The sequence below is a fragment of the Dyadobacter sp. CY351 genome (assembly GCF_021502625.1).
Lineage (GTDB): Bacteria > Bacteroidota > Bacteroidia > Cytophagales > Spirosomataceae > Dyadobacter > Dyadobacter chenhuakuii.
This window is the reverse complement of the sequence record NZ_JAKFFU010000002.1, coordinates 57,672-173,014: the sequence shown is the minus strand read 5'-3', so window position 1 is coordinate 173,014 and position 115,343 is coordinate 57,672. Positions and strand designations below refer to the sequence as shown.

Here is a 115,343-nt window from a genome sequence, read left to right as displayed (position 1 = left end):
CTTTCCGCAATCTTACCATATCAAACCAGGTGATGTTCTCGAAACACAGCTCGTGCCAGCGCTCTTTCCAGATCGCTTCACGCAATTTATCCTTCGCCAAACCGGTCAGTGCAGGCAATTGTGCGCGTGTCCTGATGGCATTAACCGCTTCTAAAACTTTGGCAGATGGCCCGGTTGCTTCATTTGCAGCTTCCGCGTAAGTCAGTAAAACATCGGCGTAGCGGATCACAGGCCAGTTCAGGTCGCTGTTGGCTGTGCTGGTTTGGGCTACGTTATCAAAATGTTTGTAAATAAAATATCCACCAAGATCGACTTCTTTGGTCCGGTCTGTTTCGTTGGTGAATATGGTGTAGAAAAATTGCTTTTCCTTGATCCTCAAATCAGCCGCATCGTACGATTTCACAAAATCCGCTGTTGAGTAAATTCCACCCGTTTCATCCGAATACTGTGAGATATTTTTGTTGTAAGGGATGATCGACACCTGCCAGTTGGACGGAAGGATCTGCGTCCTGAACTGGATCATAAAGATATTTTCCTCCACATTTTTCTTAGCCGGGTTGTGAAGGTCATCATAGGAAGCAAAAAGCTTGAATTGCTTCGAATCAATCACTTCGCCAGCCTTTTCAGCTGCCAGTGCATAATGAGTAGCGCCTTTTTGCAATGGAAAACCAGCCATAGTAAGGTAAACCTGAGACATCAGCGATTTCACAGCACCCATGCTCACTTTTCCCGAAACATCAGCCCAGGGCAAGCCGGATGCTTCCGCCACCTTTAAATCCTCCACAATCAGGTTATACACATCCTCCGCAGCCGCGGCGGTTGGCTTTAATTGCTCGGATGTAAGATCCACCGGCTTGGTTACCAGCGGAATGTTGCCAAACATGCGCACCAGGTTGAAATAATAAAAAGCTCTCAGGAAACTTGCTTCACCAACGAGCATTTTGGCCTCAGCAGGGTTAATAGCGGGGATATTGGGTATTTTCTCGATGGAAAGATTGGCGTTGGCTATGCCCCTGTAATAGGCAGCCCAATAAGTCTGGCTGTACCCGTTATCAGAAGTATTCCTCAGATCTTTAACAAAATAGCTGTTAACAGCCTGCCCCAGATCCGTCCCGGCCAGTCCGGTTGCAAATTCGGTCATCATCCAGGCACCGCCGCCAAATCCGCTTGAAAGAGGCTCGCGCAAACTAGCATAAATAGAATTGACTGCACTACGGCCCTGTGCAGGGGTAGTAAAATAGCTGTCGGTTGTAAAATTGCTGGGATCTGATTCATCCAGGAAATCCTTGCAACCTGTGGCCCAAAACATACTCACCACGGTGGTAAACAGTCCGATTTTTTTTGATATACTATTCATATAATGATTCGAATAAAGGTCAAGATTTACAAACCAATGTTGAGTCCGAGCATAAACACTCTTGGCTTCGGATAATCGTACAATCCAAATCCCTGGTCAAATGGTGAGCCTGAATTGGAAACTTCCGGGTCATAACCTTTGTATTTGGTGGTCACGAAGAAGTTCTGGATCGAGCCATAGATTCTCAGGCGGTCCAGTTTGAGCTTCGAGACCGTTGACGCCGGGAACGAGTAGGCCAGCAACAGGTTGCGCCCGCGGATGAATGAACCATCGGTAACTTTATGGCTGTCGTTGTTGGTGTCGTAACCCGCATTGATCGGCCGCACTTGCGCGATCGGCGTATTCTGATTTGTCTCTGTCCAGGCGTTCAGCACTGTTTTATAACTGTTGGCAATGCCTTGTCTGTCTTCTGCTGAGTGGATACTCCGGTCCAGCACGTCGTTTCCGTACATATATTGCAAATCCACCGTGAGCGACCAGGCTTTGTACTGGAAGGTGTTCAGGAATGTTCCGAAACCGTCCGGAATACCTTTTCCGATGATCGCCCGGTCCAGGTCATTAATTGCTCCGTCTTCGTTCAGGTCCGCGTATTTCACGTCACCCGGCAGCTCGCCGTAACTCTTTGCCAGATCTGCCTCTGCTGTTGACCATGTTCCCTGGTTCACTCTTCCGAAAAACGAACCCACCGGCTCACCAACCCGGATTACCGTGGCTCCCGAGAAAATGTCACTGCCACCGGACAATGCCAGCACTTTGTTTTTATTGACAGAAATGTTGAAGGTGGTATTCCAGGAGAAATCACCCGCTTTAATGTTGGTAGAATTCACTGCAAACTCAACCCCCTTGTTTTCCATGCTTCCGACATTGGTAAAAATGCTGCTGTAACCACTGCTTAAAGGAAGTGGCGCATCAAGAAGCATTTCATTCACTTTTCTCCGATAAAGGTCCAGTTCAAAGCTCAGTCTGTTTGAAAACAAGCCCAGTTCTATTCCCAAATCAACCTGCTGTGTTTTCTCCCATTGCAGGTTCGAGTTCGACATTCGGCTGATGCCCGTGCCAATGGCGCGGTTGCCCCCAAAAATCACACTATAATCGATCACATTCGAGATATTGTTGGTCATACCGGCCAATGCGCGGTAAGCAGGGATTTCCGAGTTACCCGTAGCGCCATAGCTCGCCCTGATTTTCAGGTTGGAGATCGCCGCGTTCGATTTCAGGAATTCTTCTTCGGACACGCGCCATGCAAGTGCCGCCGATGGGAAGAACGCATATCTGTTGGCATCCCCGAATTTGGAAGAACCATCGATCCGGCCTGTGAAGGTGACCAGATATTTATCCATCAGGCTATAATTCAGCCTTGCAAAGTAAGAGTTGAGCCCATAAGCCTGCGCATTGGAAGTTGGGGCCAGTGCAGTTGCTCCTGCTCCAAGGTTATTGAACTGAAAATAAGTATCCGTAAAATTCTGGCTCCTGGCAAGATTTTCAAACCGGTCCACGTGCTGCCACGACAAACCCAGCATTGCATTAATGGAATGGATTTTCCCAAAATCCCGGACATAGGTCAAGTAGTTTTCAAACTGCCATGAATTGAAACGTCTGTTCTGAACAGAGGCATCACCATTATTTGAAATGTACTGCAAGCCCGCAGCAGCAAAATAGTCCTCGCGCTGATTGATCACATTGGTTCCTATTGTCGAGCGGAAATCCAGGCCTGGCGCCAGGCTTATTGTTGCGTACATGTTTCCAAGCATTGTCTGGGTTCTCAGGTAGGACAACCGCTCCGCTCCTACGCGTAATGGACTGTCGCCGCCTTCCATTCCGGGATAATCCCTGTTGCTCGCCCATCTTCCGTCAGGATATTTAACCGGGATAATCGGCAAAGCTTCCAGCACCTGGCGCATAGCCGTGATGCCTCCACCGCCTAACTGGTCAATTTGCTTTTCGTTTTGGTCGGTATAGCCCAGGGTTCCTCCTACTTTTAGCCAGCTTTTGATCTGGCTATCGAATACAAATCTTCCTGCAAACCGTTTCTGCCACGATTCGCGCACGATCCCGTTTTCATTCCGGTAGTTCAGGAATGCGCCGTAGCTTCCTTTTTCACTTCCGCCTGTTAAGCCAAGCTGGTGGTTTTGTGTAAATGCTTTCTGGAATGTTTCATCTTGCCAATCCGTGTCGTAAAGTGGGTTACCACTGGCATCGAATAGTAGCGGATTAGTACGTTTCAGCTTAGGATCGGTGTATTTGGTTCCTGTCGCCCAGCCTACCGGATCGAATTTTGCGGCATTGACATAAGCCTGCTCTTCCACTGCCAAAAACTCTCTTGAATTCAAAACTGGCAGTTTTTTAGGTGCTATACCAATGGAAAAGTCGGTATCGTAAGTAACTTTTCCGCCGCCGGATGTTCCGCGCTTCGTGGTTACAAGGATTACCCCGTTCGCACCTCTGGCACCATAAATAGCCGTGGAAGAGGCATCTTTTAAAACTTCAATGGAAGCAATGTCGTTCGGGTTAATGTAATCAATGGGTGTACTTCCGTTCGCAAGGTCCACTGCATTCAAAATGACTCCGTCGATCACATACAGCGGATTATTGGAAACAGAAATCGAGCTTGCTCCACGGATACGAATATTCGCGCGCCCACCTGGCCGACCCGAGTTGGACGACACATTCACACCGGCAATGCGGCCCGAAAGTCCCTGGTTCAGGGAGGATGCAGGGCGTTCCTGTAAAACTTCTCCTTTTATCGTTCCAACAGCGCCGGTAAGGTCCGATTTCTTCACTGTTCCATAACCCACAACAACGATCTCGTCAAGCGCATTTTCGTCAGGTAACATTGTCACATCAATCGCCGACTGGCTTCCGACTGTTACTTCCTGGGATTTATATCCTACAAAGCTCATTACAAGCACATTCTGAGATCCGCCATCCGGAATATCCAATGTAAATTCTCCATTGGCGCCGGTTGAAGTCCCGCGTTGGGTTCCTTTTAAAACCACGCTTACGCCGGGGAGTCCGCCGCCTGATTCGTCCGAAACTTTTCCTTTAACCGTCCTGTCTGCCACCGCTTGCGTGCCTGATGAAGTCAGCAGCGCCTGCTGGTTCAGCAAAGCCTGGTCTGTGGATGTTGGCTTGCCGGGAGCAGCGTCTTTTGTCCTGATTTCAGTAATGACAAAAGTATTTTTCCGCGTCCTTTTGTAGGTCAAACCGTTCTGTTGTAACAATAAGCCCAGATTTTTTTCAAGTGACTGGTTGAAATCCAATGTGCCCACAGCAACATTAACCGACCTTACCAGGCGGTCCTCGAAAATAATCTCAACCCCATAATGTTTCTGCAAATCAAGCAGCACATTCTTTAACTTCATTTCCTGGCCGAAACTGGTATGCTGGCGCGTGGGAATAGAAGCGTAAGCGATAATCTGTGAGTGGGCAACCAGAGAAGTTTGCGTCATCAGCACAATCCCGATTGCTACCCATTGCTTAGCTGATAGCGTTATATTCATAGTTAATTGATTTAGGTATTTATTGGTTTTTTAAAATGATGGTATCGCCGTTCTGCTCTATTTTCATGTCGAGGACCTCAGAAACCGTTTTCAACAGCTCGTCGGCATTCTTCGTTTTGAAATTTCCTGTAATGGTCCGCTCCGCGATCTCTGCATGGGAAAGCTTTACTTTCTGACCGAAATTTTCATCGATCATGGCCAGAATATCCCTTACTGATGTGGAATTAAAAACATAGCGCTGCTCTTTCCAGGTCGCAAATGTGTTGGTATCCTGCTTTTTGGCTAGCTGAACAGCTCCGGCTGGATCTACCACTGCCATGTCGCCTGGTTCCATCATGACTTCTTTACGCTCATTGTTCTGAGAATAGTCAATACGGACGCTGCCACTTTTTAAAGCTACTTTGGTTCCCCGAGGACGGGCAAACACCGAGAATGTTGTCCCGAGCACTTCCACTTGAAAATCATCTGATGTTTTTACCACAAACCGCTTATCATCAATGGTATGGCTTACTGCAAATTCCGCTTCTCCTTCCAGAATCACATTTCTTACTTCGTCGTCAAATCCTAACCGCGGGATTTTCAGCTTTGAGTTTGAGTTTAGCGCAACGCGGCTGCCGTCTTCGAGATATACGTCGGTCGTTTGGCCGTAAGCGGTTTGGTAGGTTTTATACTGCAAGGGTTCGCGAAACCACCAGCCAAATCCCACAACGAATGTAACCGAAGCCGCCATTAACCAGAAACTGTTGGACCTTGCCGAGAAGAAGTTCGGACGAACGTGGCCGACCGATGTTTTGGAAGATTCTTCAACGGGCTCCGTTTCCAGGCGATGCAGCAGGGATTTGATTGCGGCGTCCTGATCCGGAACAAATTGCGGGCTTTTCGTTTCATATTCCATCAGCCATTGACTGAATGTCTCCTCATTATCTTTTTCCCGTATCCAATCTTCTACAAGCTGCCGTTCCAGCGGATTGGCGCGACCCGCCAAATACTCGAACAGCGTGTATTTTGATATAATTTTTTTCATCATGTTTTTAGTTTCGAAATAGTTGTCACGGTCCTTTTGACACATGACATTCAGGTTTTAAATGAAGCTTACCAGCGTTAATCCCGCAGAAATCATCCATTCGCCTCGCAGGGCCAGCCGAAGGTGTTTCAAAGCTTTTGAAATGTGCACTTCCACCGTCTTGGGCGAAATATGAAGTTCAGCAGCGATTTCGTGGTATTTTTTATTCTCAAAGCGACTCAGTAAAAACACTTTCTGACATTGCATCGGCAGGCGCGCAATTACTTCATTCACTTTCAGAAAAAGGTTGTTATAATGGATTTCAGCGTCGGGCTGCTGATGGTAAGTTGAAATGGTGTTTTCTTCACTCGCTTCCAGTGAGGCCATTTTTCCGAACTCTCTACGCATATACGTATAGCATTCATTCCGCACACACCGGAAAAGATAGCTTGTATAGGAAGATGTAATGTTCTCGTAAGCCCGTGTCCGGTAGAACTGGAAAAACACTTCACTTACCAGGTCTTCCGCGATTTGCTTGGAGTAGACAAACCGCACTGCGTGACTGCAAAGCGGGTTGTAATAGCGCCGGAACAATAGTTCAAGTCCTTTCCCAGGATCCTGTTCAAATGTTGCCTTTAAAAAAACGGCTGAATCGATTTCATTGACATTACTCTTCCCTTCTTGTAAAGGAGACACGAATGTACTTGTGCGCTTTGGTTCCGGGTTAAGCAAAGGGTCGTGCATTGAGTCTTTATTTTATGTAATAATTAAAAGACTTTATTGCACTCGAATTCCCTTAGTCTGAATTAGAAAAAACTAAAACTTTTTTTAATTATATCGTTTGCAGCCTCAGGGCAGTAAAAAAACCGCCACGGTGAGGTGGCGGTTTGCAATATACTTTCGTAAGATTATAAATTCTTGGCCTTCATTTCCTTCACTGCGTGGTCAACGGCACGTGCGGACAAGGCCATATAAGTAAGCGACGGATTTTGTGTAGACGTCGAAGTCATACAAGCGCCATCGGTTACGAACACATTTTTGCAGGCATGCAACTGGTTAAATTTGTTCAGCATGGACGTTTTCGGGTCCTTACCCATTCGTACACCGCCCATTTCATGAATGTCATTCCCCGGATTTCTGTGTCCGTCATGTGATTTTACATTCTTAAAACCAGCTTGCGTAAACATCTCGCTGACCTGTTCAATGTAATCCTTGATCATTTTCTCATCATTATCGTCATACCCAACCGAAATTTTAAGCTGGGGCATGCCGAAAGGATCTTTCATCGTCTGGTCCAGCGCTACGTAATTGCTTTCTTTTGGAATGGTTTCACCCATCATGTGTGATCCCACGCTCCAATTGCCATATTTTGTAGCCAGAAGTCCCGCTTTCAACGACTCGCCCATTCCGTCCCGATCGTTATAGGTCTGGCGGTTCGCGCCGAAACCGGCTGCATAACCTCTCAGGAAATCGGTTTCCTGCTTGTACACATTGCGGAACCTTGGAATGTAGCCGCTGTTCGGGCGTCGTCCCTCAGTTGTTGAATCCAGGAAGCCTTCGTACTCGCCGGAAATGCTTGCGCGATAATTGTGGAAGGCGACGTATTTGCCCAGCACACCGCTATCATTGCCCAGGCCATTCGGAAAGCGTGATGATATGGAGTTTAATAAAATAAGATTGCTGTTCAATGCGGCTGCATTTAGAAAAATAATATCCGCATAAAAATCCATCGTTTCCTTGGTGTTGGCATCGATAACCCGAACGCCGCTCGCCTTTTGCTTCTTGTCGTCATAAATAATCGAATGCACGACAGAATGCGGGCGCAATGTCATATTCCCGGTTTTCATAGCCCAGGGAATGGTGGACGAGTTGCTGCTGAAATAGCCTCCGAACGGACATCCCCGCTCACAAATGGTCCTATGCTGACATTTCGCGCGTCCCTGATCGAGGTGGATCTGCTGCGGGTCGGTAATGTGCGCCGCGCGGCCGATGATAATGTGGCGGTCTTTGTATTGTTTTGAAACCGATTCCTTGAAATATTTCTCAACACAGTTCAGATCGTGCGGAGCAAGGAATTCACCATCCGGCAATGTGTCGATGCCGTCTTTGTTTCCGGTTATGCCGGCAAATTTCTCCACGTGGCTGTACCAGGGTGCAATGTCGTCGTAACCGATCGGCCATTCAACGGCGAACTTGTCACGTGCCGGTCCTTCAAAATCGTACTTGCTCCAACGCTGCGTCTGGCGAGCCCATAGCAGCGATTTGCCACCAACCTGATAGCCACGGATCCAGTCAAACGGCTTTTCCTGCACATATGGATGCTCATTGTCCTTGGCAAAAAAGTGCGCAGAAGATTCCTTGAAGTTATAGCATCTGCTGGCAATCGGATTGGCGTCGGTAATTTCTTTCGGAAGCCTTTCGCGGTGCTCGAATTCCCACGGCATCATGTTGGTCGTAGGATAGTCCTTAATGTGCTGCACATCGCGGCCGCGTTCCAGCACCAATGTTTTCAAACCTTTTTCTGTCAGCTCCTTCGCCGACCAGCCGCCACTGATTCCTGAGCCAATTACGATGGCATCATAGGTGCGGGCTTTTTTACTGTCAATATTAAAATTCGCCATAGTTTTTTTGTGAGATAGGAAGGGGTCTCCTAGCCTTTTGTAACCGGAACGCAGCCGTGGTAACGTGCCGGGATCATTTCATAATGGGTCAGATTGGTCATCACATATTCCGACGACATATAACCTTGAATCGTCAGGTTTTTAACCATTCCTAAAAACGCTTTCTGGCCTGCGTCGCTGCCTTTGTCCATATCCTGCAAAAGCTGCATGCGCTGATCTTTGCCTGCGTCGGCAAATGATTTACCAAACCGCTGAATGCTCTGCTCGTCCAGGTTGGAAATGCCGCTTTTCAGGCTTGCCTGCGCTTTGCTATCGTAGCAATCTGTCACCATTTTTTGAACAAAACCACCTACGCCCAGTTCGCCTGCACCCGGCGTGTCTGTTTTTGGGATAATGGTTTCCACCATTCCGGTCAATATTTTAGACTGGTCGGCTGTAAGCAATGTACCTTTTTCCAAAGTGCCCTTGCTCCATCCGGATGCCCAAGCAGGCAGTCCCGCCATTGCGCCCATGGCCAATGCCATGCTTTTAAGCGCTACGCGTCTTTCCATTGTTTTTATGTTTTGAATGTTGTTGTTACGCTTTTGAAAGCTTATTCTTCCAGAAAGTCAAGGTCTCTGCCGTGGGTTTCTGGAATGGTCAGAATGCAGAAAAGGCCTATCGCAAAGCATATGATTCCGACCAGCGCTCCTGAGTTAATGACTGAAAAAGAGTCTTTAAAAGTAGCAAATAATGTTGTCATAAGCACTACGGTCCCGCGCACCATATTGGGCACGGTGGTGGCTGCTGTTGCTCTCAAATTGGTCCCAAACTGCTCAGCACCAATGGTGACGAACATGGCCCAGTAACCAATACCAAACCCCAGCAATCCTGCTACGCCGTAAAATGTTGACACAGATTTAATTCCGGCATACAAATAAACGACGCTCCATATTAACGTAAATATCATCAGATAAAATACAGCCTTCTTACGCGATTCCAGCCAATGACTCAAAAAACCACTGCATAAGTCACCCATAGACAACCCAACGTAGCACCACATGATTGATAATCCGGGCTTTACGACTTCTGACAGGCCCAGCGCTTTCCCGAATTCGTTGCTGAATGTGGCCAGGATCCCGATCACAAACCAGGTAGGAAGCCCGATCCCGATGCATTTGAGATAACGGATCAGCCGGTCTTTATTGGTAAAAAGCGCAAAGAAGTTTCCTTTCTCAACATGCTTTTGATTCTTGATATCCTTAAAAATACCGGATTCAAAAACGCCGATCCGCAGCAGCAGCAACGAAATCCCCAGTCCGCCGCCAATGAAATAGGCATAACGCCAATCGAAATATTCTACGGTAAAATAGGCAACTACTGCGCCCAAAAGGCCAATTCCGGCAACGAGCGATGTGCCTATGGCACGTAAATGTTTTGGTAAAATTTCGGAAACCAATGTGATCCCGGCACCCAGCTCACCGGCGAGCCCGATGCCTGCTATAAAACGTAAAAGCTTGTAAGTAGTAGGATCCTGCACGAAACCGCAGGCAATGTTGGCAAGCGAATAAGTAATAATGGAGCCAAAAAGCACAGATAAGCGCCCTTTTTTGTCCCCCAACACACCCCATAGGATGCCGCCCAGCAGCAAACCTGTCATTTGCCAGTTCAGGATGCTGGCACCAGTCAGTGAAATTTCTGTTTCCGAAAGACCGAGTGAGGCAAGGCTGGGCAAGCGTACAATCCCGAAAAGCAGCAGGTCATATATATCAACAAAATATCCAAGGGCAGCGACAATGACGGGGGCACTAAAAAGATGGGAAAAGTCTGATCGCTCAGCAGTAATGGTGGCCATTGTGATTAATATCGGGTTAAGGAGTTGTTATCGTTTCAAATAAATAGCCGGATTTTCACCCGGCTATTGACCATTTATACATCGAAAATTAGGCTGCAAATGTAATTGACAAAATAATATATTACAATTCTAATTTCTGTTTGTCTTTTAAAAGCTGCTCTTTCAATTTCGCATAATCCACGTCCTGAACGGCCACTTTTGTGTCAATTGCCTGCACGGCGGCCGCTGCTGCGCTTTGTCCTAAAATCATGAAAACAGGCTCCATACGGATCGATCCATAGGCAATGTGCGAGCTGGAAAGGCACACAGGAACGAACAAGTTTTCACACTCCTCTTTTTTAGGCACAATAGAGGCATAGGAAATGCTATAAGGCGATTTTGGGTGCACACCAATGTCCCCTTCGTTTTGCACATAGCCATCTTTTTTCACATAACGCTGCGCATTGTGCGAATCCAGTGCATACGAGCCCATTCCGACTGGTTGCTCCACAGGTGTGATGCCCATTGTATGGTTCTCGTTCATCACTGTTGCCGAAATCATCCGGCGCGCTTCACGCACGTAAATCTGGTGCGGCCATCCGCCGTTGTCCTTGAACTCGTCCTTGGGTAAACCCCACTTGCTCATCTCTTTACGCACATCTGCTGGCACCCGGGGATCGTTGGTTAAGAAATACATCAGGCCTTTCTGATACAATTCATGCGCCTTAATGATCTCTTTTCTGCGTTCGTAGGTTGCTTCCGGATAATCGTAGTTTTCACCAATAAAATCGGTGCTGAATGGGCCGTGGTTGTTTGTATCCGTCTTTTTATTGGGAATCGGGTCGTATTTATCAAATGTTTCGTCCCAACCTGCTTTGTAAACCCTGGCCAGTAATTCGTAATTGGCAACGTCATAACCTTCCGGTTTTTCGAACGGAATGCGGTTATCAGGATTTGACGAAAGGCACATACGGAAGCAGTAAGCCTGGATCTTTTTATCGCCCGAGCCGTTTTCCGCAATCGGCTCGTCGCTGATGTACGGCAACAGGCCGCTTTTCGGGTCGCCTTCCACTTTGTACGGGCTGATGTTTTTCTTGAAATAATGTCCGTGCTGGAAAACGCCCGCCTGCACACCATTCCATTTTTCATTGTAAACGCTGTTTGCCTCACGTCCCACATGGTATTTTACGCCCGCCGATGCCATCAGATCACCTTCATAAGTGGCGTCAATGAACATTTTGCCTGCGAATGTTTTACCTGAAAGTGTTTTGATTGAAACAATTTTGCCGTCTTTTTTCTCAACGCCTTTATCCCTGTCCAGCCACTCGTCGCGGTAGATCTTAATGTTGTTTTCTTTTACAAAATCCTCAAAAACCTGCTCAGCTGCGTGCGGCTCGAAAATCCACATGGTGCGCTCAGCTCCATCCATCGCTGGAGTTCCCTGGCCTTTGTTGCCATATTCGTCCTTTTTCTGCCATTTCCAGGCTTCGGGCTTGTCGTAATGCTGGTATAACCTGTGGTAAAATTCTCTTGCAAGTCCCCCGATCACGGATTTGTTTCCGGTATCCGTGAATCCCAGGCCGCCCGCAGAAAGTCCACCCAAATGCTTGTCCGGCGAAACCACGAGCACTGTTTTCCCAGACTTAATCACTTGAACAGCAGCTGTAACCGCCGCGGAAGTCCCTCCATAAATGATCACGTCCGCGGTAAGGGCGTCTTTTGCTTCTTCATTCTTCTTTTCAGAGCATGAAGGGCTGGCGGCGATTAAAAAGAATGCAATCAGATAAATCAAATACTTATTCATTTTCATCAATTGTTGGTTGGGAATAGGAAAAATCAGTAACCTGGATTTTGGTCTTTGGCAGGGTCAAGTGCCTTGTTATAAAGCAATTCGGAATTTGGGATCGGCCACATCATATGCTTGTCGGCAATGTCGATGTTCTTCACTTCCTTAATACGCTTTTTGGCAATGCCCAGGCGTTTCAGGTCGAGCCAGCGCTTGCTTTCGTACATGGTTTCGTAGCCACGCTCACGCACAACGAGGTCAATAAATGATGTCAATGTTTGTCCTGCGAGTTTGAAATCCACTGGTGACACAGTTTCTGCATTATATCCGTAAGCCCTGCGGTGGACTTTGTTCAGACTTTCCAATGCTTCGGCCGTTGGCGCGCCATTGGCCCTGGCTGCGGTTTCCGCGTGGAAAAGCAATAGATCAGCATAGCGATACCATGGATAGTCATTTCCACCGCCGTCGGTTGCCACTGGATCGCGGAATTTCCGGTACAGGCAGGTGTTCGGGCCAAGGCCTACGTCTACATTATACAGGATGTGGGCTTTACGCAAATCTTTCATATCCCAGGTTTTGATAAAAGAATTGGAAGTCGAATCTGTATACTGTGCATATACGCCGCCCGGGCCATAGTAACGATACGGCCCAATGGCACGGTGCGCGTAGCCGACCAGTCCAAAACCCTGCTGACGTGAGAATTTGAAGTAAAAGATCTCTTCGGGAGTGGATACTACTTCCGGACCATAAATTTTTTGAAAATCTTCCGAAACACTCACAGGCACCAATGAATATTTTCCCGATGCGATCACCTCTTTGGCCCGTTCGCTGGATTCTTTCCATTTTTCCTGATACATGTAGATCTCCGAAAGCAAGGTTTTCGCAGCCCATTTCGTAGGACGTCCTACTTCCGACGGCGCATCAGGCAGAAACTGCTCGGCGTTCAATGCATCACTCAAAATCAGATCATACACTTCCTCAACGCTGGCGCGTTTCAGGTCGGTAAGCGTCATATTTGCCTCCGTCCGCAAAGGAACGCCGCCCCAGTTGCGGACCATTGCGAAATAGATCAGCGAACGCAGATATTTGGCTTCTGCCACAAACTTGGCAATGTCACCTTCCGAAATTTCTTTCGCTTTCGGCACATTATCGATCACAATGTTGGCATTACGGATAGACTGGTAAAAGGCATCCCAGATTGCGCCAACGCGGTTAATGTTCGTATTGTCCAGCCCCTGGTACAGGCTCACGGGCGTTTGGCTGCCTCTTGAATTTCCATAGTCCGGCAACCCCTCCTGCTGCGCCGGGTAATTGACGCTCAGACCATTAGGGCCACGCATAGGACCGTAAATGGCATTCACCGCCGCGCGTGCTTCGTCCGGGGTGTTGTAAAAAACTTCCGCAGCCAGTGATTTTGGCTCTTCTTTCAGAACGTCTTCACACGCCATGAGGGAAAGGGCGAGTATTAAACAGATAGCTATATTTTTCATTACAGGTAAATTTTAATGTTTGATAGATCAGAAACCTACGCGCAAGCCGATAGTCGTCGTTTTTGCAGTAGGATAGCTGTAATGGTCAATGCCCATGCGGATCGAGTTGGAGCTGCCATAGGAACTGATTTCAGGATCAAACCAGGAATATTTGGTGAATGTGATCAGGTTTTGTGCGCTTACATAAACCTGCGCACTGGTAAGCCATTTGATGTTTTTCACCGGCACATTGTAGCTCAGCTGAATGTTCTTGAAACGCAGGTAAGATCCGTCTTCTACGAACCGGTTCGAAACCTGCGCTTGCGACACTTTGCCTGTGATTAATGGATATTTGGCATTGGTATTGGTTGGCGTCCAGTGGTTTGCAAACACTTCTCGCGGCATATTCAGGGCCTGACCGTAATCCATGGTTTGGTTTACAGAGCTCAGGTTGAAGATATCATTCCCCTGCGTGCCTTGAATAAACACATTCAACTCGAAATTTTTGTAATTCATGCTCGAATTGAAACCGTAAATCAGCTTCGGGTTCGGGTTTCCGATGATGCGTTTGTCGCCAATGTCACGCGTGCCGTTTCCGTTGAAATCTTCGTAAACGATCTTGCCGGTTTCATCATATCCTTTTTCAATGTATCCGTAAAAAGTCCCGATCGACTCGCCTTCACGCAGCACATTCACATTGTCATTAATCACCGAAATGTCGATTGCCTGGCCCAGTACATCATTGCCGCCATATAATTTCAAGACTTTGTTCTTATTGATGGATGCATTAGCAGACACATTCCACTTGAAAGCGCCGGTAAGCACATTGGCATTGGCCGAGATCTCAAAACCTTTATTCTGCACTTTTCCGACATTATCAATGGTGTAAGCATAGCCCAGTGATGAAGGCAAAGGCACATTATTGAGTAGGTCACGCGTATTTTTGATATAATAATCCAATGTCAGCGAGAATCGGTTTTGAAAAAACCCAATGTCCAATCCAATGTCGGACTGCGATGTAGTTTCCCATTTCAATGGTCCGGCAAGGCGTAAGCCCGGTGCATAGGAAGTTGTTAAGGCGTCTCCAAAAACCACTTTGTTGGACGACAGCTGGTTTAATGTGTAGTAAGGATCAATGGCCGTGCTTCCCGTTTCGCCATAACCCACCCGGATTTTCAGGTCCGAAATGAAGGGTATATCTTGGATAAATTTCTCCTCCGACAAACGATACGCAATGGATCCCGAAGGAAAGTAACCCCATTTCTGACCTTCGGTATAACGTGAGGAACCATCCGCACGGAAACTGACCGTTGCCAGGAATTTATCGTTAAATGAATAATTTAACCGGCCCAGATAAGACAAAAGTGACCATTTAAAATAGCTCGATCTCGGCACACCCTGCGTTGCACCAGCGCCAACATCAAATGACTCCTGAATGTCACTCACAAAGCCACTCGCGTTTGTGTTCAGCTCAGTCTGGGTCAGGTCCTGGTAAGTGAAACCGGCCACTGCGGAAATGCTGTGCTTGCCAATTTCTTTTACATAGCTTACCGTATTCTCATTCAACAAGCTGGTGGTCTGGGCGGTGTTAATGGAGGCTGACCCCAGGGAATTCACGAATTTTTTAGTTGTATAAAAGTCGCCGCGGTCATCCGTATTCTCAATCCCGCCCGAGATTTTGATAGAAAGTCCTTCCAGCGGCATGTAAGTAAGCGCTCCGTTGGCAAGCACTTTATTGGAACGAAGGTGATCCGTTTGCTGCTCAATGAAGTTCAGCGGATTGGTGATCACATTGGAACCCCAGGAATAAACCGTGGCCAAATTGGAATAACCACCTTCGGGCAAACGCGCATCCACAGTCGGGTAACCCGAAAGCATAGCCGAAATCAATGAGTTACCCCGGTTTCCACCGCCTGAATTCTTGCGATCCGTGTCGATGCGGGTCAAAATTGTATTGATATCGAACTTAAACTTTTTGCTGAAATCGGTGCTCAGATTGGCCCGGATGGAGTTACGCACATAGTCGCTTCCAATAATGATACCGCCCTGATTGAAGTTGCTTCCTGAAACCGAGAAGCGTGTCTTCTCATTTCCGCCGTTTACTGAAACCGAGTGGTTTTGAATGGCAGCTGTCCGGAGTGTCAGATCCTGCCAGTCGGTTCCTGTGCCGAAACCATTGATTTCATCTTGTGTAAAATGCGGTGCAAGACCGTCATTAGCAGCTTGTTCGTTGTAGAATTGTGCATATTCATTGGCATTCATCATTTCAATTTTCTTCCTCGGCTTTTGAAAACCTACATAACTGTCCAGGTCCACGCTGATCCTGCCTGACTTTCCTTTTTTGGTTGTGATCAAGACAACGCCATTCGCCCCTCTCGAACCATAAATGGCTGTGGCAGAAGCGTCTTTCAGGATTTCAATGGATTCAACATCGGCATTGTTCAGCAATGTCGGGCTGGTGGAATAAGGAAAGCCATCCACCACATAAAGTGGCTCGTTACCCCCCTGAACCGAGTTTGTTCCCCGGATCCGTACGCTGATAGGACTTCCCGGCGCGCCTGTGTTTTGCGAAATCTGCACACCTGTCGCGCGTCCGGCCAGTGATTGCATGAGGTTTGTTGCCGGGTAAGCATTCAATTCTGTGGATTTGATAGAAGCAACCGATCCGGTCAAATCAGACTTTTTAACAACTCCATAACCCACCACCACTAATTCGCTCAGTGATTTCACATCAGCTTCAAGCGTAATGTTGATCGTGCTTTGATTTCCGACCGGAATTTCCTTGGTCATATACCCTACAAAACTCAGCACAAGCACTCCATTATCAGGCACATCCAGCGTAAAACCGCCATCGGCATCCGTTGTTGTGCCGGTTTGCGTTCCCTTCACCACAATGCTTACCCCCGGAAGCGGCGCGTTCATTTCATCCACCACTTTGCCTGTAAGGTTACGCTTGGGAGAAATGCTTTTGGAAGGCAGTTCAGCCGGCGGAAGGGCGTCCTGTCTTTTAAGGATTATTATTTTCCCTGAAACTTCGTATTCAAGCTCCAAGGGCGTCAGTATCTGGTCAAGGACTTCGTATAAAGGTTTTTCGGTCGCATTAACCGTCACTTTTCTAGCCGATTTGATTAGTTTGGAGCTGAACACAAACCGGACATCGGCCTGCTTTTCGACCTGGCCCAGCACTTTTTTTACTTCACTGCCGCTGGCCTTAATCGTAATTTTCTGAGATAGAAGCGACTGCGCGTTGCTGTCGTGGGCTTGGCCGGTTCCAATGAACCATATGGCAAATATCAATTGTGTAGCTGTTATTCGCATCGTCCAAAGTAATACCTGGCGGTATTTAAAGGGTTTTTTCATAGATTTGATTGTTTTGTTATGATTCAAAAGCTGGCAAAACGATCCCTGCCTCCGCATAGGAGGAAAAATGGCGACAACCAAAAGGGATTATTCGGAGCCGGTGATGCGGGAACATTGCCGGCTCTTTTTTATGGATTATTCTTTCTGTTTTTTAATCGGGTCGTTTAGGTGTTGGGTTAAAGTAGAACATTGATTTACAACATATTAATATCAATTCTTACAACCTCTGCTGTGGATCACAACCTGCCCGTCGATGATTTCATAACTGGCTTCCACAGCCTGACAGATAATAAAAAGCTTTTCGTGAAGTGTCTGGTTATCCAGTGTTGCCGTTAGCGGGCAGTCTTTTAGAATTTCCGCATCGTACAGGATTTCAATGCCATAAGCCTTGCCAACGGTTGCAAAAACATCGCTCGCAGGCGTGTCTTCGAATTCAAATTGTGGGATTTCAGCCTTAGGAACGACTATTTCGGGTTTCTCGACCAGCGTCTTCACCATTCTCACTTCCTCCCTCGAATAAATAATTTTCTGATTCGGGCTCAGCACAATGCCTTGCAATTCCCTACCCGAAGTTTTTTGCTCAAAATCAGGATCCGACTGCGGAAAAACGGAAACTCGCCCGGTTTTCACCTCCACCGTAACCTCATTCGAATTTCCATATGCCCTAATGGTAAAACTTGTACCCAAAACCTTGGTAACCAAGCCATTGGAATACACAAAAAACGGACGGTCAGCGTCTTTTGTAATATCAAAAAATGCTTCGCCTTCCAGGTAAACTTCGCGCTTGGCAGCCACGAACTTGTTGGCATAACGGATGCGGGCCTTGGCAGACAATGTCACCTTGCTCCCATCGTCTAAAACCACCGTCATAGGCTTCGTAGAAGCGTTCCACTTCTCGGTAATGCTGTCCTTATCCTCTTGAATGGGCTTTTCGAATGTGATCTGCCGAGACTCTTTTTTGGTAGAAAGTGAGTAAATGATCCAACCTGAAATAAGCAGCAATGCAACCGCTGCTGCCATGCGAAACCATGGAAAATGGTAAGTTTTTAGCTGTTTTACAGGCTCGGCAAAAGTGGGATATTTTTCAAAACCGTCTATGCGGCCAATGGTGTTCTTTACGATTTCTGTAATCTCAGGATCGCTTAATTCGGGTTCGTGCAATCGCAACGACAGCACTATACTCTTAGCCTGCTGAATTTTGTCATGGGCATCTGCATTTTTTTCAATCCACGCTTCCCAAAGCTCATCCGTTTCGCGCGTAGGCGACAGGACCCATTGCCTAAAAACGTTATCCCAGACAAAATCTTCAACGGTAAAATCTCTGTAATGATCCATATGAGGCTTGCTTCTAACATACGATAGACACAAAGCGGATCGGGATACCAATAAATTTTAAATTATTTCTAGAAAAATCAATAAAACCGCATTTTCAGTGGCATTATGACCCTTTTTTATATAAATAAATGGATCAAAAAGAAGGTAAGGAATTCAGCTTTCCAATGTTTTTTGAGCTGCTTAATGGCGATTTGGAGGAGGTTGGAAACGGTTTGCGGGGAAACGGACATGATCTCGGAGATCTGCTCCCGGCTCAGCTCCTGGAAAAATTTCAGATAGATCACTTCCTTCTGACGCTTAGGAAGCTCCATCAGCAGTTTTTCGAGCTGGCGCGTGCGCACGAGCGTAGATTCGTTGATAATGTATTGCTGCTCAACAGAAAATTCAAGATCAAATGCCTCATCCGCCTGCTCAGCATTCCCCTCTCCGACCCACGACCTGGACGACACGCTTCTGTGCATAAGGCGGCGCAGTGAAGCCATCAGATAAGGTTTGACAGCAACTTCCGCACTCAGATTCTCCCGTTTTTCCCACAAATGCAAAAACAAATCCTGCACCGAGTCCTTAACAAATTCCTGGTCTTTCGAAAATTTACAGCCGTAACGGAAAAGCACGCGGAAATGAGAAGACATCAATTGCTCAAACGCAGCCACATTCCCCGACAAAAACTGTCGCCAGAGCGCATTGTCATCAGAAGATTGAGGAGGCTGAGAATGTGGTTTCATAACATTGTAAAAGTTGCCACAAGGTTACAAACGCAAGCTTGCTTAATTACAACGATTAGTCAAACTTAATCCAATTTTCATCCTATACCAAAAAATCTTACACCCTGAACATTACTCCACCATCACCCTGACAGATTTCTTCTTGCGCTCCTTATTTTGGAAATGCACGATATACATTCCCGACGCCAGCTCCTCGACAGGATGGATGAAGATTTTATCAGAAGCCACTATCTCCGCCGAAATATTCACATCCCGCCCCCACATATTAAATAGCCGGAGCGACGATTTATCCACGTTTTCAGCACGTAATGTGATCATTTTCCGAGTTGCCGGATTGGGCGCGACTACAACCTCTCCCGTTTTCAGTTCAGATACACCATCACGGATCATTATCTCATGAATACGAACCTTACCCTGCCCGTTCCGGAACCGCATTTCGAAGTTGGAAAGTTTATTAGCAGCATATAAAGAATTGCCCGGATATGCGGGACTATTGAGGCTGACTGGCTCATTATCAACCCATAAATCGTAACTTCCCGGCAGGGCGTTGTAGGTGACAGCATGAGACGATGACGGTTTGTAAGCCAGTAATTTCTTTGAATTATTCAGGACCCAGGTCAATGTAACCTGCTTCTTTTTGGGGATAACCTTACTGGTGTTTTGCGTTGCGAAGTCCTTGATACTAAACCCGCCATCCTGAAAATTAAGCGAGAACTTTCCGAACATCAATGTATTGCCCGGAAAGGAATGGTTATCAGGATTAAAATTTTCACCCACATAAAAATACATCGCATTCAGCGCCGCCGACTGCACAGATTCAGCGCTGATGGTGATCTGGATAAATAATGTTTCCGGGTTCGGCTTAAATGGTGTCGCCCGCAAAACTCTTATAATCCCACCCGTCGCAGAATCCTCCTGCGTCCGCACGAGATCCATATAGTTTTTGGAAAATTTAGAAAAAGAAAGCTCAGGAACCGTCTCAACAATATGGCTAAACTGCCCGGAATCCGGATCAGCACGCACATAAGGCCCCGATTTCGAAAAATCCTGGTGAAAATAAATAGTCTGCGCCAATGCACATTGAAACAGCGCCGACCACAAAACAGCTGCTAAAACGCTCAAAAAAGAAATAAAATGTGACGTCATAAAACATGGGTTTTATGTGTTTAGACGTCAGGTCTTAGTAATGGTCACAAAGTATTTTTGGGAAATTTTTTATCTACTCCTTTCAGCCTCCCTAATCTTTCCCAGTTCCGCTGCCATAGCCTTCACTTTCGCGGGATATTTGGTTGCCAGGTTTGTTTTTTCTCCCAGATCTTTGCTTAAATCATAAAGTTGAGGGGATGGGTTATTTCCTGTTTCTGTGTTTGTCAGTTCCTGGATCGCTTTGCCTTCTCTTGGCTCAATGTATTTCCAGTTTTCCCTGGTGATAGACAATGCTCCGCCTTGTTTGATGAGATACGGCCTGCCGATTTTTGATTTTCCCAGGATGGCATCCATGGTATTGAAACTGTCCGGGGCATCATCGACCTCCATTTTTTGCTGGAAATAATGAGCGAATGATGCGAGCAGATCGATCTGGCAGATCAATGCGTCCGAAACAGTGCCTGGTTTGATGGCTTGCGGCCAGCGCGCGAGCCATGGCACGCGGCTTCCACCTTCAAAAGCGCTATATTTCCCACCTCTTAATACGCCCGCAGGCTTGTGCCCCTGGGCCAGTTCAACCGCTTTATCCGCATAACCATCGTCCAGAACGGGACCATTGTCACTTGAAAAAATAATCAGCGTATTTTCAGTCAACTTCAACTCATCCAGCTTTTTAAGTATTTCGCCTACCGTCCAGTCCATTTGCAGGATCACGTCGCCGCGCAAGCCCATCTGGCTTTTTCCTTTGAACTGGCTGCTTGGCATTCTCGGAACGTGGATGTCATTCAATGAGAAATACAGGAAAAATGGATTCTTTTGGTTTTCCTCCATGAACTGCTCCGCTTTGCTCAAAAACACATGTGCAATTTCCTCATCCATCCACCGGGTCTGCTTCCCGCCCGTCATCCATCCAATGCGACCAATTCCATTCACTATGGTGTTATTATGCCCGTGATTCGGCGAGGCAGGTAATTTCAAAAGTTCAGGATTTTCCAGACCTGTGGGCTCATTGCCTATTTTTTTGGAATAGTCCACTGCTATGGGATCCAATTTATCGAGTCCTTGTACATTTTGATCTTCGATAAAAACGGTGGGGACGCGGTCGGAGGTTGCGGGGAAAAAGTAAGCGTAGTCAAAGCCAGTTTCATTGGGGCCTTTGGTAATAGGTTCATTCCAATTGATCTGCTTGTTTTTTTCACCTAGTCCCAAATGCCACTTTCCAACCGATGCCGTTTTGTATCCTGCATTTTGAAAGACCTTCGCCAAAGTGAGCCGGTCAGTAGGAATAATCAGAGACGCATCGCCCGGCAAAACGCCCGTCCCTTTCTGCCGCCAGGGATATTTTCCCGTTAACAATCCAAACCTTGAAGGCGTACAAGTCGCAGAGGTCGTATGCGCATTCGTGAAACGGATTCCTTCCTTCCCGATCCGGTCAATGCTGGGTGTCGAGATTTTTGTCGCGCCATAACTGCTCAAATCACCATAACCCACGTCATCCGCATAGATGAAAATAACATTGGGTCTTTGCTGTTTTTTCTGAGCGAACAGCAGCCCTTGGCTAACCAGGGTTACCGTTAGAAAAATGGCAAGAATACTTAGGGTCCGGAACAAATGCTTTTTTGTAATATTGGCAATACACATACTATGAAAAGTCAATGAATGATCCTATATAAAAATGGAATTTACAATAAAATTTGAGCAGCCGACACGCAAGCAATTGAAAGCAGGCAGGTTCGCGACTATCGAAGAGGCAAGCAAGTATAAAACGGATTTGCTGATGAAGAGTCTGGGTAAAGTGGATGACGCTTTTTGGGCCAAGTTGAAAAAGTAAGAATGTATCGAAATGCAAAAAGTCCTGTTAATGTGATGACATTAACAGGACTTTTTGCTTAATCCCTTACTTCGCCGCAGTCAAGCTTTTTATCAACTCAACTTCATCCTTCTTATAAGGCGTTCCGTCTTTGCGGAAAATGTCGTGGAACCAGAGGTCGGGTTCTTTGGTGTAGGTTTTTTTCCAGCTGTCCCATGGGTAGATCGTTTGCGATTTGCCGTCTACAAGTCCCCAGTTGATGGCGCCAACATGGTACTTCTTAGCGATAGGCAATGATCCTTTAAAGAAACTGCCATTTCCGCGTGACATATACTCTGTGCAAATCATCGGGCGGCCGTATTGCTGCAACTGCTTGATACGCTTCTCAAAATCTGCTGCGTCTTCGTAATTATGAAAAGTAACAATGTCCGATTGGTCGATCATTACTTTTTCAATTGGCTTTAAAGTCTCATGAGAAGTCCAGTCACCATTCCAGACTCCCGCTGTTAATGGTTGCGAAGGATTCACGGACCGTGCCCAAACGAATGCTTTTGACAGCAATGGGATCACATAATCCACTTTGTTAGGCAATTCAACTTTACCGTAAGAGCTTGTATTCGGGTTATCCGGCTCATTCCAAATGTCCCAGGCCAGCACCCTGTTATCGTTGGCAAAAGCAGCGACTGTTCCTTTTACATATCTTTCCAAACGCGGATAATGCGTACTGTCTTTCAGTGCATTGAGCCCCGGGCTCTGCACCCAGCCTGAGTTATGGACGCCAGGTTTTGGTGCACGTTGTTTTCCCAGCTTAGGAAACGGGTCCCAGCATGAATCGAATAATACAAACAATGGCTTTATCTTATGTTTTTCCGCAATGTCCAAAAACACGTCCAGCCGCTGCACAAAGCCGGCAGAATCTTCCTGGAACAACAAATCGTGCAGATAAACCCGCATCGTGTTCATGCCGATATCAGCTGCCCAGCCAAGCTCCTTATTGATGGTGGCTGTGTCAAAATCGGCCGCCTGGAACATTTCGAGCTGGTTAATGGCGGTGCTGGGCAGGAAATCGGCACCTACCAGCCAACCTTGTTTAGCATACCATTCGTTTGCCTGCTCCTTGGTCCAAATCTCACGCGTATCCTTTTGCTCCGTTGCGGCGCTTTCATCTTTCTGCTCTTTTTTCGCACAGTTTTGAAATGAAAGGCAAATAAGGATCGCCCAGACTGTCGTTTTTAAAAATTTCATTCAGTTAAGGATTTTGTTTATAATTATTTAAAAGACGCGCAACAGCCTTTTCTACACTTGGCTGCGCATGAAGAATTTCCGGTCAGCTATTTTTTCTACGTTACCAGTTATCTTAAAAGTGTGCTATTCAAGCCATACTATTTGCGTAAACGCGCCATTAGCAGCCACATCCCAAACTTCCACGCGCACCCATTTCCTGTTTTTCAAATTTTTGGCAAATGTAAATGACTTCTCTCCAAATGCTTCCGTATCATTCAAATTGATCACATCGTGAAAAACCTCTTTTCCATCCCCGGAAATCACTTCCGCCCGGTTCAATGGAAATGTCCATTTGGCATTTAATTTAATCTCAACATTCCCTTTCGCATCGACTTTCGTTGTTTCTCCGGATGTGGCATTATTTACTGTAAACTTCGGCAAAAGCACTTCTCCCGTCGAGACAAAGAACTTGCCTTTTTCCATTGCATCCAGTAAAGGTTGCCAGCCATCTTCAAATTGCGGCATATGATCGAGCTGCATATAATTCACATTCAAATGACCATACAATTCATAATTTGGCTCAATTCGGAACAGATCTGCCTCGGCGATCACATATTTTTTCTGTCCCCAATTGGCCATATCGTCCATCAGGTCGAGGACGCGTTTGCCTAATTTTGGCTGGGATAAATCCGCCGGCATTGCCTTCCAGGCGGCACCCAGGAATCGGTCCGACTTGTAAAAAGCTTCATCTTTATATTTGTCAGGAAAGCCGGTTGAGCCTTTTGTTCTTGCATGGGCAGTCCAGGCGAGGCCTTTTTCCAGTTCCAGCAGCCTTAACATTTCTTCCTTATTGCCTATGCGGTAAAGCTTTCCATATTCCGCGCTTTCTTCAACAAATGGCTGGTTTTTCTCCCGCGACATGAGCCAGTAAACAGGTTTTGGGAAAATATTCATCCAATGTCCACCAAAGAAATTGTTCGGCTCCTCACCGGGCAGAAGCAGGAAATTACCATCCGAAAGCCGCTTGCATTCTTCAAACATCATTTTCAATTCGGGCCAGCGCTTCGCTTCGGGTCCGCGTGGACTTCCCGGGCCGTGAAATTCTCCAAGATGAACAATGTTAACGCCTGTGTTGCGGAATGCTTTTACGAAACCGGGCATTTCCGGCATGGGCCTCCGCGTAAGCACCTCATCCACATGCTCCTGGTGAAAGTGGCTGGACATGGTGTAATAGCCGGGCAGCGGTTCATAAGTATCATTATGCGTGAACGCTTTGACCTTTTCGAGCACTTTTCCATCCTTTTCAGCACTCAGTAGGCAGAAGAAATTATATCGCTGCTGTGTTTTGGGGGGCGCATTGAACCATGGAACCCAGCGGCGGTCGCCCAGTAAGTCATGCCTCAGGCCTATGCCAAATCCCGGAAACTGGTTCCGATAATTGTTTCCATACCAAATGTGTTCGAGGTTATAAGCATTGTCCAGCGGGTAAAAAAACTGGTGCGGCGCTGGAAAAACAGCCAGACTGCCTTCTTTTCCTTCTCCGATAATGGTGCGATATTTTACGGCCATCATATTCACTGTGTCCATCCTGTCAACGGCCCTGCTCCTGACATTGTTCTCAGTATCCGACCAAAACAATTTTTCCCAGGGCGTCTGCTGGCTCACCAATCCCGCATCATAAACCACCGCCAGCGAATCCACATCGGTGGCCATGACAGCCGCAACATTCATTAGCGGACTGCCATTGTAAAGGGTAAAATTGTATGAACCCGAAAATGGCCCTGCCATGGCGCCAGAGACAATAATCTCGGTCTGAGAACCCGAGGAAACGACCTTCACGCCCGTTTTATCCAGCTTAACCGGATAAGTTTTGTAAGGCAGATAAGCCGTTTTGTCAAAGAAAATATTCCAGCCGTTCTGCGAAACAAGATCACGTTTGCCAACCGTCAGGATGACGGCCGGATCCAGGTTTTTAACAATGGTTTTGTAGGCATTGTTTTTGCCCATCAACAGGCCGTTGATAATGGGCTGTCCTTTGCTAAGATCAATGATAATTTTCCCGGATTCCGCATTGCCTGCGGGCCATTCTATGTGCAGCAAATTGCCTTCATTCGTTACTTTCACTCCTTTCTTTTTATCGAAACCAGCCAAATCAACAGGGATTTGAGCATGAGCACATAGGTTGGAAAAGACAAAAAGGAACAACAGGACTTTACGCATAAGGCAAAATTTTAAGAGAACATTTTTTTATAAAAGGCCAAACCTTCCTCGGCCAGTTCATCGGCACTATTAGCAAGCGGACGCCAGATGCAAGCGGCACGCGCAAGCTCCTTGGAAGGCTGACCGAAAGTTTCAATCACAACAGCACCGTCATAGCCGATCCCGACCAATGCATCCCGGATCTCCTCCCATTCCAAATGTCCGGTCCCAGGCGTCCCACGATCACTTTCATTACCCTGGACATGGCATAGCAAGTCCTTCCCGATCTTCCTTACCGAAGCAGGAATGTCTTTTTCTTCAATGTTGGAATGGAATGTATCCAGAACGATTTTGAGGTTCGGGCTCGCCACTTCCTGCACAATGGAAAGTGCCTGATCAACCGTGTTGACCATGTCTGTCTCAAAGCGGTTAAGCGGCTCCAAACCAACGACAACGCCATGATCCGCAGCAATTTGTCCAATCTCAACGAGTGTTTCAATGCACCAGGCACGTTCCTGTTTTTTCTGCTCATCCGAAACGATCCTCGTCTTCCCGACAGCGGAATAAACCGGCCCTCCGAAGATGGGGCTGCCTACATTTTGTGCAATTTTAATGCAGTCGATAATGTATTGTTTCCCCAGCTGCCGATGCAATGGCTCGGTGCTGGAAATGTCCCGCTCCGGCCCGAAAGCGCCGCTGATCGTAATTTTCAAATCCAGGTCGCGTGCGACGGTTTTTATCAATTCCCAATCAATAATGTCTGTTGCTTCCACGGCTATTTCAATAATGTCATAGCCCATGTTTTTAACCTTGGTAAGGAGGTTAATGTTCTGCGTTGAGAATGGGGAAACCCATATAAATGTGCTTGCTCCGAATAGCATTGGAGGAATGTTAGTAGTGAGTATTGAATGTGAGGCGTTACGCCTCGAAGCTCGGCACATTGACCCTTATGCCGCCATTCATGGCAGATTCATGGGCGCATATGCCTGCGCAAGTGTAATTCGCTGCTAATGCTGCGTCAACCGCAGAATCGCGGCCTTCAACGATGGCGGCTACAAATTCCTGCACCAAATGCGGGTGCGATCCCCCGTGGCCTGCACCCTGGAGGAAGGAAACGTGGTTTGGATCGTCTATTTTTTCACGTTTTGTGAAATGTTTGATTGGTTCGATCAAAAGTTCGTCTGTATCGGGCACATCAATGCGTTTTGCATTTTCGCCGCCATCGAAGATGATGTGGCTTTCATCTTGCAATTGCTCCCATTCAAAGGACATTTTGGTGCCGTAAACGTCATAACTCTCACGATATTGACGTACAACGTCAAACAATGAGCGCGTTGCTTCTGCAACTACGTCGGAATTTTTTAGCGTAAATGTTGCTGTTTCCACTGCAAACGGCGACCCGTAACGACTTGCCAGATCTTCGCTTAACCGGCCTGATCCGTGGCATACAACGGTTTCGGCAATGGTGTTGTTGATTTTTAAGAGCGGGGAAATGGCGTGGGTGCCGTTCAGCATGGGTGGGTAACCCTTCCAATATTCGCCCCAGCCTTCCATGCTCATATCCTGGATGTGGGATCCGCGGACAAACTGAATACGACCTAGTTCACCCGTTTCAGCCAGTTTCAACCCATATAAAAATTCACGCGTGTAAAGGGCGGTTTCCATCATCATATACACCTTTCCGGAGCGGCGCTTCGCTTCGACAATCGCTGTGCAATCTTCCACGGTCATGGCCATAGGGATGGTGCACGCGGTGTGTTTTCCTGCATTTAGCGATGCCAATGTCATTTTCGCGTGCTCGGGAACAGGTGTTACTACGTGGATGGCATCTACATCTTTCCGCTTAGGAACATCTTCAAAATGTTCGAAAACCAGATTTGGGTCGAGATTGAATTTGGCAGTCAGTTCGTCACGGGTTTCTTTGCTGCGCGTACAAATTCCTACGGCTTTAATGTTAGGGTGACTTTGGTAAATGGGGATAAATTCTTTTCCAAAACCCATTCCAACGATAACGACTGTGATTTGCTTCTGACTCATTTTTGTTTTGTTTAGTTGTCTGTATTTTACTATGCCTCTTTGTCTTTGTCTCTATCTCTATCTCTCTATCTCTCTATCTCTCTATCTCTCTATCTCTCTATCTCTCTATCTCTCTATCTCTCTATCCCCAGGTTGAAACCTGGGGCTATAAATAAATTGTCCCGATGGGACTGTAATAAGTGCCTTTGGATTTGGGCCCTAGGAGATAATAGCCGTCCCATCGGGACTATCTATATTGTTCCTCCGGGTTTCAACGCTGAAAAATCCAGTTAGCAAGTCCCATCGGGACGATCCATATCATGGCCCCGGGTTTCAACCCTGAAAAAACCAGTTAGCAGGTCCCATCGGGACGATCCATATCATGACCCCGGGTTTCAACCCGGGAAAACCAGTTAGCAAGTCCCATCGGGACAATCCATATCATGGCCCCGGGTTTTAACCCGGGGAAAACTAGTTAGCAGCCCACTGAACAGCATTCCGCAAAATAGTCTGATATGGTGCTATGGTGTGTGATGCCGCATCATGGCCCAGGGCAATCCCTACAATCCTTCCTTTGGGATATTTCACAATGAATATGCTTGGAAAAACTTTCTCCGAACCGGCCGCTTTCGCAGTTGCCAGAACTTCGATCGGCGATCCTGATTCATCCGGAATCTGGTTATATAGCTCGTCGTCCAGATGAAATGTTTCGGGCACATTCTTCGTCACCGGGTGCTTTTTGGTTATTGTCACATCAAACGGGCCATATTTATCATGCCCTTTTGAGCCGCCGCCTACCAGCTTCTGATTGTATTCAGGCCAGTCTTTCCAGTTGTACCAAAGCGCAGGATGCGCAAGGACCAGGCCTTTACCTGCATCTACAAATGCAAATATTGCTTTCCTCGTCGCATCATCAGCGATGGGCTGGTTATTGGCCAGAAGAAGCACGTCAATGTCTTTTAGTTTTGGTAAAATAGTGGTCGGGTCACTGGTATATTCGACCGTTGCCAAGCCATCTTTTTGCAGCGTTTCTACGTCTGTGCCCTTATACCATTTATCAAAATCGTGAGAAGAACCACCGCCGACCATTAAAACGCGGATGGCTTTTTTACCGGTTTTATCAATGCTATTGTCTGCATATGCCACTGAAAAAGCCAGCAGCAGGATCCATGTTAATGCAGTTTTGAAAATTGAATTTGTCATTTGAAGAAAATTAAAAGTTTAGCTTCTGGGCTTAATAGGCATTTTAAATTATTTAACTACCCGCAAAATACCGTTCATTCCGCGCCAGTGGCCCGGGAATGTGCATACGTAAGTGTAGTTGCCGGGCTCATTAGGGACCGTAAATTCCAATGTGACCGTTTCGCCCGAGTTGACGAGCCTGGTTGCGAATAAAACTTCTGGAACTTTCGGAACATACTGCTTCTCAGCAGCTTTTGGGTCGCGCAGCATTTCGTCTGCTGCCTGACCGACTTTTTGCAATGTCCCAGGCTTGATAATGACCAGGTTATGCTGCATTCCATCCGGGTTTTCCAGGTTGATCACCACTTTTTGACCGGCTTTCACCGTAAGCTGCTTTTTGTCAAACTGCATAATTTCCTTTTCAACTTTCAGCTCGATCACCGTCGCATTGGATGATTTTGTATTGCTGGCAGTTGTCGTTTTTTCGCGCTCCATAGCCGCTGCATTTTCTTCCGACGGACGATTCAGTTCCAGAGATGCCTTTTGGAAATTGCCTGCAAAGCCAAATTTGCCTTCATACGAACCAATCTTGTCTTCGCCTTCCATATCCTCGCCAGTGCGGACGGAGTTGCTGAGCGGCGTAGCAAAAAGCATATGCGCCTTGCCTTTTGCAGCTTCTTTGCCGTCGATAGCAATGGTAATGTCTCCCGTTTTGGTCAAACTGGCCACAACATCGAATTTTTCAGGGAGCGGCTCAGTGGTTGCTGCCTGACTTATCATACCATGCTGTTTGACCGCCATAATCAACTTGCCATCCTGAATGTACAATGCATAACCTCCATCTTTTCCACCTTGTCCGGCGATAAAACCTTGCAATGCTTTGTCTTTTGCTTTGGTGACACTGGCTTTAATGGTAATTTCCTTTCCGGATACATCAGGCGGATATTGCAACGTATTGCGACGGCCCAACGGATATACTTCCTTTGCAAGCGCTTTTGTAACCTGCCCGGCAAACGCCGATTTCCCGGATTGCTTTTCCGAAGCAGCTAAAAATCCTTTTTCATGGCTAATAGCGGCTGCCAACAATGCTTTGGACAACCATGGGTCTTTTGCGTTTTGTTCGTCCAATGCCGCCTGATAAACTGCTTCACCTACTTTTTCCGAAGCCGGCAATGTGATCAGAGCAACAAAAACACTTAAACGTGTATTCAGATTGGCATCTTTCATGCCTTTTTGAAGCATTTCAAAACTTTGTTCATTTTTTGGCAAAACACTTGCTGCTGCCTTGCGAACGCCCGCAGCCGGGTGTGTTAATGCTCTGTTTACAACCTGCAATGCTTCTGCATTAGAACCGTCCAAGACACCCAGGCCATGTAATGTCCATAATGCATGGACGGCTGGGCTGTTCAGTCCAATCTCGTCTACTTTCGGGTTGTTGATGATTTTATACAAATCAGGAACAACAGACAGTTTTTTGGACTCTACCAAAAGCCGCTGAGCCGTCATGCGCCAGAACATGTTGTCATTTTCCAACGCGGCTATAAGGCCAGGCAGGTCATCCTTTGACAACTTCATAGGAGGCGTTTTCCTGGCGTTTTTATAAACAACCCGGTAAATCCGACCGTGATTCAGGTCGCGCATGGGGCTGCTGAATGCATTTCCGGGGCCTGGGGGCTGTTCTTTGGAGGGCATAATAAATTCTGCGGGTGACTGCGCAGGCACGAACACATTGTGCTGAATAATGAAGTTGTACCAGTCTGCAATCCAAACCGCTCCATCCGGACCTGTTTCCGCCTGCACCGGACCAAACCATTCGTCGGAACTAGCCATAAAATTCCAGCCGTCTTTTTCCTTAAAACCAGCCCCATCCGGTTCCAGAATGGCTTTATGCACGATACGAATGGTGGGTTCGGAAACAAATGCAATGCGGTTCCAGTATTCTTTTGGGAAATTTCTGGCCGTGTAAAAGCGGTGGCCGGCAGCGGAAGTAAACCCGCCTACCACATCCACCTGCCTCAAATTTGGCGTAAGCGAATGCGCATCATAATGTCCGTCAATTTTTTGAACGGATAAAAGAGCAGGCTGATCGTCGCCGATGGTGCGCTGCATATACTGGCCGGGAATGGAATAATAAGCGCTATGCGTGTTATTGGCGGTCGAAAGAAATACATTGTTATCTTCCGTCATACCCAGGCCCCAGGTGTTGTTGCTGCTGCTCCCAAGGTAGGCAAACTCCTTTCCATCCGGTTTGAAATGGTAAACACCGTGTGAAAAATTCATTTTCTTGCCATCGATGGTGCCTTTGAAGCCCGAATAACCCAGCACGCCCCAGATCTTATTGTCAAATCCGTATTGCAGATTGGACGGTCCTGCGTGCGTATCATTCTTGCCCCAGCCTGTCATGATTACGTCCCGCACGTCGGCAACGTCATCGCCATTGGTGTCTTTCATGAAAACAAAATCCGGCGCCATGGAAACGATGATCCCGCCATTGGAGAAAACCATGCTGGTCGGAATGTTCAGCTTATCTGCGAAAACGGTGAATTTATCGGCTTTGCCATCGCCGTTGGTGTCTTCACAGATCTTGATTCGATCATTGGCCGCGCCGTCTGTTTCTTTGAATGTGTTGGGATAATCCACCGATTCTACGACCCATAGCCTGCCTCGCTCATCCCAGGCCATGGCAATGGGGTTGGTAATATCGGGTTCGGCCGCAAAAAGTTGTATTTCAAAATCAGCCGGGATCTGAGTCAATTTATTCGATTCCGATGGCGACAGTGATTCCTGCATTTTCGGAACGACATGCCTCTTGGTATAATGAGAAATGGTATCCGACTGGTAAATGTCTACATCCGGCAATTTCAAGGCAGCAATTTCCGCCTTCACTTTATCGCCTACTGCCCACATGACACCATTTCTTACTAGATCCAAAAATCCTCTGTTGGTCCAGGTGCTGTCTTCATGACCATAAGCCGTGTAAAAAACGCGGCCTTTACCTTCGTTGCGCACCCATGTATAAGGCTCATGCACATTACCTTCGACGCGCTCACCGAGCACAGTCTTATCAGGATTCAGGTTTTTGTGAACATAGGTTTCATCCCAGGTCTCAAAATCCGTAATGCCCTGCATGACCGGATGATCGGGTTTTAAAATCGTATTTTTAAAACTGCCTACCTTATGAGAAGCAAACTGGCCGCCGATTGTTTTGATATACCAGCTCGAATTCTTGAAACAGCCCGAAGCCGAGTGCAGCGGAATGAGACCCTTGCCGCCTTCGACAAAGGCCTTCATTGCACTTTCCTGTGACGGCGACAGTGAATCGTGATTGGCGTAAATGATCAGCCCGTCGTATTTTTTCAGGTTGTCGGCGTTGATGTCGTTCAGATCCGCTGTGTAAGTCATGTTGATCCCGCTTTTGAATAATTTCACGGAGAGCCAGGGCGCATATTTTCCCGAATCGTGGTGCTTGCTATTATGACCCAGAAACAGCACTTCTGCCCTGCGGCCTTGCGAAACACTCGTTTTTGTACCGGAAGAACCCATTTTGCTCTTGGCGCACCCTAACACAAATAACCCGATCAGCAATACTAAGCTGTACTTCTTCATTAATACGCTATTTAAATTCACTTGGAGTCTGTTATTTAAATTCCACCTTTTGAACCGGTGAAAAAATCATGTCTTCTACATCCTTGATCTTCACACCGACTCTTGCAAAAACATATTTCTGGGTCGGCACAAGGGCAGGAATTTCGGTCGCTATGGTGATTGCATTCAAATTTTTGACGTCTGCCCCTGCTATATCCGTTACGCCCACATTGGTTGAGCGCGACACGAATTCTGTTTTATTAATAAAAAGAGAAACCTGTTCAATGGCCTTGGCGTCGGCGCCGTTAATGATCTTTTCCAGCTTCAATGTGGCTGTGACCTTGTTTTCAGCCCCTGCAAACTGAGGCGTGCGGATCATATAGTAGGGCATCACTTCGAGGTCCAGCTGCTGATTACCTTCCAGTGTTACAAACAATGTGTCTTTGGCGGCAGCATCTTTTTCCAGCGTCTTGAAAGGCCCTCTTCCCTTTGGTACAACCAATTTATATTTACCATTAAAAAGCAAAGCGGAGAATGAACCGTTCTGATCGACCTGCGTATCGATCGCCGCAAGCTTGCCGAAGCCCGGCTGCCAGAGTTGCAGCCTTACCTGGTTGTATTCCACGGCGATAGGCTCTCCATTATAGACGATCCGGCCGGATAAAGTTGATTTCGGCTCTGTAAAATTGTCCTTTGCGCATGCTGAAATAAGGAAAAGCAATGCCAGGAATGGTATAAATTGAGATCTGATTTTCATAATAGCTGATCTTTTTGAATGTGATGGCCTAGTGATTTGGGTTCCGTATGATCTTCGGATTGTTGTTGACGACCTCGTCTGTGATCAGCGAATAGTAATTCCCTAACTGGAAGCGGTCAGCACCGGTTACACGGCTCAATTTCACAGGTTTATAAATCCATTTACCATTATTAGGCGATCCTGGCTCATACACTTTGTAAGGCCATAATGCCCAGGGCTGTGTGTTTCTTTTGGTCGCTTTTCCCAGGTCTTTGGAAAGGTCTGCCGCGCTGATCGCGTTGCCGTCCATAACAATGTGGGCAATTCTCCAGCGCTGGATATCGAAATGATAATGTCCTTCAAAAGCCAGCTCCACGCGGCGTTCATGCGCGATGCGGTCGAATGTAATGTCTCCGGCCACGAGTGGTTTTACCAATCCGGCACGGGCACGCACCTGGTTCATATATCCGGCTGCTACGGCGGGTTGTTTTAGTTCAAATGCGGCCTCAGCAGCGTTCAAAAGCACTTCGGCATATCGGTAACGGATAAACCAAACTTCACTGTTAACCCCGCGCTGCCCTGATCCTACAACCGGATCCAGATATTTACGCAGATAAAATCCTGTTTGCGCAGTGAATTCAAAACCATCGATCGGGCCATCGAATCCTACAACTTGTTCAGGGACCGATTTGCCTGGCAATGTCTTTTGGGCTCCGCGGTCGTCGCCGCTTACGATGGAGCCGTTTCCTAGCTGGAAGCCAGCCCAAATGTCTACGGTGCGGCCTTTGAATGTGGTTCCGGGCAGCATAACCGTTCCGGCAAGCCTTGCGTCACGACCCTCGAATATGTCGGTTTGATTGGCATAATAAATAGGAGCGCCGGCTGCATTGGTGGTTGGAATGCGGGCAAATGTGTTGTCCAGCTTTTCAAATGACTCCACAAAATTCAATGATGGATTAATTCTTCCACCCTCCTCTTCCTCAGCACCATAGCGAGGCTGGTTAGAGCCGGTGAAATAATGCACTTTACCACTTTGCAGTTTGTAATCGTCTACAAAAATGGCCTCCGAATTGTTTGCTTTATCATAAAATATACTTGAAAAATTTTCCGAGAGATCAGGCTTTTTGTTGTAGAGCGCATACGCACCCACGCTTCCGCTGATAATCTCCTTCGCTGCGGCCAACGCTTTGGTATAATAACCTACGGCCAGATTTGCAGGAATTCCCACCTCACCGCCAGGCAAAGAAACCGAAGGCGTATTCACACCATACCTCGCCAGCGAACCGGCATACAATGCTGCACGGGCCTGCATGGCCAATGCAGCTGCCTGCGTAGCCCTTGACTTTTCACCGGCATTGGCAGGAAGTTTGGCTTTTATTTCCTCCGCCTCTTTAATTACAAAATCATAGATTTCCGACTCCTTGGCCCTCGCGTGTTGCAGGTAAGTAGGATCTCCGCTGAAATCATAAGTCATCGGTTCCAGGATCAATGGAACACCGCCCATGCGTTTTACCAGCTCGAAATAATAGGAAGCACGCAGAAATCGTGCTTCTGCCAGAAAGCGGTCTTTGGCTGCGGGAGAAAGTTTCTCTGCTGCTTCGCATTTTTGGATGAATAAATTCATCTCCCGGATGTAACCGTAATCCCAGATCGACCAAGTGTTCAAATCCCAGCCGCTGTTTTGGAATTCCTTGTAACGACCTGATTCCGACCAGAATGCTTCATTGAAATCTGCTAGACGCGTCCATCCGGTAAGGGCATCCAGGCCAGGTCGCTCAAAATCGCGAAAGTTGCCCAGATCGACATAACGGTTGTACAAGTTTCCAAGTAAGGAAAGCACCTGGCCTTCATCGCCCCAGACCTGTTCTTCGGTCAGAATGTTTGTTGGCGGCCGGTTCAGGAATTCATCATCATTACAGCCCCAGCTCAGCAATAGCAATACAAATACTGGTATATAAAATATCTTTTTCATCGCGAAATACGGTTTTATTAGATTGAAAGATTGATCCCTACGTTGACAAACTTGTTCTGCGGATATTGCAGACCGTTTTCTTCCGAGATTTCGGGATCGATGCCAAATTCTTTCAGATTGTCGATGGAGAACAAATTGTAACCATTGATGTAAATCCTGGCGCGTTGCAGTTTCACCTTTTCGAGCAATGTTTTTGGCAAAGAATAACCCAGCTCAATGGTCCTTGCGCGGATATATTTCACATTATGGATCCAGAAAGTGGAGTTTCGCTTGTAGTTGCTATGTCCGCCATCGTTGTAGCGCAATGCCGGATATTTGCCTGGGATCCACTCGCTGTTCAGGTCAAAGGGATCTGCGCGATGCCATCTGTCGAGGAATATTTTGTTCAAAGCGCCGTCGTTCTGATAAGCCCAGCGCTGCTCCCAGTTTTGATTCCAGGAATACATGGCGCCGCCTGAGAAGTCTGCGTTAAATGAAACGCCTTTCCAGGTAACCGCAAAGTTCAAACCGAAGTTAATGTTAGGCTGACCATTTGTTGTATAACCAATTGGCCTCTCGTCCAGGTTATTAATCACATTATCGCCATTGATATCCTTGTAAATCAGGTCGCCCGGCAATAATGTGCGGTTGCCTTGTTCATCAATGTTAACCGGATATTCATTGATTTGCTGCTGCGACTGAAACTGTCCAATTGTCTCATAACCCCAGTAAATATTCCTGTAACGGCCTTCCTCAGAATTCCTGTACTGGTCCCAGGAATTATTGAAAACGGGCTTATAGGAAGAGACGAATTTGGTGCGTGAGAAGGACACATTACCACCAACAGAATAGCCAATGTCGCCGGCTTTTCCATTATAAGCCAGGGCAAGTTCCCATCCGGCTTGTGAATCGCTGTTAACATTCTCATCCGGGAGGCTGTAACCCAGTTCACTTGGAACGAGCAGGTCGTACTTGCGTCCCAGAAGTCCTGTTCTCAACCGGTAGAAATAGTCAACCGAACCTGTCAGTTTGGTTCCCAGCAAAGAAAAGTCTGCACCTACGTCCGTGATTTTACTTTTAAACCAGGATATATTATTGATAATCTGTCCTTTATCACGTGACGTTACTACTGCCGTTCCACTTAAAATCGCGTTACCCTGGTTGTAATTGTAACCTGGCAAGTATGCATAAGGATCCAAAGGACGGTTGACATCATTGTTGAAAAGAATGTTATCATCTCCCAAAATCCCATAGGAAGCCCGCAGTTTAAGATCGTCCAGAATGCTTCTCGTGCCAATGATATTTTTGAAAAACTGCTCTTCTGTAATCCTCCATCCCGCAGAAGCTGATGGGAAATAACCCACCCGGCGATCCGGAGCGAACTTCCAGGAAGCATCGCGCCGAGCCGAAACTTCTACATAATATTTGCCTGCATAGTCATAATTAATCCTACCGATATACCCTATACGCGCAAGCTGATTATCCTTGTCGTCGTAAGTGTCCATCGTTGCAAAATAAACCAGGGGAAGCACATTGGTTTTGGGAACCGAGTGTACCCATTGTTCCTGATCACGCTCTTCCTGGCGTTCTGCAACAAAGGTGGCGCCGATTGTATTTTTGCCAAATGTGTTGTTGTAATTCAGCTGGCCCTGATACACATTGCGCATGATCTTTTGCGTACGCCTTTCCCGCCAGGGGTTTGTGCTTCCGCCGGTTACTTTGTAAGTGTCGTCCGTCGGGTTGTAGGTGTAGGCTTCATAAGTGTATTCGTGGCCATTCAAAACCCGGTCTCCAATGTAATAGGAATACATTCCCTTGGCAACCAAGCCTTTGATGCCCGGAATTTTGTATTCTGCTGTCATATTGGTCTGCAATACGCGCCAAATGTCCGTTTGGTAACCACCCAGTCGCTTGTTATTATAGGCCCAGTTGGTTTCATTGTGCTTAATATCATTGAGATACAATGGATTATCATTGGCATAAGGGCGTTCAAACGGACGGTTCCGCAGGATTGCAAAACGAGGCAGCCAGTAATCATCACCGCCCGGAATACCCGGCTGATCGCGGGTTTCGATCCGGCCGTTGATCTGAATGCCTACTTTCAAATTTTCCGTGATCTTGGCGTCAACATTGCTTTGCAGGTTATTCCTTGTAAATGTAAACTCACGTCCGAGGACCGAATTCTGGCTTAACCGCGTTGCCGAAATGTAGTAGGAGATTTTATCTGATCCTCCCGTCATGTTCAGGTTAACAGAGGTCAGCGGCGAATTTTTCTTTACAATGAAATCCTTCCAGTTGAAGCTCTTATAGCCCATTTCGGTGCCGGCTTTATACTTGTCGAGTTCCGCCTGGGTGATGGAGGTTTTACCATATTGGTTCATTTCCGCTTCCGCTTTTCCGTGCATCCATTGATACGAGTCATTGACTACATTCGGAAATCTCGACCAGTTTTGCCAGCCGGTGTAAGCGTCAAGGTTGATTGTATTCTTTGTTCCGTTTTTTCCTCTTTTGGTTGTAACCACCACAACACCATTCGCCGCGCGAACCCCGTAAATAGCGGCAGAAGCGTCTTTTAGCACGGTAATGCTTTCTACATCATTCGGGGAAATGTTGTTGAATTGCTTGTCGTCCTGCTGAATCCCATCGATGACAAAAAGCGGATTTCCCATATTCCTGATCTGCACCGTTGCAGCTGCTCCCGGGCGTCCGTCCGGCATCCTGAATGTTACGCCTGGTATTTTTCCGGCCAGTCCGGAACTCACCGTTGAGCCGCCATGCACGCGGTCAAGATCTTTGCTCGTAACCGTAGCTATGGCGCCGGTAAGCGACTCTTTCTTTTGCGTTCCGTAACCGACAACCACCACTTCTTCCAGCGATTTGTCATCCACTTTAAGCGCAACGTCGAATGTGCTCTGAGCACCAGTGACCAGCACTTCCTGCGATATAAAACCCACAAATGAGAAAATCAATGTTGTTTCTCCATCGGGAACGGTGATTGAGTATTTTCCTTTTTCGTCGGTCAATGTTCCGGTTTGCGTGCCTTTGAGCACCACACTCACGCCAGGCAAGCCGGCTCCCCCGTCTTCCTTAACCGTTCCTGTTATCGTTTTCTCAATAGCAGCTTCGGCTGGTTGCACAGGGGTTGGCTCAGTCCCAACCTCACCCGCCTTTTCAGGCTGATTATCAGGTCTGATGACGATCAGGTTATTCTTTGCTTTATAGTTCAGTTCCATTGGTTTCAAAAGCGCATCCAAAACGTCCGCTAGTGCGCCGTTTTGAGCCTTTATGGAAGCTTTTCTTTCTGACTGGATCAGTTTGGAACTGAACACAAACTTTACATTGGTTTGCTTTTCCAGTTGTCCAAGGATCTTTTTGATGTCCTCATTCTGGATGTCAACCGTAACCTTCTGGCTCAATGCAGATTGAGCTCTTCCATCATGTGCCCATGAAATGCCTACGAATAGACCCGCCAGGATACATTGAATGACTGTTATTCGCATGAGTGTGATGAGAAAGTCTTCAAGTCGTCGAACTTTTTTCATATTTTTGAATGAATTTGTTGGTTAAGGAGATTTATTCAACGAAATCTTCCCTTGCATCCCCTGCAAAAGCGGATGTAAAGTAATGTCAGTTACTTCGGGGAATCTTGAGATCAGTCATGCTGGAACATGGCTGGTCTTTTTTTGTGTCAAAGCGGATAGGTTATGTCATAAGCAGCAGCATTTTGGTTGAGATGTTTTCATGTATATATCCGGCAATTGTTCAATAATTATTTTCTCAATAGTAATCTGATCCTTTACTTGCAGCCATTGCCAACAATGGAAACCAGGTTATCCTTTATCTCATACTGAGCGTCCAGCGCATTGCAAATGGCGTCCAGTTTTTCTCTGAAAGGCTGCCCGATCAGTGTTGCATTTAATGTACAATCGCCCATTTTAACCTTATCATAACTGATTTGCACATTATATACAGTTTCCAGCGTTTCAAACACTTTATGAACAGGCGTCTCATCGAAGACAAAACCTTGTTTCGAAATATCCATATCCGGAACCGATCCCTTTTCCTGACCATCCAGCTTGACGATCCTGCCGCTTTCTTTTGAAAATGCAATTCTCTGATCCTGGCTGAGCGTGATTCCGGTCAGCTCAGGTTTATCTGATTCTGCGTCGATTTCTTTTTTATCCAAATTATTGATTGAAAAAACCGACACCGTCCCTGTTTTCACTTCTACCCGGATTTCCTTGTTTGCCTCCGAAGCATCAATCATGAAACTGGTCCCCAATACTTTGGTAGCCAGGCCATAGCTGTAAACCAGGAAAGGTTTTTCCTTGTTTTTGACAATTTCAAAAAAAGCTTTTCCCGTTAAAGTCACTTCCCGACGTTTCGCATTAACAGCTTCAGTATAGCTCAAATGTCCGCCTGGCTGCAAAACCACCGAACTGCCATCGGCTAGCAGGATCGTCAGCGGCTTTTGCGTATCATTATACTTTTGCACGACTTTGTCAGCAGCAACTTGCTCAGTACTCAAATATCCACTCACCCGCCCGTTGCCCTGCTTGTAGTAAAACCAGTAACTCACCGAACCGATGCTCAGTATCAATGCTGCAGATGCAGCGACCCTTATCCAGCGCCATCCTGATAGAATCCGTTTAGGCTCGGCAGCCTCTTCCACTTTTGAGGGTCCGGTTTCCTGATTATGCATCTGACTTTCCACTGCGCTCCACATTCTTACGCTTTGCTTTTCAGTAGGTTGGTCTCTGCCCGTATCTTTGGCCAGCAGGATCACATATTCGCGGGCGGCATCTATTGTGCGTTGCTTTTCCGGGTGATTTTCCAGAAAGAGCCGCCATTTTTCATTGCTATGTGCGTCCGGGCGCATCACCCACGCGACAAATTCATCGCTGCGGATCAGTTCCGTTAAGGAGTAAGGGTCATGCGTCATATCGGCGGGAATTCGTCTTTCATAAGGAAAGAGCATGGAATTCACGAAATGACCCCTCGAAAATCAAACTTTTTTAAAGAAAAATTCTAAAAAAGACCTAACAGGCAGAAGATCAGGCTGGATATCAGCAAAATCTCCCGGTTATGGCGGAGGGAAGTAAGTGCTTTGTAAATGAAATTGCGGACCGACTTTTCACTGACGCCCATAATCCCGGCTATTTCTTCAATGCTGAAATCATCAAAATAACGCAATGTTAACGCTTCAACTTGTCGCTCGGGAAGCCGGGACATCAGATTTTGCACTTGTTTTGCGCGTAATGAGGCAGACTCAATGTCGATCAGCAATGTTTCGGAGTTTCCGCCATTCGCTGGTGTTTCTGTGTCATTCAGCAATGTAATTTCCTCTGTAACCGGAAACTTGTCCTTAGCCAGGTGAATGCGCCTTCTAAGAGCCCGGTAAAGGTAAAATTTGACGGATGTTACATGATCAGTGAGGTTGCTACGCAGTCGCCATATGTCGATAAAAACATCCTGAACTGCATCTTCGACAATGGCTGAGTTTTGTGAGAGCTTGCTTCCGTAATTATAAAGCGTGCGGTGGTATTTCTCAAAAATGATTGTAAACGCCTGCTCGTCTCCTTCGCGAATCCGCTGCCACAACTGCTGGTCCGTTTTTTCCCCTATTAAGGTATCAAAATTGATCACCGCCAAGTCCGTTTTTACTAACAAGGCATAAAGCTAAATAATTATCTCTAAAATACTATTTGAAAGATTTTTAGGGCTGTGGTTGCATACAACCGGGGAGAATAAAAAAGCGCAGGACCGGGTTGTCCTGCGCTTCATATATATCTTCCAATTCCGAAATTATAATCTCGCTTTCACTTCCTGAACAAACGCAACAGGCACGCCAACCAATCGAGCAATCTCTTCCTTGTCAAAACGCCCATCTTTAAGCAGCGCTTCTGTAAAAGCATTGGTTGTTTCTAAACGGCCAAGCTCAATGCCTTCTTCCTTACCTTCCTCCCGTGAAATATAAATCACTGCTTCATCAATGCCCATAGTTGTGTATGTTTTATGTGTTAAATTGTAAACCTCCTGACTATATGAAGCCGAAAGAAACGGATCATTTAGTACGACATAAAATTTCAAAAATTTCATCAGCTTTGCAATCTTAGGCTTGGATATTTTCTCGCTGAGAAGTTTCCTGGCCAACTGGATTTTCAAGTCAAAAAGATCTTTATCACTTAGCTTTTTACTTTTTAGCGCGATCTTGACCGTCGTTAAAATATGCGCGAACACATTATCGCTTTCAGCTAGCTTTCGATCGCATTGATCCAATACTTTCAGAATGTTAAACTCAAACCGAAGTGATGTTCCAAGAAATGATTGTTCAAAGCAGCTTGGATAATAATGCTTGTTGTCATCCGTCAGGATTGCCAGTGCCGTTGTGCGCTTGCGGTATCTGTCCCAGATCCGATAGTAGTATGTGAACATTCGATCTGCAAAATGTGGGTCGGTGTAGCCTTGCACTTCAATGTGAACCAATATCCATTCCTCCTGGCCCTCTTTGGTAAAGACTTTAACAAGCTTATCAACAAATTTGCTGGAATAATGATCATTATCAGGCGGGAAAAGCTGTTCGAGCTCTTTGTCCAGATATTCAAAATCTTTGGAGAAATCAAATACGTCGTCAGCTTCGGGGAAGAAGAACCGTAAGAAATCTTCGAATGTGTCTTCCAGAATGGATTTCCAGAGAATGTCGTTTCTTTTCACAGAAATAGGGATGATTAGGACATTGATACGTCCCGTCATCCCTATGGTCACTCAAATCGTATTTTTTATTTTAGATGTCCCCTAATTCATACACTAGTTTTTCAACTGCATCGTATGAAGTTGCCGGGAAGTTGGCTATGCGGAGCTGGGAACTTTTGAATTCTCCATAACCACTTCCAATCACCATTCCTTTTTCTTTTATCTTCTTGATAATGTCTGCGGAGGGAGTTTCTACGTTGGCTACGACCACAGTCTGAGAGCGGTTTGGCACTTCTTTTACGAAGGAAGAAAAGCCGTTGGTCTTCTCAATGAAATCATAAATGAGTGCTGCCTTTTGCTCTGTTGCTTTCCTGAGTTCGCCAACGCCGATCTTATTAAAGTCCTCTGCGATTTTACCCAACAAATAAATTCCCATCACATTAGGTGTAGCAGGCGTTTCATTGTTCAGGGCGTTTTTCCAAAGCGTCGGCAGATCGTTATGAGCACCTATTGAATATTGGTTTTTGATTTGCCTTGCCTTTTCCAAACACTTCTCACTCAAAATCCAAACCCCCAGACCAGCCGGAAGCCCGAATGCTTTTTGGACAGAAAAAAAGGCAGTATCGATTAAATTATAGTCGAGATCAGGATATGGAGCGGAAGACACGATATCTACTGCGATAAACTTGTCGGGGTTCTTTTGTTTAAGCTTATGGATTTCGCTTACAGGCATCTGCACGCCCGAGCTTGTTTCGTTATGCGTTACACAGATCAATTCCGCATATTCAGGCACTTCGATTTCATCAGCTGTGAAACCTTCGCCCATCGGCTTTTCAAATTTGTGTGCATACTTATTCAATGCACTCGAATATTCACAAAACTTCTTCGAGAAGGATCCGTTAACCAGGTGGAAACTTTCCAGCTCCACACAGCTGAACAAGATCCGCTCCCACGCTTCCGATGCTGAGCCCAGGAACATGATAGCATGTGTATTAGGCACGTTAAGGAGAATACGGAGCTGGTCTACGGTAAATTTATGCAAATCACGATATTGCTGACTGCGGTGCGAAATAGATCCCAGCTGACCGCTGACAAAACTTTGTAAATGCTGCTCAAATGTAGGATACAACTGAGCCGGGCCCGGGGTAAAATAGGTTAAAGACATCGATTAATGACTGAGTTTTGATGGAAGGAAGGCTGAATGACTTGGCGGTGCCGATCAGCTGGCCGGCACCGTTGAATCTTGTTTGTTCAATCTCAATACAGCATCCGGAACCTGATCGTCCCTTCTATATCTTTTACTTCCTGAATGAATTCTTCGGTATAGTCTTTCGCAATGTCGACAATCACGTAACCAATGTGCTCGTTGGTTTTAAGATATTGCCCTGTAATGTTGATATTATTTTTACCAAAAATATGGTTCAGCTTCGCCAAAATTCCAGGAACGTTTGCGTGAATGTGCAATAACCTGTGGGAATCTTTCAGCTTCGGCAGCTGGACTTCGGGGAAGTTAACGCTTCCGTAAGAACTGCCGTTGTTCATGAATTCCAGTAGTTTGGAAGGAACAAAATGACCGATGTTTTCCTGCGCTTCCTCGGTGCTTCCACCAATATGCGGCGTCAGTATTACATTAGGCAAGCCTCTCAATTCACTTTCAAATATCTCGTCATTGGTTTTTGGCTCTTTTGGAAACACGTCCACACCTGCTCCTGCCACTTTTCCGCTCTTCACCGCATCCGCCAGCGCCTGAATGTCAACCACGTGACCGCGTGATAAATTCAGGAATATGACGCCGTTTTTCATCAGGTCAAATTCCCGCTTTCCTATCAGGTTCGTATTTTCTTTGCGGCCATCCACGTGCATGCTGATCACGTCAGAAATCGCTAAAAGCTCTTCCAATGTGTTCACTTTCCGTGCATTACCCAGAGATAATTTCTCTACCGAATCATAAAAATAGACCTCCATACCAAGCGCTTCCGCAACAACAGAAAGCTGGGTTCCAATGCTTCCGTAACCCACCATGCCTAATTTCTTACCCCGAACTTCGAAACTTCCGTTCGCCGATTTGTCCCAGATTCCCTGGTGCAGCTGATTGCTTTTGCCAACAATGTTACGGATGAGCATAATCATTTCACCCACAGCAAGTTCGACAACAGAACGCGTATTGCTATACGGAGCATTGAAAACGGCTATTCCTTTCTTCGCAGCTTCTTCCAGATCGATTTGGTTAGTCCCAATACAAAATGCGCCAATCGCCATCAAACGGTTCGCGTTGTCCAAAACGCGTTTGGTAATGTTCGTTTTAGAACGGATACCGATGATCGAAACATCTTTTATACGCTCGCAAAGCTCGTCTTCGTCCAAAGCGCCTTTTACAAACTCAACATTAAAACCTTGCTCTTCGAAAGCGCGAAGCGCCGCAGGGTGCACATTTTCAAGCAAAAGCACCTTGATCCGGCTTTTCGGATAAGACTGGCTTCTGCTCATTTTATTATCATATAAAAAGTCATCGAATGACGTTGCAATGTGATCCGCAACAGCCACAACGCGCGGACGTTCAACGTTCTCTGTAAAGGCGTAAAAACGACTCGCCAGCCCTGATGCTTTTAATTCATAGTCTGTATAACCGTCCCCGATGGCGTAAACATCGCCCGTCAGGTTCAGTGAGGAAAGCAATTTTATTTTTCCACCATCCGTCGAAAGGACATTTTCTTCATCCACTCCTGTAATGTTACCGTCTTCGTCAAACAGGAATTCATTGGCATACACATGATCGGCATGGATGCCCAATTCGGTCGCTACGGGCACAATAAACTCCTTAAAACCGCTCGAAACGATAAATATCTGATCTGCATGCTCAGTTAAAAACTGCCTGTTGCGCTGAAACGAATCCGAAACCTTTGTCCTTAAAAAAGTCACCAGTTCCTGAATATGGGAACGATTGGCCTTTAAAAGCCCGATCCGCTGGCGGAGCCCGTCAGCAAAGGACATTTCGCCATTCATGCCCTTATTCGTCAGGTCAGCTATCTTTTGAACAACCTGATCACGTTCTGGATGCCCATTTAAGGCGATCGCTGCCAATTCGTCCAGCCCTTCCACTTTTGTAAAAGTGCTGTCAAAATCAATGATAATGTACGGTGATGGATTAAGTGTTAATGTGGACATGAAAAGGGAAATAACTGAATATTAATCGGTTAAATAGAATTGGCGTTACCAGCCGCAAAATTACGAATCTCAAACATATCACACTAACAAAATAATATCTGAATCAGTTTTATCGTGAAAGAAACTCCAATGCACGCTCCTCTGACCAGTAAACGCCGTTTTTCACCCGGGCAGGCCTGAATCCGCAATGCCCGCCGTCCTGTGTCGCAACAAGACAAACATTTGCATGAGCTCTCAGTTCTTCTATCGGCAGGCTTTCGAAAGGCACGATCGGATCGTTTTTCGCATTGATAACCATGGTCGGGATTGCTATGTCTCGAATAAAGAACTTTGAACTGCATTGTTCATAATAATGGTCGGCGCCGTCGAATCCGTGTAGGGGAGCAGTGAAAATGTGATCGAAATCGTAAAGTGTCCGCACGTGCTTTTGGTTACTTATATTAATGCTGTCCGGAAAAATGGCCGCCTTCGCATTCACTTTTGGTTCTAATGTATTCAAAAAGCGGTGCATATAAACACTGTTTTCCGGCTGTATGATGGACAGGCTGCACGCGCGAAGGTCCATAGGAACGCTAAAAACCAATGCATTCTTTATTTTCGGATTTAAATGAACACCTGATTCCCCGAGATATTTAAGCGTAAGATTTCCTCCCAAACTGAATCCGAGCAAATGTACCTGCTCATAATCCTTACTTAATGCATTTTGAATGACAAGATCAAGATCCTCGGTGGCGCCGCTGTGGTAGAAACGGGCCGTTTTGTTCATTTCACCGCCGCATCCCCGAAAATTCCAGGCAAGGCAATCGAACCCGTGCTGGTTCAGCAGCCTCACCATACCCAAAATATACTGCCTTGTACTATTGCCTTCCAGGCCATGAGAAAGGATCACCAGCTTCCTCGATCCCGGGCTTTTTGCGTAAGACCAATCCAAATCCAGAAAATCTTCATCAGGAGTTACAATTCTTTCCCGGTGGTAAAATACACCCTTAATGCTGCGAAAAAGAGCAGGGTAAATGCTCTGAAAATGGCCGTTTGGGAGCCAGTAGGGCGATATTTTGGACGCAGTCTCAATCAATGGCATGCAACAAAGATTATTGAATAAACTAGAATAATTCTAAGCGTTTTTTAATTTTATCTTGCTTTTAGATATTTTCTGTATACATTTGGTTTTTAAAAATATAAGATCAATACTAATGGCAGAAGGTACAGTAAAGTTTTTCAATGACTCCAAAGGATTTGGATTCATCCAACCATCAACTGGTGAGAAGGACATTTTCGTTCACGTTTCAGGTCTTCAAGACGACATCCGTGAGAATGACAAAGTGTCTTACGACGTAGAAAATGGAAAAAAAGGTCTAAACGCTGTTAACGTTCGCGTTATCTAAGTTTAGTCATAATAAGACATTTCGAAAGCATGCTGTACTGCATGCTTTTTTTATGCCCTTTCGGTTCTTTCAGTGGAACTACCTCGCAATTTCTATCTTATACTTCTTCCCTTTCATCTTTTCTGCCGAAATCAATTGCAGCATAGCTTTGGCTCTTCCGCGTTTCACGGCCGCAAACGAAATATTATCCTTCACCTCGATTAATCCGAGATCCTGCTTTTCCAGTTTGCCCTTTTGCAGAAGGAAACCAACAATATCCATTTTATTGAGCTTGCTTTTTTTGCCGCCGCTAATGTAAATCGTCACCCAATCCGAAACCGGCGGCGCGGCCAGTTTTGCCGGAAGATCCAGAACTTTGGGCTTGCCAATGATGTAATCGGGCAACTTGTCTTCCCTATCCATTAAAATATAAGCCGTCCCCTCTGCTAGCATGCGTGCGGTGCGGCCGTTCCTATGCGTGAATTCGTCGCCTTTCATCGGTAATTCGAAGTGGATCACGTGCTTCATATCCGGAATGTCAAGCCCGCGGGCGGCCAGATCGGTTGCAGCAAGGAAAAGCACCGAACCGTTACGGAAGCGGATTAATGTCCGTTCGCGCTCTTCCTGCTCCAATTTCCCATGGAAAAACGCGCAGTCTATGCCTTCTTCTTTCAACACGGCGCTAATGCGTTCTACCGAATCCCGTTGGTTGCAGAAGATCAATGTTGATTCGGCTCCCAAATAGCTCAGTAACTTCACCAGTGTGGTCATTTTGTCCTTTTCAGCCAACACCTGAACCACTGTGAGCCCTTCGCTTTTGTTTTTATTTGTTACAAAATCAACGGTAACGGGTGCCTTAATGCTGGTAAATGCGGGAATTTTAGTGGTTGTAGCAGAAACCAAAACCTTCTTTTTTACATTCCTCAAATTCCGGACGATCTCTGACATTTCTTCCTGAAAACCCAGTTCCAGGGACTTATCAAACTCATCCAAAATAAGCGTGGAAATGTGCCTGCCGGTAAACGAGTTTCTGCGAATGTGATCCAGAATGCGGCCCGGCGTTCCCACGATCAAGGCGGGCGCTTCCACCAGGCTTCTTATCTCAGTCTGCATATCATGACCGCCATAGCAGCACGTAACCTTAAATCCGGTCGACATTTTCTTCCAAACCTGCTCGATTTGGAGCGCGAGTTCCCGCGTGGGAACGATAACCATGCATTGCACATGATCGGATTCCGGTTTCAAAATGGATGCCACCGGAAGTAAAAAAGCGAGTGTTTTTCCTGAACCAGTTGGTGCCAGCAGCACTACTTCGCTGTTTTGCTGAATCGCCTCATTGGCCTGTTGCTGCATTTCGTTCAGCGCTGTAATGCCCAGGCCAGCAAGATTTATTGTCGTATTTTCCGGATTTGTCATAGCCAAAGATAATAGTTAGCCCCGGATTAAAATCCGGGGCAATGTAAATCCGGGCTGGATTAAATACGGGGCAATTGAAATCCGGGCTGTTAATCGTACAAATCCTCCGAGCGTTCCAGCATTAAAATAGAGGCTTGCGGAACGATGACGTATTTCTGGCCGTCGTATTCCAGGTCAATGGCGTTACGTTGCAGATATATGGCTAAATCGCCTTCTTTGGATTGCAAAGGCATATATTTTACTTTTTCCTCAGTCTCCTTCCACGGCTCGTCCTCTGCGGCAACCGGAATTGGGTAACCCGGGCCTACTTTAATAACATAACCGCTTTGCACCTGTTCCCTTTCCGTGATGGTCGGTGGCAGATAAAGGCCACTGTTTGTGCGGTCACTCGGGCTTTTCGGGCGGATCAAAACGCGATCACCCACAACTATAAGGCTTCTTAATTTGTTATCGGCTGTTACTTCGTACATTTTATTAAATCGTTAATCTAAAAGACATTAATCATCCATCCCACATCTGGTAACAAAAATTCCAACGCAAATGTTTTTCCTTTTTTCTTCCTAAAACTGAAAATAAATGAACTGATTTTCAGTAATAACACCTAAAAAGTAAGTCAGGAAGGCAATGATGGGGAATAATATAAAAAATACGGCAGTGCTGCGGGTTGGAATTTTTTCGAAGTAATGTTCTTTCCAAAGTAAAAATCCGATCAGGAATACGCAGAACCACATTTCTACGTGATTGAATGGGCTTAATATCTGATCTGACAGGGAAAGACTCCCTATCTTCTCAAAAATCACCATTGAGCGGCTGAGTGAGTTCCTGAAAAATATCCAGGCTAAGGTTACCAAAGCAAAGGTCAGCAGCACATTAACGGTCCGTACAAAGAAGTTATCGGGGATTTGAATATTCGCCCGCTTCAAATATTTGTCGCGCAGAAGGGCCGTAATCTGGTAAAATCCGTGCAAAGCGCCCCATATGACAAAGCTCCAACTTGTTCCGTGCCATAATCCGCTGACCATGAAGACGATCATCAGGTTGCGGAATTTGATAAACTCTCCACGCCGGTTGCCTCCCAATGGAATATATAAATAATCCCTGAACCATGTGGAAAGCGAAATATGCCATCTTCCCCAGAATTCGGGAATGGATCTGGACTCATATGGCGACCGGAAATTGTCCATCAATGTGAAACCCATTACCCTGGCAGCACCAATGGCAATGTCGGAATAGCCGGAAAAATCGCAGTAAATCTGAAACGAATAAAATGCGGTGGCAGTAAGTAACGTGAGTCCGTTATGGTCGGAGGCCGGATCATAGGCATAGTCCACGAACACGGAAAGCCGGTCTGCAATCACCATTTTCTTAAAAAACCCAAAGGCCATTTGCATTAATCCCGACTTAACCAGCTCAAAATCATATTTGAAATACGAATGAAATTGGAAAAGCATGTTTTGCGGACGCTCAATCGGACCGGCGACCAGCTGTGGGTAAAACATGACATACAATGCGTAAATACCAAAATGTCGCTCGGCGGTCTGGTTACCCCGGTAGACTTCAATGGTATAACTCATGGCCTGGAAAGTGTGAAATGACAAGCCGATCGGAAGCAAGATCTTTCCTTCGCCAGTCGTCATCCATTCGGCTATGCGGCTGGGGACAAGCCTCGTTAATGCCGGAACGGCGGGCCGCAAATCGAAACTGGCGAGCACGCTGTTGATGGAATCCTGTAAAAAATCGTAGTATTTGAAGAATGCGAGAATCCCGATGTTGGAAATCAAGCTAATGATCAGCAGCAACTTTTTTCGTTTCTGATCATTTGATTGTTCTATCCAAATGCCTGCATAATAGTCGATTACGATGGTTCCAAACAGGATCAGGATAAAGATCGGCTTGAAAACCATGTAAAAGTAGCAACTGGCTGCCAGCAAAAGCATCCACCGCCCACGCCACGACAGGCTGAAATAAGCCAGCGTAACGACAATAAAGAAAATGATAAATTGTATATCGGTAAACAGCATCAGCTCAAATGTACTCTCGGTTGACTATCTCCTCTTTAATAATAAACAAAGGGCGATTTTTGGACTGAAAAAATATGCGGAGAACGTATTCTCCAATGATGCCCAGCGCCAGTAACTGCACGCCGCTGAACAGGATAATCACAAACAACAAAGACGTAAAACCCTCGATAACCTGGGCAAAAAACATCTTTTTAACCACGACAACAATGAAATAAAACAAGGAAATAAGGATGGCAATCACCCCTACCCGACTCATGAATTTGATCGGAAATTCACTAAAATTGAAAATCCCGTTGTAAGCAAGCTGGAATAATTGCTTGAACGAATATTTGGATTCCCCCGCAGCCCTTGCATCTCTTTCATACTCAAAACCAACCTGTTTGAAACCGATCCAGGAGCGCATTCCCCTCAAATAACGGCTTTCTTCGGGCATTTTATTCAGCACATCTACAACCCGGCGGCTTATCAGCGCGAAATCACCGCTGTCCAGCGGGATCTCCACATATGAAATAGAACGTAGAATGCGGTAGAAGAAATGATAGCCCATTTTTTTCACAAAACCTTCCTTACGCTTTTTACGGACCGCGTAAACCACATCATTCCCTTCTTTCAGTAATTTATAAAAATCCGGAAGCAATTCGGGCGGATCTTGCAAATCGCCATCAATGACGAAAAGCGCCTCACTTCCACGGGCTGCTGCAATTCCGGCTGTCAATGCAAGCTGGTGACCATGGTTTCGAGATAAAAATACACCATGATAACGTTCGTCTGTAAGTGCCAGCTGCCTGATTCTTAATGCTGTATCATCTTTACTTCCATCATCGATAAGCACTACTTCAATAGAGATCGGACTGGAATCCATCAATGCATTGATTCGCTGAATGAGCATGGGAAATGACTCGGACTCATTATAAAGCGGCGCGACAATGGATATCTGAGGGATTTGAGACATTCTTCTGTTTGGCTATTTGACCTATGGCGGCAAAAATACACCTTTCAGCGCATTATCAAGTGCCCGAATGATTTATGGGATTGTAATTTTTCTAAGAATACCACCTTGCGACTTTCCGTTTTCCACGTGAATGATGCCCAAATCATACGATCCGGGTTTGAGAGCAGTGAGTGGGATTTCAGTGTCGGCCCCTTTGTCATATTGCTTGAAAATGTTCCTGCCTGAGTATGCCTGAGGAGTCATTTTGAAGAAATAAAGCTGCCTGGCGTCTCTGACAAAGGCATAATGACCATTGTTACGATTGAGCCACATGCTGCTTTGCGGATCATGAATATGTAAAACGTTGCCATGTGTGGAGATCAAAATGCCTTCTTCTGCCGGCATTGGATTTTGCATCTTCCTAATTTCCGTTGCCAGCTTTTCGGGCGCATCCGGATATTTATAAACATCCCGGCTTACCATCTGCTTCATCATGGTGTCTACATAAGCTGCGCTTGTCGAAAACGGGACATGGCCCAGTCCAAATCCATTATGCTCCTGGTTATAACCATTGACTGTCAGATATTTATTCCTTTCAGCAATGACCGGCAGGTAACCGTAAATAGAAAATCCCCAGATGATCACACTCGTTGTCAAAGCAAATTGGAATATCCATTCCTGGACTTGCTTTCCCTTTATAGTATTGATGAATGTAAGATAAGCAACGGTTAAAAACAGTGCAGGATACATTTTGTAATTGCTGACGATCATTACAAAGAAGCCGAAACGAGGCCGTAACAAACCGATAATCAATGCATTGACTAACAGAAATGTCAAAATACCCAGCAAGAACATATCCTGCTTCTTCTTGTCGATTGAGGTTTCCTGACCTGTGTAAGGGATGTTTTTAGGCCGGTTGAATGTGCGTGTAAGCCAGGGAAGGAGTTGTTTATACAACCAGATCGCAATCCAGATCGTCACCAAAAAGCCCATCAGAACAGGCAATGCGGAGCGGACGACAATGGTTTTCTCCGGAAAAAAATCGAACAGACCACCCAAAAATGCAAAGAAGCCCAAAACGGATAAATGTGGATATTTTGCAAAGAACTCCATGCTGGATTCGTTGCCCTGGGCCGACATTCCGTAAAAATAAAGCCCTACGGCAACCGCGCCCGCTATGAGCCAGACGGTAAGCTGTTTATAATTGGATCTTAAAAGAAGTATCATCACACCCGCCGGCCAAACGAAAATCCCGTTACTCATGGCATAAGTGGCACATACAGCCGCCAAAACCGCCCAGCCAAACCTTTCCCTAGACAAGAGAAACATGGAAAGGCTGATAAAAAACACCACCGGCTGGTGCTGCAAGCTGCATATCGCCCAGAGGAAAACAAGGTGATATTGTAATTGGAAAAGCAAAAATGGGACCGGCAAAAAATACCACCAATTGATCTTCGTCCTGGCAAAGGAAAGCCAGAAAATCCTTAATGTGCCCAGCGTAAAACAAGCCCCGGCAATGTGCAGGAATGTGAAATTCAAGTGCCCGGTAACCCAATAGTAAGCAAGTGTGACGAGCTTCCCGATCACCATACGGTGTTCGTTATTAGGCTGAAATAGCAATGTTAACCGGTCGGAAAAAGAAGGATCGGTGATCCACTTTCGCAGGAAATCCGGAAACGGGTCAAAATCGTCGTACCAGGGCAGGTTGACGGAATAATATAAGATGACAAACACCCAAAGCAGCACGGGCAGCGTCATGGCGGCACTTATAGCTAACTTTTTATTGCTGTTCACCTTGCGAATCTTTCATGATAATTACTTTCCTGCCGAAATATCCGGCCATGCATTTGTTCCACCAATGGTCGGGATTGTCCTTGATGTCGTCGTCTACAAAAATTGAGAACGGCTTAGAATGGATCGGCGGCAGATAAACGGTGCTTTCCTTGGAGCTGCGCAACATATCATAGCGCGCATACATTTCTTTATCAAATGCTGCTGCTTTCCCATTTATCAGATCTGAATACATTAAACGAACATTGGCGCTGCGGTAAAATGACAGGCTTATAGACAGCGTCAAAACTGCGTAAAGTATGCCGTATCGAACCATTGAGAATTGAAATGGACTGGTCGTGCTTTTTTTGAAATAATGAAAAACCACCCCGATCACATAAAACCAGCCGATCAGGAAAAAGAAATAAACACAATTTATCACACGCGGCGTCGGCTCAATTCCTACCCCATAATACGAAGGGAAAAGCTGGGCCGATAGGACACCAATGAACAAAAGCATTGCATACCAGACCGGAATTGAAAAATAATTCCTGGCCCCGGCCGAAAGCCTGGAAAGGACAACCAGCCATGCCAATGAGAAGAAGATCAGCGGTGTACGGAATATCCAGTCGAAGCTCAGTACAGCAAGCTTTTTGAATGATGAAATAACCGAAAAAGGAATATTCCCACCCAATGGATTGCCGCCGATGCGCGCCTGGTTGCCCGGTGAGCTAAAATACAAGTAACAGGAAACCGCACAGACAGCCAGCATTGCGATCATAAAACCATCCACTTTCCTGTGAAAAAGAATGCGGTAAACCCACCACGCGCCAATGAGCAGCACAATGATGAGCAGGTTGGTTTCACTGCTTCCAACGATGGCAAAAACCAGAAATCCGGCCAGACTGCTTAAAATAACCTTTGCCGTTTGCGTGTCCTGGCGATACCAACGCAGCACGAGCACGATCCATAGCAATGTAAAAATGTTTGGAATCGTATAAGTCACAAACGCCGCCATCCAGTAGAATGCCTCAGACATGCTGGCGATTTTGAGGATATACAGGAAGAAAACAACCCCGGCAAATCCTAAATGCGCCATGCGCGATAATGTGGGCGTAAGATGCCTGAAAAGACTGTAAAGGGCGAAAACAACTCCCGATAGCAGGATAACCGGCAAAATCTTGAAACCATTGATCCAGTGAAAAAGAAGCGGATTGGAATGGTTCAGAAAAATCCCGAAATAGCGGCCCGTCCAGCCCGAATAGTAGTAATTCATGGCTTCGAACCAGCCGAATTTGAACACCGTATCAATGTAACAATAATCGTCGGCCGGGGAAGGGTGATTGAAATAAGAGAGCGCGAATAACGGAGCCAGGACTGTGACCATCAGTAAAATGTTGATCCAGTTGCCTACGATCCGATATTTTCGATAAAATCTATTCATTTAAAGTTTTTTCAATGATGTAACGAGGACGGCCTTTTACTTCTTCGTAAATCTTGCCAATGTATTCTCCGATCAACCCCAGCGCCATCATGTTGGAACCACTGAAAAACGTGAGCGGCAACATGGTGGACGTCCAGCCGGGAACCGTGTAACCGACCAGATAAGAGAAAAGGATATAAGCCACAATGATCATTGCGACCATAAAATTGAAAACGCCGAAATACAAAACGAGGCGCATCGGGAAAGTGGAAAAAGACGTGATGCCATTCCACGCAAAAAGCAACATTTTGCTCAGCGGATATTTCGTTTCTCCGGCTTCACGTTCCAGTCGGTTATAGTAAACCTTATCATTCCGGAAACCCACCAACGGCACAATGCCGCGCAGAAACATGTTGATTTCTTTAAAATTACCCAGCTCCTGCAAAACCCGGCGGTCCATTAAGCGGAAATCGGCATGATTGAAAACAACCGGAACGCCCATTTTTTGCATTAATACATAAAAACTTTCCGCAGTAACACGCTTGAACCAGCTGTCGGAGCTCCTGTCCCCTCTTACCCCGTAAACCACCATGGCGCCGTCCCGGTGCTTTTCTACCATGGCTGCAATGGCGTTCATATCGTCCTGCAAGTCGGCATCGATGGTGATGAAGCAGTCGAAATTGTCGATATTTTTTTCCAAACCGGCCATAATAGCGCTTTGATGGCCGAAATTCCGGGATAGTCCCACGCCGATAATGTTGGGGTCCTGCTGGCAAAGGGATTCTATAATGTTCCAGGTTTTATCCCGGCTTCCATCATTCACAAAACAAATGCGGCTGTCTTCTGTAATAAGGCCCTGCTGTTTGAGCGAGTTGTAGTAAACGCTCAGTTTGGAATAGGTCAGATGTAATATCGCCTCTTCGTTGTAGCATGGAATTACCAGAAGTAAACGCGCTGGATTCATAGAACACCTTTTAATTAAGTCGACAAAAATAGCAGTAATAAGTTAATATGCTCTTTTTATCGGTTGAGTCTTCGCATTCGGCTGCGCCAATTATTTCCTGACTCCCCCGCCTTTTTTACCTAAAACCGTATTAATCAGCATCGGGTAAAGCAGCACGGCGAGTAATATCAGCAATGTGCCCATGTAAAATTCGGAAGTCATGCGCTCTTTCTCTCCAAAAAAGAAAAAAGCCAGTGCAATGCCGTAAACCGGTTCCAGATTAATGGTCAGATTGATGAGGTAAGCCGAAAATTGCTTCATCAGCTGCGTGGCCATCGTGCTCGCGTAAACCGTGCATATGAACGCCAGGAACAAGATCCAGATCCAATCTTTCGCAACGGGAATGTAAGGTTCGCCGTTGGACCAGCCCTGCCATTCGAATATCATTACAAAAAACAATGAGAAAACTGTTGCACCGATCATTTCATAAAATGTAATGATGTAAGCGTCAATGCGTTGCACAAGCCTGCTGTTGGCAACGGTGAACATGGCGGCCAGCAAGGCGGAAGCCAGCGCGAGTGCCAATCCCAGCGCATGGTCGAATTCAAATTTGAAAACCACATATAAACCCGCAAACGCCAGAATCCCCAGCCCTACTTCGAGCGGCCGAACGCTTCTTTTATTGACCAAAGGCTCAATTAAGCTCGTCCATAATGATGTGGTGGCCATTCCTGCCAGACAAACCGATGCCGTGGAAACACGAGCCGAGGCGAAAAACAGCATCCAATGCGCGGATAAAATGAAACCAACCAACAACATCCGTATCACGTCCCTGCTGTCGGCTTTGAATTGCTTTTGCTTAAAGAAAATGATAGCCCCCAGCCCAACCGCCGCAAACAAGGTCCGGTAGAAAACCAGAGAAACGGGTGAAATGGTGACCATAAGGCCCACGATGGCCGTGAAACCCCAGATCAGGACCAGAAAATGAAGATGCAGATATGAACGCAGCGCCGTGGGTGAAAACATGGTTAACGGGGCAATGTTTTATACAAAATCAGCCCTATGCATGAAAAAACAATGTTGGGCAGCCAAACCGCAAACAATGTGTTGATCGTGCCCGCCTCCGCCACACCTTTTGACAAAAGAAAGAATAATATGTAAATAAATGCCAGCATAAACCCGAGCGCAATCTGCCAGCCCACGCCTCGCCGGCTTTTCCTGGCGGACACTATGACGCCGATCGCGGTAAGGATCAGAATGGCGAAAGGTTGGGTAAACCGAATGTATTTTTCAATTAAATAAACTTCCAGACCATCCGCACCGCGACTTTTGAGGAGGTCGATGTATGCATTCAGCTCAGGTAAGGTGAATGTTTCGAAAAGGTTATAATCGCTTTCAAAATCTTTGGGGGATAAATTGATCGTAGTGTCAATTTCTGCGCCCGCACGCAGCTTTTCACCTAGGCTGTCCAATGTCCGGACCTGGTAATTTTGCAAAGTCCATTTGCCTTTTTTGGGCTGCCAAACGATTTTATCCGCGTAGAATTTCTGCAAAAGCTTATTGCCCTTTATCGTTTCCATCGTGAATTTATTCCCGGTTTTGGTCATCGTATTATAGCTTTCCAGGTAAGCATACACATCCGGGGCGATGGTAATGTGGACATTATGGCCGCTGAAATAGAATTCCTGCTTCACATAAGTCTTCTCAAAGCTGTTACGGACCTTATTTGCTTTGGGCAAAATCCAGCCTACCTGAACGAATGTTAGACATCCTAAAACCGTTGCGCCGATCATGTAAGGCAACAGCATCCGCCCGAAGCTGATCCCGCTGCTGAGCATGGCTATGATCTCCGTGCGGGCCGCAATCCGGGAAGTAAAAAAAACCGTAGCAATAAAAACCATCAGCGGACTGATGTAATTGATCCAGTAAGGAATGAGGTTGAAGTAATAATCGACGATGATCTCGTTGAGCGGCGCCTTTTTTTCCAGAAAGTCATCCACCTTTTCCGTGTAATCGATCATGCAAATGATAAGCACGATCACGAATGCAACGAAAACGTATGTTATCAGGAAATTTTTGATCAGATAACGATCCAGTATTTTCAATCTCATGGCTGGGGAAGTCTCATCGGCGCTGAACCAGTAAATTTTTGGACACCTCGAGACTGATAAACAACGTCTGACCGCCGTTTATTTGTACAGAAGCTGATTTATCATATTCATTAATTTCTTTCACTTCTATAACAGCGCCCAAAGTAATCCCGGACCGATCCAGATGCTGCAAAAAGGAAGGTGCGTGGTCCAGCACCCCCATCATCAACACTTTTTCACCCACCTGAATGTCCGTCAATATGGTATAATCCGGCTCGGTCAGGTTGCCTTTGGCGTCGGGGATCGGGTCGCCGTGAGGGTCAAATCTGGGGTGACCCAGAAATGTGTCCAGTTTCTCGACCAGGATCTCAGATGGGATATGTTCCAATTCTTCCGCAATGTCGTGCACCTCATCCCAGCCAAAGCCCAATTTCTCAACCAAAAATACTTCCCATAGCCGATGCTTTCGGATCACCTTGATCGCAACCTTCTCGCCGCTGTCCGTAAGCCTTACGCCCTGGTATTTTTTATAATGTATTAATCCTTTTTCCGCCAGTTTACGTAACATATCTGTCACGGAAGCGGCGCGGGTGGATGTGCTTTCTGCCAGCGCATTCGTACTGACCTCCACGCCCTCCCGGCCGGAAAGTGAGTGAATGATCTTTAAATAATTTTCTTCTGTGAAGGAGTTTTGCATTGAAGTCATCACCAAGGCATTAATCTTGATATGAACAAAAGTACGACTTACTAATCGGAAAATAAAAAATTTAGACTACTCTAAAAATATATTTGTGAAAACATTTATCTTTGTTTTTAGTAAACTAAATTGTTTATTACAACTGCTTTAAAAAATGCTTGATAGTTTGAAAATCAAAGAAACCTCGCATAATGTAACACCCGGTGAAGGTGGAAGACTTGCTTCTTTATCGGAGGTGCATTCATCCATAACAGTTCCGGAAGGCGCGGGATTTTGGCGAAAACTGATGGCCTTTACAGGCCCCGGACTCATGGTCGCCGTGGGTTATATCGATCCGGGAAACTGGGCAACGGACATTGAAGGAGGTTCGCGGTTTGGCTACACATTGTTATCTGTAATCCTGATTTCCAACCTTTTTGCGATGCTTTTGCAGCATCTTTCGCTCAAATTAGGCATTGCGTCGGGACGTGACCTTGCACAAGCCTGCCGCGATTACTATTCCAGGCCGGTTTCATTTGTGCTCTGGATACTTTCTGAAATTGCCATTGCCGCCACTGACCTTGCCGAAGTGATCGGTTCAGCCATTGCACTAAACCTGCTTTTTGGGCTTCCATTGCCTGTGGGCGTGGTTTTTACGGCGCTTGATGTGCTGCTGGTTCTTTATTTTCAACAAAAAGGCTTTCGGATTATTGAGAGTATCGTCGCTGGTTTAATGGGCATTATCCTGCTCAGCTTCGTATATGAAATGATCGTATCCCAGCCTTCTATCGCCGGAATCGTCGATGGTTTGATCCCAAGAACACAAATCGTGACCGACTCTGGAATGCTGTACATTGCGATCGGGATTTTGGGCGCTACCGTGATGCCGCATAACCTTTACCTGCATTCCAGCATTGTCCAGACCAGGGCGTATAACAGGAATGACGAAGGCAAAAAATCCGCGATACGCTTCGCAACCATCGATTCCACGGTTTCCCTGGCACTTGCATTCTTCATTAACGCCTCCATCCTGATCCTCGCCGCAACCGCTTTTCACGCAAACGGACACTTTGAAATTGCAGACATCACGGACGCATATCACCTGCTGGATCCGGTTTTGGGCGTAGGTCTGGCGGGTATCTTTTTCGCGCTGGCTTTACTTGCTTCCGGGCAAAGTTCTACATTAACCGGCACATTGGCCGGGCAGATCGTAATGGAGGGTTTTTTAAATATCCGTCTTAAACCCTGGCTGCGCAGGCTCATAACCCGGGGCATTGCCATCATTCCGGCACTCATCGTTTCATCATTATATGGCGAGAAAGGAACGGCGGACCTGCTCGTTTTCAGTCAGGTAATTTTGTCGTTGCAACTAAGCTTTGCTGTGGTGCCGCTGGTGTTCTTCACGTCCAACAGTAAGATCATGGGACGCTTCGCCAATTCCCGATTTCTGACCGTTTTGGCCTGTGTAATCACCCTGATTATTATTAGTTTGAACCTCTTTTTGCTTTGGAAAACCTTCTTTTGAACCTCAAACTTTAACTTAGTTTAACAAAGTCTCCCCTGCTCCCGGCCACAACTTGCCGCCCAAAACACACTTCTTCCCGCATAGGTTCGGAAAGAAGTGTCTGATTGAAAATTAATTTTATCCATGTAAGAACCTTTTTGCATGCGGTTTCCTAACTTTCGCCGTTTTTTCGACCTAAAGTGAATGGAATCAAAGCATAAATTGAACAAGATTACGGCAGCCGGTGTACTGGTTGCATTCGGGATTATTTATGGCGATATAGGCACTTCGCCCCTGTACGTAATGCAGGCGATCATCCTGAATGAAGTCATTACCGAAGAAATCATTTATGGCGCCATTTCCTGTATTTTCTGGACACTTACTTTACAGACAACCGTCAAATATGTAATCCTCATCCTGCGAGCCGATAATAAGGGAGAAGGCGGGATTTTCGCCCTCTATGCGCTTGTTCGCAAGCACGCCAAATGGCTCACGGTCCCTGCCGTGATCGGCGGCAGTACACTGCTTGCAGACGGGATCATTACCCCACCCATTTCCGTATCATCTGCCGTTGAAGGTTTGCAGCTTATTTATCCCAACATTCAGACTATACCCATCGTAATCAGTATCCTGACGCTGATTTTTGTCATTCAGGCATTTGGAACAAAGGTTGTGGGGCGTGCTTTTGGCCCTATTATGGTCACCTGGTTTGTGATGCTGGGCGTGCTTGGTCTCCACCAGATCATGGAGCATCCGGAAATCTTAAAAGCGCTAAATCCTGTCTACGGCTACGACCTGATCACCAAACACCCAGGCGGTTTCTGGATCCTGGGAGCTGTTTTTCTTTGTACAACAGGAGCCGAAGCATTGTATTCGGATCTCGGACATTGCGGCCGGGAGAACATCCGGGTGAGCTGGATTTTTGTAAAAATATGCTTGTTACTCAATTATTTCGGCCAGGGAGCATGGCTTCTTACCGAAATGGGCAATCTTTTGGAAGCACGCAAGCCATTCTATGAAATCATGCCCGAATGGTGGTTGCTGCCCGGCGTTGTGATAGCCACACTGGCAGCGATTATCGCCAGCCAGGCTGTTATAACCGGCTCATTTACCTTAATCTCCGAAGCAATACGCCTGAATTTCTGGCCAAAAGTGCGCTTAATTTATCCAAGCGATCAAAAAGGACAACTCTACGTGCCGAGTATCAACTGGCTGCTTTGGCTGGGCTGCTGCGGTGTAGTTTTATATTTTGGAAAATCATCCAATATGGAAGCTGCGTATGGTCTGGCCATTACGCTGACGATGATCATGACGACCATTCTCTTCTCTTATTATCTGTATATCAAGCGGGTAAATCTCTGGATCGTGATCGCCTTCATGCTTTTCTATTTATTTATCGAAGGCATGTTCCTGGGCGCTAACCTCCTGAAATTCACCCACGGAGGCTGGTTTACAATTCTGGTAGGAACAGTCGTTGCTGGTTTGATGACGATCTGGCTTAAAGCGTTCTACATTAAGCTGCGTTTGACGGAATACACGAAACTGGAAAAATATTTACCGGCCCTGCACGAGCTCAGCCGCGACATCAGTATTCCCAAATACACGACGCACCTGGTGTTCATGACCAATGCTTCCCGGGCTACGGAGATCGAGACAAAAGTGATTTATTCCATATTCCAAAAACGGCCGAAACGTGCTGACGTTTACTGGTTTATCCACGTTGACATTACAGATGATCCGTACACAATGGAATACAAGGTGTTGTCCGACGACGATAACAATGATAATGTAATCAAGATCAATTTCCGTCTGGGCTTCCGGGTGGATCAGCGGATCAATATGTTCTTCCGGAAAGTGGTGGAGGATATGGTGATGAACAAGGAAGTGGACATTACCAGCCGATACGAATCCCTTAGCAGACAGAACATTACGGGTGATTTCCGTTTTGTTGTGCTAGAAAGGTTCCTGTCATTTGAAAACGACCTGCCGCTGTTTGAACAGCTCGTGATGAAGACTTATTTCTTTGTTAAAGACTTCACCACGTCTGAGGACAAGTGGTTTGGACTGGACAGCAGTTCGGTGAAAATCGAGAAAGTGCCTTTGATCATCAGGCCGGTTGAAAATGTAAAGCTGCGGCGCGTTTTTAACTGATTATTTCAAATAAACACCTTCTTCGTCCGCACGGCTTAAAACCACTTCCACGTGCTCAGTAAGCGTGGTACTCAGCGCATAACCCACGTAATCTGCGTGGATAGGGAATTTGTGATGGCTCCTGTCCACGACAACGGCAACCTGCACTTTTTTCATACTCACTTTCAGGAAGGGTTCCAAAGCAAATGCCAATGTCCGTCCGGTGTTCAGCACGTCGTCGGCAATAACAATGACCTGATTTTCGATCAGAACATCCTTGTCAAAAATCACAGGGCTCTGGAAATGAATGTGTTTGTCAAAACGCAGCTCAACCAGCTCGACATGCAGCGGGGAAATGTCCGTGAGCTCGGCAACGAGTCTTTTTGCAAAAGCATAACCTTCCCCGGCTATTCCGGCGATGATAATGCTCGTTTCTTCAAAATTATGCTCATATATTTCAAACGCGATCCTGCGGATCTTCTGGCTCGTTTGAAGCGGACTTAATATCTGGCGTTTCTTTGAAATTGTACTGTCGGTCATTGGGTGAGCTTAATGCTTGTTGGGATAAAATTAAGAAGAGAAGTTCTTTATCCAATGCGCAAACATGATTTCCTGCGTCGGCAATTCCAGACTGGCGATGCCCAGTTCAACCTTTTTTTCGCCAATGCGCTCTACCCGGAGCTCCATTAATGCCTGGTCATATTTTTTAGAAAACTCAGGATGCGCCTGTATCCCCAACATGCGCTCGCCCACGCGGAACATGGCATGCGGGCAGTCGGGCGTTTCGGCCATTAATGTAGCATCAGGCGGTAATTGTACCACCTGATCCTGGCACATCATCAGCAAATTGAATGCATCTGTAAACGGCTGCATCCAGCTTTCCCGGGCGGTGAGCTGGAAACGATGCACGCCCACACACCAGCCAACCGACGATTTTTCCACTTTGCCGCCTAATGCCTCTCCCAACATCTGATGCCCGAAACAGACACCAATAAATGTTTTTTGGGACTGATAAATGTCCACTACAAAGTTTTTTAACCGGGTAATCCAATCTTCCTGATCATAAACCGAACTTTTGGAACCAGTGCAAATGTAGATGTCACACTCCTCGACGGACACGGGAAAGTGACCATTGCAGACATCATAGAAATGAAATTCCCACTCCGGTGCCACATTTGAAAACAGGGCCGGAAACATGTCCCGGTAATCGCCCGCTATGTGCCGCAGCTCTTCCCGCACGTGATCGCATTCGAGTAAGCCAACTTTCACCGCCATTATGCGTTAATTTTCAAATGAAATGATTTTGGTCGGGTCAATGCTTCATAACCGACCGTGGAAAGCGTGCAGCCTCTGCCAGAGTTCTTTACACCGGTCCATGCCAGGGCAGGATCTAAATAATCGCAGCGGTTCATGAACCAGGTTCCGGTTTCCACTTGCTCACCTATTGCCAGCGCGGCTTCTACATCCGATGTCCAGATGGAAGCAGTGAGCCCGTACTGGCTGTCATTCATCAAACTGATAGCCTCTTCATCACTTTCCACAGGCATAATGCCCACCACCGGCGCGAATGTTTCCTCGGTCATCACATTCATGTTATGGTTCACATTAACAAGCACTTGTGGTGCAAAATAAGGCGTCCCGGACTGGTGTGCAGGGAAGAGTTCCGGATCGATCAATGCCGTAGCACCTTGCGAAATAGCTTCATTTATCTGCTTTTGCGCAAATTCAGCTGCCGCCGTGCGGACCATCGGGCCGAGCGTTGTTCCGGTGTTTGTAGGATCTCCCAAAGTGTAAGTTTTGGTCAATGCTGCAAAGTCCGTAACAAACTGATCATAAACGTCCTTATGCACATAAATCCGCTCAATTCCGCAGCATGACTGTCCTGAATTAAAAAATGACCCATCGACCAGATTTTCAACCGCATCCGCTAGATTGGCATCCGCACGCACGTAAGCAGGATCTTTACCGCCCAATTCCAGTCCGCCAATGATAAAACGCTCATTAATCGCCCTCTGAACTGCATGTCCGCCTTCCACCGAGCCTGTAAATGCCACGTAATCAATCCGCGTATCCACAATCACCCGGGCCACCTGTTCATGATTTAAATGCAGATATTGAAATACACCCTCAGGCAAACCAGCATATTCGAAAGCCGCGGCATAGCGCTCGGCACACAATGGTGTTTGCTGCGCATGCTTCAAAATAACCGCATTACCAGCCATAATCGCCGGAATCACGGAATTCACGGAAGTCAGATAAGGATAATTCCACGGCGCAACCACGAAAACAACGCCCAATGGATCCCTCCGGATAAACCTTTTAAACCCGGAAATTTCTTCCACTTCCACATCGGCCAGCGCTTTCGGTGCAATGGAAATCATATAATTAGCGCGTTCCTGAAATCCTTTTCTGATCTCATTGGCTGTATAGCGGATGGGCCGGCCCATTTGCCAGGTCAGTTCCAATCCAATTTCATCTGCATTATTCAGGAAATATTCCACCGCTTTCCGGCAGATCGCTTCCCGTTCATCCAGCGAAGTTTTTCGCCATTCTTTTTGTGCAGCAACGGCCTTAGCCAATGCTGTTTCAACTTCCTGCGGCTCTGCTAAGGTGCGTTCCACATATACGGAGCCGTCAATCGGGCTTATCGTTTTTTGAGTTGCCATGATCAGAGGGGCGTTACATAGGCAGAAGTGATCCCGCCGTCAACCAGAAAATCCGTTCCTGTTACAAATGAGGATTCATCGGAAGCTAAGAACAATGCGGCATAAGCCATTTCTTTCGCCTCGCCGAAACGGCCCATGGGAATGTGGACCAGCCTGCGTTGTTTTTTCTCTTCGGTATTTAAAAATTTCATCAGCAACTCCGTGCGCAGCGGACCGGGACACAATGCATTGACGCGGATATTTTCACGCGCATGAATAATGGCCAGCTCGCGCGTCAACGCCAAAACAGCTCCTTTACTAGCCGTATAAGCAACCTGCGGTGTAGCAGCACCTAATATTGCGACGAAAGAGGCAGTGTTGATTATCGAACCGCCGCCTGCGCGCTGCAATGCAGGAATGCCGTATTTACAGCCTAAAAACACCCCTTTTGCATTGATATTCATCGTCAGGTCCCAGATGGACTCGTCGGTTGTCATCGCATTGTCATCGTCGCTGTGCATAATGCCCGCGTTGTTGAAAATGATGTTGAGCTTGCCGAATTTTTCTTCCGCGAATGCAACGGCGGCCTCATTATCAGCGGCTTTGGAAACGTCCGAATGCAGGAAAAACGCCTCGCCTCCGTTAGCAACGATCTCATCGGCAGTTTCCTGTCCGGCCGCAACATTGACGTCGGTAACAACGACTTTTGCACCTTCTTTGGCAAACAAAAGTGCAGTTTCACGCCCGATTCCGCCACTTCCGCCGGTTATCAGCGCAACTTTATTTTCTAAACGCATGGATTTTATGGGGTTAATATGGATAGTAATTGAGTTATATCTGTTCAAAATACCGCTTTCTTTCCCAGTCCGTCACGGACGTGTCGTACGCCCTTTGCTCGGATCTGAAAAAATGGCTGTAATGCTCGACGACTTCTTTGCCAAATGTATTTTTAGCAAATTCACTGTTTTCAAATAATGTTGTAGCTTCTGCGAGCGTATAAGGAACGCGTGGCAAATGGGCGGCGGCATAAATGTCCCCGATAAAACATTCCGGCGGCTCTATTTTGTTTTTGATCCCATCCAGACCCGAAGCTAATGATGCTGCAAAAGCCAGATACGGATTACAATCCGCTCCCGGGATGCGGCATTCAATGCGCAAGCTGGCGCCGCTTCCTACTACACGGAAGCCTGCCGTCCGGTTGTCGTAACTCCATGCAAGGCGTGTGGGTGCCCAGGAACCATCTACAAAACGCTTGTATGAATTGATCGTAGGCGCATAAAACGGCATCACATCCGGCACATGCTGGATCCAGCCCCCCAAAAACCAGCGAAAAATATCAGAACCTTTCACCGGCCCGAATTCCTGATCGCCTGCAAATGCATTCTGGCCATCTTTCCACAAACTCATGTGGATATGGCTGCTGGAACCGGCCTGGTCGGATTGAAACTTGGCCATGAATGTCACAGACAGGCCCATGGCGTCCGCCACTTCTTTCAAACATTGCTTGTAAACCACATGGTTATCGGCCATAGGAAGCACTTCTGCATACTTTACATTCAATTCATGCTGCCCCAGCCCCCATTCACCTTTTGAAGTTTCAATTTCAATGCCCGAATTTTTCAAATGCCGCCTTACTGCGGAAGTATATTTTTCATTACGCGTTCCTTGCATAATGTGGTAGTCTTCAAGATAATAGCCTGCCGGTGTCAGGTTTTGATAATTTTGCTGGAATGCTTGTTTATAGCTGTTTTCCAACAGATAATATTCAAGTTCAGAGGCTGCAAAGCATTGTAAACCATCTGATTGCAATATTTCCAGCTGTTTTTTCAAAATCGATCTTGGACCGATTGACTCCAATGCATGCAATTTCTCATTATGCAGGTCACAAATTACCAATGCCGTCTTGTCCAGCCAATCCGCGATCCGCAATGTTGCGAGATCGGGCACGAGGTGAAAATCACCATAACCAAGCTCCCAATTGGCATATTTATAACCTGGAACCGGATCCATGGCCATGTCCGTGGTGAGCAGATAATTACATCCGTGCGTGCCTGATTTAATCACCGAATCGAGGAAATAATCGGCGTCCACACGCTTGCCCATCAGGCGGCCGTAATGGTCCGTGAAAGCGACAACGATGGTTTCTATCAACCCTTCCCCGATCTTAGCTGTAAGTTCTTCTTGCGTAAGGAATCCTCTTTTACTCATTGGAAAGGGCTAATTTTTTGAAATTGATATCAACGCAACTTGTCTATTTTGGTATTTAGCGGAAACTTCAAAACCACTTTTTTCCCCGATGCTTTTTCCAAAACCGGGGTCAGTATTTTGCGGGCATTGATCTGGGTCTGTTCCAAGATTCCCATATCAAGAGCCGATCGCTGGATTTGCTTTTCCGCCTGTTTGTATGCTTCCTGAACTAGCTTGGCTTCTTCATTGAAAGCATATTCTGTATTGTAAACCCTTGATTTACTATGGTCTATCTTAAAAACACAAAGTTCCGGCTCAGGCATATTCACAACAAGTGTTTCCGCTTCGGATGTAATGTCGGCAATTTCAACTTTGGTCAGATCAATACAGCCGATCGCCTCGCCCTGGACGATTAGTATAGCCTTCGCATTGGGCAGCCACATTTTTGTAATCTGCTGTTCAACAACGTCTTTAAAATTATATTTTACCAATTCCAACTTACCCATTGTCGTTATTTCCTCCAAAACCAGCGCGTGCGTCGTCTCGGATTTATCCTGGCTGCCCAGCCAGTCCGGCACCCAGTTACCCGCCCTGAAATTACTCCATATCGATTGAAGCCCGGCCAGCAAAAGGATCAACACAAGCAAACGCACTATCCAACGCATATCATTCTGTTTTAATTAATAATCCGCTCCTCCTCGTTCAAACGCGCCATCCGCTGCGCAATGATACTCGCCGCAATTAGTTGCAAAGCATGATAAATCATGATCGGAAGCAACATTAACCCTGCCTGAGCGCCTGGAAAAAGCACTTTGGACATTACTGCGCCCTGCACCAGGGATTTTTTGGAACCGCAGAATACGGCCGTGATCCTATCATCATGGTTGAAATGTAACAGGTTGCTGATGAATGTGAGCAGGAAATAAATCCCGAAAAACAGCGACAGCATTCCTATCCCTAAAAATACAATTTCTTTTAGTCCCAGCGAACTAAACAAATGCTCCCCGAACGATTCGCAAAAAGAGGTGTAAACGATAAGCAAAATCGAAAACTGATCGAAATAGCGGATGTATTTTTTATATCGCTCCGCAAAATGGCCCCACCTTTTATTCAATGCAATGCCTGCACAAACTGGTAATAATACTTGTAAAGACAACTTTCCGACTACTGAAAGCAGATCAAAATGCCCGGGACCGGCGTGCCCTGTGCCCGCATCCATCACCAGCCCCATCCATAATGGTGTAAGAAAAACGCCGATCAGGCTCGAAATGCTAGCATTGAATATGGCCGCCGGAATATTGCCTTTTGCGATGGACACCATAACAACGGACGACGACACCGTGGAAGGAAGCGCCGTCAGAAAGAATATCGCCAGCCATAATGTCTGGCTGTCATCCGATTTGAAAAGGGGCCGGAAAGCCAGGGCAAGCAATGGAAAAAGGACAAACGTGGATAAATGCACCATTACATGCAACTTCCAGTTGACCAGGCCCGCACGCAGTTTTTCAGGACTTAACCTTAACCCGTAAAAAAAGAAAATGACGGAAACGGCAATGGTAGAGATCTCTGAAAGCGGCAGCGGACTGTCCTTCATGCCTGGGTATGGCCAGAGCCAGGCCAGCAGGATCATGCTTAGCAAAGCAAGCATAAAGCCGTCCAAACCTGCTTTTTTGGCTGTATCAAATATTTTACTCATCGGTTCCCAATATAGGTCGTTTCCTATAGAAGGCGAAAAGTTTAATCTAAAATTCCTTTCAGGACGAAATATTTTACCTTAAAAGCAGATCGACGGCAGCCAGATTAAACGAGCCGGATTATGGCGACGAGGTCCGGCTGTAATGCGCGCAGGCTTTTCTTAGGTTTCCTGGACTGCTTTTTCCGTCTGCCCCACCAGATAATCGTTCCGGTTACGGGCAGGCTGGCACAAATTAGGCTGGCCAGAAAAACAATGATCTTGCCCGGAAGCCCTAAAATAGCCCCTACGTGAATGTCATAATTCATTCTCCGCAATGTATTTGCAAAGTCGGCATCCTTAAAACGGCCTGAATAAGGGCCGGTCATTTTTATTTTTTTAAGGGAATACTGGTCAAAATAATTGTAATCAACATTATAGTAAGTCCCAGCCCTGAAATTCACGAAAGAGAAGATCGATTCTGATTTGGTATGCGGAATCGAAACATTGATCCCCTCATTAACCGGATATTCCTTTTTCAATGCAAGCCATGCCTTGTCGACAGCTGTAATAGGCGTAAACGCACCGGTTAGCAATGTTGAATCCGAAGCTGGAAGGTAATATTCGTCCGAGCCCTTACCGCCCGTTGCCGTATAAAGTCCCTGGGAAAACCATTTAAAACCCCAAACCAGCCCCGTAAAGCCCAATAGGAAGCCGATTGACAAAACATAAAAACCGAAAACGTTGTGCAGATCGTAATTTTTCCGCCTCCACGCAGCATTCCATTTGATTGAGAAGCGCTGTTTTGCTGCCGATTTATTTTTGGGCCACCAAAGCACAAGTCCGCTGATCAACATCACAAGGAAAACCAATGTCGCCGACGCCACAACGGGCTGGCCGATGGTCGGCGGCAACCATAAATAATAATGTCCGTGTAAGATAAAGTGGAAAAAATCGCCTTCTTCGTTCCAGACGTGCTGCACTTCGGCCGTGTAAGGATTCACATAGACGACATAATAATATTCAGGATTCGCATTGTAAAAGCCCACTTCTGCATTGCGCGTCGGGACGCCGTATAGCACGCCGTTTGCCTTTTTGCCGGGAAGCATTTTTTCAGCGCTTGCCTGTAAAACCGATGGAGGCAGCACTTTGGCATTTACCGGCGGCTCTACAAACATGTAAGGTTGTGTAAAGCTTTTTATTTCGTGCTCAAAAGCCAGGATACAACCCGTTATGGCTACTACAAACACGATAATCCCGGACGTCAGGCCAAGGTAAAGATGTAATTTCCCGATCAGTTTCTTCATTGACGCAATGTTCCTATCACTATTTAGACTCAATCAAATTACTAATGTAGTGCGAACATTTTAAAAAACAAGAAATCCCGGTCGATCAGGACCAGGATTTCTTGTTTTTCAGTCAAATTGATACTTGTAAATGCCGGTAACCTCAGTGCCTGGCGGCATGTCGATGATTGGCTTTAAGATGCCGTCGTGCATTCCATAAACCCAACCATGTAAATGCAAAGACTGGTTTTTCTTCCACGCCCGTTGTACAATGTCGGTTTTGGCAAGATTTTTCACCTGCTGGATCACATTCAGCTCAACGAGCCTGTCAAAACGCTTGCCTTGATCGTCGATGGCCTCCAATTCAGTTTCATGCTTGTCGTATACATCTTTAATGTTGCACAACCATTTGTTGATTAACCCAAAATCATTGTTTGTCATAGCAGCTCTCACGCCGCCACATTGGTAATGTCCAACGACCAGAATGTGCTTGACATGCAGCACTTCAACCGCATATTGCAGCACGCTCAGCATATTCATATCCGTATGCACGACCAGGTTGGCCACATTGCGGTGCACAAACATTTCACCAGGCCGCGAGCCCGTAAGGTCTTCCGCCGGAACGCGGCTGTCGGCACACCCGATCCATAAAAAATCGGGCTTTTGATCTTTGGCAAGAATCTCGAAATAAGATTCATCCACGCCTAACTGCTCGGCAGCCCAGGTCTTATTGAAGTCAAGCAGCCTTTGATATTGTTCCATATATATTTTGAGTAGTGTTACAGCTTGTGAAAGCGCTGCAAAATAAGAATATGCTTTCACATTCATTGAAATCCAAGCATCCTTTTAGCAGAAAAAAAATCGTAATTTTGCGCTCTTAAAATCCCGTTTGGTGTTATTAATACATTGTTTTTACATTAGAAAGCTAATAGTCGAGCGCTAACAGCTAACAGCACATATGAAATACAACGAGTATAAAAACCTGAGTTATCCGCAGATTGGAGACGAAGTCCTGAAATTCTGGAAAGACAAAAAGATATTTGAAGCGTCGGTTGAAACACGCGAAGGTGCACCTTCATTTACATTCTTCGAAGGCCCGCCTTCCGCGAATGGAACACCTGGTATTCACCACGTTATGGCGCGCTCGATCAAGGATATCTTTTGCCGTTACAAGACATTGCAGGGTTTTCAGGTTAAAAGAAAAGGAGGCTGGGACACGCACGGACTACCTGTGGAATTGCAGGTTGAGAAAGAGCTGGGCATCATCAAAGATGACATTGGAAAGACGATTTCCGTTGAAGATTACAACGAAAAATGCCGCCAGACCGTCATGAAATTTACAGATCAATGGAATGACCTGACCGAAAAAATGGGTTACTGGGTTGATCTGGAAGATCCATATATTACTTACAAAAGCGAATACATTGAGAGCCTTTGGAACCTGCTTAAAAAGCTCTACGACAAAGGTTTGCTATACAAAGGTTACACGATCCAACCTTATTCACCAGCCGCAGGAACCGGACTTTCGTCTCATGAGCTGAACATGCCGGGGACGTACAAAGATGTTAAGGACACGACCATTGTGGCCATGTTTAAGACAAAGGGCGCAAAAGCCGCGGAAGTTTTCGCAGACTTTTCTGAGTCCGATATCCGCATCCTGGCCTGGACAACCACGCCCTGGACGCTTCCTGCCAACGCGGCATTGACAGTTGGCGGCAACATTACTTATGTTCTGGTAAAAACCTTTAACCCTTACACACATGCGCCCGTCGCAGTGGTTTTGGCAAAGGACCTCATCTCAAAATATTTCTCTGAAAAGGGCCGTGACGGTGACTTTGCAGGTTATGAAGCCAGTGACAAAAAGCTTTTGCCCTGGACTATCCTGACAGAATTGAAAGGAAAAGATCTGGAAGGCATTGAATACGAGCAACTAATGCCCTATGTGCAGCCTAAGGTTGAGCCGTCTGCGAAACCCGCATTCCGCGTCATTCTGGGCGACTTCGTTACGACCGAGGACGGAACGGGGGTTGTGCATACATCTCCGACATTCGGTGCGGATGACTTCCGGGTGTCGCAAGCCAATGGCATTCCGGCCATTATGGTGAAAGACGAGACCGGCAAAGATGTGCCCATTGTGGACCGCCAGGGGCGTTTTGTAAAAGAGATCACAGATTACGCAGGCCGCTTCGTTAAGCCTGAATATTATTCCGAAGAAGAACAAAATGATCCGGAATTCAGGGCAACGGATGTCCTCATAGCGATCAAGCTGAAAGAAGAAGGCAAGGCATTTAAAGTAGAAAAATACGAACACCCCTACCCGCATTGCTGGCGTACGGATAAGCCGGTCTTATATTATCCGCTGGACAGCTGGTTTATTAAAACCACAGCGATGAAAGACCGCCTGGTGGAGCTAAACAAAACCATCAACTGGAAGCCGGAAAGCACCGGAACGGGCCGCTTTGGCAATTGGCTGGAAAACCTGGTCGACTGGAACCTGTCCCGCTCCCGTTACTGGGGAACGCCCCTGCCGATCTGGCGCAACGAGCATGGTGAAGAAATCTGCATCGGCTCAATTGAAGAACTGAAAGATCAGCTGGAAGAAGCATTGCTTTCGGAAAACCTGACAAGAGAACAGGCTGCTAAAAATTCGGAATATTTATTAAAGCTGGAAAATGGCGATTACGACCTGCACAGGCCGTATGTGGATAACATTGTTTTGGTTTCGAAAAAGGGCCATATCATGCACCGCGAGCCGGATTTGATCGACGTCTGGTTTGATTCGGGCGCTATGCCTTACGCGCAATGGCATTATCCTTTTGAAAATAAAGAGATTTTCGAGCAAAGTTATCCGGCAGATTTCATCTCCGAAGGCGTGGATCAAACGCGCGGCTGGTTCTTTACCCTGCACGCCATCGCCGGGATGTTGTTTGATTCTGTTGCATTCAAGAATGTCGTTTCTACCGGTTTGGTTTTAGATAAAAATGGCAACAAAATGTCCAAGCGTCTTGGCAATGCGGTTGACCCATTTGCTACCCTATCCAAATTCGGTCCTGATGCTACGCGCTGGTATATGATCACCAATGCCGAACCCTGGGATAACCTTAAATTCAACATTGAAGGCATTGGTGAAGTGCAGCGTAAGTTTTTCGGAACACTTGTAAACACTTACAATTTCTTCGCATTATATGCCAATCTGGACGGTTATGAATTCCATGAGACCGTTTCTGTGCCCATTGAAAAACGCACGGAACTGGATCGCTGGATCTTATCAAAGCTGAATACATTGGTGAAGGAAGTTGGTGAGCAATTTGATGATTACAACCCGACCAAGGCCGGAAGACTTGTTCAGGATTTTGTGACCGATCAGCTTTCCAACTGGTATATCCGTCTCAACCGCCGCCGTTTCTGGAACCCCTCGCAGGATTCCGGTGAAGGTCTTACGGAAGACAAACAAGCCGCATACGAGACTTTGCAGCATTGCCTGGTTACCGTTTCGCAGCTCATGTCGCCGATTGCTCCGTTTTTTGGAGAATGGTTATATAAAAACCTGACAGACGGCGACCGCGCCGCTTCGATTGCTAATAACACCGGCCATCAATACGAATCTGTGCATTTGACTTACTGGCCTAAGATCGAAGCAGAATATGTTGATCTGGACCTGGAAGCCGCCATGGAACAAGCGCAAACGATCAGTTCACTGGTCCACTCCATCCGTAAGGGGCATAAGATCAAAGTACGCCAGCCGCTTTCCAAGATTTTGATCCCTGTGCTGAATGATAATACAAAACGTCAGATTGAGCAGGTTAAGTCCATTATTTTGTCGGAGGTTAATGTCAAGAACATTGAATTCGTGCATGATGACAGCGGTATATTGATCAAGAAGATCAAACCAAACTTCAAGACATTAGGACCGAAATTCGGCCCGAAGATGAAGGAAGTGGCAGCAGCAATCTCCTCAATGGACGAAGCAGCTATCAAGGAAATCGAGAAAAATGGCTCGATAACCTTAAACGGCGCATCATCACCCATCGAAATTGCCCTTACCGACGTAGAAATCCACGCTGAGGACGTCCCAGGCTGGTTGGTAGCGAGCGAAGGCGGTCTGACAGTAGCGCTGGACGTTACGATCACAGACGAACTGCGTCTCGAAGGCATAGCACGTGACTTCGTCAACCGCGTTCAAAACCTGCGGAAAGACAGTGGTTTCGATGTAACAGATAAAATAAAAATCACATTACAGGATAACGACCGCCTGCTGGCCAGCGCCGTAACCGCCAACAAAGATTACATCTGCCAGGAAGTGCAAGCCCTGGAACTGAACATCATCAACGACCTCAACGGCGAAGCCAACGAGATTGAAATGGATGAGTTTTTGTTGAAAGTGAAGATTGAGGTTGTGTCGTAATGCAGCAATACAAAGCGTATCTGACCGAAAGTAACGCAGAAAACACCCGCTTCCAGTTCCAAAGTACCGGGAAGCGAGGTGTTTTCGAAAAGGTGATACTTTTTACGCCTTTGACATTTGATATCTTCAACTTATCACTTGTTGACTATGATGCAGCAAAGGGAAATTATAACGACATTTCCGTAACGGATAATGGAGATATGCCGGAAGTTCTTGTTACAGTAATTTCCACTATTCACCAATTTCTTGATTCTAATCCTGATAAAAGAATCTTTTTCGAAGGCAGCACACCAACCAGAACGCGACTTTATCAAATTGCCATTTCAAAAATTTATCATCCCGAAAGTTCGGATCTGTTAATCAGCGGTTTTAAGGACGGGCAATGGTTTGCATTTGAACCGAATATTAATTTTGAAGGTTTTTTAATAGAGAAAAAGTTCTAACTTTATCAAAAGAGCTTCCTGAATATGAAAGTGCTAGATAAGAAGTCAGGTAAAACCGACAATATAAGTTACAATCCGCAACTGGATAACCTACCGATACCTCAAATTGTATTGGATAAAACGGAACGTGCCCGGGAGACCCTTAAAAAATATCCGTTTCCTGGACACATGCGGGAAAAATAGTCATGCAGCTAGCCAACGCAACAGCTATAATAACAGGCGGCGCCTCCGGGCTTGGGGAAGCAACGGCGCGTTTGTTTGTTGCATCGGGTGCTAATGTTGTTGTGCTTGATTTGAATGTTGTTGCAGGGGAAAAGCTTCAAGCTGAATTTCCTGATAAAATGAGATTTATTAAAGCTGATGTTTCCAGTGAAAGCGATGTGCAAAAAGCCGTTGATCTCACGTTGGAAACATTTGGTTTTATAAGCATTGTTGTCAACTGCGCTGGAATTGCCCCTGCCCGAAAAATCATTGGCAAAGCAGATGGGATATATGGCCCGCATTCCTTCGATCTTTTTGAAAAAACCATTAAAACAAACCTGATCGGCACATTCAATGTAATGCGATTGGCAGCGTTTGCGATGGATAAGAATGTGCCTAATGAAGAAGGTGAGCGCGGCGTGATCATTAATACGGCATCTGTTGCTGCCTATGACGGCCAGATGGGGCAAGTCGCCTACGCTGCCAGTAAAGGCGGCATTGTGAGTATGACTTTGCCTGTTGCCCGCGACCTTGCAAAGTCAGGCATCCGGGTTATGGCCATCGCGCCGGGGCTTTTTGAGACGCCATTAATGCTAGGGCTGCCCGAAGAGGCGCGCGTTTCACTAGGGCAACAAATTCCATTTCCTTCCCGCTTAGGACGACCATCTGAATACGCATTGCTTGCAAAATCAATTGTTGAAAACCCCATGCTGAACGGAGAAGTAATCCGCTTGGATGGGGCGATTAGGATGAGCCCGAAATGAGAGAGCAGCTGACATTTCTTGAAGGAAAATCTATATGGCGCTGGTTGCTTTTGGCACTGCTGCTGACCAGCATTGTCTCACATCATTTCGCTGAGCCGAAATCCATTTACAGGATCGAGGAAGTCATTTCCAATGGATCCAGAGAAAGCCATCTTCGCAAAACCGGGACATTCTCGTATGCTTATAAAAGTACTGATAAGCAAAAGTGTTCCTCCAAAAGCGCTTTATTACAATTTGGACGCCTTCGCTTTTTTTCCAAATCACTGCAAATACATACAGCATTAGCAGTTTCGACTGCGCCCGACTTGCAGCCGATCATAATGAACGCGACCGGGCAGCATCTTAACGGCAGATCACAATCTTCCGAAGAACCATTCCCTTTCCATTCCTGAAACACAGCTGATTTTCATCAGTAGTAAATGCGCTCTTTCCTCAAAGGACTGAGCTGCTTTTCATTTATAATCAGACAATGGAATGGAAAATGTATTACCAGCCATCAAAAAGTGGCTCAAAAGGCTTGCTATGGCCTATATGCTTGGCTTTGCAAACGCAATAAATCAAGAAGTCAAAACTGTGGACGACACTTTCTTCAAAACGGAAGAAGTTCAGAAGGACAAGAAAGGATAAGCCTTAACTTAAACCATCCGAATCCCGATATCAGTGTAAATTTTAAATTCCTCTTTGTCTGCCGGCTGATCGGTTACGATCATGGATAACTGTTCAGCCGGACAGACATAATGTGCTTCCGCAGTGGCGAGTTTCTCCACGGATGCGAGCGCAATTACTTCTTTTGAACATTCAATCATTGCCCTTTTTACTTCACTTTCCTCATAATCCGGCCCGGTAACGCCCAGATGGGAGTGAATGCTGCATATCCCCAGCAGGCAAATGTCCGCGCGAAACTTTTTTATAAACTGAATGGTGTCGCTGCCAATGGTCACAAAGGAATTTTTCAACAGCCGTCCACCGGCAAACAGCACTTCAACATGCTCGTGTTCTTCGAGAATGGAAGCAATCGGGAAGCTGTTGGTAACAACCGTTAAACGAAGGTCTTTGGGCAACGACTTGGCGATCAGCAGCGCGGACGTACCGCCATCGAAAATGACAAGCTGACCATCTTTCAGGAAATTCAAAGCCTTTTTTGCGATGATCTGTTTTTGCTCGTTATCATACAAAACCCTGTCTTTAAAATGATGAGGGCCGGGTGAATGCGGCACAGCCCCGCCTCTGACCGATTTCAGAAGCCCTTGATCTGCAAGTTCTTTGATATCTCTCCGAACCGTATCTTCCGAAACATTCAGCAGCGCACTCAGCCCCGGCAGATACACTTTCTGCTCACTGTTTAGCTGATTTAATATGACATGAAACCGTTCCTCTTTTAACATTTTCGTTTCTGTTTTATGCAAAAATATAAAATTTATAGAAATAAAATTGCAAAATATTGCAGATAAAATTTACATTTGTTGCACAAAATTGCAACTATAAAGCATTGCTTATTATGAGAAAGTCGATTGCCATTGACATGGATAATGTCATCGTTGATATTGAAACAAACTGGATCAATTGGTACGAAAAGGAATTTGGTGTAAAAATCGAAAGGAAGGAATTGCTTGGAAAGCCCGAAGACGAAGCTTTTCCGGACCCTGCTGCTGCGCTAAGCCTGATCTATAAAACCGGCTTTTTTCGACATGCACCGATCATCGAGGGAGCACAGGAAGCGCTTCTAAAATTGCAGGAACATTACGATATTTTCATCGTATCAGCCGCAATGGAATTCCCGAATTCCCTCCCCGAAAAATATGATTGGCTCAACGAACATTTCCCTTTCATTTCCTGGAAAAACATTGTTTTCTGCGGCGACAAAAGAATTATCGATACCGATTATCTCATCGACGATCACTTGAAAAACCTGGATTTCTGCAAAGGCACCCCAATCCTCTTCACCGCAAGCCATAACGTAAACGTCACCAAACACAAGCGTGTCAACAACTGGAACGAGGCGTTGGCGTTGCTGGAAGTCGAATAGAAAAGTGACAGCATTCATTCAAATTTTTGTATTTTAGAATAATGTTTGTTCAAATACTGCAATACTTGAAGTTATGGTATCAATAAATATTTCGGTGGATCAACTCATTGAAGTGATCCACGGTATGGACGAAGTCGAAAAGATTCGCATTAAAAGTGCTTTGGAAGATGATTTTGTAATCTCAGACGAAGCAAAAGCCGAATTTTTGAATCGTAAGAAAGAATTCCTCGCCGGAAATATTTCTTCCAGACCATGGTCAGAAATACAGGCTCGCTATGAGTCAATATAGCATTGAAATTTTAAAACCGGCCGAAATTGAATTTGATGAGGCTTTCGAATACTATAATGAGCAGCTTCCAGGATTAGGAAGAAAGTTCTACGGCGAGGTTTCCAGATATTTGTCTTCCATTTCCGAGAACCCTTACAAGTTCGCTGCCAAATATGACAACGAACTTCACTTTGCAACATTAAAAATCTTTCCGTTTCTGATCGTATACTGGGTGGACGAGGCATTAAAAACAGTTTTCGTTGTCTCCATTTTCCATACGAGTCGTAATCCGAAAAAATTTCAGTTGTAAACCTTTACGCCGCCTGCTTCGCTCGTTCTTTCAATTGCAACAATTCATCCCGTAACCTTGCAGCTTCCAAAAAGTCTAGATCCTTCGCGGCTGTTTCCATTTTGCGCTGGGTTTCGGAAATTAGCTTTTGCAGGTCGTTTTTGCCCATGTACTGAACAATCGGATCGGCAGCGACGCGGACTTCGGTTGGCTCTACGTAAACTTTGCGGACTTTCGAATCGGCCACGGATGTTTGTTCCATGATCGCTTCTTTCGATTTGAGAATGGTTTTTGGCGTGATCCCATTTTCGGCATTGTATTCCAGCTGAATGCTCCTTCTCCTATTGGTTTCATCAATAGCGAGTTGCATGGACCCGGTCATGACATCCGCATACATGATTACTTTTCCACGGTCATTACGCGCGGCGCGGCCGATAGTCTGGATCATGGAGCGTGTATCCCGAAGAAATCCTTCCTTATCCGCATCCATAATCGCCACGAGTGAGACTTCTGGTAAATCCAATCCTTCGCGCAGCAGGTTAACGCCTACCAGTACATCAAAAATACCTAACCTTAATTCCCGCAGAATCTCCACACGGTCCAGCGTCTTCACTTCCGAGTGGATATAGCGACACTTTACGCCTACCCTTTCCAGATATTTGCTCAGCTCTTCCGCCATTCTTTTTGTGAGGGTCGTGATCAAAACGCGGTCGCCCATATTAATGCGCTTATGGACTTCTTCCAGCAGATCGTCGATCTGGTTCAGGCTTGGCCTTACTTCAATTTCAGGGTCCAGCAAGCCGGTTGGGCGGATAATTTGCTCTACGACAACACCTTCTGACTTACGCAGCTCGTAATCCGCCGGCGTTGCGCTCACGAAGATGGTTTGCGGCGTCATATCTTCGAATTCCTGGAATGTTAACGGCCTGTTGTCCATAGCAGATGGCAGCCGGAAACCATATTCCACGAGCTGCTCCTTACGCGAACGGTCACCTCCCCACATGGCGCGGATCTGCGGCATGGTAACGTGACTTTCGTCCACCACCATTAAGAAATCATCCGGGAAGTAATCGAGCAAACAGAATGGCCGTTGACCTGGTAAGCGGCGGTCAAAATAGCGGGAATAGTTCTCAATCCCAGAGCAGTAACCCAACTCCCGCATCATTTCCATATCAAATTCGGTGCGCTCCTTAACGCGCTCGGCTTCTGCCAATCTTCCTTCTTTGGTAAAGAAGTTAATTTGCTGAACAAGATCGTCCTGAATTTCCTTGATCGATTGCACCAGAACATCTCTTCCCGTCACAAAAAGGTTGGCGGGGAAGATTGCAATGGCACGTTCCGAAGATATTTTCTTACCTGTTTCCGGCTCAATGCGCTGGATCTCTTCTATTTCGTCTCCAAAGAAAATGATCCTGTAAGCAAAATCCGCATAACCCGGAAAAACGTCGACCGTGTCGCCTTTCACGCGGAATGTGCCGCGGTTGAATTCAAGCTCTGTGCGGCTGTAAAGTATTTCAACCAAACGGAACAGGAACTGGTTGCGGCTCACAATGTCGCCTAGTTTGGCGCTGACAATGCTTTTCTTGTATTCATTGGGATTACCTGCACCGTAAATGCAGGATACGGAAGCCACAACGATCACATCCCGACGGCCGCTCATCAGCGATGATACAGTATGAAGCCGCAACTTTTCAATCTCCTGATTGATTTGCAGGTCTTTTTCAATGTAAGTATTGGTGCTGGAAATGAACGCTTCCGGCTGGTAATAGTCGTAGTAGCTGATAAAATACTCCACTGCATTATTCGGGAAGAATTGTTTGAATTCCCCGTAAAGCTGTGCAGCAAGTGTTTTGTTATGACTTAAAACGAGTGTAGGCTTATTGACCTGCTTCACCACGTTGGCTATGGTAAATGTCTTACCTGAACCCGTTACACCCAAAAGCGTCTGGGCAGGTTCGCCGGCCTGAATGCCTTGCACGAGTTGTTCAATAGCCGCCGGCTGGTCACCCGTTGGCTGGTATTCTGAGGTTATTTCGAAGTCCATAGCGTATTGTAAGCATTCCAGAGATAACGCATTTCAAAGATAGATTAGTTTCTTTGAAATGCGTCCCGGATACTTCTACGCGTGTTCTGTCAGCACTTCCTGTGCATTTTCGACCGCTTTTTTCTCTTTCCAATGCTGCCAACCCAGGCCAAGCAACTTGGTCATGCTTTTATCGACGAATGTATGTCTTACAAGGTTCATACCGCCGCGTACTGCCGTGAAAATAGAGTTATTAGCCCTAAGTGCTAAGCTGAAACCGCCATCCACATAGCGAATGTAATGCCACCAAAGTGAAGGGATAAAGATCGTTTCACCATGCAGCAATGTTGTTTCATGGCCCACAGCGCCCTTTAATGCAGGGAATCTTTCGTAATCCGGGTTGATCGGGTCCACTTTGCTCATTACTGTAAATGGGTGGTGATACAACCTTCTGCTTTCTTCCGGCGAGAACAAAATGACTTGCTTGCGCGTCTGGAACTGCGTTAAAAACACATTGGAGCAGTCCATATCATAATGCAGGCTGGTAATAGAGCCCTGTCCACCGAAAAATACAAATTTGTATGACTTCAAAAACCCGTCCATAATGGTCGGAAAACGGATGTCATTGGCCAGTTCGGGCGCTTTCTTAAAGATATCAAAAAGGAAGATCCGGAGATCGGTAGGGCCGGCTTCAATAAGTTTCAGGTAATCGCCGAATTTCATTGTCTTCGCAATCTGAAAATATTTGTCCGCGTCGTGCATGTGGTTGTCAACCAGGGGGACGTCTATATTTCCGTGCGTTTCACGAAGCCACTCAAACGTCCACTTTTGCACTGCAGGCCAATCTTTTGCCAGATCTGTGAACACGACCGGGCGACTTGGTTTCAAATAATTTTCAATGAATTCTTCGCGGGTAAGTCCGCTGCGTTTCTCTATGGGCACTAATTTCATGACAGAAACTGAGTAAATGGTAAGCGACTATTGAAAAAACTAATGATAGAATTATTTTCTAACAACCTTTGAAAGTGAATAATTCTAAATTTATTCGAATCTTAGTTAGATCAAATGTATTAAAGAGATTTCAAAAATATAAATTTCTGAATTATTCCTTGAATGTGTGATCCGCTGTAAACCATTAGTAGAATGTTCATTTAACCCGTTGTAATGAAATATTTTACCATTCCACCCTCTCCTGCGCTAGCAAAATATGTGCGGTTTTTTTGGGTCCTCGAACATGAGATCGGATCAGGACAGCCTTACATTCACCGGACTATGGCCGATGGCTGCGCGGAAATGATATTTCATTATAAAGGGCGTTTTGATGAATTTGTGACTGCTGAAAAAACGGAGCCTTCCTTTTATTCAGGAATTCACGGGCAGTCGCAGACATTTCGGCGATTTGTGATTCATGAAGATTTCGGGATTTTCGGGGTTTACCTTTATCCATTTGCCATTCCGGTTTTGTTTGGAATGCCTTCTACGGAACTGACTGGGCAAATGCCCGATTTACATACATTTCTGGGTCAAAAAGCAAATGGCCTGGAAGAGCGGATGATGCTGGCAGCTGATCACAACGAGCGGGTCGCGATTATATCGACCTTTCTGGAATCGCTTCTTTCCAAAACAAAAAAATACGAACCGGCCGTCTTTTCAATCATTAATCAGGTTATCAAACATAACGGACTGACCAATGTGCAGGACCTTGCAGCCCAAAGCTTCCTATCGACCCGCCAGTTTGAAAGGAAATTCAAGGAATTCTCAGGTTTCAGTCCCAAATTATATTTACGGATTGCCCGCTTCCATGCTGCATTAGATGCCTATGGGGACAAAGATAAGTCGCTGACGGAGATTGCTTATGAATGCGGCTATTACGATCAGTCGCATTTTATTCATGACTTTAAAACATTCTCTGGCCAGCATCCACGCTTTTATTTTTCCGGCAGGTCCGAAGGGCAAGCCTACCGGGATGTATAATGTCGTGTTTTTCCAATTTTTAGCGATGGCGCTGCGGCTACATTTGCGTAAACTAAACAAATAAAAACTATGAGCACTGTAAAAATTCCAAATGGCCATCAGGCAATTATGCCTTATTTAATGTTAGATGGCGCCTCGAAATTCCTAGATTTTACGACCAAAGTCTTCAACGGCGTTGTCACGCAAACGCATTTTCAGGAAGACGACCCTAACCTGATCAAGCACAGCGAAGTAAGCATTAATGAGAGCACGATCATGTTTTGCGATAGCCGTGCAGAGTGGCCCGCGAAGCCTGCGAGTATGTTTGTATATGTTGAAAATGCCGACGACACCTATCAAAAAGCATTGGCAGAAGGCGGCAACTCCATTATGGAGCCGGCGGACCAGGATTATGGGCGCAGTTGCGGCGTTGAAGACCCTTGCGGTAATGTTTGGTGGATCACTTCTGTTCTTTAAAAATGATTAATTACAACAACAAGATCTTTGTCCCGCTTTCTAATTCCGAAAATGGTGAGGTTGACCTTTCGATGCAATTTGTTTATCATCAAAATGGCAACATTGTAACTTCCACGTATTCCGGCGGCCGCATTCAGCTAGGGCACCTGATTGCGCTGGTGGATGAAAATGGGAATCTGGACATGCGTTACCACCAGGTGAATGACAAGGGCGAGATCACGACAGGCATTTGTAAATCGACACCTGAGCAACTCCCGAACGGAAAAATCCGTATGCATGAGCAATGGCAATGGACTTCCGGGGATCAGTCCCGGGGTGAGTCGCTGCTGGAAGAAATATAGATTTTATCACGTCACCCTGTTTATATGCGTAACCGCTTTCAAGTTATCGGCTTTTTTCTTGCATTTTTAGGATCAAACATTGCTTTTGGGCAAACCTCAAAAATCGTTTCCGGTTCTACTGATTTTAAGGTAAAGTATATCTTAGGAACCTGTGAAGGGACTTTTGCAGCTCCGAAAGGGGAAGCTGTTTTCAACGAAAAATCGCCAGAGAATGCTTCTTTCAACATTAAGATCGCTGCCAGCACATTTGAAACCGGGAACGATTCACGGGATAAGGATATGAAAAGCGACAAATATTTTGCTGTTGAAAAATACCCGAACATTCACTTCAAATCTTCAAAAGTGGAGAAAAAGAATGGTCAGTATGAGGCAACAGGCAAACTTACCATACGCGACGTAACCAAGAGCGTAACGCTTCCTTTTGAGGCAAAAAAGAATGCGGATGGCACTTATTCCCTTAGCAGCAAATTTGAAATTAACCGGCTGGACTACAAGGTCGGAACGAAAGATTGGAAGCTCAAAGATGTCATTAGCGTTGATTTGAAGGCCATTATCAAGTAAAAGTCAAGCCGACTTACCTATTTTTCAACACTAACAACCATAAGGAACCTGATAACATGAAATCTGAAATAATTGTCATCAAAGATCTGGACGCAAATGCCAAGCCATACGCCTATTTCAGCCTGGCAACTGGCAAAGCCGTTTCCGCAGGTGAAGCGCAAACCGCAAACTGGGACATTGCATTCAGCAAAACGACCATTGCCGTAAACAGCGGCAGCAGCGGGCCGGGCAAGGCAGGTGCATTGGTGGTGGAACAGCCATTCGAAGCAATTGCGGAAGCGCCGCAAGACGGATATAGGTCGGATCACGACGATACATTCGCGATTCCCGGCGGAAGTGGAAACTCCTGGTACAAATATGATATGAGCGTGCACGCGATCAGGACCATCCCGGAAAGAACGTTGCTGGTAAAAACTGCCGACGGCAAATATGCGAAGGTGCAGATCATTAGTTATTACAAAGGTGCGCCGGAAGAATTGCCAACCGAAGAATCCAGTTATTTCACTTTCCGCTACGCATTAGCAGATGAAAACGGGAAGTTTTAATTGATCATTCATACATGAAAAGCCTGGAAAGCTTTAAAAACTTTCCAGGCTTTTCATTTTGCTGCATATTTCCAAAGCCGGACCTTCCCTTCTTCCAGCCACTCAACGGACGTGGCCATTCGTCTTTCGCGCGTCGCCTCTGTTTTTGCCTCCGTTACCCACATGACGTATTCCTTTTTTTGGGAATAGCTGAAATTGTCAAATGTCTGCCTCGCTCTCGGCGTCATTGCTTCCAGAAAATAAGCAGGAACATCCAGCTCCTTATTCACAGCAGGTTTCGTTTCCCTGACTATTTTCACCCCTTTGTCAATCAACTGCATGGATTGGATTATAAAATCAGCCAGAACAGATTCGTCAGGCAGATCTTCGATTTTCTGGATCCTTCCCAGATGTCCCATGGAAGCCTTCTCACCCAAAGCCAGAATACGCTGCGGATCAGAGAGTTGCGAACCATGCCAGAAGCCGAGCGAACAATGCTGCTTGAATGATGCCATATTGCAAAGAATGCTGCCCTTATACTCGAAATGTGGAAAACTCCATTTCATTGTTTCGGTAGCATCCGGACAATAAGCGTGAACAAGGTCCCGAAAGTAAGTCAGTACAGGAATAGCGAAATTGGCCGACTTCAAGATATACGTGTCAATTCTGGGGTCCGTTTTTGATGTTTGCATGTCATTTTCCGATTAAGGCAAGGATCTGGTAAAACACTTTCCTAAGAGGGGCATTGATTTGAGTTGAGTAAACAAATTTATACTTGACTTCATCCGGATCTTCGATCCGCTCCATGTTCACCATGCCAGCTTTTTCAAGCACCCGGATCGATGCCGCATTACTTACGTTAACATAAGCGATAACCTGCCTGGCGTTCAGCTCGCGTTTTGCGAAGCGGATTAAGCCCGTTGCGATCTCTGTTGCAATCCCTTTTCCCCAATGTTCTTCCATGATCCGGTAACCGATTTCCACATCACTTCCATCCATATCGAGTTTGGCAACGCCTATCAAATCGCCAGCAACGCCCTCGATCAAATATCGCCCCAAAAATGTGTCAGTTCCATATTCCGCCAGAAAAGTAGCCAGCATTTTGTCCGACTCCTGACGGTCCAGCGCGTGCCCGGTCACATATTTCATCACATTGTCATTATTACTCAGCCTGAAATATTTGTCCCCATCCGCCGCGCTCATCTTGGTCAGCACAAAGTGTTCCGTCTTTATCGATTTAACCTGCATCGAGCATATGTGTTACTCTTAAATATACGCTGTTTCTCAAATAAGTCACATTATAGCCTAAGTGAATTTTAAACAGGTAGGATTAAAACACGTCAATTTGAATGAGATTCTTGATTTTATTCCTAATTAACAGTCATTAACAACCATTAAAATTTGTTGTATACATTTGAATTATTATATTTGAACAATTGCATGTTTTTATTGAGATTCCTTTCCAATATTCCCAATCATTCTTGAATTCATTATAAAAGTATGGATTTTTTAATGTACTGATCAGATCAGCATCATGACAAAAAGAACTTTTGTATTGTTTTTCTGCCTTGTTCACTTCCTGGCTTTATCGCTGTCAGCCAAGCAGCCGGGACAGCTATGCAAGCTTGATTACGGAACGGGGTTCTCCCCTTTTTCAATTGAGACAAGCGTTGAGTCGAAGGATGTGGTTATTGTGGATGATACAATCGATCCCAATCGCACCATTGTAAAAGCAGACGGCTGCAAATGGCGTGAGAATTTATCCAAGCTGCTTCGCCACCGCCACTCTACTTACCGGTTCGTATCCTTCGAAACCGTTGTTTTTTCAAATTATTACTTCCTGCGCACGCCCAAATTAATCCGTGAGAAACTGCTTACGGTTAATGTCAGCCAACAAAATATTGCGCTTCCCGGCTATTACGGCTTCCTGCACCGGCTTTGTCCATTCTGAGTTTTTAAATTTAAATGCCCCGTTATGCTCACTGACGGACAGATTGCTGTGCTTTAAAAAGCGCCGTTCATCTGCCCCGGATCAGTACATATGTTTTGCTGGCTAATCAGTCAACATTGCGGCTATTCCTATTCCCGAAAAACTCATTATTACATTAACAATCAACTTATTATGAAGAATTTCAAATGGCTTTTACTTGCCATTCCAGGTCTGTTTGCATACGGCTGCACAAGTGAAGGCGCAAGCGAATCCAAGAAAGAAACCGCCATTCCTACCATTCCGGTGACGGAATTAGTCCCTCAAAAAACCGAAGTGCACCGGGAATATGTGGGCGACATTCATGCAGTCCGCAATGTTGAAATATATGCCCGCGTAAAAGGTTACCTGGAAGAGGTTTACGTGGATGAAGGTAAAGAAGTAAGAAAAGGACAAACATTGTTCCGGATCAACAACGAAGAATATGAGGCGCAGCTGGCATCGGCGAAAGCCAATTTGCAAAGTGCCATTGCAGAAGCGAAGGGAGCCGAACTTGAATTGAAAAGAGTAAAGCTGCTGGTAGAGAAAAATGTGATTTCTAAAACGGAAGTCGAAGTTGCGGAAGCGAAACTGGCTGCTGTAAATGCGCAGATCGAAGAAGCGCGTTCGCAAAAATCGAAGGCGTCCATCCATCTGGCCCAAACCGAAATTAAAGCACCTTTTGACGGCATTATAGACCGGATCCCGCATAAAATGGGAAGCCTTATTGACGAAGGAACATTGCTTACAACGCTTTCAGACACAAAAAGTGTTTTTGCTTATTTCAATGTTTCCGAAAATGAATATCTGGAATACGTGAAAGCGCGCGGCCAGGGCCAAAGTGCGACAGTCGTAGAGCTTGAACTTGCCGATGGTTCTTATTTTAAACAAAAAGGAACTGTGGAAACAATGGAAGGCGCATTTGACGAAGGAACCGGCTCCATTGCATTCAGAGCGCGTTTTCAGAATCCGGAGAAACTATTGAAACACGGCTCCACAGGAACTATCAGACTAACTAACACCGTCGAAAATGCCATTCTGGTCCCGCAAAAGGCTGCTTTTGAAATACAGGATAAGAATTTTGTATATGTGCTTGGGAAAGACAACAAGATCAAGACCCGCAGCTTCGTACCAAAATCGAGGTTAGCAGGATACTATGTTGTGAAATCAGGTTTAAAATCAGGAGAAACCATTGTGTACGAAGGACTTCAGGGATTGAAGGACGGCGCAACTATTACGCCTAAAAATATCCCGCTGGACAGTCTGAATGTAAAAGCCACCAAAATTGAACTGACCGCACGGTAAGATCTTTTCACCTGAATTTTAAATCATGTTTCAAAAATTTATAGAGAGGCCAGTGCTATCACTGGTCATCTCAATCTTCATAACCTTACTTGGGCTTTTCGCCCTCTCAGACCTACCAGTTTCGCAGTTTCCGGACATTGTGCCGCCTTCTGTTGTCGTAACGGCAACCTATACCGGGGCTAATTCCGAGGTTGGCGTGGACGCCGTTGCCGTTCCCCTCGAACGCGCCATTAATGGTGTTCCAGGAATGACTTACATGACCAGCGTATCGGGTAATGATGGCGTAACGACCATTACAATTTCTTTCAACGTAGGAATTGACCCCGACCTGGCGGCGGTGAACGTGCAGAACCGCGTTCAAACTGTAATTGATGAACTTCCGGAAGAAGTAATCAAAGCCGGTGTAACCACCGAAAAAGAAGTAAACAGTATGCTTATGTATCTGGACATCATGAGTTCGGATACGTCTGTTGCTGAGGACTTTGTATACAATTTTGCCGACATTAACCTGCTTAAGGAGCTCAAAAGAATTGACGGCGTAGGCCGCGCGGTGATCATGGGAAGCCGTGACTATTCGATGCGTGTCTGGCTAAAACCCGACCGGATGAATGGTTACAACATTTCCGCAGATGACGTCGTAAAAGCGATCCGCGAACAGAACGTTGTGGCTGCGCCGGGTAAAACCGGGGTTAGCTCAGGACGCGAAGTGCAAGCCCTGCAATACGTGCTAAAATACACGGGAAAATTGTTTGAGCCGGCTCAATATGAAAATATCGTCCTGCGCTCAAACCCCGACGGCTCCATGCTGAAATTAAAGGATGTGGCTGATATTGAGTTTGGTACGCTGGAATATGATATGGCTTCCAAGTCCAATGGCAAGCCCTCGGCATCGATCATGCTGAAACAGCGTCCCGGCTCCAATGCGCAGGAGGTAATTGCCAATGTGAAAAAGAAAGTGGCCGAATTGAAGGAGACTACATTCCCTCCCGGCATGGATTACATGGTTTCGTATGACGTTTCCCGCTTCCTGGATGCGTCCATACACGAGGTTGTACGCACATTGATTGAAGCATTTATATTGGTAATCATTATTGTTTACCTGTTTTTGCAAGATTTCCGCTCAACGCTTATCCCTGCCCTGGCCGTTCCCGTTGCCTTGATCGGAACATTCGCTTTCATGCAGTTATTCGGTTTCTCAATCAACCTTTTAACATTGTTTGCATTGGTTCTGGCCATCGGGATTGTGGTGGATAATGCCATTGTCGTCGTCGAGGCCGTCCACGCAAAGATGGCCGAAAAACATTTGGATGCGCGCGAAGCGACCATTGAGTCGATGAAGGAAATGAGCGGCGCTATCATCGCGATTACGCTGGTCATGTCTGCGGTTTTCGTTCCTGTGGCCTTTATGTCTGGTCCAGTCGGGATTTTCTATCGCCAGTTCTCCATCACGCTTGCTATTTCAATCGTTATTTCCGGGATTAATGCATTGACATTAACACCAGCGCTCTGTGCTTTAATGTTGAAAAACACCCACGGTCAGCCATCGAAAAATACGCTTCTGGATAGATTTTTTGCAGGTTTCAACAAAGGTTATGATGGCATTTCGGCAAAATACAGAAAGTTGCTGGGCTTGATCATTAACCGGAGGGTGATTACAATCGGACTTCTCATTGCATTCTGCGTAGCGACTTATGGAGTCAACACGGTTCTGCCTACTGGTTTCATTCCCACAGAAGATCAGGGTGTTATTAATGTAAATGTAACAACTCCCGTAGCAGCCACCGTGGAAAGAACCGAGGCTGTTTTGGATGAAATTCAAAAAGTGGCAAAAGGACTGGAAGCAGTAGAATCCGTTTCGTCGCTGTCAGGTTACAGCTTGATCACGGAATCTGCGGGATCTTCCTATGGTATGGCTATGATTAACCTGAAACCCTGGGATGAACGGACGGCTTCCGTGCAGGACATTATTTCTGAAATGGAAGCCAAAACCAAGCACATTACGGATGCTGAAATTCAGTTTTTCCCACCTCCTACTGTTCCGGGATTTGGTAACTCGAGTGGCTTTGAGCTCCGTGTGCAAGACCGCACGGGAAGCGACGATTTGCAAAAAACTGCTGAGATCACCAACAAATTTGTAAAAGACCTGATGGATTCGCCGGAAATCGCCAGCGCATTCAGCAGCTTCGATGCAAGTTTCCCGCAATATATGATTCACGTCGATGCCGATATCGCTGCAAAAAAAGGCGTTTCGGTGGACGTAGCAATGAGCACATTACAGACATTGGTAGGGAGTTTTTATGCTTCCAATTTCATTCGTTTTGGCCAGATGTATAAGGTAATGGTCCAGGCTGATCCGGATTTCCGGAAGAATCCTGAGGACATTTTAAAACTTTACGTAAAGAACAACCGCGGTGAAATGGTCCCGTTCTCCACATTCATCCGTCTGGAAAGAGTTTACGGACCTGAATTGCTGACGCGGTATAACATGTACACCTCGGCGATGATCAATGGCGATGCAGCGCCGGGTTACAGTAGCGGCGACGCTATCAAGGCCGTAGAACGTGTTGCTGCCACCAGCCTGCCGCGTGGTTTCACCTATGAATGGTCCGGCATGACGCGGGAGGAAATCCTGTCGGGCGATCAGGCCATTTATATTTTTGGCGTCTGTCTGATCTTCGTTTATCTGCTCCTAGCCGCTCAATATGAGAGTTTCCTGCTTCCATTGCCTGTTATACTTTCCTTACCGACCGGTATTTTCGGCGCATTCGTCGCATTGAAATTAATGGGGCTCGAAAATAACATTTACGCGCAAGTTTCGCTCGTCATGCTCATAGGGTTGTTAGGTAAAAATGCCATTCTGATCGTAGAATACGCGATTATCAGGCAAAAAGAAGGACGATCCGTCATTGAGGCAGCACTGGAAGGCGCCACAGAACGGCTTCGCCCAATCCTGATGACCTCGCTGGCATTTATAGCCGGACTTATCCCGTTGGTGATGGCCTCAGGTGCAGGTGCGATCGGAAACCGTTCTATCGGGACCGCGGCTGCTGGCGGGATGCTGATCGGAACCATTTTCGGGGTGATTATCATCCCGGGATTATACGTGCTGTTCGCCAGCATGGTAAGGCCCAAAAAATCTAAAATTGTAAACCAGAAAGAAGAGCTCATTCTCGAATGACACTTTCGGCAGCCGGGCGTTCGTCCGGCTGCTTCCTCTAAGATCCTGCATTCATGAAAACATATAAAAATTTATATAGCATACTGCTGATGAGCACATTAGTAACCCTGGCAGGTTGCAAGCTCACCCAACCCATTGCGCAGAAGTCGCGCATCAGCACGCCACAAACATTCGCCGGCCAAACCGATTCAACAGGAATTGCGGCTATGGAGTGGAAAACGTTTTTCAAAGACGCATATTTAACGGCATTGATCGATACAGCGCTACAGAACAATCTGGACCTGAAAATCGCAGCGCAAAGAATAGAAATGGTTCGATCCAACATTCTGGCTGCACAGGGAGCATTGCTTCCATCCGTTTCGGCCGAAGTGACTGGCGGCGGTCGGAAATTCGGCGATTATACCATGGATGGCGTAGGAAATTATGACACCAATTTTTCCGAAAACATCGACGCGGACCGTCGGCTACCTGCCCCTTTCATGCCGGATTATTTTGTTGGGTTAAGAAGCGCCTGGGAAATTGATATTTGGGGGAAATTAAAAACGCAGAAAAAAGCAGCATATAACCGTCTTTTGTCCACCGAAAAAGCTCGTCACGCCATCATTACCGGCCTGATCGCCGAAATTGCAAGTGCTTACTACGAGCTTATCGCGCTGGATACGGAAATGGCAATCATTCAAAAGAACATTGCCTTGCAGCGATCTGCCGTGGAAACCATTAAAATCCAGAAAGAAGGCGGCCGTGCCAATGAATTGGGCGTACAGCAATTCAGCGCACAATTGTTTAATACACAAAGCCTTGAAGTTGAAAAACAACAGGAAATTATCGAAGCCGAAAACAAACTCAATCTGCTACTGGGCCGCTTTCCTCAGCCCATTACGCGTAGCGCCCGGCTGGAACAGACATTGCCTCAAACCGCCGCAACCGGAATTCCTGCCAACATGCTGAGAAGAAGACCCGATATCCAGCAAGCGCAATTTGACCTGTTAGCCAATTATTCGGAACAGCAGGCCGCGCAGCTTGCATTTTTGCCATCGCTGAACATTACTGCTTTTCTGGGCTTTAATTCATTTAAAAGCAATTTACTCTTCAATCCGGGTTCCATCGCTTATAATGCAATCGGTGGTCTGGCCGGGCCGCTTATCAACAGAAAAGCGCTGAAAGCAGGACAAAAAAGAGCCGAAGCCGCAAGCCTTGAAGCATTGTTTACTTACAACAAGGCCGTCTTAACCGGTTTCCAGGAAGTAAGCACAAGCCTGAAAAAACTTGAAAACAACCGAAAAATAAACGAATTCAAAACCCAGGAAGTGGACGTGCTGCAACAAGCCGTTGTCACGTCAAAAGACCTTTTCCTGACAGGCTATGCTTCCTACCTGGAAGTGATCACCGCGCAAAGAACCGTTCTGGAAGCTGAATTGTCATTAACCGACGTTCAAAAGAATCAGTATTTAGCATTGATCGAATTGTATCGCTCGCTGGGGGGTGGTTGGGAGTAAAAGTTCACAAGTAAATCCTTCCTTTTTTTGTCAAAACGGGTTATCCATATTGGGGTGGCCCGTTTTGTTTTTCATTCTCCACCTACCGTTAGGAAAAGCCTGATATGGGATCAGATTTTGAATCCGTAGCTAAAAAATGGCATAACACCATATAAAGAAATGGCTGATATACGTGATAGCTCATAAGGCTGGCTGAATGTATCGGGCTCAACTTGCACAGAAAAAAGGTTACGCTGATCATACACATTGAAAATGCCCACAACAAATTGCCTTTCCCATTTTTTTCGCTTCCTGGTGAACATAGCTTGTACGTCGAGCCGGTGATAGGCGGGTAACCTGTATCCGTTTCGGCTGGTGTAATAATTAAAAGACGCTCCCAAGTATTCATATGCACCCACAGGAAATGACGCCGCCCCGCCCGAATTAAACTGAAAATCCATTGACAGCGCCGTTCTTTTTGTCGCATGGAAAGTCGTAACGAACGAAATGCTGTGCCGGCGGTCATATCGGGTTGGATAAGCGAGATCATTGTTAACGCCCGGAATGGTCCGATCTGTCTTCGATAATGTGTAGGTGATCCATCCGGTTAATCTGCCTGTTTTCTTTTCCAGCATTGTTTCAAGTCCCCAAGCATTTCCTTTTCCAGAGCGAACCTGGGAATCAGCATATTGATTTACAAACAGTTGGGCATTGTCGACAAGATCAATAACTCCTTTCATCCACTTCTGATAAGCTTCAACCGAAATCGTAACATTTTTAATAATCCGCTTGTAGCTGAGAGAGATCAGCGTTGCAGATTGCGGCGCGACATTGCGGTTGGAAGGAAGCCATACATCCGTGGGCAAACCAACAGCTGAAGAATTAAGCAAATGGGAATATTGCATTGAACGATTCGCTGCGATTGAAAGCACGGAAATGCTGTCTGGCATGTAATTTAAAGACCATCTCGGCTCAATTCCCGCTCTGAAATTCATGAGTCCTCCCGCTTTGTAACGCGTTGAATCCTGCACATGGTCGCGATTTTGCGAATATTCATATGTCATACCAGGCCCTACCATCGAATAAATGGATACACGGAGCCCTGCATACATAGAAAAGCCCTTGGACAACTGTTTTGTATAACCAGCAAAAACGGCGTTTTGCAAAGTATTTTGTGCCCTTAATGTAAAAGGAATCGTTATCGAACTATCAGATTTTGGCTTGATTGCTCCTGGACTATAATGCGTATACGTTAGCGATGCACCCGCTTTGAGTGATGCAGTGGGATCGATGAAATAGTCCCACTCGTTTTTCAGTCCAACTTCCTGCAAACCGGCTTTCCACTCAAAATCACGCCGATCCATCAGTAGGCTGTAATTATAGCTGTAGTTGCTGAAATAAGCCGTGGTGTTGAAAAACAGGTTGCTACGCTGAACGCGGTTCCATCTGAACGACAACGTATTGTTTTGCCATTTCATGAAAGTGCCTTGTTGAAAAAGGTAATACTTAAACCAATCCTTTCCTGCATAAGCGGAGATGAAAAACTGATCCTTGCTATCCGTTGATTTCCAGTTGATCTTCGCATTAAGGTCATAAAAGCGAATGTCATTTCCGCCCGTGAAATTCCGAACGGATAAACATTCATTTGCTGGGCCAACTTTCCGATCAGATTTGCCGTGCTGCCTGCATAACTATATCTTCCGGAGACAATAAACGACGATCGTTCCTTCTTGATCGGCCCCTCCACGGTCAACCGACTTGCGATCGCACCTAATCCACCCGAGACATTCAAGTGGTTAACATTGCCTTCTTTCATTTTCAAGTCGACCACCGAGGAAAGTCTTCCGCCAAACTGGGCTGGAACGGTTCCCTTATAAATGTCCACTGACTTGATGGCATCGCTGTTAAACGCAGAAAAAAAGCCTAATGCATGTGAAGGATTATAAACAGGCGCATCATCCAGCAGAATCAATGTTTGATCAAATGATCCTCCGCGAACAGAGAGACCCGTATTTCCCTCAACTGCCGCCTTAATGCCGGGAAGATATTGCAACGCCTGAAATATATCCGCTTCACCTGCCATTGTGCCCATGCTTTTAACCTGACTCATCTGAATGCTGGACTTGCCCGGAATGGTGTTACCTAAATCCACCTGGTCCCGCTCCTTAACCTGCACTTCTTTCAGCTGTTGATTGGCAGGTGTCAGCTGAATGTCCAGTTTCAAATTCCGCTGCAAATCAACGAGAACCGATTTTTTCAGATAACCCAGATAGGAAATTTCTATCAGACAAATCCCCTTTTTAAGGCTCAGAGAATAATAACCGTATGCATTACTCTGTATTCCCGCATCCATTCCGGCAACCTTAACACTCGCATTGGGCAAGCTTTCTCCGGAAACAGCATCCGTCACTATACCGCTTAGGTTATGCCTTTGAGCGTAAGTGTTAATTGAGATGAAAAACGCCGCTATTATGAGCAATTTAGTCATGAATTCAAATGCGTTTAATCAGCGAAGCGGTGCAAAAAATGGGAATGAATCAAGACTTGCTACATGAAAAAATCCGACTACTTTATGCTTGCTTTTAATATTGGTTGGATGATTTGCTGGTGATGGCGAATACACTCCTCCATCGCTCTTAAGGGCTTCCATTAATGATTGAAAATATTCATAGCTCTCTGGGGTTATCGAATAGAGAATGGCAAGGTAGTCTCCAAAAAGGCTTGGAATGTACTTTCTCTTAGGGTCATCGGGTAAATTGATGTTAATACCATTGACATATCCAGCTAGATATTTATCGTCCAAAAGCAGTACCGCCCGGTTGGCATACCAAGTCATCACTGGACAAGGATTTCGACGGGAAAAGTACCCATCCGGGCACAACTTTCCCATGTAGTAATTTTTTTCTGCTGATGGCTCTCTAAAATAAATAAAGGGCATAACCCCATCAGATTTCCCAATTTCATACTTGACAAAACCCAAGCGTAAAGAATCAATTTTAGGAGGACGGGGCGTTGTCGCGGTTGCCTCGTACATTCTCCCATCAACGTCAATTTTCAGGGTGTACGTTCTGTTTGGCTCACATTTTAATCTATCTGAAAAATAATATCCATCAAAATTATTATTATCATCGTTTTCTTTCTTCAAAGTATCAGTTTCACCGCTGTCAGAACTGACTACAATCAAAGCATGATCAACTGGCAGCACTTCCTTTTCCTGAACATTGCGCGTCCAAGTCAACCTTACGAAGTTCCCAGTGTTTAGGTTATTAAATTCACTCTCGACCACCAGAACTTTCTCATTGCCCTTGATTAAGTCCAACTCGACATTCTGTACACATGAAAGGGGAATCAGCATCAGGAGGAATGAACTAATGAATGCTAACCACAAATCATTTAAGGGACTTCTCGATAAACTGACCCATAACTTCTTCAGAAATCTCACCATAATAAATTCTGTTATTAACGATTATGGTAGGCGTAACTATGATGCCCAATGATCGCAACCGTTCCATATTTACATTAATTTCACCGGCAACTTTCTCAGATTGCATACAGGCCTCGCAAGCTGTTTTGTCAAGATTCAAATCAGAAATCAGATTTTCAATCTTGGAAAAACCATTCTCTCGCTTTTGAAATAGCGCCTCATGCGCTTCCCAAAACTTCCTCTGCTTTCCAGCGCATTCGGAAAACAATATCGATTTGTTAATAGAAGAAGAGAGATGTACATAGTCAAAGCGAACTCTCTCTCCATACTTTTTGAAAATCTTTTTCAAAACAGGCTCTTTACTCTGACAAACCGGACAGTCAAAATCCGATACAATGGTGACCGAATGCTGTGATTGTAAATTACCCCTTTTGTAGCTTACAATTCCTCGCAAATCAAGCTTAGGCGTTTCAGGCGGTGTGAGTAAGATATCCACTTTGTATTTCGCTCGCAGCTCTTTGGCGAAGGTATGTGTCAAAAATTTCACATAACTCTCTTCCAAGACCCTCTGGCCTTCTGGCGTATCGAGTGGAATCAGCTTGAACGGATTTCTTTCATCAACCACCCCACTCCTCAAGGAATTGTCTGCTATGTATTGTTCCTTTGTTATCCTCCTTTTCATTTCGCTGATTTTTAGAGAAGTAACAGAGTCCGTATCAATCTTATGTGCTTTCGCCTCCTTTGCAATCAGCTTATTATTAATGAACTCATTAAGCGCAATTCTTCGAACATCATAAATGGCAAAAAGATATTCATAGAGCGAGCTTTTGATCAGGGCGTCAATCTCATCCATGCTGATCTCGTCACCTTCCACCTTTGCGATTATTCCATTTTGCTGCTGCTTTTTGCAGGAAAAGGAGCTAATCATAACGCCCAAGGCAACTACGAAAATCATTGACCTGCTTTTCATGCTCATTCTTACCTAACCCGACGTATATTAAATATTGTATTTCCAGGATCATTATCACGATCTACACCTTTACCATGCACAAATGATGCAGGTGTTTTAACGTTCGTGCTCCAGTCAACAGAATAGAGCTGGTTCGCATTGTTATTGTTCTCATCATCCGTTTTGAATGTTCCCATTCCTGCTGCGCCTCCAACGACAGGCGACGTAAACGTTCCAAAAACTCCGTAGGCAAAACCAAGATCCGGAAACTCTGCCGCTTGACTTACACCAGGAGTATTTTTGCCAGCAATTGCCCAGAATTGAAGGTGCGTACCATCATTATTCATAAATCCAGGACTGATATCTGACACTACATTTAGATTACCTTTATCCTCATTATCAATATAAACGTTCCAGACCCTTGGCTCCATTATCAAGGTTTTATTATTGCTTAGTCTCACTACAAGGTATTGCGTAGGCGTGTTCAGCGTCATCAATGTAAATGCTCCGCCATAAACTCTGCACAGCGTATGCCAGCTGTTTCCATTATTATCATAAAGCCAACTACCCGTCCAACCTGATTTCGTTGAATTGCCATTATCTTGATTGTCCATTTTAAACTTAATTTTTAAAGTTGCCGCCGGACAAGCATCATTGAGCGGAATTACTCCAACCCAATAGGGTTCTGAAAGATCTCCCGATTCATCGTAACGAGATTCAAAATTCCGTTGATAAGCTTGTAATCGTGTTTTGACAGCTTCCATGATTTCAGGCGATGCCAAGGTTTCCAACTCTTTTGGGCCTCCGACCTCGATCTTCGTCTCTCCTTTCTTGTAAGCAGTTTCGATCTTTTCTATTGACTTGGTTAGTGAAGAGGTTGAAGTAAGCTCCTCTTGACATGCTTGTGTCAGCATTAGAGCGGGCAGCAATAAGAGACTGAATGGCCAGTTCCTAATAATGTGTGATTTCATGTCGATCTGCAAAGGATTAGTTTTAAATAACTCTACAAAGAGATACATCTATTCCCCGGCACGCAAAAATGTCTGGTTGTATAGTACGCTTCGGGTGGTTGTATTTTACAACTTGGCGGTTGTGCGTATTTGTTATATTTTGCACGCACCCTACACACTATAATCTTAGCTTTTTTATGACCTCTTTCGGTGAGAAAATCCGTGCTGTCAGAATGATGAAAGGAATCAAACAATCAGAACTTGCCAGCTTTTTGAATGTAAAGCAGCAGTCAATCAGTAAGTTGGAAAACGGGAGGATTAATATTAGTGGCGAGCTCGCTAACAAAGTTTCGAATTATCTCGGTTTTCAAAGCAAACATGAAATGGAAACCTTTTACCAAAATCATATCCAAAAACATTGTTCAGAAAAAGAGCATTAATGCTCGTTTAGCAAAAAAAAGCCCGAACTGTCACCAGTCCGGGCTCTCAAATTATGCTACTCAAACATTCTACTTCTTCTTAGTCCCTGCCAAACTAGGCTCTTTCGATATCACGATCAAATCGGCTAGCATGCGGCTGGTTTCGGTTAGATAAATGTCTTTCTTTTTCTTAACCTCTTTCGGAGCTTCAACGGCTTTGCCGTCTTCTTCCTCCTCTTCGCCATCAGCATTGTCCTCGCCAAGTTGTTTCATAGCAAGCCTTTTTTTCTCCGCTTCGGCACGTTCTACTTTACGTTTTGATTCTTGCAGGGAAACGATCTTGTTTTCGCGTGCTTCTTTAAAATCGTTAAGTGTTTTAACCAAAGTTTTTAACTCTTCGTCCGTTTTCAAACGCTGATTGTATTTGCCTTTGAGCTGGTCAACCACTTTTGCATTAATGTTGTTGGTTGGCTCGTAGCGCGAAGATGCAATTTGATCCCAAGGCAATGCGCTTGGCTGAGAACCTTCACCGAATTCGTTTACTTTAAATGCTGTTGGCAATTCCAGATCAGGCATTACACCTTTAAGCTGCGTGCTGCTTCCGTTGATTCTGTAAAATTTAGCAACTGTAAGCTTCACTTGTCCCAACTGGTCTGTTTCTTTCGGAACCCACTGGTTCAGGTCGATCAATGTTTGAACGGTTCCTTTACCGTAAGTTTGCTCTCCAACAATAATTCCACGTTTGTAATCCTGAATGGCTGCTGCAAAAATTTCTGATGCAGAAGCACTGAAACGGTTCACCATCACAGCCATAGGGCCGTCATAAGCAATGGTTGGATCATTATCAGACTGAACTTCAACTTCTCCCTGTCCTTCCTTAACCTGAACCACCGGTCCTCTGTTGATGAACAAACCTGTCAATGAAACCGCCTCTGTCAATGAACCACCACCATTGTTTCTCAGGTCAATTACAATTCCGTCGACATTAGAAGTTTGCAGCTCAGTAATCAGCTTTTGAACATCGCGTGTTGTGCTTGAAAACTCCTTTTCTTTATGTTGCGCGCCTTCAAAGTCACGGTAGAAAAGCGGAATGTCAATCACACCGATTTTGTATTCTTTGTTGGCATTATTAACTGAAACGATCTCGCTTTTCGCGCGTTGCTCTTCCAATTTGATCTTCTCACGCACCAACCTGTATTCTTTTGGAGGTGTTCCTGAAATCGCATCTGCGGAGATAACTTGAAGCCTTACCACAGTCGATTTTGGCCCTTTGATCAGTTTCACTGCGTCATCCACAAACCAGCCTACGATATCCACCATTTTACCTTCATCTCCCTGGGCAACGGCAATGATCTTATCTTCCTTTTTAAGCTGTTTTCCTTTAAATGCAGGACCGCCTGGGATTACCTCTACGATTTTAATATAATTATCTTCCTCACGAAGCAATGCCCCGATTCCTTCCAGTGACTGGCTCATTTCCTGCTTGAAGCGGTCCGCAGAAGTTGGTGCCATGTAACTTGTATGCGGGTCCATAGACTCAGCATAAGCATTCATGAACATTTGGAAAACCTGCTCGGTACGAATGCGGCCCAATGCACGGTCACGGTTTTTATAACGGTCCTTCAATGTTGAAATAACGGCCGTATCCGCTTTGCCCGACAACTTCAAATCCAGCGCTTCGCTTTTCAGATACTTGCGCCATGTGTCGTTCAGTTCGTCCGTACTCTTCGCCCACGCCGCTTTTTCACGGTCGGTGTTCATAGATTCGTCTGCCGTGAAATCAAATGGTTTTTCCTCTTTCAGAAGTCCCTGAATGTAGTCACTTCTTTCCTTATAACGTTTTCTGAAAACATTATACATGGCAAAAGGCACATCCAGTTCTCTCTTCTGAAGATAGTCATCGAACGAATTTTTGTATTTATCAAAATCGGCTAAATCGCTGGCCAGGTAATACAGCTTGCCATGATCAATGCCGTCAACGTACTTATCAAAAATCGCTTGTGAAAGCGAATCGCTGAGCCTGGTCTTTCTGTAATGATAACTAGATAGAATCCTGGTTGTCAGCTCCTCAGCTTTAAACTGAGCAGGAATAGGCTTGATATCCTCGTCCATTGACACCTCTACGGCTGGTATAACTGCCGCTTTTTCCTGAACAGGCCCCTTCTGCCAGCCCAGTAATACTACCGGAATAAGCGTGATTAAGTACTTTTTCATTGTTGAACGTTTGCTATTTAACAATCTCTAATAATTCAACCTCAAACACCAGCGCTGAATAAGCCGGGATTTGAGGGCCTGCTGCACGTTCACCATAAGCAAGTTGATAAGGAATAAATAACTTCCATTTTGAACCAACCGGCATAAGCTGTAACGCTTCTGTCCACCCTTTGATCACACCATTAACCGGAAACTCCACGGGCTCGCCTCTTTCTACCGAACTGTCAAAAACCGTTCCATTGGTTAAAGTGCCGTGATAATGGGTTTTCACTTTATCGGTTGCCGCAGGCTTAGGGCCTTCGCCCGCCTTAATGATCTGATATTGAAGACCACTTTCTGTTGTAACAACCCCATCTTTTTTCTTATTTTCTTCCAGGAATTTCTCTCCTTCTACTCTGAACACAGCTCCTTTTTCCTCAGTTAATTTTTGAAAATATTCACCGATAAACTTATTGGCATCTTCCGGCGTGAATGCTGTTTTACCGCCTTTGAGCGAAGCATTGATGGTTTTTGTTAAAACCTCTGTATTAATGTCCGAAATTCCCTGAGAATTTAATGAATTTGAAAAGCTTACGCCAATGGCAGCTGACAAAGAATCCATCTTATTTTTGAGTACGGCAGGCGTTGCTGCTGCTTTTACTGGTGTGCCCGGAGCCTTCTTCACTGTCGCTGCCGGTTTTGCTGTCTTTTTGATAGTCTGTGCTTCGCTTCCTGTTGTTACCAAAACTCCTGCAACTAAGGCCGCTAAAATGGTTTTTTCTAATTTGTACATTACGCTGTAAGGATGGTCGATTAGTTATATAAATGGATTTGTAAGTGCTATTAACGAACTCAATTACAACAAAAACACAAATAGTACCTAAAAAAGTTTTAAAAATGTTCATTATGAAGGATAAACGGCGAAATCAGGATCGGCTGGGCGGTTGCGTCGCGAGCCTTGGAAAAATCTAATTTTTAGTGATAGGTTTTACCCGAAACATTCTTTTTATACTAAAATAAAACGCTACCTTTGCGGCAGTTTTCAAAAACTTACTACTATACTTTTAATAAGTCAATTATACTATGGTATCTGTTAGACCGGATGAAGTTTCGGCCATCCTGCGCGAACAACTTGCAGGAGCTAAATCAGAAGCAGAACTCGAAGAAGTAGGAACAGTCCTTCAGGTTGGCGACGGTGTTGCCCGCATTTATGGCCTTTCCCAGGTGCAGGCAGGTGAGCTGCTTGTTTTCGAGAACGGCCTTAAAGCCCTCGCGCTTAACCTCGAGGAAGACAACGTCGGAGCCGTGTTGCTGGGTGATTTTAGCGACATCAAGGAAGGAGCCACCGTGAAGCGAACCAAAGAAATCGCTTCTGTAAAGGTTGGAGACGGAATTATAGGCCGCGTTGTAAATACACTCGCTGAACCAATCGACGGAAATGGTCCGTTGACAGGTGACCTTTATGAAATGCCACTTGAGCGTAAAGCTCCCGGGGTTATTTTCCGTCAGCCTGTAACTGAGCCTCTTCAGACTGGTATCAAGGCAATCGACGCAATGATCCCCATCGGCCGCGGCCAGCGGGAATTGATCATCGGTGACCGCCAGACTGGTAAGACGGCAGTTGCTATTGATACAATTATCAATCAAAAAGAATATTTCGACAAAGGCGAACCTGTATTCTGTATCTACGTTGCCTGCGGACAAAAAGCTTCAACCATAAAAGGAATTGAAGCTACACTTCGCCGCTACGGAGCCATGGACTACACGGTAATCGTTGCAGCAGGTGCTTCGGATCCTTCTCCAATGCAATTCTACGCGCCATTTACAGGTGCAGCGATTGGAGAATTCTTCCGGGATACAGGCCGTCCTGCTTTGGTTATCTATGATGACCTTTCAAAGCAAGCGGTTTCATATCGTGAGGTTTCCTTGCTTCTTCGCCGCCCTCCGGGACGTGAAGCTTATCCAGGTGACGTATTTTATCTGCACAGCCGCCTTTTGGAGCGTGCAGCGAAAATCATCGCGGATGATACAATCGCAAGAAACATGAACGACCTTCCTCCTTCATTGAAAGGAATCGTTAAAGGTGGTGGTTCATTAACAGCGCTTCCGATTATCGAAACACAAGCGGGAGACGTTTCTGCATATATTCCAACGAACGTAATTTCGATTACAGACGGACAGATCTTCCTTGAATCCAACTTGTTTAACTCTGGTATCCGTCCTGCAATCAATGTGGGTATTTCGGTATCCCGTGTAGGTGGTAATGCGCAGATCAAGTCGATGAAGAAGGTTTCAGGAACATTGAAGCTGGATCAGGCGCAATTCCGTGAATTGGAAGCGTTTGCGAAATTCGGTTCGGATCTTGATGCGGCTACAAAACTGGCTATTGACAGAGGTCGCCGTAACCAGGAAGTTTTGAAACAACCTCAATATTCTCCGGTTCCTGTTGAGCAGCAAGTAGCAACAGTTTACGCTTCTACAAAAGGTCTGCTTGACTTGGTTGACGTGAACCGTGTGAAGGAGTTCGAAAAAGATTTCCTTACTGTTCTGACTACTCAGCATAAAGACACTTTATCGGCATTGCGTGCTGGTAAACTGGACAACAGCGTAACCGACGTAGTTGAAAAAGTTGCGCGTGAAGTTGCTGTAAAATATCGTTAATAAAATATGGCGAGCTTAAAAGAAGTCCGTAACCGGATCGTATCCGTTAATTCAACGCAGCAAATCACCAAGGCCATGAAAATGGTTGCAGCTGCAAAGTTGCGCAGGGCTCAGGATAACATCATGCAGATGCGTCCTTATGCTCAGAAGCTGGGTGATATGCTTACAACAGTTTCTTCCGGTGCAGAAAGTGCGGTGGATAGTCCTTTGAAAACGGTTCGTCCGGTTGAAAAGGTGCTTATCGTGGTTGTTACTTCTGACCGTGGATTGTGTGGTGCTTTCAATACGAATATTGTGAAAGCAACATTGCTGCTGATCGAGACAAAATATGCTGCGCAGGCGGCAAGAGGAAATGTTGAAATTTTTGCCATTGGTAAAAAAGGCGCCGAATCCCTTGCTAAAAGAGGTTTTGTAGTGAATAAAACTTACATGGACCTTTTCGGCAGATTAAACTTTGTGGCTGTTAAACAGGCCGCAGAAGAAATCATGAAAGCGTTTTCAGACGGTCAATACGATGCGGTGGATCTGGTTTATAACGAATTCAAAAACGTTGCAACCCAAATCATTCACACTGACCGTTACCTGCCGATCGCAACAGAAGATAAAACAACAAGAACAAAAACAGCTGAGGTTAACTACATTTTCGAACCAACTGAGGAGGAGATTCTTGCCGAATTGATCCCTAAGTCTTTGAAAATTCAGCTTTACCGTTCCGTTTTAGAATCAAATGCTTCGGAACAAGGCGCTCGTATGACAGCAATGGATAAGGCGACTGAGAATGCTCAGGAGCTTTTGAAAGAACTGAAATTGGTTTACAACCGTACGCGTCAGGCGGCGATTACAACTGAGATCCTCGAAATTGTCGGCGGAGCAGAAGCTTTGAAGAACTAAGAGGACTTAGAAATATATTTTATAGAAACGGGCGGATTTGATAATCCGTCCGTTTTTTTTTCTGAATCTTGCCAAACTTACAATATAGAGGCACGTTAAGAGTTCCAATTAAAACAAACGAACATTTCATGTTAAGATCAACTTTTTCCAAATCGCTGATTGCCATCCTAATGCTGGGAGCAACGCATATAACCTTTGCCCAGACCGTTGATGAGGTCATCGACAAGCACATAAAAGCAATGGGCGGCGCAGACAAACTTGCCAAACTGCAAAGTGTGAAAATTGCGGCAGAAATGGAGGTCATGAACATGAAAGTGCCGATCAGCACGATCATTGTGCAGGACAAAGGCTTCCGAAGCGAAACAACTGTGCAGGGAATGACCGTTGTACAGGCAATCAATGGCAATACGGGCTGGACAATCAATCCGATGGCCGGACAAACCACGGCAACCGCATTGCCGGAAGAATCGGTGAAAGCCATGTCAACCGAAACGGACCTGACGGGTCTATACAACTATAAGCAGAAAGGTTACACACTTACGCTCGACGGCGAGGAAGATCTTGCAGGAGCAAAAGTTTACAAAGTGTCGATGGCGCTGAAAAACGGAACGAAGCGTACGAACTACATTTCCAAAGACACGTTCTACATTCTTAAAATGATCGTTGCTACAACGATCAACGGACAGGAAGTCACTTCGGAGAATACACAGTCGGACTTCCGTCAGGTGGACGGCGTAACCTACCCTTTCACCTCCGAAGTTACAACGTCGGCCATGCCGGGAGCGGCAATGGTGTTGAAAATCAGTTCACTTGAAGTGAATCCGAAAATAGATCCCACGATTTTCGAAATGCCGAAACAATAGAAAAGCTTGTACATCATTTGAATCCCGGATAAAAAATATCCGGGATTTTTTTTGCACTTCTGAACTAATCCTTAAATTTACATGTATATACATTAAATGTAAAAACATTAAATACGATATAGATATGGCTACTACAACATGGGTAATTGATCCAACGCATTCAGAAGTTCAGTTTAAAGTTAAACACTTGGTTATCTCAACTGTAACCGGCGCATTCAAAACATTCGAAGGTTCGGTAGAAACTGAAACAGAGGATTTTGAAGGTGCCACCGTTCTGTTTTCGGCAGACATTAACAGCATCGACACTAACCAGGCACAACGCGACGAGCATTTGAAATCAGCAGATTTCTTCGATGCAGCGAAACATCCTAAGCTGACTATCAAAGGAACATTAGCCAAAAAAGGTGATGAAAGTTATACTTTGAAAGGCGATCTTACTGTGAAAGACGTAACCAAGCCAGTTGAATTTGCTGTTGAATACGGTGGTAACATGACCGACTTTTACGGAAACAATAAATCAGGATTTGAAATCACTGGTAAAATCAACCGTAAAGAATTCGGCCTTGAATGGAGCGCAGTAACAGAAGCAGGCGGCGTGGTTGTAGGTGACGATGTGAAACTGATCGCTAACATCCAGGTTGTAAAGCAATAAGATATTATAGTAAACCATTCCTGTTAAAGCGTGGGCGAGCAATCGTCCCGCTTTTTTTATGCCCTCCCATTTCTGAATAATTGCAGGCATATCAGGGCAAGATCGCATTGTATCGTCATTAAGTTATTACTTTTGGCTAAAAAAGAATTCTACCTTGATAATTGAAACTCGTGCATATGCCCGCGCCGGGCTGCTAGGCAATCCTTCTGATGGTTTTTTTGGGAAAACGATATCCATTTCTGTCAGAAATTTTGGCGCTTCCATTTCACTATATGAATCCCCTGAACTCCATATTGAATCGGAGCCGCAGGATGAGAGCACGTTTCGCAGCATTTTTCACTTGCGCGACACAGTTAGCATGCTGGGTTACAATGGTGGGATTCCGCTGATTAAAGCGGGGATCAAGAAATTCGGGGATTACTGCGAAGACAACGGCATCCGGCTTCCTAACCGGAATTTCACTGTTCGTTACCGGTCTTCCATTCCGCGTCAGGTTGGCATGTCAGGTTCAAGCGCGATCGTGGTTGCATTGTTCCGCGCGCTAATGCAGTTTTATAAAGTTGCAATTCCCAAGGAAATCCTTCCGCAGCTCGTCATGGTGACCGAAACCGAAGAACTCGGCATTACAGCCGGGTTACAGGACCGCGTAATTCAATGTTATGAAGGCTGTGTTTATATGGATTTTGACAAAGAACTCATCGACCGTCATGGTTACGGACTTTACGAACGGATAGATCCAGCTTTGCTTCCCAAATTATATGTAGCTTATAACACCAATCTCAGCAAAGTTTCCGGCAAAGTGCACAGCGATGTCAGGACACGTTTTGACCGGGGAGAGACCGACGTAATTGACGTCCTGGGACAGATTGCGAAAAGAGCAGCGGACGGTCGCGAAGCGCTCATCGAGGGTCGTGCGCACGATCTCCATCAGTTAATGAATGAGAATTTCGACTTGCGCTGCAAAATTTACAATGTGCCCGAGTCCAACAAAAGGCTGATCAATGCAGCCCGTTCCTGCGGCGCATCTGCGAAATTCGCGGGGTCCGGCGGAACCATCATAGGCATTTATCATGATGATGATATGCTAAACCAGCTTTTTGTAGAGCTTAAAAAACATAACGCGCGGGTGATTAAGCCGTTCGTGGTTTAGGCGATGGGTGATCCGCCCTTACCTTCAAAAGACTTCATTAAAAAAGATATATTTACCAATTAACACCAACGATGCCGAAGGCTGAATGCTAACGGCCGAAAGCCAACATAATATGATTCGTAAAGCTGTAATTCCTGCTGCCGGACTTGGAACCCGTTTTCTGCCTGCAACCAAATCGATGCCCAAAGAAATGCTTCCTATTATCGACATTCCTACGATCCAGTATGTGGTTCAGGAGGCTGTTGATTCGGGAATTGAGGACATTCTGATTATTTCAGGAAAAGGAAAACGAGCCATCGAAGACCATTTCGACCGGAATGTGGAACTTGAAAGCCGTCTGGAAGAGAAGGAAGATTTGATGTGGTTCAATGAAATGCGCCGCCTGGCCGACATGGCCAATGTGCATTTTGTAAGACAAAAAGAAGCCAATGGATTAGGGGACGCAATTTATTATGCAAGACACCACGTTGGCAATGAGCCGTTTGCTGTGCTTTTGGGCGACACCATCATGGATTCTGTAATCCCGGTTACCCAACAGTTAATGGACACTTATGAGCAGTTTGGCGGCTCAGTCATTGCGGTGGAAGAAGTCGATCCCAAGAAAGTAAACCGCTACGGAATTGTAGGCGGAACATCATTAAGCGACACCATCATGGAATTGAGCGCGCTGGTCGAAAAGCCGGCCATCGAAGTCGCACCATCCAATCTCGCCATAGCAGGCCGCTACATTCTGACACCGGAAATTTTCAATACAATCGAGCAAACACCAAAGGGCAAAAACAACGAGATCCAGCTAACGGATTCATTGTTACTCCTTTTAAAACGCGAAAATATCTACGCACACCGTATAGAAGGCAAGCGCCACGACATTGGCGATAAACTGGATTATCTGAAAACAACTGTTGAGTTTGCATTGAAAAGAAAAGAGTTCGCCGAGCCGTTCAGGCAGTTTTTGATTGATATCTTGAATAAGTAGGGAGTTATTTACTAGTCCTGTCAGCCTGAGCGGAGCCGAAGGCGCGTTACCAAGGAGTAGCGCGCCTTCGGCTCCGCTCAGGCTGACAGGGCTAATAGCTACTTCACCTCATAATCAATCCGAACCACTCTTCTCCCCTTTGCATCCACTGCGCCGATTGAAATATCGGTAATGTTCCTGCTGTTTGTCCTGATCTCCGTCTCTGCTCGTTTTGCGTTCTTTTCCCTTCTGCCATTTAAAATATAAGTAACACTGTCTTTGGGATAACCGAAAACGTCAAACCCGTGGTCGGTGAGAATGCTGCGCTTAATGGAATTGTATTTACCGGTTTCGGGAATTGCGGAAGTTGGGCTAACCTGAATGCTTTGGGGCGCTACGAAGTCGTAAATTTCTGATTTGTTGCCTCTGATCTGTTCATATGTAGGGAAAGAATCCTTCTTTTTTGTTTGAGCGAAAGCAGGACCAGACACTGTAAGAAATAATACAATCAAATATATACCGGCCTGTTTCATAACATTGTCAGATTGAAGTGTTATTGAATCTCAACAAATAATAATCAGTCATCAAACACAGTGATTTTTACCTGCGATATGGTTGCCCGCTGCTTTTTTAGAATGGTGAATTCAAAATGTTTGGTTTTAAGTTTTTCACCAATAGCCGGAATTCTGCCGAATTTGTAGATCAGATAACCGGCCAGCGTTTCGTAATCACTTTCCTTTGAAATATCGTGTGGCAGTTTGTCATTAATATCCGTGATCGATGCTGAACCTAATACTGTATATGTATTGTCGCTTTCGTTCTTCACTATGGGAATCTCATTGTCGTACTCATCCTGAATTTCCCCAACCAGCTCTTCCAGAATATCTTCCATCGTCACAATGCCATCAACACCTCCATATTCATCAATAATCACCGCCATTTGCTGCCTGCTGAGCTGAAAGTCCCGCAATAATGCACCGATAGGTTTGGATTCGTGAACCGTAGAGATGGGCCTGATAAGCTCATTAAGCACGATTTCTTTTCCCTGCCTCATTCTTAAAAGCAGATCTTTCAAGTGCAGCACGCCCACAATCTGGTCCAGCGTATCTTCATAAACCGGAATTCTGGAATAGCCTTCTTCAATGACTTTTTCAAGCTTTGCCTCATCAAAGTCGTTGATATCAATTCCAAAAACCTGCGGCCTTGGAATCATGATCTGCTTGGCGATCCGTTCGGAAAAATTGAATGCGTTTTTAATCAGATCATAGTCTGCCGCTTCGATCATGCCGCTATCCTTCTGCTGCTGAACCAGATAACGCAACTCATCACTGCTATGCACTTCGCTCCCGTGCGAAGGTGTGATGCCCACTCCTTTAAGAATAAAGTTAGCAATGCCATTCAGCATCCATACAACCGGCCTGAAAACAAGATAGAAGCCATGCAACGGATAGGATAGGAATAATGTAGTCGCTTCGGGGCGTTGTATCGCTATGGATTTAGGCGCCAGCTCACCAAAAACAATGTGCAGCACCGTGATAATGGCGAAAGCGGCCGGCAAAGCAATCTGATGCGCCAGCTCAGGTTCCAGTGAAATTCCCACCAGTTCCATTCCCCCAATCAGTATCTTAGAGACAACCGGCTCCCCTATCCAACCCAAACCAAGACTTGCAAGTGTTATTCCAAATTGCGTAGCAGCCAGATATCCATCCAGATTAGCAACGATTTTTTTTGATAAAACGGCCATTGGATTCCCCTCCTGCGCTTTTTGCTCCAACTGCGAGGCTCGGATTTTCACAATCGCAAATTCCGCAGCCACAAAAAAACCATTTAACAAGACGAGTACTAATGTTATTAAAACCTGGATAGCCATTCAAGATGTGTTTTTGAAAAAAGGGTAATGAACTGCATGTTATGAAAAAATTATTCCAAATAATACAGCAGGGCACATAAGCGTGCAACCTGAATTGTTTTAATATTGTATTGAATGCGTTTTTGACAGTATAATGGCTGGTGTAGCGCCTCTTTAATTTTCATTTATTCTGACCAAACAAGATTATAACTAAATCCTGAATAAGGAACTGCCTCAATGATTTCCAAGAAACATTTACGAAAACCATTATTTCTTCTTGCTGCCACGGGTGTTGTCGTGGTCTCTTGCATGAAAATGTCGCCGACTGGCTCCAAAACGGGTGTTACGTCGAAGACGAACAGCACAGCTGTTATCATTAAAGAGGATGCAGCAACAGGTAAAGCACGCGCCAAAGAAATCCGTGACAAAACGGTCGTTAAGCTTGCTGACGGCCTCAAACTCGATCTTTGGGCATCAGATTCCCTTGCACCGGACCCGGTTGCAATATCTGTTGACGATCAGGGAAGGGTTTATTTGAACAGAACGAACCGTCAGAAAAATTCAGAGTTTGACATTCGGGGTCACCGGAACTGGATGACCGCTTCTATTGCGTTGCAGACTGTGGAAGAGCGTCGCGCTTTTCTGCGCAGCACCTTTGCGCCTGAGAAAAGCAAGGAAAACAGCTGGCTGAAAGACCTGAATGGCGACGGAAGCCATGACTGGAAAGATCTAGCCGTAGAAAAAGATGAAGTTTGGCGCATAGAAGATACTGATAATGATGGCATTGCAGATATTTCCATGCGGATTCTGGACGATTTCTTTGAAGAAGTTTCCGACGTTGCCGGTGGTGTCCTGATTCGCGCGAAAGACGCATTCGTTGCAATTGCTCCGGATCTATGGAGACTGACAGACACAAACGGTGACGGGGTTTTGGACCAAAAAACCTCCATTAGCCACGGTTATGGCGTCCACATTGGCTTTGGGGGTCACGGAATGTCTAACCCGATTGAAGGACCGGACGGTAAAATTTACTGGAACATCGGGGACATTGGCGCTAACATTACCACAGCCGAAGGCGTGAAACACGAGCATCCAAACTCGGGCATCATTGCCCGTTCTAACCCTGATGGAAGTGATTTCGAGGTTTTTGCGCATGGTTTGAGAAACACGCATGAATTTGTCTTCGACGAATACGGAAACCTGATCAGCTCGGATAACGATGGTGACCATCCAGGTGAAAGTGAGCGTTTGGTCCATGTTGTGGAAGGCTCTGACGCAGGTTGGAGGTCGAACTGGCAATACGGAAAATATACGGATCCTAAGAACAACAGTTATAAAGTTTGGATGGATGAACAATTGTATAAACCGCGTTGGGATGGCCAGGCGGCATACATTATCCCGCCCATTCAGAATTTCCACAACGGTCCGACGGGTATGCAATACAACCCGGGGACAGCATTGGGATCGGCTTGGAAAAACAAATTCTTCCTGGTTGAGTTCGTGGGTAACCCTGCCCGTTCACCGATTTGGGCATTTGGCTTGAAGCCGAAAGGTGCGTCATTCGTTTTAGATGGTGAAAAAAATATCTTGAACGGAATCCTGCCCACGGGCATTCGCTTCGGGCCGGATGGTGCATTGTACGTGGCTGACTGGATCAATGGCTGGGATACAAAAAATTACGGAAGGGTTTGGAAACTGGATGTCTCGGATGACAAAAATGACCTGAAAGAGCTGCGGACGGTGACAAAACGCCTTATGCAATTGGATTACACAAAGCAAACGGATGATATGCTGTTGACCTTATTGGGCAACCAGGATATGCGTATCCGTCAGAAAGCACAGTTTGAACTGGCAACGCGCGGCGCAAAAGGTGCAGCCGTTCTGAGCAAAGCCATTGCGCAAACAGGCAATCAGCTGGAAAGAATTCACGGTATCTGGGGAATGGGCCAATTGGCGCGTCAGGATAAAGCCTATGCAAATGTGCTGATGACATTGCTGAAAGATTCGGATGAAGAAATTTCGGTTCAAGCTGCGAAAGTGCTCGGCGACGCAAAAATTGCCGAAGCTGGTCCCATGCTGATCCCTATGCTTGCATCCAAGAACCCAAGAATGCAGTTCTTCGGAGCGCAGGCGCTCGGACGCATTGCTGACAAACAGGCCGTTGCACCACTTTTGGCAATGATAAAAACCAATAATGATCAGGATGTTTATTTAAGACATGCCGCCGTGCTTGCATTGTCCCGGATTGGTGAGGTTGAACCGATCGTAGCCTTGTCATCAAGCCCTGAAAAATCGCTTAGGACTGCCGCCGTGCTTGTTTTAAGAAGACTGCGTAATGAAAAAGTTAGCGTGTTTTTGCAGGATAAAGATGAATACATTGTAACCGAGGCAGCTCGTGCGATCAATGACGACTTGTCTACTCCTGCTTCCCTGCCTGCATTAGCAGCACTTTTGCAAGAGAAAAGATTCACTTCCGAGCCATTGCTGAGAAGAGCGATAAATGCTTCCCTGCGCGTTGGAACAAATGACCAACTGGATAATCTCATTGCTTTTGCACAACGAAATGATGTGGACAAAGACGTCCGCACTGAGGCTTTGGCAGCATTGGGAACCTGGGCTAGCCCATCCGTTATGGATCGCGTGGACGGTCGTTACAGAGGCATTGTGGAACGTGATCCAGCGCTTGTAAAGTCGAAAGTTCAGCCGGTTGTTGCAGGATTACTGAATGACAACGACGCAGGCACATTGATCGCAGCTGCGCAAATGGTAACAAACCTGGGAATGTCTGAAAACAATGCTGCTTTGGCAAAGATCCTGAGCACGCATAAGGACGCGAAAGTAAGAACCGCCATGCTTGTCGCGCTGAACGAACTGAAATATTGGGATATGGAAACGGCGATGAAGCTCGGTATGACCGATACAGACGCGGATGTGCGCACAGCGGCATTGGGAATGGCAGGAAGCGTAAATATGTCAAAAGAAGCATTGACCGACATTTCGAAAAGCATTTTTGAAAAAGGAAGTGTAAAGGAACAACAGCAAATGTTACGTGTTTTGGGCACGATCCCTGTGGCTAAAACACAAGGTATTTTTGAAGATCTGATCGGTAAAATGTCAGACAAGAAATTGCCACAGAGCCTTGCATTGGATCTTTCGGAGGCAGTTGACTCTACCAAGTCCGAAGCGCTGATCGCGAAACTGGCTCCGTTGCGTACGACTGGAATGACCGTTGCTGACTACCAGGATGCGCTTTTTGGTGGAAATGCACAGTTGGGCAGAAGATATTTTATGACCAATTCTGCTGCGGAATGCGTGCGTTGCCATTCTATAGGCGGCCAGGGCGGCGAAGTTGGCCCTAACCTTTCCAACATTGGCAATGTGCTTTCAAGAGATCAAATATTACAGGCGCTGATCGAGCCAAGCGCACGGCTTTCGCCCGGATTCGGAATGGTTATGCTTACATTGAAAGACGGCACATCCGTCGCAGGAATCCTGACCCAGGAAAGCGACCACGAACTGGTCCTGAAAACGTCAGAAGCCGAACCATTAAAAATCGCAACCGCCAGGATCGCCAAACGCGACAACGTCCCATCCAGCATGCCCCCCATGGCCACAATCATGTCCAAAAGAGAAATCAGGGATATGGTTGAGTTTCTGTCGGGGTTGAAAAGCGGGCGATAGTATTAAAAAACTCCGGATCATAAACGATCCGGAGTTTTATTTTAGAAAGCATTTGGCAAAATATTCGTTGTCTTTTTAATGCGTATCTTTGGATAAATATTGAGCTATGACAACCTACCTGACCGAAAGAATTGCTGTAAATCCTGACGTATGCAACGGACGCCCTGTTATTCGCGGCATGCGGATTACCGTTCAGACTGTTCTTGAATTCTTGTTCGCTGGCACGAGTCGGGAAGAGTTATTACATCAATATCCCAGTCTGGAAAATGAGGATATCGACGCTTGCTATGAGTTTGCAATTGAAATGATGAACCGGAATTATTTCATCAAAGAGATAAAGCATGTTGCCTAAGTACTTAATTGATGTAAACTTACCTTACTATTTTTCCCTTTGGAATAACGAAAATTACATTCATCAGCTGGACATTGAACGGACCGCTGTTGACTCGGACATTTGGGCAAATGCAAAAGAAAACCAGATGACTATCATTTCAAAAGATGCCGATTTCTCCAATCGCATCCTGATTTCCTCCCCTCCTCCAAGAATTATACATTTTCGAACCGGCAATATGTCGATGAAAAATTTTCATATGCTCGTCTCAAAGATCTGGGAAGAAGTTTTAACATTGAGCAATGAATACAAATTGGTCGTTATATTTAATGATAAGATTGAGGCATTTAACTAACGGACCAATTCTACCGAGCCGGAATTTCAATTCATCAACAATGAACATTAATGGAATTAGATAAGAAGGAGGCGGAGGCGGTTAGTAAGGCTATTCAGCATTGGCAGGAGAGCAATAAGATTTCCGGGGAATTGGCGGAGGAACTGCGGAACAGTTATCAGTTGCGTAATGCCAATGTGGATGCGATCGCTATTTACGCGCTGATTTCGGCTGTTTCTTGTGGTTTGCTTGCATTTGGTGCTTTGGTGCTTGATGAAAAGTGGCTGGAACAACTGCGTAACAAATGGGGCTTTTCGGAAACCATTTTTGGGATTGGCTTCACTGCACTGGCAGCCTTATTTATTTATCTTGCCAAAAGAAGACAAACCAAATATCCCGCTGCAAAAGCCAGCAATGAAACCTACAACATTACCATTATCCTCACTATCGGCGTCGCAATCACTTACTGGACGCGCAGTTTTACCAATTTTGACGGAAACTATGCCATTCCACTGCTCATAGCAACCGTTGTTTACGGTGGCGTGGCGGTTTTCCTCCGTTCTACATTGCTATGGACGGTGATGATCATTTCACTGGCAGGCTGGTGGGGCGCTCAGACACATTTCTGGTCCGGTGGCAGTTACCGGTTTCTGGGAATGAATTATCCGTTGCGGATGACCGTTTTCGGACTGGCTATCTGGTTATTTTCTATTGGTTTGCAAAAGCTTAAACTCCTGCCATTCTTCCAGGAAACAACTTACTCCATTGGCCTTTTCCTATTTTTGCTGGCCGCGTGGACACTATCCATTTTTGGAAATTACGATGACCTGAGTGGGTGGACGGCGATTAAGCAGAGTTACTTCTGGTATTGGGCGCTGGGTTTCAGTATTATGCTTGCCCTATTGCTTGTTTACGCGTTTCAGAACAAATTGGAAACATTGCGGGACCTGGGACTGGTGTTTTTCCTGGTTAATATTTATACAAGATATTTTGAATATTTCTGGGACAGGACCAACAAAGGGATTTTCTTTGCCGTTCTCGCGCTGTCATTCTGGTTTGTAGGAAAAAAAGCCGAGCAGTTGAGAAATAAAAACAGCATATCAAAAGCGGATTCATGAGCAGCATAAGGCCCATCAGACAAAACGAAATTAACCTCATCCATTTTCTGCTCCAAACATTAAACCTCGACCCAAAGGATTTCCCGATCAATAATGATGTGGACGAATATGAGGGTGGAAAAATGGGGAGCATTAGTCTGGGAGGGAATGTTGACGCGTACGAGGGCGACTTAATTCAGGCGGAGTATGTCGACAGCGACGGCACACCGGTTGTTATCACACTCACCAAAGACACTCAAAATCACCTCCTCGACCTTGACTTTTGGAAAGTAGATTTTTCAAAACTAATCGACTACCCGCGGCCGGATCAGCTGATATTTTCACAAAAAGCAGAGTAAAAACGCTCGCTTTCAGACCTCTTCGTAATCCAGTTCCTTTCCATAAGTCTCTTCCATTTTCCAGAGCGAAAGCAAGGCAAGCCCGAAGCAAACGGCACCAACGATTGCACCCGAACTCAAAACGCCCCAGCCCGGCTTTAAAAGCTGGAAAACAGGCAATGTAATCAGGACAGTTGCCCTTACATTATTAGCAACAGACGTTGTTACGGTCGCCCGCAGGTTGGTCCCGAATTGTTCTGCAGTTGTGGTCAGGAACATGGCAATGTAGCCGATTGAGAATCCGAGCCATACATAACAAGCATAAAGCATTGTAGTCGATTCGATCCCGCCATACAGCAGCCACACCACCCCGGCTAGCGTCATTGACATCATTAAAAGGATTGCCTTTCTCCTTGATTGCAGCCATTGACTCAAAATCCCACTAAAAAAATCACCGGTTACCACGCCAATGTAGGTGTAAAGCACGCACGATGCTGCTTGTACGTCGGCGGTAATGCCCAGTGCTTTCGCAAATTCGTTTCCAAAAGTGGAATAAATTCCAATGACCATATAAGTAGGCAGCCCGATCCCCATGCAGCGGATATAGCGCACAAACCGCGACCAGCTCGTAAAAATCGTCCACCACGGGACGGACTTGCTTGCCCGGTTTTCTATGCTTTTATTGAAAATAACGGATTCCAGCACATTAATCCGTAAACCCAGGAGTATCAGTCCCATTCCTCCTCCTATGAAATAGGCGATGCGCCAATCCGTCAGTTTTACCGCAAAAAATGCCGCGATAGCACCGGCCAGTCCTACGCTGGCAACTACGGATGCGCCATAGCCACGCAGCTCTTTTGGTAAGATTTCGGCAATGAGCGTAATGCCTGCGCCAAGCTCTCCGGCCAGTCCTAACCCTGCAATAAATCTCAAAAATGAGTACAACTCAACATTATTGGCAAAACCACAGGCAATGTTCGCCAGCGAATAAGTAAAAATAGATCCAAATAAAACTGACCTCCGGCCCAGCTTATCGCCCAATATGCCCCACATAAAGCCGCCAATGAGCAAGCCTGCCTGCTGCCAGTTGTAAATGTTGGCGCCTATGCGGGAAATCTCCTCTTCCGACAACCCAAGATCTTTCAGGCTGGGCACACGGACAATGTTAAACAACAGCAGGTCATACACATCCACAAAGTAGCCCAGCGAGGCAACGATAACGGGAATGGTCAAAACGGCACTTAATTTAGGCTGAGCAGGAGTGATGGCATTCATTTGGATAAAAGAGGAATTGGTAACGCCGGGAATCTATTCTTCGAATGACTTTTTACGCAATGATTTAATGCTGGAATTCCGCTGCTTCGTTTGCAGCCTGTCCAGTTTCGAAGCAAGCGTAGGGCGAGTAGCGCGGCGGCTTTTTTGTACGGTGAATGCTTTTTTGATCAGATCGTTAAACTTGGCTATAATTTTATCCTTATTGGCCAGCTGCGAACGCTCGGTCTGATGATACAGGATGAGGACCTGCTCGTTGGTAAGCTTATTCGCCAGCTTTTCGATCAATGTCTGTTTTTGCTCGTCGGTAAGTTGCTGTGAATTTTTGATATCAAATCTTAGCTCCACTTTTGTTTCGACTTTATTTACATTCTGCCCTCCTTTTCCGCCGCTGCGCGCAG

The 115,343-nt window shown here is 45.8% G+C and carries 97 protein-coding genes (2 of these 97 cut by a window edge); 33 read left to right on the top strand and 64 right to left on the bottom strand.

The features are described 5' to 3' along the window. From L0660_RS02820 to L0660_RS02755, 14 genes are all read right to left on the bottom strand, one after another. Positions 1–1,357, bottom strand: partial view of a RagB/SusD family nutrient uptake outer membrane protein gene (locus L0660_RS02820; protein WP_235157729.1) — the 5' portion only. The gene continues 149 nt to the left of window position 1, outside the view; 1,357 of the gene's 1,506 nt are visible here — the first part of the coding sequence; the start codon lies at positions 1,355–1,357; its stop codon lies off the left edge, out of view. Positions 1,358–1,383: 26 nt separating this feature from the next. Next, positions 1,384–4,857 carry a TonB-dependent receptor gene (locus L0660_RS02815; protein ID WP_235157722.1) on the bottom strand — a complete coding sequence of 1,158 codons (3,474 nt, stop codon included), beginning with the start codon at positions 4,855–4,857 and terminating at the stop codon, positions 1,384–1,386. A 19-nt stretch (positions 4,858–4,876) separates the two neighbouring features. Beyond that, positions 4,877–5,884, bottom strand: a complete 1,008-nt coding sequence (locus tag L0660_RS02810) for a FecR family protein (protein ID WP_233795454.1) — start codon at positions 5,882–5,884, stop codon at positions 4,877–4,879. 54 nt (positions 5,885–5,938) lie between these two features. Continuing rightward, positions 5,939–6,604 carry an RNA polymerase sigma-70 factor gene (locus tag L0660_RS02805; RefSeq protein WP_235157719.1) on the bottom strand — a complete coding sequence of 222 codons (666 nt, stop codon included), beginning with the start codon at positions 6,602–6,604 and terminating at the stop codon, positions 5,939–5,941. Positions 6,605–6,768: 164 nt separating this feature from the next. Next, on the bottom strand, positions 6,769–8,481 hold the full coding sequence (locus L0660_RS02800; protein ID WP_235157717.1) for a GMC oxidoreductase: 1,713 nt from the start codon (positions 8,479–8,481) through the stop codon (positions 6,769–6,771). Between the two features lie 29 nt (positions 8,482–8,510). Further along, positions 8,511–9,032, bottom strand: coding sequence for a gluconate 2-dehydrogenase subunit 3 family protein (locus L0660_RS02795; RefSeq protein WP_235125355.1), 522 nt, complete (start codon positions 9,030–9,032; stop codon positions 8,511–8,513). Positions 9,033–9,073: 41 nt separating this feature from the next. Next, the gene (locus L0660_RS02790) at positions 9,074–10,315 is read right to left on the bottom strand and encodes an MFS transporter (RefSeq protein WP_233795450.1); all 1,242 of its coding nucleotides are present in this window, start codon (positions 10,313–10,315) and stop codon (positions 9,074–9,076) included. A 121-nt stretch (positions 10,316–10,436) separates the two neighbouring features. Continuing rightward, a complete protein-coding gene (locus tag L0660_RS02785) occupies positions 10,437–12,098 on the bottom strand; it encodes an FAD-dependent oxidoreductase (protein ID WP_235157704.1) in 1,662 nt (553 codons plus the stop codon). Between the two features lie 32 nt (positions 12,099–12,130). After that, positions 12,131–13,570 (bottom strand): RagB/SusD family nutrient uptake outer membrane protein, encoded by a 1,440-nt coding sequence (locus L0660_RS02780; protein ID WP_235157701.1) that lies wholly within the window; start codon positions 13,568–13,570, stop codon positions 12,131–12,133. Between the two features lie 27 nt (positions 13,571–13,597). Further along, positions 13,598–16,909, bottom strand: coding sequence for a TonB-dependent receptor (locus L0660_RS02775; RefSeq protein WP_235157682.1), 3,312 nt, complete (start codon positions 16,907–16,909; stop codon positions 13,598–13,600). Positions 16,910–17,119: 210 nt separating this feature from the next. Then, on the bottom strand, positions 17,120–18,244 hold the full coding sequence (locus L0660_RS02770) for a FecR family protein (RefSeq protein WP_233795446.1): 1,125 nt from the start codon (positions 18,242–18,244) through the stop codon (positions 17,120–17,122). 116 nt (positions 18,245–18,360) lie between these two features. Beyond that, positions 18,361–18,969 carry an RNA polymerase sigma factor gene (locus L0660_RS02765; RefSeq protein ID WP_235157672.1) on the bottom strand — a complete coding sequence of 203 codons (609 nt, stop codon included), beginning with the start codon at positions 18,967–18,969 and terminating at the stop codon, positions 18,361–18,363. A 111-nt stretch (positions 18,970–19,080) separates the two neighbouring features. Further along, on the bottom strand, positions 19,081–20,115 hold the full coding sequence (locus L0660_RS02760) for a T9SS type A sorting domain-containing protein (protein WP_235157652.1): 1,035 nt from the start codon (positions 20,113–20,115) through the stop codon (positions 19,081–19,083). 69 nt (positions 20,116–20,184) lie between these two features. Next, complete coding sequence (locus L0660_RS02755; RefSeq protein WP_235157648.1) at positions 20,185–21,756, bottom strand: arylsulfatase; 1,572 nt, start codon at positions 21,754–21,756, stop codon at positions 20,185–20,187. 34 nt (positions 21,757–21,790) lie between these two features. Between L0660_RS02755 and L0660_RS02750 the strand changes: the two genes are divergently transcribed. Beyond that, a complete protein-coding gene (locus L0660_RS02750) occupies positions 21,791–21,946 on the top strand; it encodes a hypothetical protein (RefSeq protein WP_157486705.1) in 156 nt (51 codons plus the stop codon). A gap of 66 nt (positions 21,947–22,012) precedes the next feature. Here the strand turns inward: L0660_RS02750 and L0660_RS02745 are convergent, their stop codons facing one another. The 15 genes from L0660_RS02745 to L0660_RS02675 all read right to left on the bottom strand — a co-directional run bounded on the left by L0660_RS02745 (position 22,013) and on the right by L0660_RS02675 (position 45,757). Continuing rightward, the gene (locus tag L0660_RS02745) at positions 22,013–23,170 is read right to left on the bottom strand and encodes a cellulase family glycosylhydrolase (RefSeq protein ID WP_235157645.1); all 1,158 of its coding nucleotides are present in this window, start codon (positions 23,168–23,170) and stop codon (positions 22,013–22,015) included. Between the two features lie 123 nt (positions 23,171–23,293). Continuing rightward, positions 23,294–25,369, bottom strand: coding sequence for a hypothetical protein (locus L0660_RS02740; protein ID WP_235157643.1), 2,076 nt, complete (start codon positions 25,367–25,369; stop codon positions 23,294–23,296). Positions 25,370–25,380: 11 nt separating this feature from the next. Next, positions 25,381–26,229 carry a sugar phosphate isomerase/epimerase gene (locus tag L0660_RS02735; RefSeq protein WP_235157640.1) on the bottom strand — a complete coding sequence of 283 codons (849 nt, stop codon included), beginning with the start codon at positions 26,227–26,229 and terminating at the stop codon, positions 25,381–25,383. A gap of 37 nt (positions 26,230–26,266) precedes the next feature. After that, positions 26,267–27,385 carry a Gfo/Idh/MocA family protein gene (locus L0660_RS02730; protein ID WP_235157638.1) on the bottom strand — a complete coding sequence of 373 codons (1,119 nt, stop codon included), beginning with the start codon at positions 27,383–27,385 and terminating at the stop codon, positions 26,267–26,269. Positions 27,386–27,835: 450 nt separating this feature from the next. Beyond that, the gene (locus tag L0660_RS02725; RefSeq protein ID WP_235157636.1) at positions 27,836–28,567 is read right to left on the bottom strand and encodes a ThuA domain-containing protein; all 732 of its coding nucleotides are present in this window, start codon (positions 28,565–28,567) and stop codon (positions 27,836–27,838) included. Positions 28,568–28,615: 48 nt separating this feature from the next. Beyond that, entirely contained in the window at positions 28,616–32,152 is a 3,537-nt protein-coding gene (locus tag L0660_RS02720; RefSeq protein WP_235157631.1) for a PVC-type heme-binding CxxCH protein, read from the bottom strand. A 31-nt stretch (positions 32,153–32,183) separates the two neighbouring features. Then, the gene (locus tag L0660_RS02715) at positions 32,184–32,888 is read right to left on the bottom strand and encodes a DUF3823 domain-containing protein (protein ID WP_233795433.1); all 705 of its coding nucleotides are present in this window, start codon (positions 32,886–32,888) and stop codon (positions 32,184–32,186) included. Between the two features lie 28 nt (positions 32,889–32,916). Beyond that, complete coding sequence (locus tag L0660_RS02710; RefSeq protein ID WP_235157606.1) at positions 32,917–34,839, bottom strand: RagB/SusD family nutrient uptake outer membrane protein; 1,923 nt, start codon at positions 34,837–34,839, stop codon at positions 32,917–32,919. 17 nt (positions 34,840–34,856) lie between these two features. Further along, positions 34,857–38,360, bottom strand: coding sequence for a TonB-dependent receptor (locus L0660_RS02705; protein WP_235157597.1), 3,504 nt, complete (start codon positions 38,358–38,360; stop codon positions 34,857–34,859). Between the two features lie 254 nt (positions 38,361–38,614). Further along, positions 38,615–39,796 (bottom strand): FecR family protein, encoded by a 1,182-nt coding sequence (locus L0660_RS02700; RefSeq protein ID WP_235157594.1) that lies wholly within the window; start codon positions 39,794–39,796, stop codon positions 38,615–38,617. 50 nt (positions 39,797–39,846) lie between these two features. After that, positions 39,847–40,464: an RNA polymerase sigma factor gene (locus tag L0660_RS02695; RefSeq protein WP_235157592.1), complete on the bottom strand. Its 618-nt coding sequence runs from the start codon at positions 40,462–40,464 to the stop codon at positions 39,847–39,849. A gap of 159 nt (positions 40,465–40,623) precedes the next feature. Next, positions 40,624–41,532: an Rpn family recombination-promoting nuclease/putative transposase gene (locus L0660_RS02690; RefSeq protein ID WP_235157589.1), complete on the bottom strand. Its 909-nt coding sequence runs from the start codon at positions 41,530–41,532 to the stop codon at positions 40,624–40,626. Between the two features lie 70 nt (positions 41,533–41,602). Then, a complete protein-coding gene (locus L0660_RS02685; protein ID WP_235157587.1) occupies positions 41,603–42,676 on the bottom strand; it encodes an aminotransferase class V-fold PLP-dependent enzyme in 1,074 nt (357 codons plus the stop codon). 92 nt (positions 42,677–42,768) lie between these two features. After that, entirely contained in the window at positions 42,769–44,676 is a 1,908-nt protein-coding gene (gene serA / locus L0660_RS02680; protein ID WP_235157586.1) for a phosphoglycerate dehydrogenase, read from the bottom strand. 109 nt (positions 44,677–44,785) lie between these two features. Beyond that, positions 44,786–45,757: a YheT family hydrolase gene (locus tag L0660_RS02675; protein WP_235157585.1), complete on the bottom strand. Its 972-nt coding sequence runs from the start codon at positions 45,755–45,757 to the stop codon at positions 44,786–44,788. A gap of 112 nt (positions 45,758–45,869) precedes the next feature. Between L0660_RS02675 and L0660_RS02670 the strand changes: the two genes are divergently transcribed. Then, complete coding sequence (locus L0660_RS02670; RefSeq protein WP_026630672.1) at positions 45,870–46,061, top strand: cold-shock protein; 192 nt, start codon at positions 45,870–45,872, stop codon at positions 46,059–46,061. A gap of 78 nt (positions 46,062–46,139) precedes the next feature. Here the strand turns inward: L0660_RS02670 and L0660_RS02665 are convergent, their stop codons facing one another. The 10 genes from L0660_RS02665 to L0660_RS02620 all read right to left on the bottom strand — a co-directional run bounded on the left by L0660_RS02665 (position 46,140) and on the right by L0660_RS02620 (position 57,331). After that, positions 46,140–47,456, bottom strand: coding sequence for a DEAD/DEAH box helicase (locus tag L0660_RS02665; RefSeq protein ID WP_235157582.1), 1,317 nt, complete (start codon positions 47,454–47,456; stop codon positions 46,140–46,142). An 89-nt stretch (positions 47,457–47,545) separates the two neighbouring features. After that, positions 47,546–47,926 (bottom strand): co-chaperone GroES family protein, encoded by a 381-nt coding sequence (locus L0660_RS02660; RefSeq protein WP_233795423.1) that lies wholly within the window; start codon positions 47,924–47,926, stop codon positions 47,546–47,548. A 90-nt stretch (positions 47,927–48,016) separates the two neighbouring features. Continuing rightward, positions 48,017–49,477 (bottom strand): MBOAT family protein, encoded by a 1,461-nt coding sequence (locus L0660_RS02655; protein ID WP_235157579.1) that lies wholly within the window; start codon positions 49,475–49,477, stop codon positions 48,017–48,019. Between the two features lie 4 nt (positions 49,478–49,481). After that, positions 49,482–50,429: a glycosyltransferase family 2 protein gene (locus L0660_RS02650; protein ID WP_235157576.1), complete on the bottom strand. Its 948-nt coding sequence runs from the start codon at positions 50,427–50,429 to the stop codon at positions 49,482–49,484. Positions 50,430–50,501: 72 nt separating this feature from the next. After that, positions 50,502–52,202, bottom strand: coding sequence for a hypothetical protein (locus L0660_RS02645; RefSeq protein ID WP_235157574.1), 1,701 nt, complete (start codon positions 52,200–52,202; stop codon positions 50,502–50,504). Next, positions 52,189–53,622 (bottom strand): DUF6056 family protein, encoded by a 1,434-nt coding sequence (locus L0660_RS02640; RefSeq protein WP_235157572.1) that lies wholly within the window; start codon positions 53,620–53,622, stop codon positions 52,189–52,191. The genes L0660_RS02645 and L0660_RS02640 overlap by 14 nt, the downstream gene beginning before the upstream one ends. Next, positions 53,615–54,565, bottom strand: coding sequence for a glycosyltransferase family 2 protein (locus L0660_RS02635; RefSeq protein WP_233795418.1), 951 nt, complete (start codon positions 54,563–54,565; stop codon positions 53,615–53,617). Before L0660_RS02635 ends, L0660_RS02640 begins: the two co-directional genes overlap by 8 nt. A 90-nt stretch (positions 54,566–54,655) precedes the next feature. After that, the gene (locus L0660_RS02630) at positions 54,656–55,570 is read right to left on the bottom strand and encodes a DMT family transporter (protein ID WP_235157569.1); all 915 of its coding nucleotides are present in this window, start codon (positions 55,568–55,570) and stop codon (positions 54,656–54,658) included. Between the two features lie 2 nt (positions 55,571–55,572). Next, on the bottom strand, positions 55,573–56,649 hold the full coding sequence (locus L0660_RS02625) for an LptF/LptG family permease (RefSeq protein WP_233796326.1): 1,077 nt from the start codon (positions 56,647–56,649) through the stop codon (positions 55,573–55,575). Positions 56,650–56,668: 19 nt separating this feature from the next. Continuing rightward, positions 56,669–57,331 carry a metal-dependent transcriptional regulator gene (locus tag L0660_RS02620; protein ID WP_026630661.1) on the bottom strand — a complete coding sequence of 221 codons (663 nt, stop codon included), beginning with the start codon at positions 57,329–57,331 and terminating at the stop codon, positions 56,669–56,671. Between the two features lie 154 nt (positions 57,332–57,485). On the opposite strand from L0660_RS02620, the gene L0660_RS02615 reads away from it, so the two are divergent. Together L0660_RS02615 and L0660_RS02610 are read left to right on the top strand one after the other, a co-directional pair. Further along, positions 57,486–58,835 carry an Nramp family divalent metal transporter gene (locus L0660_RS02615; RefSeq protein WP_235157566.1) on the top strand — a complete coding sequence of 450 codons (1,350 nt, stop codon included), beginning with the start codon at positions 57,486–57,488 and terminating at the stop codon, positions 58,833–58,835. Positions 58,836–59,018: 183 nt separating this feature from the next. Continuing rightward, a complete protein-coding gene (locus L0660_RS02610) occupies positions 59,019–60,965 on the top strand; it encodes a KUP/HAK/KT family potassium transporter (protein ID WP_233795415.1) in 1,947 nt (648 codons plus the stop codon). Here L0660_RS02610 and L0660_RS02605 read toward each other — a convergent pair whose 3' ends face one another. The 9 genes from L0660_RS02605 to can form a co-directional block, all read right to left on the bottom strand. Continuing rightward, on the bottom strand, positions 60,966–61,484 hold the full coding sequence (locus L0660_RS02605; protein ID WP_235157562.1) for a phosphoribosyltransferase family protein: 519 nt from the start codon (positions 61,482–61,484) through the stop codon (positions 60,966–60,968). A 30-nt stretch (positions 61,485–61,514) separates the two neighbouring features. Continuing rightward, positions 61,515–62,219 carry a glutamine amidotransferase-related protein gene (locus tag L0660_RS02600; protein WP_235157559.1) on the bottom strand — a complete coding sequence of 235 codons (705 nt, stop codon included), beginning with the start codon at positions 62,217–62,219 and terminating at the stop codon, positions 61,515–61,517. Further along, positions 62,219–63,610: an aldehyde dehydrogenase family protein gene (locus L0660_RS02595; RefSeq protein ID WP_235157558.1), complete on the bottom strand. Its 1,392-nt coding sequence runs from the start codon at positions 63,608–63,610 to the stop codon at positions 62,219–62,221. Before L0660_RS02595 ends, L0660_RS02600 begins: the two co-directional genes overlap by 1 nt. Positions 63,611–63,612: 2 nt before the next feature. Then, positions 63,613–64,386 carry a glucose 1-dehydrogenase gene (locus L0660_RS02590; RefSeq protein WP_235157555.1) on the bottom strand — a complete coding sequence of 258 codons (774 nt, stop codon included), beginning with the start codon at positions 64,384–64,386 and terminating at the stop codon, positions 63,613–63,615. A 34-nt stretch (positions 64,387–64,420) separates the two neighbouring features. Continuing rightward, the gene (locus L0660_RS02585; protein ID WP_235157551.1) at positions 64,421–65,797 is read right to left on the bottom strand and encodes a glutamine synthetase family protein; all 1,377 of its coding nucleotides are present in this window, start codon (positions 65,795–65,797) and stop codon (positions 64,421–64,423) included. 29 nt (positions 65,798–65,826) lie between these two features. Next, a complete protein-coding gene (locus L0660_RS02580) occupies positions 65,827–66,441 on the bottom strand; it encodes a DUF4230 domain-containing protein (protein WP_235157547.1) in 615 nt (204 codons plus the stop codon). Positions 66,442–66,452: 11 nt separating this feature from the next. Beyond that, positions 66,453–67,472, bottom strand: coding sequence for a bile acid:sodium symporter family protein (locus L0660_RS02575; protein WP_235157544.1), 1,020 nt, complete (start codon positions 67,470–67,472; stop codon positions 66,453–66,455). A 104-nt stretch (positions 67,473–67,576) separates the two neighbouring features. Then, entirely contained in the window at positions 67,577–68,755 is a 1,179-nt protein-coding gene (locus L0660_RS02570; RefSeq protein WP_235157543.1) for a PepSY domain-containing protein, read from the bottom strand. A 108-nt stretch (positions 68,756–68,863) separates the two neighbouring features. Next, complete coding sequence (can, locus tag L0660_RS02565; protein ID WP_026630650.1) at positions 68,864–69,496, bottom strand: carbonate dehydratase; 633 nt, start codon at positions 69,494–69,496, stop codon at positions 68,864–68,866. A 196-nt stretch (positions 69,497–69,692) separates the two neighbouring features. Between can and ileS the strand changes: the two genes are divergently transcribed. From ileS to L0660_RS02540, 5 genes are all read left to right on the top strand, one after another. Continuing rightward, positions 69,693–73,139 carry an isoleucine--tRNA ligase gene (gene ileS / locus L0660_RS02560; protein ID WP_235157541.1) on the top strand — a complete coding sequence of 1,149 codons (3,447 nt, stop codon included), beginning with the start codon at positions 69,693–69,695 and terminating at the stop codon, positions 73,137–73,139. After that, positions 73,139–73,582, top strand: coding sequence for a DUF6934 family protein (locus tag L0660_RS02555; RefSeq protein ID WP_235157537.1), 444 nt, complete (start codon positions 73,139–73,141; stop codon positions 73,580–73,582). Before ileS ends, L0660_RS02555 begins: the two co-directional genes overlap by 1 nt. A gap of 185 nt (positions 73,583–73,767) precedes the next feature. After that, positions 73,768–74,547 (top strand): 3-hydroxyacyl-CoA dehydrogenase, encoded by a 780-nt coding sequence (locus tag L0660_RS02550; protein ID WP_235157535.1) that lies wholly within the window; start codon positions 73,768–73,770, stop codon positions 74,545–74,547. Continuing rightward, positions 74,544–74,939: a hypothetical protein gene (locus L0660_RS02545; RefSeq protein ID WP_235157534.1), complete on the top strand. Its 396-nt coding sequence runs from the start codon at positions 74,544–74,546 to the stop codon at positions 74,937–74,939. The genes L0660_RS02550 and L0660_RS02545 overlap by 4 nt, the downstream gene beginning before the upstream one ends. A gap of 82 nt (positions 74,940–75,021) precedes the next feature. Beyond that, on the top strand, positions 75,022–75,174 hold the full coding sequence (locus tag L0660_RS02540; RefSeq protein ID WP_235157532.1) for a hypothetical protein: 153 nt from the start codon (positions 75,022–75,024) through the stop codon (positions 75,172–75,174). An 8-nt stretch (positions 75,175–75,182) separates the two neighbouring features. On the opposite strand, the gene L0660_RS02535 is transcribed toward L0660_RS02540, so the two are convergent. Beyond that, entirely contained in the window at positions 75,183–75,932 is a 750-nt protein-coding gene (locus L0660_RS02535) for a DeoR/GlpR family DNA-binding transcription regulator (protein WP_035361343.1), read from the bottom strand. A gap of 113 nt (positions 75,933–76,045) precedes the next feature. Between L0660_RS02535 and L0660_RS02530 the strand changes: the two genes are divergently transcribed. From L0660_RS02530 to L0660_RS02520, 3 genes are all read left to right on the top strand, one after another. After that, complete coding sequence (locus L0660_RS02530; RefSeq protein WP_233795399.1) at positions 76,046–76,573, top strand: 5' nucleotidase, NT5C type; 528 nt, start codon at positions 76,046–76,048, stop codon at positions 76,571–76,573. A 73-nt stretch (positions 76,574–76,646) separates the two neighbouring features. Then, positions 76,647–76,862: a hypothetical protein gene (locus L0660_RS02525; protein WP_235157531.1), complete on the top strand. Its 216-nt coding sequence runs from the start codon at positions 76,647–76,649 to the stop codon at positions 76,860–76,862. Beyond that, entirely contained in the window at positions 76,849–77,151 is a 303-nt protein-coding gene (locus L0660_RS02520) for a type II toxin-antitoxin system RelE/ParE family toxin (protein ID WP_233795397.1), read from the top strand. Before L0660_RS02525 ends, L0660_RS02520 begins: the two co-directional genes overlap by 14 nt. A 4-nt stretch (positions 77,152–77,155) precedes the next feature. Here L0660_RS02520 and uvrB read toward each other — a convergent pair whose 3' ends face one another. Both uvrB and L0660_RS02510 read right to left on the bottom strand, forming a co-directional pair. Continuing rightward, positions 77,156–79,174, bottom strand: coding sequence for an excinuclease ABC subunit UvrB (uvrB, locus tag L0660_RS02515; protein WP_233795396.1), 2,019 nt, complete (start codon positions 79,172–79,174; stop codon positions 77,156–77,158). A 75-nt stretch (positions 79,175–79,249) separates the two neighbouring features. Then, positions 79,250–80,104 carry a cupin-like domain-containing protein gene (locus L0660_RS02510; RefSeq protein WP_026630642.1) on the bottom strand — a complete coding sequence of 285 codons (855 nt, stop codon included), beginning with the start codon at positions 80,102–80,104 and terminating at the stop codon, positions 79,250–79,252. A gap of 213 nt (positions 80,105–80,317) precedes the next feature. Between L0660_RS02510 and L0660_RS02505 the strand changes: the two genes are divergently transcribed. The 5 genes from L0660_RS02505 to L0660_RS02485 all read left to right on the top strand — a co-directional run bounded on the left by L0660_RS02505 (position 80,318) and on the right by L0660_RS02485 (position 83,030). Next, positions 80,318–81,127: a helix-turn-helix domain-containing protein gene (locus L0660_RS02505; protein WP_235157528.1), complete on the top strand. Its 810-nt coding sequence runs from the start codon at positions 80,318–80,320 to the stop codon at positions 81,125–81,127. Between the two features lie 69 nt (positions 81,128–81,196). Further along, positions 81,197–81,583: a glyoxalase/bleomycin resistance/extradiol dioxygenase family protein gene (locus L0660_RS02500; RefSeq protein ID WP_235157527.1), complete on the top strand. Its 387-nt coding sequence runs from the start codon at positions 81,197–81,199 to the stop codon at positions 81,581–81,583. A 2-nt stretch (positions 81,584–81,585) separates the two neighbouring features. Then, positions 81,586–81,924 carry a hypothetical protein gene (locus tag L0660_RS02495; protein ID WP_026630639.1) on the top strand — a complete coding sequence of 113 codons (339 nt, stop codon included), beginning with the start codon at positions 81,586–81,588 and terminating at the stop codon, positions 81,922–81,924. A gap of 24 nt (positions 81,925–81,948) precedes the next feature. Continuing rightward, complete coding sequence (locus L0660_RS02490) at positions 81,949–82,485, top strand: YceI family protein (RefSeq protein WP_235157525.1); 537 nt, start codon at positions 81,949–81,951, stop codon at positions 82,483–82,485. 56 nt (positions 82,486–82,541) lie between these two features. Continuing rightward, positions 82,542–83,030: an HmuY family protein gene (locus tag L0660_RS02485; protein WP_235157522.1), complete on the top strand. Its 489-nt coding sequence runs from the start codon at positions 82,542–82,544 to the stop codon at positions 83,028–83,030. A 53-nt stretch (positions 83,031–83,083) separates the two neighbouring features. Here the strand turns inward: L0660_RS02485 and L0660_RS02480 are convergent, their stop codons facing one another. Together L0660_RS02480 and L0660_RS02475 are read right to left on the bottom strand one after the other, a co-directional pair. Next, positions 83,084–83,701: a YdeI family protein gene (locus L0660_RS02480; protein ID WP_235157521.1), complete on the bottom strand. Its 618-nt coding sequence runs from the start codon at positions 83,699–83,701 to the stop codon at positions 83,084–83,086. 1 nt (position 83,702) lies between these two features. Next, positions 83,703–84,257 (bottom strand): GNAT family N-acetyltransferase, encoded by a 555-nt coding sequence (locus L0660_RS02475; RefSeq protein ID WP_235157517.1) that lies wholly within the window; start codon positions 84,255–84,257, stop codon positions 83,703–83,705. A 286-nt stretch (positions 84,258–84,543) separates the two neighbouring features. Here L0660_RS02475 and L0660_RS02470 point away from each other — a divergent pair, with 286 nt between their 5' ends. The 4 genes from L0660_RS02470 to L0660_RS02455 all read left to right on the top strand — a co-directional run bounded on the left by L0660_RS02470 (position 84,544) and on the right by L0660_RS02455 (position 90,954). Then, complete coding sequence (locus tag L0660_RS02470; protein WP_026630637.1) at positions 84,544–84,960, top strand: hypothetical protein; 417 nt, start codon at positions 84,544–84,546, stop codon at positions 84,958–84,960. 171 nt (positions 84,961–85,131) lie between these two features. Then, positions 85,132–86,280, top strand: a complete 1,149-nt coding sequence (locus L0660_RS02465; RefSeq protein ID WP_235157516.1) for an efflux RND transporter periplasmic adaptor subunit — start codon at positions 85,132–85,134, stop codon at positions 86,278–86,280. Positions 86,281–86,305: 25 nt separating this feature from the next. Beyond that, positions 86,306–89,458, top strand: a complete 3,153-nt coding sequence (locus L0660_RS02460) for an efflux RND transporter permease subunit (protein ID WP_235157511.1) — start codon at positions 86,306–86,308, stop codon at positions 89,456–89,458. A 53-nt stretch (positions 89,459–89,511) separates the two neighbouring features. Continuing rightward, complete coding sequence (locus L0660_RS02455; RefSeq protein WP_235157510.1) at positions 89,512–90,954, top strand: TolC family protein; 1,443 nt, start codon at positions 89,512–89,514, stop codon at positions 90,952–90,954. A 110-nt stretch (positions 90,955–91,064) separates the two neighbouring features. Here L0660_RS02455 and L0660_RS02450 read toward each other — a convergent pair whose 3' ends face one another. The 5 genes from L0660_RS02450 to L0660_RS02430 are packed head-to-tail and all read right to left on the bottom strand — an operon-like array spanning position 91,065 to position 96,277. Then, positions 91,065–92,411 (bottom strand): TonB-dependent siderophore receptor, encoded by a 1,347-nt coding sequence (locus L0660_RS02450; protein ID WP_235157509.1) that lies wholly within the window; start codon positions 92,409–92,411, stop codon positions 91,065–91,067. Continuing rightward, the gene (locus L0660_RS02445) at positions 92,408–93,421 is read right to left on the bottom strand and encodes a TonB-dependent receptor (RefSeq protein WP_235157507.1); all 1,014 of its coding nucleotides are present in this window, start codon (positions 93,419–93,421) and stop codon (positions 92,408–92,410) included. Before L0660_RS02445 ends, L0660_RS02450 begins: the two co-directional genes overlap by 4 nt. 18 nt (positions 93,422–93,439) lie before the next feature. After that, positions 93,440–94,288, bottom strand: a complete 849-nt coding sequence (locus L0660_RS02440) for a DUF4249 domain-containing protein (RefSeq protein WP_235157504.1) — start codon at positions 94,286–94,288, stop codon at positions 93,440–93,442. A gap of 34 nt (positions 94,289–94,322) precedes the next feature. Further along, entirely contained in the window at positions 94,323–95,312 is a 990-nt protein-coding gene (locus tag L0660_RS02435; protein WP_235157501.1) for a thioredoxin domain-containing protein, read from the bottom strand. A gap of 23 nt (positions 95,313–95,335) precedes the next feature. Then, complete coding sequence (locus tag L0660_RS02430; RefSeq protein WP_235157499.1) at positions 95,336–96,277, bottom strand: hypothetical protein; 942 nt, start codon at positions 96,275–96,277, stop codon at positions 95,336–95,338. A gap of 68 nt (positions 96,278–96,345) precedes the next feature. Between L0660_RS02430 and L0660_RS02425 the strand changes: the two genes are divergently transcribed. Beyond that, entirely contained in the window at positions 96,346–96,696 is a 351-nt protein-coding gene (locus tag L0660_RS02425; protein ID WP_310589619.1) for a helix-turn-helix transcriptional regulator, read from the top strand. 69 nt (positions 96,697–96,765) lie between these two features. Here the strand turns inward: L0660_RS02425 and L0660_RS02420 are convergent, their stop codons facing one another. Together L0660_RS02420 and L0660_RS02415 are read right to left on the bottom strand one after the other, a co-directional pair. Then, positions 96,766–98,889, bottom strand: coding sequence for a carboxy terminal-processing peptidase (locus L0660_RS02420; protein WP_235157496.1), 2,124 nt, complete (start codon positions 98,887–98,889; stop codon positions 96,766–96,768). A 13-nt stretch (positions 98,890–98,902) separates the two neighbouring features. Continuing rightward, positions 98,903–99,661: an FKBP-type peptidyl-prolyl cis-trans isomerase gene (locus L0660_RS02415; RefSeq protein ID WP_235157493.1), complete on the bottom strand. Its 759-nt coding sequence runs from the start codon at positions 99,659–99,661 to the stop codon at positions 98,903–98,905. 290 nt (positions 99,662–99,951) lie between these two features. On the opposite strand from L0660_RS02415, the gene atpA reads away from it, so the two are divergent. The 6 genes from atpA (at position 99,952) to galU (ending at position 106,061) form a co-directional block, all read left to right on the top strand. Further along, positions 99,952–101,529, top strand: coding sequence for a F0F1 ATP synthase subunit alpha (gene atpA / locus L0660_RS02410; RefSeq protein ID WP_233795383.1), 1,578 nt, complete (start codon positions 99,952–99,954; stop codon positions 101,527–101,529). Between the two features lie 6 nt (positions 101,530–101,535). After that, on the top strand, positions 101,536–102,420 hold the full coding sequence (atpG, locus tag L0660_RS02405; protein ID WP_026630626.1) for an ATP synthase F1 subunit gamma: 885 nt from the start codon (positions 101,536–101,538) through the stop codon (positions 102,418–102,420). Between the two features lie 128 nt (positions 102,421–102,548). Beyond that, complete coding sequence (locus L0660_RS02400; RefSeq protein ID WP_235157491.1) at positions 102,549–103,283, top strand: outer membrane lipoprotein-sorting protein; 735 nt, start codon at positions 102,549–102,551, stop codon at positions 103,281–103,283. Positions 103,284–103,407: 124 nt separating this feature from the next. Next, complete coding sequence (locus tag L0660_RS02395; RefSeq protein WP_233795380.1) at positions 103,408–103,935, top strand: YceI family protein; 528 nt, start codon at positions 103,408–103,410, stop codon at positions 103,933–103,935. Between the two features lie 154 nt (positions 103,936–104,089). After that, positions 104,090–105,085, top strand: coding sequence for a mevalonate kinase (locus L0660_RS02390; protein WP_235157487.1), 996 nt, complete (start codon positions 104,090–104,092; stop codon positions 105,083–105,085). A gap of 112 nt (positions 105,086–105,197) precedes the next feature. Next, positions 105,198–106,061, top strand: a complete 864-nt coding sequence (galU, locus tag L0660_RS02385; protein WP_026630622.1) for a UTP--glucose-1-phosphate uridylyltransferase GalU — start codon at positions 105,198–105,200, stop codon at positions 106,059–106,061. 98 nt (positions 106,062–106,159) lie between these two features. On the opposite strand, the gene L0660_RS02380 is transcribed toward galU, so the two are convergent. Then, positions 106,160–106,573, bottom strand: a complete 414-nt coding sequence (locus L0660_RS02380) for a hypothetical protein (protein ID WP_235157485.1) — start codon at positions 106,571–106,573, stop codon at positions 106,160–106,162. A gap of 44 nt (positions 106,574–106,617) precedes the next feature. After that, positions 106,618–107,910: a hemolysin family protein gene (locus tag L0660_RS02375; RefSeq protein ID WP_233795377.1), complete on the bottom strand. Its 1,293-nt coding sequence runs from the start codon at positions 107,908–107,910 to the stop codon at positions 106,618–106,620. 216 nt (positions 107,911–108,126) lie between these two features. Here L0660_RS02375 and L0660_RS02370 point away from each other — a divergent pair, with 216 nt between their 5' ends. From L0660_RS02370 to L0660_RS02350, 5 genes are all read left to right on the top strand, one after another. Beyond that, positions 108,127–111,570, top strand: a complete 3,444-nt coding sequence (locus tag L0660_RS02370; RefSeq protein ID WP_235157482.1) for a HEAT repeat domain-containing protein — start codon at positions 108,127–108,129, stop codon at positions 111,568–111,570. Positions 111,571–111,676: 106 nt separating this feature from the next. Continuing rightward, positions 111,677–111,922 carry a DUF433 domain-containing protein gene (locus tag L0660_RS02365; protein WP_235157479.1) on the top strand — a complete coding sequence of 82 codons (246 nt, stop codon included), beginning with the start codon at positions 111,677–111,679 and terminating at the stop codon, positions 111,920–111,922. Then, positions 111,912–112,256, top strand: coding sequence for a DUF5615 family PIN-like protein (locus L0660_RS02360; RefSeq protein WP_235157477.1), 345 nt, complete (start codon positions 111,912–111,914; stop codon positions 112,254–112,256). The genes L0660_RS02365 and L0660_RS02360 overlap by 11 nt, the downstream gene beginning before the upstream one ends. 50 nt (positions 112,257–112,306) lie before the next feature. Next, entirely contained in the window at positions 112,307–113,353 is a 1,047-nt protein-coding gene (locus tag L0660_RS02355; RefSeq protein ID WP_235157474.1) for a hypothetical protein, read from the top strand. Continuing rightward, complete coding sequence (locus tag L0660_RS02350; protein WP_233795374.1) at positions 113,350–113,691, top strand: DUF6984 family protein; 342 nt, start codon at positions 113,350–113,352, stop codon at positions 113,689–113,691. The genes L0660_RS02355 and L0660_RS02350 overlap by 4 nt, the downstream gene beginning before the upstream one ends. Positions 113,692–113,703: 12 nt before the next feature. Here the strand turns inward: L0660_RS02350 and L0660_RS02345 are convergent, their stop codons facing one another. Both L0660_RS02345 and arfB read right to left on the bottom strand, forming a co-directional pair. Beyond that, entirely contained in the window at positions 113,704–114,945 is a 1,242-nt protein-coding gene (locus L0660_RS02345) for an MFS transporter (RefSeq protein WP_233795373.1), read from the bottom strand. Between the two features lie 33 nt (positions 114,946–114,978). Further along, on the bottom strand, positions 114,979–115,343 hold the 3' portion of the coding sequence (gene arfB, locus L0660_RS02340; protein ID WP_233795372.1) for an alternative ribosome rescue aminoacyl-tRNA hydrolase ArfB. The gene runs 43 nt beyond the window's last position; only the last 365 of its 408 coding nucleotides appear in the window; the start codon falls outside the window, past its right edge — the gene reads right to left on this strand; it ends in the stop codon at positions 114,979–114,981.

Bases quoted from the DNA above. Each gene is read 5' to 3' on its own strand.
- can (WP_026630650.1), bottom strand. From the start codon at position 69,496: ATGGAACAATATCAAAGGCTGCTTGACTTCAATAAGACCTGGGCTGCC.
- L0660_RS02365 (WP_235157479.1), top strand. From the start codon at position 111,677: ATGACAACCTACCTGACCGAAAGAATTGCTGTAAATCCTGACGTATGC.
- L0660_RS02795 (WP_235125355.1), bottom strand. From the start codon at position 9,032: ATGGAAAGACGCGTAGCGCTTAAAAGCATGGCATTGGCCATGGGCGCA.
- L0660_RS02685 (WP_235157587.1), bottom strand. From the start codon at position 42,676: ATGTCTTTAACCTATTTTACCCCGGGCCCGGCTCAGTTGTATCCTACA.
- L0660_RS02440 (WP_235157504.1), bottom strand. From the start codon at position 94,288: ATGCTGATTCCCCTTTCATGTGTACAGAATGTCGAGTTGGACTTAATC.
- L0660_RS02815 (WP_235157722.1), bottom strand. From the start codon at position 4,857: ATGAATATAACGCTATCAGCTAAGCAATGGGTAGCAATCGGGATTGTG.
- L0660_RS02465 (WP_235157516.1), top strand. From the start codon at position 85,132: ATGAAGAATTTCAAATGGCTTTTACTTGCCATTCCAGGTCTGTTTGCA.
- L0660_RS02475 (WP_235157517.1), bottom strand. From the start codon at position 84,257: ATGCAGGTTAAATCGATAAAGACGGAACACTTTGTGCTGACCAAGATG.
- ileS (WP_235157541.1), top strand. From the start codon at position 69,693: ATGAAATACAACGAGTATAAAAACCTGAGTTATCCGCAGATTGGAGAC.
- atpG (WP_026630626.1), top strand. From the start codon at position 101,536: ATGGCGAGCTTAAAAGAAGTCCGTAACCGGATCGTATCCGTTAATTCA.
- L0660_RS02655 (WP_235157579.1), bottom strand. From the start codon at position 49,477: ATGCTGTTTACCGATATACAATTTATCATTTTCTTTATTGTCGTTACG.
- L0660_RS02580 (WP_235157547.1), bottom strand. From the start codon at position 66,441: ATGCGTTGGATAGTGCGTTTGCTTGTGTTGATCCTTTTGCTGGCCGGG.
- L0660_RS02700 (WP_235157594.1), bottom strand. From the start codon at position 39,796: ATGCTCTTTCCTTATGAAAGACGAATTCCCGCCGATATGACGCATGAC.
- L0660_RS02745 (WP_235157645.1), bottom strand. From the start codon at position 23,170: ATGAAATTTTTAAAAACGACAGTCTGGGCGATCCTTATTTGCCTTTCA.
- L0660_RS02495 (WP_026630639.1), top strand. From the start codon at position 81,586: ATGATTAATTACAACAACAAGATCTTTGTCCCGCTTTCTAATTCCGAA.
- L0660_RS02480 (WP_235157521.1), bottom strand. From the start codon at position 83,701: ATGCAAACATCAAAAACGGACCCCAGAATTGACACGTATATCTTGAAG.
- L0660_RS02430 (WP_235157499.1), bottom strand. From the start codon at position 96,277: ATGAAATCACACATTATTAGGAACTGGCCATTCAGTCTCTTATTGCTG.
- L0660_RS02730 (WP_235157638.1), bottom strand. From the start codon at position 27,385: ATGAGTCAGAAGCAAATCACAGTCGTTATCGTTGGAATGGGTTTTGGA.
- L0660_RS02360 (WP_235157477.1), top strand. From the start codon at position 111,912: ATGTTGCCTAAGTACTTAATTGATGTAAACTTACCTTACTATTTTTCC.
- L0660_RS02610 (WP_233795415.1), top strand. From the start codon at position 59,019: ATGGAATCAAAGCATAAATTGAACAAGATTACGGCAGCCGGTGTACTG.
- L0660_RS02375 (WP_233795377.1), bottom strand. From the start codon at position 107,910: ATGGCTATCCAGGTTTTAATAACATTAGTACTCGTCTTGTTAAATGGT.
- L0660_RS02500 (WP_235157527.1), top strand. From the start codon at position 81,197: ATGAGCACTGTAAAAATTCCAAATGGCCATCAGGCAATTATGCCTTAT.
- L0660_RS02470 (WP_026630637.1), top strand. From the start codon at position 84,544: ATGACAAAAAGAACTTTTGTATTGTTTTTCTGCCTTGTTCACTTCCTG.
- L0660_RS02630 (WP_235157569.1), bottom strand. From the start codon at position 55,570: ATGTTTTCACCCACGGCGCTGCGTTCATATCTGCATCTTCATTTTCTG.
- L0660_RS02450 (WP_235157509.1), bottom strand. From the start codon at position 92,411: ATGAAATGGCAAAACAATACGTTGTCGTTCAGATGGAACCGCGTTCAG.
- L0660_RS02595 (WP_235157558.1), bottom strand. From the start codon at position 63,610: ATGGCAACTCAAAAAACGATAAGCCCGATTGACGGCTCCGTATATGTG.
- L0660_RS02705 (WP_235157597.1), bottom strand. From the start codon at position 38,360: ATGAAAAAAGTTCGACGACTTGAAGACTTTCTCATCACACTCATGCGA.
- L0660_RS02805 (WP_235157719.1), bottom strand. From the start codon at position 6,604: ATGCACGACCCTTTGCTTAACCCGGAACCAAAGCGCACAAGTACATTC.
- L0660_RS02540 (WP_235157532.1), top strand. From the start codon at position 75,022: ATGGAAAATGTATTACCAGCCATCAAAAAGTGGCTCAAAAGGCTTGCT.
- L0660_RS02505 (WP_235157528.1), top strand. From the start codon at position 80,318: ATGAAATATTTTACCATTCCACCCTCTCCTGCGCTAGCAAAATATGTG.
- L0660_RS02460 (WP_235157511.1), top strand. From the start codon at position 86,306: ATGTTTCAAAAATTTATAGAGAGGCCAGTGCTATCACTGGTCATCTCA.
- L0660_RS02555 (WP_235157537.1), top strand. From the start codon at position 73,139: ATGCAGCAATACAAAGCGTATCTGACCGAAAGTAACGCAGAAAACACC.
- L0660_RS02420 (WP_235157496.1), bottom strand. From the start codon at position 98,889: ATGAAAAAGTACTTAATCACGCTTATTCCGGTAGTATTACTGGGCTGG.
- L0660_RS02810 (WP_233795454.1), bottom strand. From the start codon at position 5,884: ATGATGAAAAAAATTATATCAAAATACACGCTGTTCGAGTATTTGGCG.
- L0660_RS02665 (WP_235157582.1), bottom strand. From the start codon at position 47,456: ATGACAAATCCGGAAAATACGACAATAAATCTTGCTGGCCTGGGCATT.
- L0660_RS02525 (WP_235157531.1), top strand. From the start codon at position 76,647: ATGGTATCAATAAATATTTCGGTGGATCAACTCATTGAAGTGATCCAC.
- L0660_RS02660 (WP_233795423.1), bottom strand. From the start codon at position 47,926: ATGTACGAAGTAACAGCCGATAACAAATTAAGAAGCCTTATAGTTGTG.
- L0660_RS02400 (WP_235157491.1), top strand. From the start codon at position 102,549: ATGTTAAGATCAACTTTTTCCAAATCGCTGATTGCCATCCTAATGCTG.
- L0660_RS02615 (WP_235157566.1), top strand. From the start codon at position 57,486: ATGCTTGATAGTTTGAAAATCAAAGAAACCTCGCATAATGTAACACCC.
- L0660_RS02370 (WP_235157482.1), top strand. From the start codon at position 108,127: ATGATTTCCAAGAAACATTTACGAAAACCATTATTTCTTCTTGCTGCC.
- L0660_RS02350 (WP_233795374.1), top strand. From the start codon at position 113,350: ATGAGCAGCATAAGGCCCATCAGACAAAACGAAATTAACCTCATCCAT.
- L0660_RS02740 (WP_235157643.1), bottom strand. From the start codon at position 25,369: ATGCGTAAAGTCCTGTTGTTCCTTTTTGTCTTTTCCAACCTATGTGCT.
- L0660_RS02445 (WP_235157507.1), bottom strand. From the start codon at position 93,421: ATGACTAAATTGCTCATAATAGCGGCGTTTTTCATCTCAATTAACACT.
- L0660_RS02570 (WP_235157543.1), bottom strand. From the start codon at position 68,755: ATGAAGAAACTGATCGGGAAATTACATCTTTACCTTGGCCTGACGTCC.
- L0660_RS02785 (WP_235157704.1), bottom strand. From the start codon at position 12,098: ATGAATAAGTATTTGATTTATCTGATTGCATTCTTTTTAATCGCCGCC.
- L0660_RS02710 (WP_235157606.1), bottom strand. From the start codon at position 34,839: ATGAAAAAGATATTTTATATACCAGTATTTGTATTGCTATTGCTGAGC.
- L0660_RS02720 (WP_235157631.1), bottom strand. From the start codon at position 32,152: ATGAAGAAGTACAGCTTAGTATTGCTGATCGGGTTATTTGTGTTAGGG.
- L0660_RS02490 (WP_235157525.1), top strand. From the start codon at position 81,949: ATGCGTAACCGCTTTCAAGTTATCGGCTTTTTTCTTGCATTTTTAGGA.
- L0660_RS02790 (WP_233795450.1), bottom strand. From the start codon at position 10,315: ATGGCCACCATTACTGCTGAGCGATCAGACTTTTCCCATCTTTTTAGT.
- L0660_RS02770 (WP_233795446.1), bottom strand. From the start codon at position 18,244: ATGGATCATTACAGAGATTTTACCGTTGAAGATTTTGTCTGGGATAAC.
- L0660_RS02605 (WP_235157562.1), bottom strand. From the start codon at position 61,484: ATGACCGACAGTACAATTTCAAAGAAACGCCAGATATTAAGTCCGCTT.
- L0660_RS02620 (WP_026630661.1), bottom strand. From the start codon at position 57,331: ATGCAAAACTCCTTCACAGAAGAAAATTATTTAAAGATCATTCACTCA.
- L0660_RS02715 (WP_233795433.1), bottom strand. From the start codon at position 32,888: ATGAAAATCAGATCTCAATTTATACCATTCCTGGCATTGCTTTTCCTT.
- L0660_RS02585 (WP_235157551.1), bottom strand. From the start codon at position 65,797: ATGAGTAAAAGAGGATTCCTTACGCAAGAAGAACTTACAGCTAAGATC.
- L0660_RS02675 (WP_235157585.1), bottom strand. From the start codon at position 45,757: ATGCCATTGATTGAGACTGCGTCCAAAATATCGCCCTACTGGCTCCCA.
- L0660_RS02530 (WP_233795399.1), top strand. From the start codon at position 76,046: ATGAGAAAGTCGATTGCCATTGACATGGATAATGTCATCGTTGATATT.
- L0660_RS02380 (WP_235157485.1), bottom strand. From the start codon at position 106,573: ATGAAACAGGCCGGTATATATTTGATTGTATTATTTCTTACAGTGTCT.
- galU (WP_026630622.1), top strand. From the start codon at position 105,198: ATGATTCGTAAAGCTGTAATTCCTGCTGCCGGACTTGGAACCCGTTTT.
- L0660_RS02755 (WP_235157648.1), bottom strand. From the start codon at position 21,756: ATGTGTATTGCCAATATTACAAAAAAGCATTTGTTCCGGACCCTAAGT.
- atpA (WP_233795383.1), top strand. From the start codon at position 99,952: ATGGTATCTGTTAGACCGGATGAAGTTTCGGCCATCCTGCGCGAACAA.
- L0660_RS02735 (WP_235157640.1), bottom strand. From the start codon at position 26,229: ATGCTATTCGGAGCAAGCACATTTATATGGGTTTCCCCATTCTCAACG.
- L0660_RS02435 (WP_235157501.1), bottom strand. From the start codon at position 95,312: ATGATTTTCGTAGTTGCCTTGGGCGTTATGATTAGCTCCTTTTCCTGC.
- L0660_RS02725 (WP_235157636.1), bottom strand. From the start codon at position 28,567: ATGACAAATTCAATTTTCAAAACTGCATTAACATGGATCCTGCTGCTG.
- L0660_RS02535 (WP_035361343.1), bottom strand. From the start codon at position 75,932: ATGTTAAAAGAGGAACGGTTTCATGTCATATTAAATCAGCTAAACAGT.
- L0660_RS02485 (WP_235157522.1), top strand. From the start codon at position 82,542: ATGAAATCTGAAATAATTGTCATCAAAGATCTGGACGCAAATGCCAAG.
- L0660_RS02640 (WP_235157572.1), bottom strand. From the start codon at position 53,622: ATGAATAGATTTTATCGAAAATATCGGATCGTAGGCAACTGGATCAAC.
- L0660_RS02575 (WP_235157544.1), bottom strand. From the start codon at position 67,472: ATGAGTAAAATATTTGATACAGCCAAAAAAGCAGGTTTGGACGGCTTT.
- L0660_RS02780 (WP_235157701.1), bottom strand. From the start codon at position 13,570: ATGAAAAATATAGCTATCTGTTTAATACTCGCCCTTTCCCTCATGGCG.
- serA (WP_235157586.1), bottom strand. From the start codon at position 44,676: ATGTCCACATTAACACTTAATCCATCACCGTACATTATCATTGATTTT.
- L0660_RS02750 (WP_157486705.1), top strand. From the start codon at position 21,791: ATGGAATTTACAATAAAATTTGAGCAGCCGACACGCAAGCAATTGAAA.
- L0660_RS02760 (WP_235157652.1), bottom strand. From the start codon at position 20,115: ATGACGTCACATTTTATTTCTTTTTTGAGCGTTTTAGCAGCTGTTTTG.
- L0660_RS02545 (WP_235157534.1), top strand. From the start codon at position 74,544: ATGAGAGAGCAGCTGACATTTCTTGAAGGAAAATCTATATGGCGCTGG.
- L0660_RS02510 (WP_026630642.1), bottom strand. From the start codon at position 80,104: ATGAAATTAGTGCCCATAGAGAAACGCAGCGGACTTACCCGCGAAGAA.
- L0660_RS02800 (WP_235157717.1), bottom strand. From the start codon at position 8,481: ATGGCGAATTTTAATATTGACAGTAAAAAAGCCCGCACCTATGATGCC.
- L0660_RS02650 (WP_235157576.1), bottom strand. From the start codon at position 50,429: ATGTCTCAAATCCCTCAGATATCCATTGTCGCGCCGCTTTATAATGAG.
- L0660_RS02600 (WP_235157559.1), bottom strand. From the start codon at position 62,219: ATGGCGGTGAAAGTTGGCTTACTCGAATGCGATCACGTGCGGGAAGAG.
- uvrB (WP_233795396.1), bottom strand. From the start codon at position 79,174: ATGGACTTCGAAATAACCTCAGAATACCAGCCAACGGGTGACCAGCCG.
- L0660_RS02415 (WP_235157493.1), bottom strand. From the start codon at position 99,661: ATGTACAAATTAGAAAAAACCATTTTAGCGGCCTTAGTTGCAGGAGTT.
- L0660_RS02765 (WP_235157672.1), bottom strand. From the start codon at position 18,969: ATGAAACCACATTCTCAGCCTCCTCAATCTTCTGATGACAATGCGCTC.
- L0660_RS02520 (WP_233795397.1), top strand. From the start codon at position 76,849: ATGAGTCAATATAGCATTGAAATTTTAAAACCGGCCGAAATTGAATTT.
- L0660_RS02395 (WP_233795380.1), top strand. From the start codon at position 103,408: ATGGCTACTACAACATGGGTAATTGATCCAACGCATTCAGAAGTTCAG.
- L0660_RS02590 (WP_235157555.1), bottom strand. From the start codon at position 64,386: ATGCGTTTAGAAAATAAAGTTGCGCTGATAACCGGCGGAAGTGGCGGA.
- L0660_RS02775 (WP_235157682.1), bottom strand. From the start codon at position 16,909: ATGAAAAAACCCTTTAAATACCGCCAGGTATTACTTTGGACGATGCGA.
- L0660_RS02550 (WP_235157535.1), top strand. From the start codon at position 73,768: ATGCAGCTAGCCAACGCAACAGCTATAATAACAGGCGGCGCCTCCGGG.
- L0660_RS02670 (WP_026630672.1), top strand. From the start codon at position 45,870: ATGGCAGAAGGTACAGTAAAGTTTTTCAATGACTCCAAAGGATTTGGA.
- L0660_RS02425 (WP_310589619.1), top strand. From the start codon at position 96,346: ATGTCTGGTTGTATAGTACGCTTCGGGTGGTTGTATTTTACAACTTGG.
- L0660_RS02455 (WP_235157510.1), top strand. From the start codon at position 89,512: ATGAAAACATATAAAAATTTATATAGCATACTGCTGATGAGCACATTA.
- L0660_RS02355 (WP_235157474.1), top strand. From the start codon at position 112,307: ATGGAATTAGATAAGAAGGAGGCGGAGGCGGTTAGTAAGGCTATTCAG.
- L0660_RS02345 (WP_233795373.1), bottom strand. From the start codon at position 114,945: ATGAATGCCATCACTCCTGCTCAGCCTAAATTAAGTGCCGTTTTGACC.
- L0660_RS02635 (WP_233795418.1), bottom strand. From the start codon at position 54,565: ATGAATCCAGCGCGTTTACTTCTGGTAATTCCATGCTACAACGAAGAG.